Source organism: Nitritalea sp., from assembly GCF_054166705.1.
On record NZ_JBSZCV010000008.1, the window covers coordinates 403,700 to 519,042 of the forward strand.

Consider the following 115,343-nt stretch of genomic DNA (forward strand, 5'->3'; position numbering starts at 1 on the left):
TCAGCTATAAGGTCGTGGACGAGCTGCGGCAGCAGTTGCAAGTAGGGCTTGAAAACCCGGATGCCACCTCCGATTTAGGCCCTTTTCGCCAGGATTTCACCTTTCGGGGCAAGCTAGAAGATATCGTTTTCACCAATAAGCTGCCTGCGGTCACACTGCACTACCGCAGGAATTTCGAGCGTGGCCACGTGCAGGCTGGCTGGGTGACCAAGTATATCTCTTGGTTCGACAAGGGTCGGGATGCCGTTAACGATTTCTCTGGTGATGCTTGGGGCTATGGCACGAACATTTCCGGGAGCTTAACCCCTACACCCACAGTTCGGCTGGTGGGCTCCTTCGTGGCAGGTCGTGGCATCCAAAACTTCTTAAATGACGGTACGGCGGATGTGGGGGTACGTGCGAATCCAGAAAATGAGCGGACCCCTCTTACAGGTGCCGCCATCCCCTTTTATTCGGTCATGGCGGCCACAGAAGTCCGGCTTACGGATCAGCTGAGTTCTACTGTTGCTTTTTCACGGGTCGTCAATGACACCTTTCCTACTCAGCTCAGCACCTCTTTCGAGAGTGGCACCTACTTGACGGCAGGCCTTATACACCGTCCACTCCCAGGCATCTCTTTCGGCCTAGAATACCAATATGCCGATCGCCAAAACGCCAATTTTATCGGCTCTGAACAGTTCGAGCTGCCGCCGGCGCTCGGCAATTTCTTCGCCATCCATAAAGTCCAAGCTAATTTTGTCTATCGCTTCTCTAAACTGAACTAAGTCATGAACAAGAAAAAATTTATCTTCCTCCCCCTATTTTGGGTCGTATCCTTTGCGCTTTCAGCGCAATCCCTTCCCTCCATCCAGCAGGTCGTCGACCAGGCCTATGAGCAGTTCAAACAGGTAACAGAGGGCAAGAATGCCGACTATATCAAAGAGCTCGCCAAGGTAGACCCGGATATTTTCGGGGTGGTGGTGGTAGATAGCCAGGGCAACATCTACACGGCAGGAGATGCCTATGCGCAGGTATCGATTCAGAGCGTTTCGAAGGCATTTGTGCTGGCATTAGTGCTGGAAGAGCAGGGCGCAGAGGTAATTAAAGAGAAGGTGGGGGCGAATGCGACTGGCTTTCCTTTTAACTCGATTATCGCGATGGAGATCAATCGGGAATCGGGGATTAATTCTATGGTAAATGCGGGAGCCATCGCCACAACGAGTTTGGTGCATGGAGATACGGCGGAAGAAAAGTGGGAGGTGGTACAGCAGACGCTCTCAGATTTCGCGGGTCGGCGTCTAGTAATGGATGAGCCAGTGTATATCAGTGAGGCGGGTGACAATCAGCGTAATGTGGCGCAGGCCCAGCTCTTAAAGGCCTATGACAAAATCTATTTTGATGTGGCCGAGTCTGTGGACATTTACACGCGGCAGTGTGCCCTAAGTGTCCACGCGCGGGATCTGGCTACGATGGCTGCCACGCTGGCGAGTGGGGGCGTGAATCCGATTAGCAAGAAGCGCGTGGTATCCGCGGAGACGGTGTCTTTTACATTGCCAGTAATGGCGACGGCTGGCTTGTACGAAAATTCAGGGAAGTGGCTGTATCAGACGGGCCTACCGGCCAAAAGTGGTGTTGGCGGCGCCTTGGTGGCGGTGGTTCCGGGGCAGTTTGGCATCGCAGTGGTCTCACCACCTTTAGATGAGGCGGGGAATTCGGTGAAGGGTCAGCTGGCGATTCGCTATATCGTGGAACAGCTGCGGCTAAATCCTTACTTGGTCGGCGTAGAGTAAGTTGGTCTTCAGGTAGGAGGGTTTTCCAGTAGAACGGACTTAGGGTGGGACGGACCTAGGATAGGACGACCTTAGGGTAGGACGACCTTAGGGTAAGATGAAAAAGAGCAGAAAGTCCCTCTTCCCTCAGCCGCTTTGTTGTGGGTACTGGGCTGGAAAGGGACTTTCTTTTTTGATCGTTTTGACTTTCGTTTCCTTTCGTTTCCTTTCGTTTTTAGGGAAAATACTTTCTTTTCCTTTCGTTTGCTTTCGTTTTATGAGAAAACGCTTTCGTTTTCTTTCTATTTTGATCGTCTTGACTTTCGTTTGCTTTCGTTTGCTTTCTTTTTTGAGGGAGAGCGGAGACCTGATGCGTTCCGCTATGGGATGTGCAGGGGATAGTTTATTAAACTGTGTCTAGGTTTCTCGTTTTCATTTTTGTAAAGTGAGCGGACACACTTGAATGAACAGTCTCGCGGTCTTTAGGACTTTTAAACCATAGAGAAATTTCGTAAAAGTTAGTTTTATGTTTCTTTTCTATATACTACCTTAGTAACTCCATGGTATTAAACTTATGAGCGCTATACCCGATTCGAACTTTTCTTACCTATCAAATGAATTCCCTATACTTTTCAATATAGGGCGAGCAGCTGAGTTTAATCTTTATCAAGACCCTGTTACTAGCTTGTGGAAGCTCCGACAGTTTGGGGAAAGAGTAAGTGAATTACTTTTTGAATTGCATCACCTGGATTTTCCTTATGACAATTCCTTTCACGGGAGATTGAAGACCTTGGAGTATGAAAATGTATTACCTCCACAAATAAAGGACTTGCTGCATACCATTAAGCAAAAAGGGAATAAGGCGGTTCATGATGAAGTCTACTAAATCTTTCACAAAATAACTTTAAAGATATAGCTATAAGAATCCCTTCGATTGAAGAACAAAAAGAAATCGTTTCTCAGATCGAGACCCTTTTCTCCATAGCCGAGAAAATCGAATCGCAATATCAATCTTTAAAAGCCAGGATTGAGCAATGGCCGCAGGCGATATTGGCGAAGGCATTTCGGGAGGAGTTTGTGGAGCAGGAAGTGAAGGGTATGAGGTGGAGCAGAGAAAGGGCTTGATGGCGGCGGAGGATAGAGAAAGGTGAGGAATCGAGTATATTATATAAATGGCTTGTAAAAAATTAACCTATTGCTTAATTTTGACGTGAAAAGAAAAGCAGAACTGATAAAGATTTCGGGAAATGGCAAAAAGGCCTTTTACTTGGACAAAGATAATTCCAAGGAAATAATGGCTTTTTTGCAAGCTGATGCTGCTAATCTCAAGAAGTTCAATACTGCATTAGAGTTGATTTTAAACCACCGAGCCCCAAGGGATATTTACGATAAAGAAAATTTTGAGAATGGATGCGAATATGTCACGGCCATCAAATTGTTTAAAGGAAAGAAAAATCCCCGAATTTACTGTCAGCAGTTTACTGATGGTGAAACGGAACGATTTGTAATCATCGGTGTTGAGCTTCTGGAAAAGAAGAAATCTCAAAAACTTACAGCAGCAGAAAAAAGTATCATTAGAAGAGTTGCGAAATACGAATACGACTTAACCCAAACATCATGACAAACTCAATCAAACAAGAATGGGATGCACTTTTTAATAGCGTGACACAAGAAGAGCTTGTATCTTCCAAAGCCGATGTATTGGCCATGCAGTTTTTGGGACTAGTTGACCAAAAAATGGAAGAGCAAAATATCAGTAAGAAAGTACTTGCTCAAAGAATCGGAACTTCCGCATCTTTTATAACACAATTGTTCCGAGGTGACCGAAAGCCCAACTGGAATATTCTGGCCAAAATGTCCATGGAACTAGGCTTAGAATTCAAGGTGATGACTGAGGAAATGATTAGAGAAAGAGTTTCCGAGGAATTGATGGCCTACCATCAGCGTTGGACCAAGACCCAAGAATACCTTAAGTTAAAAGATCAAGTCACCAATCCTCAAATTGTAATGGCGGTAAGTCATGCTGATAAGGATGTAATAGCGATGGCAGGATGAAAGCTAAATTTTCCCCATTACAGTTATTGGATTTCAAGTTATTGGAATCGCATGTTGAGTTTGTAATTCCGAAGGAGCCAGAACTTGATGTCAAGGAATTATTTCAATCCTATGTTGTGGATATAGATTTTAGACTCCGGGAGAATGAAAAGACCAAAGAAATCTTACTGTTTACCACTGTTGAGGTCAATGAAGATGGCGAAAAATCTCTTCCCGGGTATAAAATTATGGTAGAAGGAGGCGGTACGTTTCGTATTCAAAACCCGGATACCCTCGAAGAGAATCTCAAAAACAATCTGATCCAATTTTCCACTTTGAACATGATGATCAATAATCTCCGAAACATCATTTACCAAATTACGAACTTGGGTCCTATGGGCGGGTATTTATTGCCTCCGATTGATATTACGCAGTTGTTGAGGGATAAGGCGGGGGAAGGAAAGCAGGAGGAGTAATTTTATTCCATTTTGGTTCTAGCCCAACCATAAGCATATTCCAAAATGCAATTTGAAATTTCAATCATCACCAAAATTGCCTCTATTCTATGCAAATCAGTAACGGTTTTCGAATCATACTTTGATAAGTAAGTTCCCACAGTCGAGTTTTCTAAATCAACATCTACTATTGGATTGAAAATGTGTTTGGAGCTAAAATGGATATAGCCTGAGGTATTATTATAAATCTCCTTTACCCAAGGGAATTCTTCAGATGCTTTATTTCTTAAATACCAGTCTTTAAGCCCTTGTTTTGGGTTTTCTTTATCAAAGAACTCTTCCACTTTTTTTCCTTTCATTACTTGGTTGGCAAAATCATGAGGGTCCTCTACGAGCCATGCCGCATATAGCCTCAAGAAGGTGTCCAAATATGGCCTTACTAGATGGGAGGCTGCTAAATAGTTTCTTGAGTCCATCAATACCAAAAACCCTTCAATTAATGAAAGAGCCCTGGAATAAGCCCCATTCAAATAATAATCCAAATGAAACAAACCTTTCCCAGAAAATTGGCTGACATGAAACATCAATAAAAATCTTTGTACATAGCTTTTTAGAATATTTTTGAAGGCAGAAAGAAATTGCGGCAACTCTTCATCTTTGTAGTCTCCGGGAACTCCTAGGTCTTTTATTAAAAATGGTTTCCAAAAATCAAAGGTTTCTGGTTTAACAATTTTATTTGATTGGATTAAGAATCCATACGTAGTTTTATCATCACTTTCCAAAAACTGTCCCAAAGTCCATTTTCTGGAATCGGTGATTTTTTCATTGGATAGGATTACTATTTGTCCAATCTCAGGGAGCTCTGAATTTATTTCTCGCCAGTTTAGCATATCATTAAAGATTATTTAGAACCTCAACCCCCAACCTCAATTCATTCAAAATCGGAGTCAGTAAATCTTCTGTATCTGTTTCTATGGAGATGATCAAGCTGTAACGGACGGATTGATTGTAACGTTTGTGGCTAGGTCTTGTCTTCCACCAGCCCCCAGTAGGAATTATGGCAATTTCATTTTTGGTTGCGAGGTCAGCTGCATTACCGACCCAAATATCTCTATGGATAGAACCTTTGTCCCGAATTTTTGGGCCGATCACCCAGTTTTCCCTGCCTTCTTGTTGGTATTCCTCCGCTAAAGCTTTCCTGGCCTCTTTATTGATCCTTGCTAAAAATGACGTCGAAGATTCTTGGGAATCCTTCAATTTAAACCGAAGGCCAAAAGAAACATAATTATTAGCCTTGGCATACCTCTTATTACCTGGATTGGGTTCAATAAAATAAGAAAGCGTTACATTTAACCTGACCTGCGTATTTCCCATTTCCAATAATTGATCTTTAGGCCAAGGCAAAGAAAACAGATGGCATTCATTGGCCTTGACGGTACTTTTTTCTAGGGTATAAGGCTTAATGGTTTCTTGAATTACCAAGGACACAGAATTCTGTAGAGTGTACAAGGCAGAAGGTAAAAAGGGTATGCCATATCCTACTGTCCTTAGAAGTTGAATTTTTTCTTGGGTAGAAAGATCTTCAATTTTCTTATTTCCTAACATTTGTTCGGTCCAATGCGCAGCATGAACCATCAGCGCCCGTACTGTTTCAGGCCAAACGGTCGGATAATTATCCAAAATACTTGCGGCAAACTTGCTTGCAAATGCCGTGGCGGAGGAGGTTTCTCCAAAAGTTGAGAATAGAGAGCTTGCCATTCCTCCTTTGGAAATACTCAAAGGCATCAAGGAATCAGGATCACAAAGACCGCTATTCCATTCTGCCGCATATCCTCCCTCAAAAACGACTTCGGGTTTGATTGCCCATTCTTTTCCCCAAGTCAAACTTGTACTGCTCGAAGGAGCTAACTGCCCCCTTTGGGCCAAGAGTGTTGCTCCTGGGTATCTGGAAAGATCTATGCTGTCTTTCAAGGTATAAGCTCCAACTGTCAGGGCATTGAATGCTTGGGCTGGATCATGAATGCTGTATTCCTGATTGGATAAAGGATATTCCAGCCATCTATGATTGGGAATATTTCCTGCGGAAACCAATAATAACCGTTTCCAATCTTCTTCTCCAAAAGCTGATTTGTCTATTGCCGCAGACCAGGAACTAGGCCTCCCAAAGTGGGTATCTCCGTCAGCTGTTATGGCCATACAGAACACTCTTTGTTCGATGGGGCTTGTCTCAGCCCTGGCTATGGCTTCTTCTGTAACTGCACCATATTGATCAGGATCTGTTGGCTGTGGTTGCTGAATCAACTTTATACTTTCCAACCGGTGAAAAATCCTTATGCTTTCCCTTGATATCAATGTTTCCGACAAATCCCCAAAAAAAATGATCCCCGACATGGCCGTTCCGTGACCGGGCAAACTCCAAGAATCATTTGTTCCCCATGACGGTTCTACTGTGTCTACACGGATTATTGAAGTCAGATGTACCAGTAAGGGATGATTTTCATTGAGGCCCGAATCCAATAGACACACTGATAAATTGGAATTTTCATGAATATCTAATCGCTGAGCTAGATCGGTTATCCAAGCCTTTTGTTCAGGAATATCCATAGAAGTAAAGGAGTCAGACAACTCTACTGGTTTTCTTAGCTCATCCAAGTAGGGTGAATATAGTAACGGCTCTATGAGTTGTTTTGGGCTACCCTTTACTAGCATTACAATGTGCTCAAGAAAAACTAGTGAACGAGTTGAAATTTGTATCCCTGCTTCCTGTAAACGTTCAGTTATTATGGAGCGGACTATTTCACTACCATCAACTGTGGTATCCAGCCATACCTCCCACCAAACAAGCTCATCGAGTTTTGGAAAAGGAATTTCAGGTTCCTGCCAAAAGGACTTTAAAGTAGCTTGATGTATGGATTCCAGATTGGACAATAAGCTTGCGTTTTTAGGATTTGCATTTCCTGTATTTCTTTCTGGTTGAGAATAGGAAGAAATTTTTTTTAGAAATTCTTTAACTCCTTTTTTAGAAAGGTAAACCGAACTGATGGTTTTTTTCTGACCATCAGCACTTTTTACTTCTTTTAAGGAAGCAATTCTTATATCTCCTGCTTTTGCTTCAAATTTTTGGAGGTCAAGTTCAAAACCGGGGAAAGTTTCAAATTCCACATAAACAAAATCTCCAGGATCACCTTGCAAAAGTCTTGAAATGCAGCATCAAATTCATTTTTCAGCTTTTTCCCATGCTGAGTTTGATCGATATTTTTGTTTGTGATAAACCTTCCAGTTCCTAGGGGTGTAAAACTTATGGATCTTGCTTTGTTCGCTAAAAAAATATGTTTAAAAAATCCATCCATGTTTGTTGATTAATAGCTCTTCTTTCTAGCCATTATATACTGCGTTATTATTTCTTGGGTTACATGATGTTCACCATACAGTAAATAATCCTTATATACATCCTCGCATATTTTATGTACTTCTGCATAACTCAGCCCCAAAGATTTTTTGGAAAGCTGATCAATATTCAGTGGTCTAAGGATTCCTATTTCAGCTATTCTAGTGGCAAAAATTTGTTTGATTTGCTCTTCTGAAGGGTTACCATATTTGATTATATCATCAAACCTTCGGAAAAGGGCGATATCCAAGCTTTCAGGCAAATTGGTAGCAGCAATAATCAAACTATTGGATTTGTCTTTCTCTATCTGAAGCAGAAAACTGTTTAATACTCTTTTGATTTCACCCACATCTTGTGACTGGGTTCTGGTGCTGCCAATACTGTCAAATTCATCAAAGAGATAAACAGCACGAAAGTCCATCATGGCGTCAAAAATCAAACGTAGCTTAGCAATCGATTCACCCAGATACCTACTGATTAGCCCATCCAATCGAATGACAAATAAAGGAAGTCCTAATTCTCCAGCTAATGCATGGGCAGTCATGGTCTTTCCTGATCCCGGAGGTCCTACAAGCAACAGTTTTCTTCTCGGTTGTAGGTTATGGCTTAACAACTTATCCAAATGCCTTTGTTCGTGGATGACTTTAGCTAAACTCTCCCGAATATCTTTTGAAAGCACCATATCCTTCATGCGAGTATCAGGACTGACCAGCTCCAAAAGATCATTCAATTCTTTTTGGGCAGCATTGACAGGTAGTCTTTTGATAACAGCTTTGGAAGATTTACTCTTATCAATTAATTTTTTTAACTCTTCCGCTAGTGCAACATGCCCTTTCCTCGCCTCAGAGGCAGCAATTTGCATAGCAGTAGCATAGAAGCGGGATTCATCCCCTTCTCCAAATGATTTGATTAATGTTTTTATTTGTTCTGCCGCTGCCATGATTGAAATCACCAAAAACCTAAACGCTAAGATATAAACGCAAAATAATACATTATGCCTCGTCAAGCCATGGAATAGCCTCTTTTCTTTTTATGGAATAAAAAACCAGCGTTGATTTCCGAAACTCACTGCAACCAGTTTTACTAGGCTTTCTTGGATCAAGCTGGATGTAAGCACAGCTGTATTTCAATTCAATCTAACGCTTCCTGCCACACTTGACGTAATGGACTAGCTAAAATTAGAGCGGAGCCTCCTCTCTCTAGAAAACAAATCGCCAGGTCAGGTGAACGGGCTGGATGGCGGGTAGTTCCCCTTGCTCACGAAATAAAGGGGTCGTCTGCACGTTGATGCCCAAAACCGAGGAGCTTAAAAGGGCTAAAACACTCGGAAACTCCCCTGTAAAGCCCACGGCGAGCTCGAACTGCAAAGCTTGCGGATTTATAAACTCCTGAATGGAACTACTGCTTCGCTCGTTACCGAGCACAAAACTACTACGGGCAAACAGCGTTTGCGCCACGCGCGCCCCTCCCTGAATGAAAACACCCCGACCGAAATCACAGGCATTTCGCGGCTCACGCTGAAAGACATAATACCGCCCATAGAGCCCTAAAGCGGCATTGCCCTTTTGGATACGCGGAAAGGCTTCCCCGGCCATGGGCACCTGTAGGGCTGCACCTCCATTCCCGCCGAGGGGCTGAACGATGGCGTTTATGGAATAGGAAATTCCCTCATATTCCAGCATACTGACCCAAGAAAAACGCTTGCTAAGCCGGCGCTCCAGTTGCACCCCAAACTGAAAGTTACCGCCGCCATCTTGGTAGATTTCATCGGGTAGGCTACTTAGGCTCGAGGAGCCAAAACCAATGACAGGGCTCCAGCGCCAGCTTGGCAGCTCTTCTGCAGCCGACTCCTGCTGTGCCGAAAGGGGCATAGCGGAAATGAAAAAAAGCAGAAAAACGGAGATGTATAGCGGGAGGAAGGTAATCTTGCGCATCATTTTTTTTCCAAACAACGCGAAAACAGAACGCAAGGTTCGAGCAAAACAGAAGAAAATGAGGCCATATAGGCCTTAAACCAAGAAAACCGGACGTATAAAGCATCGTATCGCCCCGAAAACCAAATATACGAGCAGCTCTCCTGGATTTCCCGCTTAAAATACTTCCCCACGTAAGAAGGGGAGCAAGGTCTCCACCGGAAGGGCCTCCACCCTGCGCTGCTGCCGCCCCTCCATAGGTGCTGCCATAAAAAGGGAATTGATGATCGCCTCCTCAGTAGCCTCTATAACAGCTAAAAACAGAGGGCTCATGCCATCGTTGGGCAGGTCCTTTGGCGCAGCCGCACGAAAAGGCTCTGGCTGATGGGCTATTCGGTTTTCCGGAGCCGTGCTAAAAGCGATCACATAGTCCCCTGAGCCATTCGAGGCGATGCCTCCAGTGCGCGCCAGTCCCAGCATGGCCCGCTTCGCAAGGCGCTCCAAATTACGTGCACTTAAGGGCGCATCCGTAGCCACCACGATCATGCAAGAGCCATCTGCTGACTCCAGCTGCCGCCGAAAACTGTACTGCGATAGCCGGCGCCCCACTTGCTTGCCATCGATAGCCAGGACGCCACCGAAATTGCTTTGGACCAGCACCCCCACGGTGAAGCCGCCCAAGCTCGCCGGCAGCTGCCGTGAAGCGGTCCCAATGCCTCCTTTAAAGCCAAAAGCCATGGTCCCCGTGCCTGCCCCCACATTTCCCTCCTCTACCTCAGTGCCGGCGCGCTGAATCGCGGCTAAAAAATCTGCCCCCGAAAGAGGCATCTGCTGAATGGCATTTAGGTAGCCGTCATTCGTCTCGCCGACCACAGCATTAACGGACTGCACCGCTTCATTTCCCGGCTGTGCCAGCGTGTAGCGCACCGCAGCCTCTATCCCCGGCCCTACCGCCAGGGTATTGGTAAGTAAAATCGGCGTTTCTAAATTTCCTAGCTCCTGCACTTGGCTCAGGCCGGCTAGCTTGCCGAAACCATTGCCCACGTAAATGGCCGCAGGGACTTTTTCTCGGAAGATATTGCCCCCGTGGGGCAAAATAGCCGTCACACCTGTCCGAATACTATCTCCTTCTATGCGCGTCTGGTGCCCAACGCGGACGCCCGCCACATCTGTGATACGATTCCCAGGACCGGGAGCCATCACCCCCATAGATAAACCGTAATCTCGATAGTGCTGCTGGCCCATAAGTAAGGTGGGTAAAGTGAAGAACAAAAGTATAATAATTACACAAAATATGCGATGGCGCCAAAAAGGAGAGGGTCGTAACATGGTAGCAGCTGTTTTATTAGGAGGAAAATACAGGTGCTGACGAGAAATTACAAGCTATTTCACATCTTTTGTAAAATTTTTATGAAGAGGTGCCAACTTTCTTTTGTGAACGAACGTTATAAAAGCTCACCCTTTAATTAAATAGAGAATATGCAGTGGAGTATGGAACATTTGGCTTCCTCCACGACGCTGAAGGGAAGCCAGCGAATGAAACTTTTAATGGCTTATGTTAAAAGACTAAAGAAAGAACATTCGAAAAATAATGGAAAAGGAGCCTGAGGCTCCTTTTTTTATTTCTACGAAAAAGGCTGCAGCTCCTCTCCTATTCACGGGCGGCTAGGTTACGCTCATCCGCGCTGAGCTCGCCTCCCAGCTGAATGGCGGCCATCTTTTCGAAAACTTCATTTTTCACCGCTTCGAAGGCCGCTCGGTTTTCGGGTAAAATCGGGGTGGAAGGTGGGATTTTCTCCTTCAACCAATCTACCTGCTTGCCATTTTTCCAAAAGCGGAAGCACAGGTGCGGACCTGTCGCGAGACCCGTCGCCCCTACATAGCCGATCACCTGCCCCTGACGCACCCGTGCACCGGGCTTCATCCCTGAAGCGAATTTAGACATGTGCAGGTACTGCGTGGTGTAGGTAGCGTTATGTTTGATTTTCACATAATTCCCATTCGCCGAAGTGAAGCGCGCTTCTACGACTGTCCCATCTCCGACGGAGCGGATTTCCGTGCCTGTGGGGGCTGCATAATCTGTACCTAGGTGCGGCTTGTAACGCTTTTGGACAGGATGATAACGGTTTAAGTTGTAGCGCGAGCTGATCCGTGTATACTTCAGCGGGTCACGCAAAAAGGCTTTTTTTAGGCTGTTGCCCTCAGCGTCGAAAAAGTTGAACTCCCCTTCTTGTTCGAAAGGAATCGCATGGTAGGGCTCGCCCAGGTGTTCGAAGTAGGCCGCCTGAATTTCGCCTATTCCTACGGATTGGCCGTCTACGACTTTTTCAGAGTAGACGACTTTAAACGCATCGCCCTTCTGCAGGCGCTGAAAATCGACCACCCAGCCATATAAATCCGCGAACTGATCCACGAGGTCGGGACCACCGCCCAAGGCTGTCATGTTCACATACAAATTAGAAGAGATGCTGCCTCCGATTTCTCGGGTTTCGTAGGCCACAGGTTTTTCCTCTTTGTACACGACTGCCTCTTCCAGGTCGAAGACCACATACTCCAGCGCATTCGGCTCATAAATAAAAAAGCGTGGCTTGGCGGTATCACGTGCGGAGAGCACAGTGAATTTTTTATTGTAGGCGATTTTACGCACATCGAAGGCCTCATTTTTTGCAAGGCGATCGATCACCTCGTAAGGAACCGCTAGGGGGGAAAGCAGTGCGCCGAGGGTTTGGTTCTTGGCCACTGTGCCCTCTAAAACGTCGTAATCATCTGCTAAGAAGCCGAACACCGTTTCGATAATTTCTTCTGTCTCTTCTTCGATCTCCTCCAGTAAGGTCTCGGACTTTGGGCCGCAGGCCCCAACATGCAATACAAAAAGGAGGAGCCCAGCCCAAAGCGCCGGCATTCGCAAGTTTAGATTCATAGGATTCGTTAGATGGGTGGTTCGAAAACTAGCGTTCCGTACAAATCTAACGGTAAAAAAGGAAAATAGTACCCAATCGCCTAAAAATTCTACGGTACTAAGCCCGTGAGGCGCGGCATTTCCAGCATCTTAGCGACGGGAATCACGATAGAAAGTGTAAAGTTTACGTATATTTGCTGCTTATAATGAAATAAAATTGACGCTACTATGTATAGAACGCATACTTGTGGAGCCCTTCGGCTCGAACATGTAGGACAGGAGGTTACGCTGGCCGGCTGGGTGCAGCGGGTACGCAATAAGGGAGGCTTAGTCTGGATCGATTTACGGGATCGTTACGGTCTGACACAGTTGATCTTAGAGGAAACCAGCAGCAGTGAAGAGCTCCTTCGACAAGCGACCAGTTTAGGGCGCGAGTTCGTGGTGCAGGCCCGTGGCCAAGTGATCGAAAGAGCGTCAAAAAACGATAAACTACCTACTGGTGCTATAGAAATCAGGGTACAGCGCTTAGAGGTATTAAATCCTGCTAAGCTGCCTCCCTTTTTGATCGAAGACGAGACCGATGGTGGGGAGGATCTGCGCATGAAGTACCGCTACCTGGACTTGCGCCGCGCCGTGGTGCGCGAGAAGTTGCAGCTTCGGCATCGTATGATGCAGCAGGTACGTCGCTATTTAGACGAGCAGGCCTTTATAGAAGTAGAGACACCTGTGCTGATCAAGTCTACACCCGAGGGGGCGCGGGATTTCGTAGTGCCAAGTCGCACGAACCCGGGTGAATTTTATGCCCTTCCGCAGTCGCCTCAGACCTTTAAGCAGCTGCTGATGGTCAGCGGCTTTGACCGGTATTTTCAGATCGTCAAGTGTTTCCGTGATGAGGACCTGCGCGCGGATCGGCAGCCCGAGTTCACCCAGATCGACTGCGAGATGGCCTTTGTGGAGCAGGAAGACATCTTAAACACCTTCGAAGGACTCGTTCGCCACCTCTTTCGCACGGTGAAAGGGGTAGAGCTGGAGGGCCTACAGCGCATGTCTTATGCCGATGCGATGGAAAATTACGGGAATGACAAGCCCGACCTGCGCTTCGACATGAAGATACACCGCCTCACAGATTTTGCGAAGGGCCATGGTTTCCCTATTTTCGAGCAAGCGGAAGTGGTCTTGGGGATTTGTGTCCCCGGTGCTGCCAGCTACACACGTAAGCAGATCGATGCCCTTACAGACTGGGTGAAGCGACCACAGATCGGAGCGAAAGGCATGGTCTACGTGAAGGTGAATGGAGAAAATGACCTCAAGTCTTCTGTGGATAAGTTTTACAGCCCGGATGTACTGCAGCGCTGGGCGCAGCATGTAGGGGCTGGAGCGGGTGACCTTTTACTTCTGCTCAGTGGTGAGGAAGCGGCTACGCGCAAGCAGATGTCCGAGCTTCGCCTAAAAATGGGAGAAGAATTAGGACTTCGCGACCGCAATGTTTTTAAACCCCTTTGGGTGCTGGACTTCCCGCTGCTGGAATGGGACGAAGAAAGCGGACGCTACCATGCCATGCACCACCCGTTTACCTCCCCCAAAAAAGAGGATATCCCACTTTTAGATACGGATCCGGGGCGCGTGCGCGCAAACGCTTATGACTTGGTCATCAATGGCGTAGAAATCGGTGGTGGCTCCATACGTATTCATGATCGAACGACACAGCAGCTGATGTTTCAGCATTTGGGATTCAGTGAAGCAGAAGCCCAGCAGCAGTTTGGTTTCTTATTAGAAGCTTTCGAGTTCGGGGCACCCCCTCATGGAGGCATTGCCTTTGGTTTCGATCGGCTTTGTGCCTTATTTGGAGGCTCCGACTCGATTCGCGACTACATTGCCTTCCCCAAAAATAATGCTGGGCGTGATGTGATGATCGACTCGCCGAGCGCATTGGCAGCCGCACAGTTAGACGAGCTCCAGATCGCGCTGGCCCTTAAAAAATAAGCGGGCCCTCGCCCAATGCTTTCGCCCAAGCTACCCCCCTTAGGAGGTGCTTGGGCTTTTTTTTGGTTAAAGGTGTCGGCTGAAAGGGGAGCTAGTTATGCGGTAAATGGGGAAACTAGGCCACTAAAGGGCGGCGCTAGGTGCATGCCATTTATTTTGGCGCTCCCGCGCCCAAAAGCAAGGAAGTATTTCCGTTTTTCAGCAGCAAGGTCTTTTAGAGTTCCCCGAGTCGTTTGCCTTTTCGGTCGAGCAGACCTTTATGCTTCGGGCTGCCTAAAACTTGTGCATTATAGATGCCAGCATGTCCGCTAAAAAGGTAGGCGACCACGCAGACGATGCCGATGGCGATGCCGGCCTCCATACCGAAGAGTTCTAGTCCCATAAAGGTACAGGCTAGCGGCGTATTCGTGGCGCCGGAAAATACGCCCACAAATCCCAGCCCCGCTAACAGTCCCATGGGCAGGGGAATGAGTCCCTGGCTAAGAGCGTTCCCCAGGGTGGCGCCCGTGTAAAACAAGGGGGTCACTTCGCCCCCTTTAAAACCTGCTCCGAGGGTAAGGGAGGTCATGCCGATTTTCGCCAGAAAGTCATACCACGGCAGCGGGGTATCGAAGGCGTCGACGATGGTGGGCACGCCTAGCCCGATGTATTTTGTGGTGCCGGAGCCGAAAACGATGGCCGCGACGAGCAGGCCTCCGAGAACCGGACGTAGGGGTGGGTAGCTGATACGGCTGAAGAGGGCTGACCAGAAGTGGGTAGCTTTAGCGAAAAGGCGGCCTGCCAGGCCAAAAGCGATGCCTGCGGGAAGCAGCCAGAGTAAGGTGATCAGGTCCATTTCCGGAATTTCCCCCATGCTGTAATGGGTATGAGGTACTGCCCAAAATACCGCACAGGTGAAGTCTGCTACAAAGGCAGCGATGAAGGCGGGGAGGATGGCTTCGTAGCGAATTCTACCGATGATGAGCCACTCTAAGGCGAAGACGGCACCGGCTAAGGGGGTTCCGAAAACTGAGGCGAAGCCCGCCGCCACCCCGATGGTGATCAGGATCCGTCGGTCTTCCGCAACCCATGGAAACCATTTGGAAAACTGATCGGAGAGCGCACCTCCCATTTGCACGGCAGTGCCCTCTCTTCCCGCAGATCCTCCGAAAAGGTGGGTGACCAGCGTACCTGCTAGCACTAAAGGCGCCATGCGAAGGGGGATGGTCTTGGCGGGGCGATAGAACTCGTCGAGCAACTGGTTATTGCCTTTGACCACTTCCTGACCGTAGCGGTGATAGCTGTAGCCGATGAGAAGGCCGGCTAGGGGCAGAGCCCAAATGATACTTGGGTTCGCTTCACGCACGTGGCCTACCCAGTCCAGGGCCACCAAGAAAAAAGCGGAGGCGGAACCTGCTAAAAAGGCGATGATAGTGGCCAGAAGGGTCCATTTAAGGGTGAAGGCAAGTTGAGGAAGCATTTCCTCTTTGAAAAATCGGAGCAGCGCTTCGCTGGCCCCTGCGGTATTTTCCCACATAGGTATGGCTGTTTAGAAAGGGCATACTGTGTAGGAGTCATCAGCCGATATGGCGGTTTTTTTTAGGTGGAACCCCATCACCTGAAACAAAAGTAAGGCTTTTTGCTTTAAATTGGTACTGCCTAAGGGGCATTTTACGCTTTTGAACATGAAAAACATTTTGATTACAGGGGGCTCTGGCTTGGTGGGGCGTGTGTTGACCCAAAAGCTGGAGGCGAAGGGATATGCTGTGGCTTGGCTGAGTCGAAACCCGGAAAAGCAGGGGCAGCAGGGTTATTTTTGGGACCCTATGCGCGGCGAGCTGGATATAGAGGCCCTCAGCTGGGCGGACGGAATCATTCATCTGGCGGGCGCCGGAGTGGCGGATTCGCGCTGGACCAGTGCGCGAAAGCGCTTGATTTTAGAAAGCCGTACCAAGAGTACGGCGCTGCTGGCAGAAAAAATGCGTGCCTTGAAAAAGCGACCTAGCGTTTTTATCGGGGCTAGTGCGATCGGCTATTATGGTATGGATACGGGCGACAAGCTTGTCCAGGAGGCCGATCCTCCAGGGCAAGATTTTTTAGCTCAGGTGGTGGTTGCCTGGGAAAAGGAGTCCTTAGCGATGGGTGCACTCGGCTTGCGCTGCACCTTACTGCGTATCGGTATTGTTTTAGAAAAAAATGGGGGCGCTTTAAAGGCGATGCTGCAACCTCCCGTGGCGGCACCGCTGGGCTCTGGACAGCAATGGATGAGCTGGATCCATGTGGAGGACCTAGCCGCTTTGTTTATATTTGCGCTAGAACAAAGTCTGGAGGGCATCTACAATGCGGTGTCACCCAGCCCGGCCACGAATGCTGCTGTGACGCGTGGGGCGGCGAGCGCTAAGGGCAAACCTTATGTCGGTATCGGCGTACCCGGTTTCGCGCTGCGCTTGGTCTTAGGTGAAATGGCCCAAATGGTGCTCGGCGGCAATAGAGTCTCTGCTGAGAAGACTTTGGCCACCGGCTTCCAGTTTCAGCATACAGATCTACAGGAAGCGCTGGCAGATTTATTTAAATGAAGAAGACCTTCCAACTAAAAACCATAGGATGGTCCCTAAAAGAGGGAGGAAGATCACCACGAGGAGCCAGATAATTTTATCTGTTCCATTGTTGAAATTGCGCGTAAGCACATCGTAGAGGGTATACACGTAGATCGCGAGGCCGATTATTCCGAGTCCAAACATAATTTGATCGCTTAATTTTAAGTAAGATACGTTAGTTGCGCCAAAAAACAAGCCAAAAGGCACTTGGCGGCCATCTAAATTGATTTTTGGTGCTTTTTTTGGACCTTGCTTTCGTTGGATTTTTCGCCATAGGGGTGCTGCGTTATTTTCGCGACAGGGGTGCTGGGATTTTTTGTGGCGCTGATGCTGCATGTATTTTGCGGGGTTTTCTTTCACGTTTTTTTGGAAAGGCTTTTATGTGAATAAAATTCATCGTAATATTGCGATATAACAGATTCAATAATTGCTAGAAAGCTGCTCCCATGGGTATAAGTAAAACCATTCTATTTACCGCCGAACAAAACAAACTGGCCCGCCTGGCCAAAGGGCTGGCACATCCAGCACGCATCGCCATACTCGAATATCTTTTGGCCAGTAGCACCTGCTGTAACAGTAACCTGGTAACCGAACTGGGCTTGGCCCAAGCGACCGTCAGCCAGCATTTACGTGAGCTAAAAGAGCTGGGCCTGATACAGGGAACGATCAGCGGAAACACGATGAATTACTGCATTCACCCTGCAGGATGGCAGGAAGCCAGCGCCTTATTGACTCATTTTCTGGGCCAAAACCCTTTCCCCTCTACCTGTTCTAGTAACTGTTAACACGTATGGAAACTACTCCTCTTTTCCCTGCCTTGCTTGCGCAGATCGAAGCCCTCCCTGTGGCACAGGTGACACAGGAACGCCAAAAAATTCTCCAGCCTCTGATCGCTTTTATCGTGGATAAAGTTCAGAAAAAGGCTGCTGTACACCTCAACTTCATTTGCACCCATAATTCGCGAAGGAGTCATCTGGCCCAAATATGGGCACAGACCCTCGCAGCTTTTTATGGCCTTCCCCACGTATATTGTTATTCAGGAGGCACCGAGGCCACAGCCATGTTTCCCACAGTAGTGGCCACCTTAAGCCAGCAGGGCTTCCAGATCGAGCCCTTGTCCGAAGGTAAAAATCCCCTCTATGCCGTTAAATTTGGCAAAAATGCCCCGCCCCTATTAGCATTCTCCAAAACCTACGACGCGCCCTTTAACCCAGGCAGTAGCTTCGCCGCCGTGATGACCTGCTCCCAGGCAGATGAAGGCTGCCCCTTTATCCCAGGGGCAGAAAAGCGCCTTCCTGTGCGCTATGAAGATCCTAAAGTGTTCGATGGAACAGCCGAACAAGCCGCCAAATACCTTGAGCGCAGCCTCCAAATCGCCACAGAAATGACTTATGTATTTAGCCAAATCGCCTCCTTATGCGCACTACACAACAAGTAAAAAAACAAATGCCCTTTTTCGAGCGGTACCTGAGCCTCTGGGTGGTGCTCTGCATCCTAGTCGGCATCGGCATCGGGCAGGTGGCTGAGGCGCGTATGCAGGTGCTAGCAGATTGGGAGCTCTACGGCGTAAACATTCCCATAGCCATCCTGATTTGGTTGATGATTTATCCGATGATGGTGCAGATTGATTTTAGAAGTATTCGGCAGGTGGGGCGCAGCCCCAAAGGTCTGGTGCTTACCCTTATCATCAACTGGCTCATCAAGCCCTTTACAATGGCCTTTTTTGCTTGGGTATTTTTCGAGCATCTCTACAGCGCATATATAGAACCCGACCTGGCAGGGGAGTATATTGCTGGAGCGATTTTATTAGGAGTAGCTCCTTGTACGGCGATGGTTTTTGTTTGGTCCTATCTCACAGATGGGGATCCGGCCTATACCTTGGTGCAGGTATCTCTTAATGACTTAATCATTCTTGTCGCATTCGTCCCCCTAGTAGGGCTCCTTTTGGGCATAACAGATGTGGAAATCCCCTATCCTACCTTGGTCGTGTCCGTGTTGGTCTTCGTGGTCATCCCCCTGTTGGCCGGCTTATTTACCCATAAAATACTGATGAAGCGCCACGGCGAAACATGGTTTAAAACGAGCTTTTTACCCCGCTTGAAGCCCTTTAGTGTAGTGGCTTTATTGGCTACCCTGGTCTTACTGTTCGCCTTTCAAGGAGCGACGATAGTGGAACGTCCGCTGATCATATTACTGGTAGCACTGCCCTTAACCCTACAGTCTTACTTTATCTTCTTTGTCACGTGGTTTGCCGGTCAGAAGCTGCGTCTGCCACATGCCATTTGTGCGCCTGCGGCGATGATCGGAACCAGTAATTTCTTCGAGCTGGCTGTAGCTGTGGCGATCGCCTTATTTGGGCTTCAGAGCCCCGCCGCCCTAGTGACGGTGGTAGGCGTCTTAGTCGAAGTGCCTGTCATGCTCAGCTTGGTGGCGTTAGCCAACAAATGGCGTTATTAAAAAATCATTCATGCTAATTTACTAAAATCATGCAACTACACGAATTCTTGCAGCTCTTAGGCGAAAACCCGAATAAGACGCTCTACTTTGAATATCTCCCTGGTGCTTTTGTACGGAGTGATTTTCACCTTACAGAGGTAAAAAATGTTCACTTCGACACCGTAGACTGCGGTGGCCAGCGCAATGAATGGCAGGAGGTGCACATTCAGCTTTGGGAAAATGAACTTCCTGAGCCGAACCATGCAGTCAATACGTCAAAGGCACTCGAGATTTTAGAGGCTGTCGATCGCGTACGCCCGATCCTTCGGGAGGCACGTATCAAGTTTGAATACGGTAACGCTGGTTTTCCTACCGCCGTACTTCCTGTACATGCCTTACAGGTAGAAAAAGATCATGTTTTATTCCGATTGATCGCAGATCAAACGACGTGCAAGGCAAAAGACCGAGCGTCTAGCCCGGAGGAAAAGGCGGCGGCATGTTGTGGACCTGCCGGTCCAAAACCTAAGGTTCGCGTTTCACTTCAAAACCTTGGTTCGGCTACCTCCTGTGCACCCGATACAGGTTGCTGCTAATTCATGGCGAATAGTACAGACTCAACTTCTATTTATTCCTTAAAAAGAGCCCCCGCCAAAGAAAATCTTTGCGGGGGCTTTTTAGGTTGCCTTTATTCAACCCGTATAAAAGTTAACTCGCTTATTTCTTTCGGGAAAATAGTTAGATCAGCTTCATTTCTATGATCAGCATGAGACTTCAATTTAATAGTAGCATTGTCTAACATAGTTACTTCAATAGAGAAAAAATATTTTTCACCACCATGAAGCGAAAAGGATCCACTAATCTTATTACTTATTGGGCTAACACTCAATAAAAATTGCGGAATTTTATCCTTTGGTGTTTCCATATAAGACTCAAAGCTCATAAATTGATTTGTTTCATACTTTCCTATTTCATGCAATTGATCCATGACGACCCCATCATTATCTTCATATAGAATGTATCCATAGACTACGTCTCGCACCTCTGCTTCCGCAACGGGTCCCATTTTCATATAAACAGGAACAAATTTAATCGTCAATTCTCGACCTTGGCTTTCATGCTTCCAAGTACCCTCTAATTCGGCTAATTTATGCTCAGCGTCTTGACCACTGACCTGATGCTGACCAAATAAGGGCGCTGTCATGCACAGCACGAAGGCAGCCACTACGATTCCTCTTGTTACCATAAAATAAAATTTATATTAATATAGCACTTTATCCGAAATAAACAAAATAGTTTCAGATTTTTACAAAATAATTATTTTATAAATATTACAAAGAACGAAATTTGCTTCAAAAAGCGGTAGAATTAAGATTTCATCGAATAGGAAGTAAGAAATTAGTTCCCTTGCTATCCTTTTACAGCACCCTGCGTACTGTTCGTTGGAGGGCTTTCCAGGATCCCCATTAGCTCTTCAAGCCCTATCTGTTCGTGAAACAGGACAGAAGTGCCGTTAGGCAAGGTGACTTTCAAAAAAAATAAGGCTCCATCAGACTGAGCGGGGTTGAAAGCCGTTTAAAACTCCCGTTTAATTCCGAAGGCAAGCCTAAAAAATTTTTCGACCGCATGGAATAGGAGAAACTCCGGACAGATACCTATATTTTCATGTTCGTCTTAATCTACCTCCGTCACGTAGATGATTTTTGGATTAATTATTAAATCACTATTATCATTAAAAAAAATTGGTATAAAAACGGACAGCGAAACAACGATAAAATGAAGTTTACCAAGCAAGTTCATATGATTTTAAAATTTTAAGTAGCTCTAGAATGAAATTTGAATTTTGTTGTAGATAACTGAGCGAAGAAGAATCATCGGTTTTGTGTATCTCATGAAATAAATAACTATCAGAGACAAACGACAAACCCTTAGTGACTTCACTTTTATTTTTATAATCAATTCCTTCTTTAAGTTTTAAAAACTTTGATTCATCGTATAAATAGTTGGGAGAAGATGTAAAATTACCTAAATTATTCAGTAAAGCATTCAAGTTTCTTTTATTTGAATATCTTTCAGGCAGTTTAATTTCTCTCGGATAATCCAAAACCTTACAGTATAGTTTAGAATTATTTGATTCATCATGAATATCAAACTCTAATTGCGAAATAAAATAATTCTCCTTATCCATGATAAAACTTATCTCCCCTGTCAGGTTAGACTCCTTTCCTATCTTGTACTTGGCAAAAGGCTGATTTAGAATTATTAGTTTTTTTATACTACCATCACTATTTAACTGAACCCGAGTGTTAAGATCCTTCAACTCAAAAACTTCTTCATTATTTTCTATATGATCAGATAGTTTCCATTTGGAATTTTTTGTATTAATTATACTCAGAAATAGATCCTGTATAAAAGTAGAAACCAGACCCATATTCGACTGAAAAGGAACTAGTTCTTTGCAACTAGTCCATAAACTAGAATATTGAGCTAGAAATCCCATGCCTCCATGATTGAACTGAGTTTTCTTGTTATTTCTATCCTGTAATCCAGCCAATGTTACTACGCCAAAACTCTCCCATAAATAATCTTTAGAAGATTCTCTTAAATAGCTTCTAGCTAAATTAAATTTATCAGTCATTTCGCTTAATTGGATTTTTGAACGGGTTATCAATTCTTCATCCGAATAGCTTTTTATCTCCGATTCTGGTAAATCTATAAATTCTGATTTAAGCTGAATTACATTTTCATCGTTCTTTAAATCCGATAAACAAAAAAATTTGGTTTCATACCCCAAGTACCTGATTACATAATTACAATGGTTTTCTTCACGGGAAATTATCGTTTTACCATCTTTATCACCAATTTGAATATTGTTATTATCACCAATGGATAACGTATAAAAAGGCAAGGGTTTATTATTTTCATCTACCACAATTATTACTTGTGATAAAGCCTCTAAAGAAAAAAGAAACAGTATTAAAGCGCCAAAACATTTCATAATCATAATTTAAACTTAAATATTCCTAATTAATCATTTTCCTCATCAATTAAACCATCGGCAAAATAATAATCCCTAATTTTACCAATTACTTGAAATCTTTCAGGAACTTGTACGTCACCGATCAAGGTATTTCCTTTGTAAATCTGTAGTCTTGAAAATCCTTGTTCTATTCCATTCGGATAATAAGACCTGAAAGTTAAATCACTATGGGTATCATGATAAATGTGATGATAAAAACCAGCCCTTTTTAAATCCGACTTATACCTATCCAAAGCATCATCAATGGTACTTGTTTTAGGATACGCTGTATTCATCTCTAAGCCTTCTTTTCCAAATTTGTAGCGTAATGTACCATTGAAGTCATACACATGGATTAAAGGATCTATTCCATAAGATATAAAAATTTTGTCTTCCCCTTGACTAATAAATGAAAAATCAAAATTGGGGATAAAGAGTTGCTTTAAATATTCTTCGGATCTTTTCCCAACTCCCGACTCAACTTTCTTAGTTTTGATGTTATATTTGCCCAACACATAAACGTATTTGTAATACTCTTCAGAGATATAGCCATTCAATTTAGGGTGGCTCATAGTCATGGGAAGTAAGATTTCATCGGATTGTCTACTTACTATAAATGAGGTGTTGTAGCCATGCTGCTTCGTATCGATCTCATAAAGACCAAGCATCTCTGCTTTTGGATTATTTAGCATGTCTTGATAAGATTCAGAATACTCCCATTCGATAGGAAAAGACTCAACTCTCTGAAAGTCTTTATCATATACCACTAGTTGGAAGTTGTCCAAAATAAGATGAAATCCATCAAATGCGTAAGGTTGTAAACCATGAATAACATTTTGATTATTAGGGCCCTGTCCTTTACCCAGATATGTCCCAAGATATTCCCCTTTTACATCGTATGAGAAGATAGAACTAAATAGTTGATCTACAAAAAGCACTCGCTCATTTGCTACCATTAGAAAGCCAACCCCTGAGAAATAATCTTTTTCTAAAAGCAAAGTATCTATTGTTAAGGATTGAATAGAAAGATCAAGCTCTTGATATATGGGGACTACATTTTGTTCTTTCTTACTACACCCAAACCAGACAACAATAAAGCTAAAAATAAGATATTTTTTGATATTTATCTGTTTATAAAACAACAAGATGCAACTAAGATCAAAATATGTTTTTGAATCAAAAACATATTTATTTAGACAATTGAATAAATTATACAAATTGTGATGTTATACTGCGATTTTCTACTTATACATTATATATAAATTCACATTCTAAAAAGAGAAGACTAAGGCAGAAAACCTTAGCCTAAATTTTTAGATTTAATTAATCTGGAGGACAATTAGATGGAAATACAGAACAATCTCCTTGACCACACCTGGCTCTAAGTGAAATCGCATTCCCACCGTAACAACCACCCTGTTTGCAGCGACAAATGTTTTCCTCTGGAGGACTTGGCCAATCAGGCAGTCCAATTGGTTGAGAATTGGTCGGACTTTAACTGGTAAAAGAATTTTAACGTCATAAAATTTAACTAAATTTACCCCCCCCCGATTAAAAATCAAGTTTTCAATAAAAATATTTCTAATCCAACCTATAAAACACTGATAATCAGCGTAAAAAATTATAAATTATCTACGAACAGTATCTTTTCGACGAAAACATATTGCATTTATCTTTGATTACGCTATTTGGTCCTTTGGAGGGCAGGTGTTCGAATTGCTCCTTGTGGGGTAATCGGTAATTACAACTGCACCAATTTAGGTAAATAAGCATACACCATGATTGGCAACAAGAATGCACCGATCCAATAAGAAGTCAGGAATTGGTCCCTTCGCTGTCCTCGCACAGCACCCTGCGTACTGTTCGTTGGAGGGCTTTCCCTTAAATTTTAAGTCTAATCTTGCTGTAATATGCTGCCAAGAATATATATCCTGCTCGTCTAAGTCTATGCGTGGTAATGGTAGTGACAAGGATGTAGCTGTTCGCCATTCGCCCAAAGCCTGCACGCCATGAAACGGATGGCGATTACAAACCCCCACAGTGTGTATTCACCACCTCATTGATGCCATGCACAGCATACCAAAAAACCGCCGCTTGTCGCACATGCGCAAAGCGGCGGCCATCAAAAAAAATTAATCGCTCGAAAAAAAATAGTCTTAATTGTCTTCTACCTCTAAAACGAATGGTTCTAGAATTTTACGCTCTCCTTCATCCAGGCGAATAGATTCCACTTGAAAGGGGATAAAAGGAGCATTCGGCACTGCCTCTAAACGATAGGTTCCTGCGCGCAAGCCACCGAGGCGAAAAAACCCTTCGGCGTTTGTAAAAGTTGAAAGAGTGTCTTGCTGCTGAATCAAACGGACCGGCAGAGGACCCGCCTCCGCAGGCAGTACCCGACCTTCTACCTGGGCCAGCGCCTCTACCACGACATGAAGAACGGGGCGGAGTATAAACATCCCACTATTACCTGCGCGAACGATCGAACGGTCGACGTCAAAATCCAAAACCAGGTCATAGGTGCCTCCTGGAGACAAAGGCATATTCAAATTTAATTTCAAGCCGCTCTGCTGCGCACTTGGTGTAGTAAGCGGTATTCGCTGCCCTCCGCGCATGAGAAAGTTATTGTCCCCCAAAATAAGTCGAATCTGTGCCAAGTCCCCTGCTGGAACCTCCAGGCTGGCCAGCTGCTCTGAGCGCCCACCTGTCAGCGTCAGCAAGTTGAGCATCCCCTCCGCTTCATTTTCATAGGGAAAGCGAATCCAGGCACGCTCGTCCTCTTCTGGGCCGTTTTGGCGCGGTCGTAACTCCACTGCCAGCACCTCCACCCACACTTCATCAAAATCTGCGGGAGCGTCCACTAAAAAAATATTTACCTGAGCGGCCCCCTGCAGATCGAGCTGCTCTTCGCGCTCTTCAGAACAGCCGGTTAAAAGCCCTATCCCCAGCAGAAGGGCAAAGAAATAAAGATAGCTTCTCTTTTCCATTCTCTATATTTTTGCACAGCCTTCAACAAAGCGTGTGCCAAAAAAAGCCTATTTATTTCGGTTTAAAGCTAAAAAAGTAAACGTCCCCCTCTCCGCAGTTGCAGAGATGAGGACGCTTACTGCCCTTTGCCCGGCGGGCACCCTCCTTAAAACCGTGCTTTCACACCGATCTGCGGCACCCACAGTAAAAACACGGAACGGCGTACGTTTAAGGTCAAATCCCCATCAGCGGCATAAACAGCATCCCTACGGGTGAGAAAATCCAGCTCGCCAAGGGTATTAAAATAGGTCATCGAAAGCTCCACTTTTACCGTAGTCTGCGGGATAGCGTAATTTAATCCAGCCCCTACCTCATAAAAAGCGGCCCAGTCAAACTGTTCCGTTCCAGAGGAAATGGGATCTGCTAGCCTGTTTTCGCGGATTCTGGAGCGGGTGTAGGTGTGCAGGGCACCAAAACGCCCTTCTACAAAAGGGCTAAGTCCATAGCCCACATCGTGCATGAGCCGGGCCACAGCCGCTCCCGTGATCATGTTGTTATTTCTTCTGATCCGAAAGGATTGGGCCACGCCCCCGAGGACATCCTGCCTTCTGGTCATTTCGGTTCCGAAGCGGACATAGGTAAAGCTTCCCCCTACGTAAAAAGGCGTTTTTTTCACCTGGTGCAAATAGTCCAGCCCGATGCCCGGTACCACCAGCTCCCCTACCTCATCGAAGAGGCCTCCGCTCGAGAAGCCTGTGAAAATCCGTATGCCCGCTAGGTTCGGCTCATGCGGGGTAGTCTGGGCCTGTAGATAGGTTATCCCCATAAAAAGCAATCCAAGAAAAATAACTTTTTTCATTCTTCGCATTTTTTAAAATTTTCTTCCTCTTTTTTTACGCAGAAAGACCGTATTGGTTTGGGTTTATTTTTGAAAAATTAGAAAATAAAAGTGTTGGGGAGGACGGCTTCTGCCCAGAGATGGATGTGCTCCCATGCAGTCTTTTATGAATGGTTTTTCATTTTGATCGCCAAGGCTTATTTTCACTTTTTCACCTCATCACTTCATCATTGATTTACATAAAAGCATGATGCGCTTCTTGACCACACGTTTTGCTTTCCTTCTCCTGGCCCTTGGCTATCTGGGCACTGAGCCCCTATTGGCCCAGGTCGGGCCCAAGGAAACTGCTGACATTTCCCTAGACTACTATTTGCCGGAAGGCTATCGCTACGATCCGAATGTTCCTCGTCCAGAAGAGATTTTAGGCTTTCAGGTGGGCGAATGGCATGCAGATTATGGGCAGGCGCTGCGGTATTTGGAGGCCTTGGCGGCTTCTAGTGAGCGAGCGGAATTACGGGTGATCGGCCAGACCTACGAAAAGCGGCCGCAGGTGGTGCTTTATATCAGCAGCCCAGAGAACATCCGTTCCTTAGACTCGCTCCAGGGCAGCCGAAAGGAGTTTCGTAATCCCAATGCCTCCATCCCTTACGCCGATACGCCGCTGGTGCTGGCGGCTGGCTATAGCGTGCATGGAAATGAGGCTTCCGCGCTAAATGCTTCTTTACTCACTGCCTACTTTTTTACCGCCGCAGAAGAGGTCTTACCTGAATTAGCGCATACGATCTGGATGCTAGATCCCTCCATGAACCCGGATGGGAGCAATCGTTTTGCGACCTGGGTGAATAGTCATCGGAGTTACACCTTAAATGGGGATCCTAATCAGCGGGAGCTCAGTGAGGCTTGGCCGGGAGGCCGAGGAAACCACTATTGGTTCGACCTAAACCGGGACTGGATGCTCGTGCAGCATCCCGAGTCGCAGCATCGTGTAAAACACTTTCAGGCCTGGCTGCCCACCGTCTTTTTAGACTACCATGAGATGGGCAAGAACAGCACCTACTTTTTTCAGCCGGGGATTCCTTCGCGTGACCATCCCCTGATTCCAAAAGAAAATATGGTGCTCACCGAAAAAATCGCCCAATACCATGCCGAGGAGCTCGACGGCATCGGCAGTCTTTACTACTCACGCGAGAGTTTTGACGAGTACTTTTTCGGCTATGGCTCCACCTACCCAGATATACAGGGCAGCATCGGTATTTTATTCGAGCAGGCCAGCTCGCGTGGCCACCTGCAGGAAAGCATCTATGGTCCGCTGCCGTTTGCCTTTACGATCCGTAATCAGTTTCGGACATCCCTTAGCACCTTTCGGGCCGTAACAGCCATGCGCGAGGAGCTTCATCGCTATCAGCACGGATTCTATAAGCAAGCCCTCCAGGAGGCGGAGGCAGATACGGACAAGGCCTACATTTTCGGTCAGAAGGAGGACCCCGCTCGCGCACATGCCTTGGCCCAAATGATACAGCAGCATGCCATCGATGTGTATCAGCTGAACGAAGACATTACCGTCAACAGTGTGTCTTTCGAGCAGGAAAAAGCTTACATAGTGCCCTTAAACCAGCCTCAATATCGGCTGATCAAAGCCTTTTTTGAGGTTCGAAACGAGTTTACAGACAGCTTATTTTATGATGTCTCAGCCTGGACCATGCCCATGTCCTTTCATGTGGATTACATGGCACTCAGCAGTCGGATAGTCAATTTGGCCAATGTGACCTTGCTGGCGGACAGCCCCACCCTACCTCCCGGGCGCTTCCATGAGGCCGAGGATCCGGTGGCATACAGTTTCGAGTGGCATGCCTACTACGCCCCTCGCCTGACGCATCGCCTGATGGAGGCTGGTTTTCTGGTGCGCCTCAGCCATCAGCCCTTACTGCTAAGTGAGGAGCAAGCCTTAAAGGCAGGCGCTGTGGTGGTAAGCATCCCTCGGGGTGGCGCTGACGCGCAAAAAGTAGAGCTGGAAAGGATCCTGCGCGAAGAAGCGCTACCACTCGGCATCGACGTACATGCGATCCAGTCGGGTTACACGATGGGAGTTAACTTAGGCTCCCCTCAAATCGATGTGCTCCAAAAGCCCGAGGTGGCCCTGCTGGTGGGACCTGGCGTAAACAGCATCGAGGCGGGTGAAATTTGGCACCTCTTCGACCAGCGGATGCACCTACCGCTTACCTTACTTTCGACCGAGCGGCTGGCCAGCGCAGACCTCAGCCGGTACACGGTCATCGCGCTTCCGAATGGCAACTATGATGCCGTATGGGGGGAGCGGGAGGCAGAAAAGCTAAAGGCCTGGACGGCCAAAGGGCATACCCTGATCGCCCGCGGCCAAGCCCTCCAGTGGGTGGATAAAATGGGGCTGGCAGAGATCGACTTTCGAGAGCTTGCGCCGGAAGAAAAGGAGGCCGGAGAAGCCCGTGCGTATAAAGATTACGAAAAAAATCGGGGGGCACGCTTGACGAGTGGGACGATTTTTCATGCACAGCTAGATCTCAGCCACCCCCTCGGGTATGGCTACACACAGGAAGAAATGTACACCTTTCGGAATACCAATTTGATTTTAGAGCTGCCTAAAAATCCTTATGCAAGCCCCCTTCGCTACCGAAAAAATCCGCTGGCGAGTGGTTACGTGCATCCCGAAATCGAAAAAGTCCTTTCGGAAAGTGCGGGGATCGTCGTGAAGCGCCTAGGAGCAGGCCGGGTGGTGGCGTTCGCTGATAATCCCAATTTCCGTGCCGTCTGGTACGGAACGAATAAACTGTTTTTAAATGCCGTCTTTTTCGGCCAAGTCATACAATCTGGAACAAGTGATGCAAATTAAGATGTGGAAATGTTGGGCCCTCGGGGCTGTCATGGGGGCGTATAGCACCCTGCTAGGAACTGCGGCAGTAGCGCAAACCCTCGTCATGCGGGATGCGGATGTCGCCAAAATGGTGGACGCGGTGGATAGCGAACGCCTAAAGGAGTATGTGTACACCTTAGCTGATTTTGGGACACGCCATAGTCTCAGTGAGCGGGAGGAAGGGCGCGGCATCGATGCTTCTCAGGATTATGTGAAAGGCTTTTTCGATGCCTTGCCTGCGGCAAAAGATGGCCGGCTGGATGTGGTGCTGGACCGCTTTACTGTTCCAGCAGATGGAAGAAGAATCCCCCAGGATGTGGAGCTTGCGAACATCATGGCGACGCTAAAAGGCAGCGATCCGCAGGACGATCGGGTATTTATCGTCAGTGCGCATATCGATAGCCGGGCGCTGAACGTGATGGATCGTAGCGGGGAGGCACCTGGTGCCAATGATGATGGTTCCGGAGTGGCGGGAGTCATGGAGATGGCGCGCGTGATGAGTGAGCGCTCCTTTCCTGCGACGATCATTTTTCTTATCGTAACTGGTGAAGAACAGGGACTGAAGGGCGCTGAGCACATGGCCAAACGCGCTAAGGCCGAAGAGTGGAACCTAGTCGCCATGCTCAATAATGACATGATCGGGAATAGTCGCTCTTCGGGTACCGAGCTGGCAGACAATACCCGTGTCCGCATCTTTTCTGAGGGCATCCCAGTCGCTGAGACCGAGCGGGGAGCGGCCATTCGTCGCTACACGAACGCAGAAAATGACAGTCCATCTCGCCAGCTTGCTCGCTACATGAAAGAGGTTGGAGAGCGCTATGTGGATCAGCTGGAGGTCAAACTTATCTACCGTTCGGATCGCTTTTTACGGGGAGGAGATCAGACACCCTTTGCCCGGGAGGGCTTCACGGCCATACGGGTATGTGAGATGAACGAAAATTATTACTATCAGCATGAAGATGTGCGCGTGGAGGACGGCATCCAGTATGGCGATCTGCCCGAGTTCGTGGACTATGCGTACATGCAAAAGGTGACGGCCCTAAATGTCGCGAATCTCGCTGCTTTAGCCACCGCACCCTCTGCACCTCGCCAGGTGGGCATCGACGTGCGACGCCTTAGTAACTCGACGACGCTCCAGTGGGAAGCCCCCGAAACGGGTGAAGCGGTGGGCTATTACGTGTTGATGCGCGAAACGGATCAGTCGATGTGGGAGAAAAAGTTTTTTACTACGGAGACGCGCATGGAGCTTCCTTATTCGAAGGATAATTACTTCTTTGCTGTGCAGGCAGTGGGGGAACGCGGTTTCGAAAGCCTACCTGTTTTTCCGCAGCCGATTATGCGTTAAACGCAGCGGATTTACTCGCCTTCATTCGTCTACGACCGAGCGGATGAAGGCGATTAAGGTGCCGATTTCAGGCCAAGAAAGGCCTAAGTGTGCCTGAGAGTGTGCCAGTGCATCGCGAAGTTTCCCGATGGCGTTCATGCGCTCCACCCAGCGGTCGCGGCTCAGCGTCGGATCGAAGGCCCGGAAGCGCTGCTGTTTCGAATAGATGCTTCCGATATCGCCAAACTGCAAGCACTGCACCAGGTCGATTTCTTCTTCTCGTGCGCGCTTAGTGGCGTAGAGCTGTGTGGCTGCCGCTAAGCGCTCGGCAGAAATGGAGCTTTGCCAGTCGGCTATTTCATGACGGATTTTTTCTTTTAAGAAGGTCTCAAATATGCTGATCATACCGAAAATTCCGAGGCGCATCGGCATTTTATCCAGGTCCGTTCGGGTGACGATATAAGCGGGTAGCTGTTCTTCATCGCGGATGAAGTAGCGTCTCTTTTCTTGGAGCAGCCGGAAGACGCTGAGCAGCGGGGTCTCTGGTGGGAGCCAGTCTGCTTCCTCCACCGGACGCGGGCGCTCATCATCTGCCTCGAAACACCAATAGTGGCCGGCTTCATCCTGTATAAAGGCACTATGGAAACCCTGCTGTCCCATTTTTTCCATATAGTCCTGCATGGAGAAGATGGCCAGCGGCTCTGCCAGGGTCAGGACGCTGAGTTGCTCTTCGAAAATCAAGCGCAGGCGGTCGATGGGACGGAGTCGCTTAGGCCTTTGGCCTTTTTTCAGGGGCATGTTATCCATGGTGCTGTTTTTTTTCGATCATTTCGGACACGATCCTGGCGGATAACAGAGCCAGGGGAATACCTCCCCCCGGGTGCACGGAGCCCCCACAGAAGTATAGATTTTTTATGTTCGGGCTGTAATTGGCATGGCGCAAAAAAGCAGAGAAGCGGTTGTTCGAGCTATTTCCGTAAAGGGCCCCTTGTGCGCTACTCGTTTTACTTTCGATGCTTCTCGGGTCGAGAATTTCTTCTACCTCTATCAGCGGGCTGATGTCTGTGCCGAGGACGCGCTCTACTTTCTCCAGGATGTAGCGCCGCGCCTTTCGGATGTAGACCTCCCAGTTTTGTCCTTGGTTATTTGGCACATTAATCATAGTAAACCAGTTCATCCCTCCCTTAGGCGCATCGTCCGGCTTATGGACGGAGGTAATGTTTATATACACCGTGGGATCTTTATAGATTTCTTTCCGGTTAAAGATGTAGTCAAATTCTTTTTGATAGTCTTCGGAGAAGAGGATATTATGCAGTCCAAGTTCGGGAAATTCTTTTCGGATGCCCCAGTAGAAAATCAGGGCAGAGCTGGATTTGGGTTGGTTGAGCAGGCGTTTAGGTTGTTTTTGCTTGCGCAAAATTGTTTTATAGGCATTCACCATGTCCATATTATTGACTACGAGGTCGCCGAAGATCCTTTGGTCGGAGACCACCACCCCGAGCGCCTTCCCTTTTTCTACGATGATTTCTTCTACGGGGCTGTTCAGGTGGAACTGTACACCGATGGACTGGGCCAGTTTATACAGGGACTGGGTGATGTCGTGCATGCCTTTTTTCGGGAAAAAGGCGCCTTTATTAAATTCTAGGTGGGGAATGATGTTAAGGGTCGCGGGTGTTTCATAGGGGTTAGAGCCATTATAGGTAGCGTATCGATTAAAGAGCTGGACGAGCTTGGGATGCTGGAGCGCCTGTGCGTTCGCTTGATGCATGGTAGAGAAAAGGCCCAGCTTATGCAGCTGCCCATAGGCTTTTAGGGCGTCGGTATTGGTCCAGGTCTGCAGCCGGTGCAGGGAGCGGTACATAAAAAGGGGCGCCAGTTTGTCGTACATGAAGGCGCTTTGGTTCAGATGTGCGAGGATGTTTTCGGCAGGCTCCCCAAATTTATGGCCAGCCTCTGTGGCGAAGAGGTGCGGGTCTGCATAGGCTTTTAGGGTTTTTCCTCCTTCCCAAAAGTAGTGACAGGTGATATCGAGTTTTTCGTAGGTGAAAAAATCTTCGGGCTTCCTGCCGGTGATGCGAAAGAGGTCTTCTACTTCTTCCGGCAGGGTGAATAGGGAGGGGCCGGCATCGAAGCGGTATCCTCCTAGGCGAATTTCAGCTAGTTTTCCTCCCGGGTAAGCATTGGCCTCGAAGACGTCTACGGCATAGCCCTGCTGACGCAGACGGATGGAGGCGGCCAGGCCCGCTACTCCTGAGCCGATGACGAGCGCTCTTTTTTCTTTCATACCCCTAATTAACACATTTTTTTTGGGCCTGTTTTCGCTGTAGGAAGGAATTCTTAGGAACTATGTGGAGGAAAGGGGGAAAAGTACCGGATCTTTACACCAGCATAGGACAGCCCAGCTGATAAGCGTCTTTCCATAAGAAAAAACTCCGTTATGGGATGGCTAAAAACGAGAGAAAAGGGTAATTTCTCCCAAAAGCGTTCGATAGAAGCTGGAGGCAGTTACTTGCCTGCTCTTCTGTCGGAGGCTGTAAAAAAGGCGTATGTCCTTACTTCGAAAGGGAGCGCTGAACATTTTTAGTGGGCTGCGGCCTTTTAAGCATGCGCGTGTAGAGAATTCCTGCGATAACGATCAGAAGCGAAAGCTTAATATACCAAAGAGAATGATCCATAAAATGAATGGAGTAGGCCCATCCTGTAAATGGATTCAAGAGGAGTAGCATGTTTTCTCCCATAGCATTTGCGGAGATGTTTAAAGTGGAGATGAGCAGAAGTGTCATCAATAAAAGGTTGAGAACGTCCTTATACCCAAAGGTCGCTATTAAAGCGATGGCGGCTAAAAAGCTAATGTACTGGATGCCTATGGTTGCTATATCAAAGGCCACATACACTAAATCAAAAGAGTTTTCTGCAAGTGAAAAGATGTGAATCACAGTATAAAAAAGAAGGAATAGAGCAGGAACGGCTTGGTTAGCTAGACGCTTAAAGTGAAAGCGAAAGCCTCTGGGCTGTGCACGTTCATCGACTTCATCCGTCTCTATTTCAGGTAAAAGCTTTTGATCTCGCCTATATAAACCATAGAAGTAAAGGCCTAAACTACAGAAAAAATAGTTTCGGAAATAAAGAACGTCGTAATGATTAAAGGAAAAAGAAGTTAGCAGAAAGATTTTCGTGTAGTACAGACAAACGATAGCGAAGAAAATAGCCCACGATAATTGAAAATAGCGTTTCATAAGGATACTTGTTACATATAGATAATTTCGAAATGGATACGAAAGTGCTCGTAATTGTCAGGGCTGTGGGAGAAATTTAACTGCTTACAGGCGGAAAAATCGATCGAGACAACCAGTTAGTTTGTGGGGATGTGGATTGAGTAGCACCGATTAATATTTTAACGTGACTTAGGGCATGAAAGGATGCAAGTTAAACTGATTTGGATACCAGAAATAGGAATGGCGCACTCAGTATGCGCTCCTGATAAACTTGCCCTATAAACCAAAGAATATATTATCAAATGACGAAATGAGTTATTAAATTTTAAAAAAATAGCAATTCATCAGTAAAACCAAAGACTTAAAAAGTAGGCAGAAAGTATTTTTTTTACTTATCTGTATATCTCAGTGATTAAAAATGTAAATCAAAAGCTTTAAAAGGTAAACATTTTTTTATAAAAATACTAAAATACATATTTCTATATAAAATTGTTTTAAGATTTACTATATATACCTTATAGAGTATTCAATCTCTTCAGAGTTCTGGGAAAATTCAAATAATAAGACAGCATGCATACGCCCAAAACAGGCAATTACGAATAGCCTTAAAAAACAAAAAGATCCTTTAAGGGATCTTTTTGTTTTTTAAGGCTAAGGCCCAGAGTTCTTTAAAACCGATTCATTCCGATTAACACCGCTCAAAAACCCTGCGGAAACTACAGGCCTCACTAAGCCTTGCATGCAGGCTATCCATCGGCACACGCTCCTGATTCGTCGTATCGCGATGGCGAATCGTCACTGTATTATCCTCTAAAGTCTGGTGGTCCACCGCAATACAGAATGGGGTACCGATTAAATCCTGACGCGCATAACGCTTGCCAATAGAAGCAGCCTCCTCGTAAATAATGTTGAAATCGTATTTTAAGGCTTTCACGATCTCGGCAGCCTTCTCGGGGAGCCCATCTTTCTTCGTCAGTGGCAAAATCGCTGCTTTCACCGGCGCGATAGCGGGATGAAACTTTAAATAAGTCCTGCTCTTACCCTCCACCTCTTCCTGCACATAGGCATTACAAAGCGTCATTAAAAACAATCGATCCGCTCCGATGGAAGTCTCGATCACATAGGGAATATAGTTTTGATTGATTTCCGGATCGAAATACTGCTGTTTCTTTTTCGAAAATGTCTGATGACTTTTTAAGTCAAAGTCTGTACGGGAATGTATTCCCTCCACCTCTTTAAAGCCAAAAGGAAACTTATACTCGATATCTAAGGCTGCATTCGCATAATGTGCGAGCTTCTCGTGATCATGACGGCGCAGCTTCTCCTCCGGGATACCCAGTGCTAAATGCCACTTCACACGATTTTCTGCCCACTGCTGATACCACTCCAGCTCTGAACCGGGGCGCACAAAAAACTGCATTTCCATCTGCTCAAACTCCCGCATACGGAAAATAAACTGGCGGGCCACAATCTCATTACGAAATGCCTTGCCGATCTGGGCGATGCCGAAAGGTACCTTCATGCGCGCAGTCTTCTGGACATTTAAGAAATTAACGAAGATCCCCTGAGCCGTCTCCGGACGCAGATAAATCGTAGAAGCATCCTCTGCTACAGAACCTACCTGAGTAGAAAACATGAGGTTAAACTGCCGTACCTCCGTCCAGTTCGTCGTTCCACTCAGCGGACAGGAAATGCCCTCGCGAATGATCAGGTCACGCACACCAGCGAGGTCTTCTGCTTCCAACAGGCGACCCATCTCCGCTAAAAGCTCTTGGGCACGTGTCACATCACCCGCCTCCTCAAAACGCGCCGCATGCTCCTCGATCAAAACATCTGCCCGATACCGCTTCTTGGAATCCTTGTTATCGATCATCGGGTCATTAAAGCTATCCACATGTCCTGATGCCTTCCAAGTGGTCGGGTGCATGAAGATAGCCGCATCGATTCCTACGATGTTTTCATTCAATCGCGTCATCGTTTCCCACCAAAGACGCTTTAAATTATTTTTCAGCTCCACACCATAAGCACCGTAATCGTAAACAGCCTGCAAGCCGTCGTAAATTTCTGACGAGGGGTAGACGAAGCCGTACTCTTTCGCGTGGGCGATTATATCTTTTAACTGGGCGTTTTCCGCTGTTTGTTCTTGTTTTGCCATAGCTGCAAAATTAATTAAAATGCACGGAATGGAAGACTGCTTGTGCTAAACTTTTGCGCCGCGGCGCAAAAAAGCCTTCACTGCATCACACAGCAAAGGCCAACAGTTAATTTTCAGGGCCCGTCCGTACCCTTAAAGCAAACCCAGACTGTCTTCCTGCGCGCCAGCACGCACCTGCCATCTCCTCGCTTCTACATCAAAGTAAACACGCTGATCAGGAAATTCGATGTACTCCTCCTCACCAGAATGCTGCGGTAAAAAGGGGGTCAAGTCCTCCCCACGGACCATCTTGCCGAAAAGAAACAGGCCCTTCTCTAGAAGCTCCTCTTCCTCAAATTTCCAAGTACGGAAAACTTCTTCGTAGTACAGCAGCTGACCATCAGCATTTCGCTGAATTTTTACGCCCGTGGCTACCTTTTTCACCTTCAATGAGGGGGCAATGCGGCTAGCCAAGAAATACTCATAAGCATCGTCTTGAAAGTAGGCATCTACGGTGTAATCCAGCGCCAATTGGCTATAATACGTATCGTAGACGGGCTGGAATTTCGTATCATGGTTTGCTTTTTTTGGCAGATGGCCTAAATACCGGATGCTACTCAGCAGTAGGGCATGCTGCTCACGAGAGGAAAGCTGCTCAGCAGCGTAAGGGTTCGCAGGCTGACACTGGCTAAAAAGGCCTAATAGACTTAAAAAAAGAAGTAAGGATCGTACGTTCAACATATACAGCAGGGGTACAAGGGAAAATAGGGGCTGCCGCTCACGCAAGCAGCCCCTGATGAAGGAAGGATAGGTAGTGGTTGATGCCAACTTACATCTTCGTGTAATCGATATCGAGCGGGTTAAATTCTGCCCATACATCCGTCCAGTCCGTACTGCCAAAAGCACCTACGAAGGGAACGTTTTTATCGAAGAAGGTCGTTCTTCCAGCCTCGTTAAACTTCGCATTTTCGAAGGAGGCGCCAGTTGCTAAGCTCCCACCAGAAAGTAGGGTGAAGTCCGGGTTCGCTGGATAAGTACGGATCGTGTAGCGAGCGAAGAAGTTTTCTGGACGTAGTCCAAGCTCACGATAAAAATCTTCCCAGGGGCCATCTGCAGCAGGAAGGGCAAAAGTCTGATTCGTCGCCGTCCAGATTTCTTCTACGTCAGCGACATTCGCACCGCCACCGGCAGCAAAATTAGCATTTGGATTTACGATGATATTATTCGCTAAAACTCCAGTGCCTGAACGGTACTGCTCTGTAACGGAGGCCGTATTAAAACGAACACCTGTTGGGAAGCCCGTCAAGACGGAATTGAATATCGAAACCGCTGTACGGCGTCTTAAATCGATCGCATGAAAATTGTTTCCAGAAATAGAGCGACCTACACGGTCACGAGGTCCGTAAACGGTCACATTAGAGAAAGTACCTGTCGTATAAGGCTGCACGTCATTATCATTCGGTCCATTATCACATTCGAAAGCATTCGATTGAGACTGATCTGCGTAGAACGGATTCCTCACCACGAGGGCAAACTGTACGTTTCCGCTATAACCGAAGTCCACGTCTAAATCGTCATCCCAGGTAGAATGTGAGATAAAATAACGGCCATCTACGTTTCCGCCAAACCACTCGAAACCATCATCACCGCCAAAGGAGACCATCAGGTGCTCCATGAAAGTAGCTTTTCCTACACCTGCCATGGTAATCGAGTTCGTCTCGTTATTCGGAGTCAATTCGATCCCTGCATATTCTACGCGGATGTATTCATATTCGCCGGAATTGTCATTATCATCATCTCCACCGAAGATTAAAATCGGGTCGATACCCTCTACTGCCGGATCGATCTGATTTGTTTTCGCACGGCCCGCGATCACTAAACCTCCCCAGTCAGAGCGGTCTCGCTCACCCGGACGCTGCGCGGAGGTCATGATAATTGGATTTTCACGGGTACCACGCGCGATTAACTTACCCCCTCTGTCGATGATAAGTGTTCCCTTAGAACGTTTTTCACCGTAAATAATCGTCCCTGGTTCGATCGTCACCGTCTGTCCATTTCGAACGAATACCTGGCCTTTTAAAAGGTACTGCTTATCAGCAGTTAATGTCTGCGTTGTTAAATTTCCTTCTAAATCCACAAGAAGTTCCTGATCCGGCTCGCCTGGTTCATCTACTATCGGCGTGGGAGTGTCATCGCTACAGGCTACTGTCATAGCAGTAAAAGCCGCTAGCGCAAAGATTTTAAAGAGATTTTTCATGGTACTAATAAATTGGTAGTAAAAGTTTATTTGATTCTGTAAGTAAGTGATGCGGTATAAAGCGTTCCTCTTCTCCAGAGATACATCGGATCATCGATGGAAGTGTCGATTCTGCGGTCAAAATTCGAATCCTGGAAGAAGCGGTACTGATAGTTTAGTAGGTCTTGAATCCCTACCTTTAGCGTCGTTCGGTCTCGGAAGACCTTGCTCACTGTAAGATCCACCTGGTGCCGTGGTAATTCATAGATTTCAGGATTGTTCGCATTTCCCGCCACGAAAATCCGAGGACCCGTCACGTTATAGGCGATGCCGACATTCAGATCACTGGACAGATGGTTATAAAATAAGCCCGCATTTAAGACATAGGGAGACTGGCCCTGCAGCGCACGGCGCGAATCTTGAAAGCGGACATCATCGCCTAAGAAGACTTCTGACCAAATCAGACTGGCATTTACATTAAATGAAAGATCCTTCAGCACCGGAATATCCGTCAAGGTAGAAAGCGCCTTTCTGCCTTCGAACTCGATCCCGTATACCGTGGCGTCTACAGCATTAGCATAAGTAAACTGGAGTTGCTCCGTTACGTTCTGTTGTACCGTCTCGATGGGGTTTTGAAAAAACTTATAAAAAGCCCCGATACTGAACATCTCTCCTTCATTCGGATAAATCTCGAAACGCAAATCGAAATTATCAATCGTAGCGATCTCTAAATCAGGGTTTCCGAAAAACCCCGCGATAAACTCAAAACTGTAATATAAAAAGGGAGCGAATTCACGAAACTCAGGACGATTAAGTGTGCGTCCATAACCGGCTCTCACAAGTGATTTCGGCGTAAAATTATAATCTATATTCAGAGAGGGTAAGGCGGCCAGCTTCCGGGTGTCTACGCGAACGTCACCCAACTGATTACGGCTGTCTAACTGCTGAATGCTATATTCTGTACGTAGTCCACCGCTTAAATTAAAAGATCCGATAGGAAAAACACCTCCTACATAACCCGCACCGATAAAGGTTTGTGCCTCATAAGCATCTGTTGCTCGGGTTCCTTCTAAAATACTCCACCCATCGCCTGCTCTGAAATTTTCAGGTGCAAAAACTTCCTCTAAAGGTAGCCGAATTAAACGCTCGCGGTTCGCGAAATCATGCGTTCCCGGAAAAACCGTACTGATGTAACGTGCATTAAAATCACGTGCTTTGTAGTCCGCCAGATAGCCGGCACGAAAGATCCGCGGACGATCTTTTTCTACACCGGAAAACTTCTTTTCGAAATTGAGCCCCTGGCTCAAACCCCAATCACTCAGGTAGCCAAAATAACGGCCCATATCCTGTGGGCTAGAGGCAGGTGGATCGATAAACACAAACTGGCCCTCAGTTCCCTCTGCATTAAAAGTAGAGCGAAGTCTTCGGAAATCAGGCTCCTGATGCTGCACCCAGTTGCCCCCTAGCACCCAGTTGACCTTCGTCATCTCATCACGAGAAAGGTGAATACCCTCCAGCTGACCGGCATAAAGTGCACGGCTCTCGTAACGAAAAGCATAATCGCGCGCGCCTTCTGTCCGCTGAACGAAATCAAATCCATTTCGTATGATGGTTTCATTCGTTCCCGTAACATTCAACATATTGCGGAACGAGAACTTGGTATAGGGACTCAGGCGGAGCTGCCAGTTGGAAAGTAAAGAAACCTCATGGCTTTTGGCGTGATAATCGTCTAGGTAGCTATCACGCTTTTCGGTAATTTCTCCCGGCACCGGAAAAAAGTAGCGGTTACGCTCGGCCTGAAAAAACTGATAATCTTGTGCCCATCCTAAACTATTCACCGTGGAAAGCGTGGCATTTCCGCTACGCAGGCGCCAGGTCTTTCCATAGCCAAGGCCAAAACTGGCGTTCGGGGTGGCCATTCTTTCTTGGATGGCATAGTTATTCGGCAACATCTGCGCAGCTTCGAAACGCTGCGGGCTTGTCGTACTCGTAGTGGTTAGCGTTTCCGTACTTGGAAATCCCGCAGGCAATCCCCTGGAACTATCAAAACCTAAAAAATCGGTCGGTGAGGTTTCCGTCGTCTTGTGCGTGTTAAAGGTCGTGCCTGCACGGTAGCCAAAGCCCATACCAAAGGTCAAAAAATCCTCATCTACCGTGTTTTTCGTGAATACTTTCACCATACCACCAGCAAAATCTCCTGGCACTTCCGGTGAAGGAGACTTATAAATCATCATCCGATCTAAATAATCACTCGGAATCAAATCAAAAGAAAACGTACGCTTATCTACCTGCGTACTCGGCGCCAGGGCATTGTTAATCATCACCACATTATAGCGGTCATCCACACCACGAACGCGCACAAATTTATTGTCAACGATACTTACCCCCGAAACCCGCTTCATCACCTGCGCCGCGTTTCCGTCTTGAGAAAGCTTAATCTGATCCGAAGAAATACCGCTTACCACTTGAAGAGAATTGCGAATCTCTGAAACCACTGCGATAGCGGAACCTGTTTCCCTACTCGCCATCACTAATACCTCGCCTAAATCCCCGAGATCTTCTTGAAGTTCCACCTGGACGGTAGTAGCTTTTTCAGAAAAGACTTCGATATTTTCGAAGCGCATGGTCTTATAAGAAATAAAAGAAACCACGAGATTATAGCGACCTGGCTCTATTTTCGCCAACTCAAAATCACCATCCAAGCCGGTGGCGACACCGATTCCTGTACCTTCGAGAAAAACATTCGCACCGATAATCGTCTCACCAGTAGCAAAGTCTTTCACAACTCCGCGCACACTTCCCGACTGCGCATACAGCAGTCCGAGACTTGAGAAATAAAGAAATAAAACGAGGGGTAAAATTCGTAGCATCATACAGCATGTTAGATCGCTGCAAAGGTGCGGAAGATTTAAACCGAAAGATTAAAAAGTATTTTACTGAATCATTACATTTTAGTCGTACCGAAGACAAAACAAAAACAAAAAATTTAACACACAGCCACAGATTGTTTGGAAAACCTGAAAATCATGCCAAAACAGGGCTTCACATGTGAACAAAAAGTTACCAAACGAAAAAGGGCTTAAAACTTCCTTTGTCTTAAGCCCTTCTTAAATGCCGATTCGATGCTTTCAAAAAGGGCAAGCAGAACGAAAACCCGAATCTACCCATCCCCTGATGGTCACCCGCTGCTAATTATACGCTACAGATTTATTGATCGGAATTTTATCCAAAAGCGTTTTCACCAAATCACGGCTGTTTACATGATCCGCCTCCGCCTCATAATTCAAGATGATTCGGTGGTTTAACACATCCTCCGCGATTTCCTTAATATCCTCGGGAAGCACATAATCTCTCCCATCTAACAAGGCCACCGCTCGCGCCGCTAAGTTAAGATTAATACTAGCACGCGGCGAAACCCCAAACTGGATGTATTTCGCTTCCTCTTTCAACCCATACTGACTCGGGAATCGGGTCGCAAACACCAATTCAATGATATACTTTTCTAAGGGCTCTGCTACTTTTACTTGATTGATCTTATCTCGGATGGCGAAAATTTCCTCCTTGCCGAGAATCGGGTTAATCTGTGCCGAAAACTGTAAATTGGCCATCCGACGCATCACCTCTAGCTCATCCTCCTTCGTCGGATAATCGATATGCACCTTCATCATGAAACGGTCGACCTGTGCCTCCGGCAAAGGGTAAGTTCCCTCCTGATCTACCGGATTTTGGGTGGCCAAAACCAAGAAAGGGCGATCTAACAGAAATGTCGTCTCTCCTATCGTCACCTGCTTCTCCTGCATGGCCTCGAGCAAGGCAGACTGCACCTTCGCTGGAGAACGGTTCACCTCATCCGCTAAAATGATGTTAGCGAAAATAGGACCCTTTTTCACCTCAAAATTAGACTCCTGCTGATTGTAAATCATCGTCCCGATTAAGTCGGAAGGTAGAAGATCAGGCGTAAACTGAATGCGCTGAAAGTCCAGCTTCAGCACCTTCGCGAGGGTATTCACCGTTAAGGTCTTGGCCAGACCAGGTACCCCCTCTAATAATATATGTCCATTCGTGAAGAGGCCGATCAACAGACGGTTTACCATTCTGTCTTGACCCACCACGACCTTTTTAACCTCCTGTAATACCTCTTGGATTTGCTCCTGATGCATGTTTAAGCGAATTATGAAATACGATAGACGAACGTCTTGTTAAGCCCGAAAGCTTCGAAACGTTAGAAACGTCTAAAATTAGTATAAATTATGCCTTACGGCAAAAATCCACCGACGATTTGTGATAAAAGGCATTATCTGCCTCCTTTACGTGGCTTCGTGCGGGTGAAATTACGAACTCCTCCCCACTTCTCGGAACCCTTCGCCGCATACAAACGCTTTTTATCAATTTTTAACAGTTGAAAAAGCTCCTCTTGATCGAATTCCCGCACCTCTCCTACCTGATAGCCTGCGATGTCTAGTCCCTCCATGCTCCAGCGTACCAGCCGCAGAGTGGGTAAACCTACAGCAGCCGTCATGCGACGTACCTGTCTGTTTTTACCCTCTATTAAACACAGCGAGAGCCAGCTATCGGGCACAGATTTGCGAAAGCGAATAGGCGGATTTCGCTCGGGCAGCTCGGGAGACTCCCTCAGCTCCTTCGCCACAGCGGGCAGCGTGCGATAGTCCCTGCCGTCCACGCGAATGCTCACCCCCTCCGAAAGTGTCAGCAGCGCCTCCGGGGAGGGAACACCTTCCACCTGTACATAATAGGTCCTGCTATGGCCTCGGCTGGGATGTAAAAGATATTCGTTGAGGGCCTTGTCGTCAGTAAGCAGCAGCAAGCCTTCGCTGTCCTTATCCAGTCTTCCCACTGGATAGACCTCCTTTGGAAAAGGAAAAAGACATCCCAGCGTAGTGTCCGGATCCCCCGAAAACTGACTAAGGATGCCGAAAGGCTTATACAAAACAAAATACCGAAATGCCGCCATGCAGTTAGCTGCCACAACCGATGCAGTCGATCGCGCTGTCCATCGGCTTCACTCCCTTTAACTGCATGTCGATGTTATGAATGGCATCTTTCGTCTCCATATCTTGAAACATATCTCCTGTAAGAGTCGCCTCTAGACGGGCTTTTTCTGCCTCTAGGGCCTTGCGCTGTACTTCGTTCATTTTTCTATCCTTTACCCTAAGGTAGCAAAATTCTCTGCAAAAAAATTCCCTCTGGCTGCATTTTCACCCTCCCACAATTCTAAATAGCTGAAAAAACTGGAATTAGGTAGAAAAATTTAGCATATTGTACTTTCGGCGTTTTTTTTGCGCCTAGCAAAACAGGATCCTAAACCGATAATAAGCATGCAAAAAGAGCAATTTGATCGTTTACGAAACCTGCGGCGGGAACTCCACCAGCAGCCAGAAGTAGCGGGAGAAGAGTCCCAAACAGCCGAATATATCCTTTCTTTTTTCGAGAAACTGGGGCCGGACCACACCTTAGAGGCACTCGGTGGAAAGGGCCTCGCCTTCGTTTTTAAAGGAGAGCACCCTGGCCCCAGAAGCCTCTTCCGAGCCGAGCTGGATGGCCTCCCCATACGAGAAACCAATACCTTCTCCCATGCGAGTAAAGATCCTGAAAAGGGCCACCTCTGCGGTCATGACGGTCACATGGCCATAGTTTGTGGCCTGGGGGAGCAGCTGGCAGCACAGCGACCGGAGACAGGTGAAGTCGTTCTCCTTTTTCAGCCCGCAGAAGAAACCGGAGAAGGTGCTCAAGCTATACTTGCCGACGAAAAATTCGAGTCACTGGGCCCCATTGATGCCGCTTTTGCGCTGCATAACTTGCCCGGCTATCCCCTCCACGAAGTTGTGCTGAAAAAAAACAGTTTTGCAGCAGCTTCTGTAGGCATGATCATCGAGCTATCCGGAAAAACTGCCCATGCCGCCCACCCCGAAGACGGCCTTAGTCCCGCCGAGGCTATGAGCAAAACCATCGTGGCGTTACAGTATTTGCCGGATGCCATGAAAAAATTTAGCTTGGTCACCGTAGTACATGCGCAGCTTGGCAGCAGGGCTTTTGGGACCACACCAGGGGAAGCTACCCTCATGCTCACCTTGCGCGCCTACGAGGACGAAACCCTAAAGCAGCTGCGGGATTACAGCGAAAAACTCGCCCACTCCATCGCGGATAGCTATGGGCTGGGATGTGAGGTGGACTGGGTAGAAAATTTTGCGGCCACGCAAAACCACCCCAAGGCCTGGGAACAGGTGAACGAAACGGCGAAATCGCTCCGCCTATCGACCAAGCATATACGGATTCCTTTTCGCTGGTCGGAGGATTTCGGCGTCTTTTCCGCGGAGATGCCCACCGTGCTCTTTGGGCTCGGGGCGGGGGAAAAATTAGCCCAGCTGCATGCACCTACCTATGATTTCCCCGACGAGCTGATTCCCACCGGCGTGGCACTCTTCGAGGGAGTCGTGCGTCGGATGCATAATAAGTAGCCCAGGGCCTGCCGGCCAAAGGGAGGACAAAGCTTTTTCCACTTTCCCGTTAGCACATGCGCGCTGAATTCGATAGTTTTACTGCTGAAAAGAGCGGCTATGGCGAAAGTAAAAACAACATTTTTCTGTCAGGAATGTGGGGCGCAAAGCCCAAAATGGGTGGGTAAATGTCCGGCCTGCGGGTCTTGGAACACCTATGTGGAAGAAGTCGTCCAAAAAGATACCTCCGGAAAAAGCGAGTGGAAGGAAGTATCCTCTGGCGGCCTGAAGGCCAAAAAGGCCGCACCCATTCGCCTCATGGATGTGGAAGAGCGGCAGGAAACTCGCCTCCATACGGCTGATGAAGAGCTGAACCGTGTTTTGGGCGGAGGGATCGTGCCGGGTGCACTCGTGCTCATAGGAGGAGAACCCGGTATCGGAAAATCTACCCTGATGCTACAAATCGCGCTTACCCTTCATCAAAAAGTGCTCTACGTATCAGGAGAGGAAAGTGAGCAGCAGATAAAAATGCGTGCACTACGCATGCCTTTTCAGTCGGATACACTTTTTCTGCTCGCCGAAACAAATACACAGGCCATTTTTCAGGCCGTCAATCAGCTGGAGCCCGAAGTACTTATCATCGATTCCATTCAGACCTTAGCCAGCCCCCTAGTAGAATCCGCAGCAGGCTCCGTTAGTCAGGTGCGGGAATGTACGGCGCAACTCATGAAGTTCGCAAAAGAAACCCATACACCCGTTTTTTTAATCGGACATATCACGAAAGATGGAGCCATCGCGGGACCAAAGGTGCTCGAACACATGGTGGACACAGTGCTGCAGTTCGAGGGGGATCGGCATCTCTCCTACCGAATCCTACGCACGAGCAAAAACCGCTTTGGAAGCACCCAAGAGCTGGGCATCTACGAGATGCGTGCGGAGGGCCTGCGCCAAGTGCCTAATCCATCTGAAATCTTACTGACCCAGCGCGAAGAGGTTTCCTTCGGGGTAGCCATCGGTGCTATGATGGAAGGAAATCGCCCATTACTGATCGAAATTCAGTCCTTAGTGAGCGCCGCCACCTATGGAACCCCACAGCGGAGCAGCACCGGACACGATGCGAAGCGGCTCAACATGCTCCTGGCGGTGCTGGAAAAACGTGGTGGCATGCGTCTGGGAGCCCAGGACGTGTTCTTAAACGTGGCTGGCGGCCTGCGGGTCGATGATCCAGCCCTGGACTTGGCTGCCTGCGCATCGCTAATTTCCTCCTATGAAGACCTGCAGGTGCCGGAGACACTTTGTTTCGCAGGAGAAGTAGGCTTAGGGGGAGAAATCAGGGCTGTAAATCGCATCGAAAGCCGCATTTCTGAGGCTGAAAAACTTGGTTTTAAACAGATAATGCTATCCAAATATGCAGTTAAAGGGATAGACTTAAACAAATACCGTCAGATCGAGGTGCTTCCGATCACCAAATTAGCGACACTCTATGAATATCTGAAAACGGGGGCTTTGGCCGGTTAGGCCCTGCTAAAAAGAATGTGCACAAATGTGAAAGTGGCTGCTAAAACGCCTCCCCGATGAAAAAATAGACACCACTTCCCTCTGGGGTGAGTGCATAATCCAAGCGGGTATAGATGTCCTTTTTCGGGAACAAAAGAAAACGAAGGCCCGCCCCTCCGGAATAGGCCAGCTTCGTAAACGCTTCTGGCCGCAGACGGGGCGCCACACTGCCCGCACCAGCGAAAACAGCTGCCCCAAGTCGCTTCGTAAAGCCCAGCGGTAGGGGTAAAAAGCGGTACTCCACCTGTCCTGCGAGGTAATGCTTGTCCCGAAACCTTCCCAGGTAATAGCCGCGCATCAAGCTTTCTCCACCGAGTAGCCCAAGCTGGTTAAAGGGTACCTCACCTGCATTAAAAACACCTAGCGCTTGAATGGCCAGCACCTGATTCGGGCGCACCGTTCTAAAAATGCGATTATCGCTGATAACGGTATGAAAGTCAAAGGTACTTAGCGCTGGATGATAGCGCAGGTAGGCAAGCTCGTGGAAGTTGCCATGCCGTACATTCAGCACATTATGCCGCTCGTCCCAGACCAGCCCCCAGCCAAGTCCAAAATTCGTGCTCCCGGCATCTCCTCGCGGACGCTGGAAGGCCGGCGCCTCCTCCCTGTTTAAAAAACGCACAGAAGAAAACCGCTGAAAATCAAATTCGGGACCGATAAAAAAATTCTCCGAAACTTTACGCAAGACGCGCTCCTTAAACTGGATTTGATTCGCATCTACGATGGCTAAGTATTCATTTCCTGGTCCGAGTGGCACATCCATACCGATGCCAAAATACTTTAGCGGAAAAGTTTGTACGCGTAAACTGCCTAGAAAAAACCACTTGTTTTCGTGCGTATAGTTGGCGTGATCCAGCAGGAGACCATACTGATTTTCGAGGGTCACAAAAGCGAATCCATTAATCTCAGAAAGCCGGTTCGAGGTGTCCCTGCGTGCGTAGTACACATAGAGTGGAGAAACACCGATTTCCCAAGAAGTTTCCGGAGCGAAAGCGAGAGTGGGATAAATGATGAATTGGGGCTGGCTGATGTCGGTGGTATCGTTAAAGATGCCATTCAGATAGCGCTTAGCGAAATTCGGTCGGCTGTCCTGCGCCTCCACGAGACCAGAAAGCAGGAAAAGGGTGAAAAAAACCACTCCAAGCAGGTTGGAAGACCTGTTTAGGAGCTTAAAGGTGGGTAAAAAAAAGTTGTTAATGACGGGGAAATAAGCATTCCCTGACCGCGAAGACTTTCGAAGTAAAGAAAGCCTCTTGCACTCAGATTTACAGACAGGAAACCAGCATTTCATGCCCGAATATACGTGGAAATCCTTTGCGCCGCGGCGCAAAGGTCAATATTTAAATTTTACCACCACACCATGTGCCTTCGAGGTCATCGCCTTCGGAACGGAGGCCACGATTTCCTCGTAGAGCAGTTCGACCAATTTGCGCTTTAAAAAGCTGCGCGTCAGCACCATGCTCACCTCCCGAATGGGTGGGGTGTCCGAAAACCCACGTAACCGCTGCTGCTCTTCTGCCTCCAGCTCCACAGTAGCCAGTTCTGGGAGAAGGGTCAGGCCTTGGTACTTATTTACCATATTTTTCAGACCTTCCAGCGAGCCACTTTCGTAGTGAAAATTCATGTGCTGAAACTTGGTCCGGTTACAGTAATTAAGCACCTGATCCCGGAAACAGTGTCCTTGCTGGAGGATCCACATGTCATCTACCTCTAAATCTGCGGCCGTAAGGGCTTCCTTTTTCAGCAGCGGATGATCGGGAGAGAGGTAGGCATAAAATTTTTCATAAAAAAGGGGCTTCTCTAAGATGCCTTGTTCCTCCAGCGGGGTGACGATGATGCCGATATCCAGGTCATCGTTCCGCAGCTTGCGCACGACTTCCTCTGTGATGAGCTCCTCCACCTGCAGCTGCACCTTCGGGTACTTGGAGAGAAAATTTTTCACAAAACGATGCAAGAGATAGGGGGCCAGGGTAGGGATAATGCCCAGCTTGACCACCCCGCTGATGTCGCCTTTCATTTGGTTAACGATTTCATAGATGCCCTTGCTTTCAGCCACTACCTTTTTCGCCTGCTCGATCAGCTGGGAACCGATCTCGGTAGGGATAACGGGCATTTTCGAGCGATCAAAAATGGTCACCTCTAACTCCTTTTCGAGCTTGTGAATCTGAGCGCTTAGGGTCGGCTGGGTGACAAAGCAGGATTCTGCGGCATGGCCGAAGTGGCGGTACTTGTCCACGGCTAAGATGTACTCTAACTGTTGGATCGTCATCGTTTCGTGTCTTGCTAAGGGTTTTCGCGAAGGGGTTAAGATCGCTTTCTGCCTACAAAGATAAAATCTTTTTTTGTTTTATTTAGATTTGATTTAAATAGTGATTATTTTTGCAGTCAAATAAACGTAAGATGATGAAGAAATCCCTACTTCGCCTTTTAGGCATCGGCTTTATGGCCGGCAGTTTCTTTGCATGTGGCGGTGGTTCTGGCTCTGAAGAGGAGTCGGCTGGCGTCGTAAATGTGTACACCCATCGGCATTACGAAGCGGATCAGCAGTTGTTTGACCGCTTTACAGAGGAGACGGGCATTCGCGTGAATGTAGTCAGTGCTTCTGCGGATGAGCTTATCCAAAAGCTAGAAATAGAAGGCGCCAGTTCCCCTGCTGATGTATTGATTACAGTGGATGCCGGCCGTCTTCACCGAGCACAGGAGAAGGATCTCTTACAGCCAGTAAGTTCCAGCACCCTAGAGGCAGCCATTCCGGCGAAGTTCCGTGAGCCTGCGGGCCACTGGTTCGGCCTTACCTACCGTGCGCGCATCCTAGCTTACCATAAGGACCGTGTTTCTCCTGAGGAGCTCAGCAGTTATGAGGCCCTCGCCGATCCGCAGTGGAAGGGGCGTATTCTCACTCGTTCTTCCGAAAATATATACAATCAGTCTCTGATGGCCTCCATTATCGAACATAACGGTGAAGAAGCGGCGGCTGCTTGGGCGACAGCTGTTTTAGGAAATTTGGCGCGTGCGCCAAAAGGCGGTGACCGGGATCAAGTGAAGGCCATCGCGTCTGGAGAGGGAGATGTAGCGATCGTGAATACCTACTACATCGGGCTGATGTTAAATGATGATAATGCAGAAGAGCGAAAGGCCGCGGAGCAAATCGCCGTTTTCTTCCCAAATCAAGACGATCGAGGTACGCATGTGAACATCTCGGGTGCGGGCATCACGAAATATGCACCGAATAAAGAGAATGCCATCCGATTCATCGAATTTTTGGCTAATAAAGAGTCTCAGCAGTTTTTAGCGAATATCAACTATGAATACCCTGTTCGTGCGGATGTAGATTTTTCAGAGCAATTAAAAAAATGGGGAGCCTTTAAATCGGATGATCTAAACCTGTCCATATTAGGAGAAAATAACCAGCGTGCTGTTATGATCTTCGATCAAGTGGGATGGAAATAAGATAAATTAAGTAGAATGCGTACAGAAGTAGTAGAGAGAAGCGGGAAGAGACTGTATGGGTGGAACAAGTGGACGGCCTATGCGCTGGCTATTTTGGCCCTGGTGGCCACTCCTTTACTGACCATTTTCGTGAAGCTTTTCGAACGTCCGGGGGATACGTGGACGCACATGGCCGAAAACCTACTTCCGCATTATTTTCAAAACACGCTACTCCTCTTAGTGGGGGTAGCGTTTTTTACCTTTTTACTGGGCGTAAGCAGCGCCTGGTTCGTATCAACGTATGATTTTCCCGGGCGTAAGTGGTTCGAATGGCTACTGATTTTGCCTTTAGCCTTTCCCGGTTACATCATGGCCTACACTTATGTAGGGCTCCTGGACTATGCAGGCCCTATTCAAAGTTTCCTGCGCAACAGTCTTGACCTGCAGGTGAAGGGCAGCTTGATCGACTTAATGAACCTGCCGGGAGCCATTTTTATTCTTTCCATTACCTTATTTCCTTACGTGTACCTGATCAGCAGAGCTTCCTTCATTCAGCAGTCCAAAACGCTGCAAGAGGCCTCCTACCTGCTCGGTATGAGTCGCACGAAGACTTTTTTTAAGATTGCACTTCCGATGGCGCGCCCAGCCATCGTGGCAGGTATCGCGCTGGCGGCCATGGAGGTATTAAATGACTATGGAACAGTAAAATACTTTGGCGTAAGCACCTTTACGACAGGCATATTCCGCAGCTGGTTTTCTATGGGCGATGCGAATACGGCCATTTATTTGGCGGCCTTGCTGATGGTTTTTGTCTTCAGTATTTTATTTATCGAATCCAAACAGCGCGGACAGCGCCGCTACAGTAATGTAAATGGGCTGAATAAACCGCTTGTCCGACTGAGGCTGAGCCCTGCTCGTCAAACCCTTTTAACAGTGCTTTGTGGTCTGCTTTTCGCGGTTAGTTTTTTTATACCCTTTTTACAGCTGCTGTACTGGGCTAAGCTCACCTATTCGAAAGTCATCGACGCAGCCTTTTTCACGCTTATTTACAGGAGCTTTACTTTGGCTGCGATGACGGGAGCGCTAGTGGTTTTCCTCAGTGTGGTTTTACTCTATGCCCTTCGTCTCTCCCCTTTTCGGGAAATGAAAGCCTTAGTAAAAGTAGCCACATTAGGCTATGCGATTCCGGGAGCTGTCATCGCCGTGGGGGTGCTGATTCCTTCTTTAGCTTTAGATAAGTGGCTCTATGCCACCTTCGTTTCTAAGGAAGCGATGGGCTTAGTGCTTTCGGGTACGCTCTTCGTCTTGGTCTTCGCTTACATCGTACGCTTTATGGCTGTGGGCTATAATCCCGTGGAAGCGGGATTCGAAAAGGTAGGCATGCATGTGCATGAGGCGAGCCGACTTTTAGGAAGCCGTAATAGCAGGACACTACGAAAAATCGAGCTCCCCTTAGTAAAAACCAGCTTGATTTCAGGTATTCTGCTCGTCTTTGTGGATGTTTTAAAGGAATTACCCTTAACTTTGATCTTAAGGCCTTTTAACTATCACACCTTAGCCACGAAGGCATTCGATATGGCTACGAACGAGATGATAGCAGAATCGGCCAGCGCTTCTTTAGTCATTATTCTTACAGGAATTATCCCCATCATCATTTTAAATAAGCTGATTAAGAGGCGCGCTTAATTTATTCACCTAAGCTCAAGCATGACCTTATTAAAACTTAAGGGAATATCGAAGCGCTACAGTAGCTCGAAGTCCTATGCTGTACGCGACCTGGATTTGGATGTGGAGGAGGGAGAAATCGTAGCCCTAATCGGAGAAAGTGGATCAGGAAAGACGACACTGCTTCGCCTTATCGCAGGTTTAGAGCACCCGAACACGGGAAGTATCCGCCTGCTGAATAAAGAAATCGTTTCAGGTAGTTTTACGGTGCCGGCGCATGAGCGCCAAATCGGCATGGTCTTTCAGGACTATGCCCTATTTCCACACCTCACGCTGCTAGAAAATGTCTGCTACGGACTAAAAGGCGCCAAAAAAGATCAAGAGACGGTGGCCATGAACACCCTTCGGTTAGTGGGGCTTCAGGAAAGTGTGAAAAAATATCCTCATCAGCTCTCTGGTGGACAGCAGCAGCGTGTGGCGCTAGCCCGTGCCATAGCTCCAAACCCTAAGATCCTACTCATGGACGAGCCATTCTCGAACTTAGATGCCGTCTTAAAAGATCAGGTACGGGAAGAAATTCGCCTTATCATCAAGAAGACTGGGATTACGGCCATTTTCGTGACGCACGACACACGGGATGCGCTGTCGACTGCAGATCGGATTGCGATCTTACATCAGGGTAGACTGCAGCAAGTAGATGTGCCCCGAACGCTGTATGAACAACCTGCTAATGGCTATGTGGCGAATTTTTTCGGCAAGCAAAATGCCATCTTAGCCAGTGCTACTACCGAAGGGTTTTATACCGATTTCGGCTACATCGCCGATCCCCGGGCCGCGGAATTTAGAACTAAGGTACAGTTGCTTTTTCGCCCTGAGCATGCGCAGCTTTTGCCGGAGACAAAAAAGACTGATAACTTCGACCAACCCTTACTTTTCGGCCGTTTATATAAGGTAAACTATTACGGTGATCATCAAATCGTTAAATTAAGCGATGAATTTGGAAAAAGGATTAGTATTCGCGTAGCTGCGGATATGGTTTTACCTGAATCCGGATTACTTGCTTTTCGGCTACTGCGGTATACGATAGCAGAAGCCTTTTAAGCTACCCACTCCTTTTTATTTCAAACCTATAAAACCCATAAACCCCATGAAAAAGAATCCTACTAGCCGGCGAGAATTTTTAGCTCTCAGCGGAACAGTGCTAGCTGGCACCCTGCTAAGCCCTGGCATTAGCTGGGCAAAAAAGAGACAAAAAACCATCGGAATCCAGTTATACTCCATCCGCGATAACATGCAGGCAAATCCCAAAAAGAGCTTGGAGCGAGTAGCGGGCATCGGCTATAAGGAACTGGAAACGGCCAGCTACGCCGATGGCAAAATTTACACCATGCGTCCGACAGAATTTAAGGGCCATGTAGATGGCTTAGGCTTGCAGGTACGTTCCGCTCATGTGATGGGACCGGAATTTGATGCGGCAGGAAACCAGTATCACACCGATTTCTGGAAAAAGGCTGCTGATGATCATGCCGTATTGGGTGCTACATATTTAGTAAAACCAGCGATGCCAGTGCCAGAAACAAAAGCGGCTCTGGCTGCATGGGCAAAATACTATGAGGCCATTGGGGCCATTTGCGCGGAGCGCGGACTGAAATTCGGTTTCCATAACCATGACTGGGAATTCCGACAGGTGGAAGACGTGCGCATGTTAGACTTTTTAATTCAAGAAACGAATCCGGAGCTGGTGACATTTGAGCTGGATGTATACTGGTGCCAGAAGGCAGGGGTATCGCCAGTGGAGTTTATGGACAAGTACCCCGGTCGCTTCGAGCTCTTGCACATTAAAGATGAGAAGGAAATCGGAGAAAGTGGGGAGATGGATTTTGAGTCCATTTTTCAGGCAGCACGCAAGGCTGGGGGCATGCGGCATTATTTCGTAGAAGTAGAGCGCTATAATTACGAACCGATGGAGTCTATCGAAAGAAGCTTTCACTATCTGGCAAAAGCGGATTATGTGTAGGAACGGCTGTAGTTTGATTCCTCATGAGTCATAAAAAAGCCCTTCTTACCCTATAAAGTAGCAGAAGGGCTTTTTCATTTGTGAAGCGTGGCTGTAGGAGAGACGCGTAGGTTCCCCTGCCTCGAGCGGCAGCCGATCAGAAAGAATAGCCAAAACTTACGCCGAACCAGAAGGGCCAAAAGCCGTTTTGGTTAAATATCGGCGTCATCTGCGCACGAAACAGGAAACCACTCTTCTCTGGAACTAGGCGGTAGCCTAAGGTAAAGGTTCCGAGTAAGGACGGGGTTTCTCCTAGGTCGAGGATAAAGTCATAGTCATTACGTCGAATAGGCCGCTGTGTATTCCAGTCCAGAAAGGTATCTTGGAAATAAACGAAGCTGGCCCCTCCCCCTACTTCGAAGAAATGTCTGCCATTTCCAAAAAGCTTATTGACCTGTACGGGTACCACCAGCATGCCCTCGGAGGAATCCCAGCGCGGCTCTCGGCGATAAAACCCGCCCAAGCCCGCACGCATACCCCATCCATCGCGCTGGCTACGGTCGAAGCGAAAGTCATAGTTAAAAGAATAAATCATGGAGGGCCCACCAAGTTCAATAAAAAAATTATTGGAACCTGAAGCTCTTTCTGGGCGCATATCTTGAGCGTGTCCGCTCCATGGCGCTAGCAAGCACATCATTAGGATAGCGCCGCTAAGATACTTAAAAATAGTTTTCATAGTTGCTGAGTCTTGAATTTAATGGAAAGCTACGCTAAATTTTGACTTATTCAAAGAACCCGTTTTAAAATTGTTTTTCATTTCGGGATACCGGTCGTTTTCCCTGTGTAGTGGCCTAGCTAAAAAACAAGTATGGGCTACGTGAAAAACGGCGATACCTGCTTTTAAATTGATTAAAATGTGTGTATTTTCACTTCTAAGCCCAAACTACACGTATCTTGAATCGCCCAGTTTTGTCCCATTTCTCCCGAACGAAGCGAGGAGCTCCCCTGTATTGGTGGCTTCTGTGCTTCTACCTGATTAACTTAGGACCCCTTGCTGCAAGGCAAAACCCCGCCCTTCAGCGTGAGCATTTCCGTTCCCTTATCGATAGTGCCGAGCAGCTTCAGCGAGCGGGAAATTATACCTTGGCCATTCAAACCTGCGAGCAGGCCTACATGGGCACTGCTGATCAGAAGCCATTCCAAGACCTACGCGCGGAGGCGGCGATGCGAATAGGTTCCCTTTACGCGGACCAGTCTCAGATGGAGCAGGCACTTCACTACTTGCTGGAAGCTAGCACCCTTTTTACTGCACTGGATGATGGCATGATGGCAGCACGGACACTTAATAATATCGCTGCTATTTATCAAGAACTCGATGACCTGAAACAGGCAGAAGACTACCTGAAAAAATCGCTCGCATTTATGAATCGGTTAAATCACCTGCCCGGTATCGCGGTTATTTCTGGGAATTTAGGCAATTTATTTGCACGCCTGGAGCGCTTCGAAGAGGCGAAAGACTACCTGAACAGGGCGTACGAGTTGCAAGTAAATTTAGAAAATCCGGTGGGCCAGGCGTATAGTTTGAATTACTTGGGGGGCGTCTACGAAAAAGAAGGGCGTATACAAAAGGCCATCGAGAACTATGAGCAGGCCTTACAACTAGAGGAAGAGATCGGTGAGCACTTTCTGATGATGCACTCTTATTTTAACTTGGCACAGCTCTACCAGCTGGAACCATCGACGCAGGCCCTTGCGGCTTCGTATTACCAGCAGGCCGCTGAGAAAGCCCTTCAGATCGGCTCTCCTAAAATGGGACTTCGGATTTTGGACGCGCAGGCCGCACTAGCCGCCGCACAGGGCGATTATCAGCGGGCCTATACCCTTTCTACCCGCTCCCGAGAGGAAGCTGATAGCCTAGCCTTTTTAGAAAGAAATGAGCAGGTGGCAGAAATGCAGGCTAAATTTGACCTCAGCCAAAAGGAGACAGAAATTCTGGCACTTTCTCAGGCGAATGAAATCCAACAGTTACAACTGACACGCCGAAATACCTTGCTCGCGGGCGGTTTGGGCACCTTGTTGCTTTTACTGATCATGGGTTATACCTACACGAGTAAAAAAAACTTGGAAAACCGCATCGTGCAGCTAGACGCAGCGCAGCGCTGGCGGCGGGGGCAGATGAATCCACATTTTTTATTTAATGCCTTAAACGCTTTACGGTCGGTTATCCTGCAAGAGCGCGTAGCCGAGGCAGATAGCTACTTGGATGCCTTTTCCCAGCTTATGCGCAAGGCCCTCGATGCCTCGGAGCAGGAATTTATCGACCTGGAAGATGAGCTACAGTTTCTACGTCACTATGTGCAGCTGCAGCAGTTGCGCTTCCCGGAACATTTTCGGTATGAGGTAGAAGTGGCAGCAGAGCTGCAAAATATGGGCTTGCGATTACCTGTGATGCTGCTGCAGCCCATACTGGAAAATGCCATCGAACATGGTCTCCGTCATCGTGAACCCGGAGGCCTGCTGACGCTGCGGGTTTTCCCGAAGGATGCCGGCTCCACCGAGGAAGGCACTCCTATTCGGGTGGAAGTTGCCGACGATGGCATCGGCAGAACAGCTTCCTCGGCACTTTATGCCAAACAAGCGCGCAGACATGTCTCTAAAGCCACGGGAATAATCCTAGAAAGGATCGAGCTGATGCGTGAACGAAACGCTTTTCCGATCGTTTATGCTGTAGCTGATTTACATGCAGACGGCACCGGCACCTTGGTAAGCTTAGAGATGCCGCTAAAATCCTTCTAAGCTTATGGCGATACGACACTTTTACCTTCAAAACCCCGATTTTAAGCTCGACCTTAGTTCGGCTCAGCTTGAAAGCCTGCGAGATAACCGGGCTGTAGCGTACCATAAAAGTCTGACGGGTTATGAGACCGCACCTGTGCGCCTGCAGCGCTTGGCCCACTGTCCTGCGCCCATCTTTGTAAAAGACGAAAGTGAGCGCTTCGGCTTGCAAGCTTTTAAGGCACTTGGTGCCTCTTATGCCTTACACCGCCTGCTGGAGCAAGATCCACAATGCAAAGGAGTATGCACGGCCACCGATGGTAATCATGGACGCGCACTGGCTTGGTCTGCGATGCGACACGGTTTACCGGCGGTAATTTATGTGCCACGTGATGTGACGATAGCGCGGAAGCAGGCTATCGAAAAGGAGGGTGCCGATGTGCGGCAGTTGGACCTAAACTACGATGAGACGGTAGCTTTTGCGCTGGCGCAAAGTCAAGAAATGGGCTTTGCTTTCATTCAGGATACCGCTTGGGAAGGCTACACTGAAATTCCCTCATGGATTATGGCGGGTTATCGGACACACTTGGTGGAGCTGGAGCAGCAAGGCATTTTTAAACGTTTAAACCGTGCAAGCTGGGTATTTTTACAGGTGGGTGTCGGTTCTTGGGCCGCAGCGGTGGCGCTTTATTTATTTGAAATTTTCGGAGCGGACATGCCTCAGCTGATACTGGTAGAACCAGAGGGGTCAGCGGGATTTCTAAGTAGTTTGGAGGCAGGCCATCGTCGGCAGCCCACTTTCGAAGGCTCAACTTCTATGGGGGGCTTACAGTGTGGCATTCCATCCAGTTTGGCCTGGCCTATATTGCGTGCCTTGAGCCGATGTGCGCTGACTATCAGCGAAGAGGCGGCTTCGGAAACCATACAGTTTTTTAAGGGGCAAATTGCCTTTGGCGATGCAGGGGTGGCAGGTATGGCCGCTGTTCGGACATTAGTGGGGGATCCGGAGGCGGAAAAATTGCGCGAAGCGCTTCACTTTCAAGCGGTAAATGGTGTTTTGGTTTTTAATACGGAGGGAATACTTCGAGCGTAAAAAATTTCACCTCAGTTTCGAGGGATTTGGACACTTCTCTCAGTCCTTCCTTGTCTTCCTTTTGGGCATGCGAAACTGAATAAAAAGGCCCGATGCTAGCGTGAGTACCCCGATCGCTACGATGGCTGTGGGGATGCCAAAGTAATCTGCTAAAACTCCCGATAACAATGCTCCGAAAGCATAGCCAAGATCGCGCCAAAGCCGAAAGGTTCCAATACTCTCGGCCCTTTGAGTAGGGTGTGTAGCTCCTGCTATGGTGGCTAAAAATGTCGGATAAACTAGTGCTGTACCTAGACCTAAAATTGTAGCCATAAGCGCTAGCTCTGCAAAGGAAGTCCAGACTGTGATGCCGATGATGGCGAGCCCTTGCGCCAGCATACCCCACACTAAAAGGGGCTTTTTAGGTAGTAAATCAGCTAATTTTCCTGTAAAAAGTTGGCCCAAACCCCATACTGTGGGATATAGACCTGCTAAAATAGCCACGTCAGCGGCAGAAAATTGATTTTGGAGGAGTAAAATGGGTAAAAGGCCCCATATCATGCCATCATTTAAGTTATTAACTAGACCAGCCTGAGTTACTGCACTCAGTGTTTTATCTTGAAAAGTGGTGGCTTTAAAAATATTTACAAATTTTTCTTGTGTACCAACTTCCAAGGATGTGGATTCTGCTTGCACATGACCGGCTGTATCCTTAACAAAGATAATCGAGAGAAATAAGCCTGTAATGCTAATGCCAATACCGAGATAAAAGGGGTAAGGATAGACACCATAGTTTGAAGCGATGATGCCTGTTAAAAAAGCGGTCAGACCTACCGCAGAATAACCTGCAAATTCATTTATTCCCATGGCAAAGCCCCTGTTTTGCTGTCCCACCAGATCGATTTTCATGATGACAGAGGCACTCCAAGTCAAACCCTGACTGATACCAAGAAGGACATTAGCCACTATGACCCAGTTCCATGTTGGGGCTATTAATAGCAGTATCGGTACGGGTAATGCTAATATCCAGCCAATTACCAAAAGTTTTTTCCTACCTATTCGTTGTGCTAAACGGCCTGTGTAATAGTTCGCGATAGCTTTTGAAATGCCAAATGCGATGATAAACGTTAGCATCACTGAAGTAGAAACAAGACCGAAGCGAACGGACGCAAATTCGGGTAAAATACTTCTTTCCATTCCGATCATACCCCCGACAAAGGCATTTACCAAAACGAGAAGTGTAAACTGTTGCCAGTTTTCGCGTAAACCTAATGTAATTTTTTTGGAGGTGGAAGAAATTGGAGTGAACATGAACGGAAATTAGCATGCACGAGCGATAAATTCTGTTTCATTTATCACATTAAACTAATTTCATTATGCTACAGCTGACTAAATTAAAAGGCCTCCCAGAATCGGGAGGCCTTACACTTATTTGCTTACAAGTCCTTTAGGTTATTAGGAAAAAGGATATTTTCCTTTTTCGATCATGTAGTCAGCGATTTCACGTCGTAAAGAACGTGTGTCGATCAGGTCCATCTTCGTGAAGCGCTTCAAGCCCATGAGCATCACTTTCTGTTCATCGCCTTTCATGAAAGAGGCGATGGCTTCCTTCGCTGCCACATTAATTTTATCAGCAGCCTCTGTCAGATAGATGCGGGCCATGTTAATCTGATGCTGTGTGGCCGCTTCACCTTGGATACCAGCAAGTTTCTCTGCACGTAGGATAGCAGATTCCGCCGCGTAAATTTCGATCATAACATCTGCCAGGTTCATCATGATCTCCTGCTCGGACTCAATACGATCCTGGAGTGCCATCGCTGCCTTGCCCCCCACCATTAGGAAAACCTTTTTCAACTTTTTAATCACTTCTTTTTCTGCCGCGAAGAGCTCTGAAGTGTCGATGGAATCGAAGCTTGGTACAGAAGTAAGCTCCTTCGATACAGCCATGGCAGGATCGAAAAGATTCACCTCTCCTTTCATCGCACGCTTAAGTAGCATCCCTACCATGAGCATACGGTTAATTTCGTTTGTTCCTTCATAGATTCTAGCGATACGCGCATCACGGTATGCACGCTCCATCGGTGCATCCGCTGAATAGCCCATGCCTCCGTAAACCTGTACACCCTGATCCACGACATAGTCGAGCACCTCAGATCCATGAATCTTAGAGATGGCACATTCGATCGCGAACTGCTCTACTCCTTTTAATTTTGCTTCCGTAGGATCCATGCCCTCTTCGATAAGCGCGGCGATGCGGTCTTCCACATCTTGGCCTGCACGGTAAGAAAGTGACTCACTAACGAAAGTCCTCACCGCCATTTCAGCGATTTTAGATTTTATAGCACCGAAAGTATTGATAGACACACCGAACTGCTTACGCTCAGTAGAATACTTGATGGCGTGAGAGATAACCGTTCTACAACCACCCAACACACCTGCACCTAACTTGATACGTCCGATGTTCAAGATGTTTACTGCGATTTTAAAACCGTTACCACGATCGGAGAGCATGTTTTCTACAGGCACCTTGCAGTCGTTAAAGAAGACCTGGCGGGTAGATGAACCCTTGATACCCATTTTCTTCTCTTCTTCATTCATGCTGATGCCTTCGAATCCTTTTTCCACGATGAAAGCGGTCAGGTTTTTATCGTCTTCTATTTTCGCGAAGACGATAAAAATATCTGCAAATCCCGCATTCGAGATCCACATTTTCTGCCCATTGATGACATAATGCTTGCCATCTTCAGTAAGCACCGCCTTGGTCTTTCCGCTATTCGCATCCGAACCTGCGTCAGGCTCGGTCAAGCAGTAACAAGCCGCCCATTCCCCTGTCGCCAGTTTGGGTAGGTACTTGGATTTTTGCTCCTCGTTTCCGTAGTATAAGATCGGAAGTGTACCGATACCTGTATGCGCCCCGTAGGTAGTGGAGAAAGAACCCGCAGCACCGATGATGTCGGCGATCAGCATGGACGTATTAAAGCTCATGCCCATACCACCGAATTCCTCAGGTACTGAGATACCTAGCAGGCCGAGTTCCCCTGCTTTCTTAAAAATAGCGGGCACCAATTCAGGATGCTTCATCGAATCGATTTCCTCCATCTTAGGAGTAATTTCGGTATCGATAAAGTCCTGACAAGCTTGCGCCATCATGCGCTGCTCTTCATTAAATTCTTCGAAGATAAAGATATCTTGGGCTTGGGTTTCCTTAATAAGGAATTCTCCTCCGTTAATGGATTGTTTTTGCGTTAGCATAATGATAACCTTTAATGCGTTTAATTTTTCGTGTCTTATTTCAGTAATTCTACCACACCGGCTACACCCTGTCCACCGCCGACACAAGCGGTGACGAGTCCATACTTGCCGTTCCTTCTTCTAAGCTCGTTGATAATCTGGACGGTGAGCTTAGCACCTGTACATCCTAGTGGGTGTCCGAGTGCCACCGCACCACCATTTACATTGACAATATCCGGATTCATATCCAGCGACTTGATTACTGCGAGACCCTGTGCAGCGAAGGCCTCGTTTAATTCGATTAGGTCGATATCTCCCAAGCTGATGCCTGCTTGCTTGAGTGCTTTTGGCACTGCTTCTTTCGGGCCTATCCCCATGATACGCGGCTCTACACCTGCTACGCTATAGGAAACAAGGCGCGCCACTGGTTCTAAATTTAATTCCTTTACCATGCGCTCAGACATTACTAGCACAAACGCTGCTCCATCGGAGGTTTGCGATGAGTTTCCTGCTGTCACCTGGCCTCCCTGGCGGAAAGCAGGACGAAGATTAGCCAAAGCCTCCATCGTGGTCCCCTTACGTGGACCTTCATCCGTATCTACTGTATACTTACGTGTCTTGCGCTTGCCTTTCTCATCGAGATAGGTTTCTTCTACTTCCACGGGCACGATTTCATCTTTAAAGCGTCCTTCGGCGATAGCTGCCAGCGCTTTCTCGTGGGACCGAACAGAAAACGCATCCGCATCTTCGCGCGTGATATCGTATTCTCCCGCCAGCTCCTCAGCCGTAAGGCCCATGCTTAGGTAATAATCAGGTGTCTGGGAGGCTATCTTCCAATTAAGAGCCGTTTTATAGCCCATCATCGGGACCATAGACATAGATTCCGTTCCTCCTGCTATGATGCAGTCTGCCATTCCTGCCTTGATTTTGCCTGCGGCCAAAGCGATCGCCTCTAAACCGGATCCACAGTATCTGTTTATGATGAAGCCTGGAACCTCCTTCCCTAAGGCTAAAAGGGAGATCATCCTGCCCATCTGCATGCCTTGCTCCGCTTCTGGGATAGCATTACCTACGATGAGGTCATCTACCCTTTTTGGATCTAGACCAGGTGTCTTTTCCACTAAAAACTTAATCACGTCAGCGGCTAAGTCATCTGGGCGATAGAATCTAAAGCCACCTTTTTTTGCCTTGCCCACCGCTGAGCGAAATCCATTTACGATATATGCTTCCATGTGTTGAATGTCGTTATTTTGTGTTTTTGTCTTTCAGTGCTTTTCCATGTTTGGGGACATGGTAAGGGGCCTTCGAGCAGTATACTTTGGCCTTTAGGCCCCCGCCTTAAAAACGCTTAATTTCTGAGTGGCTTTCCTTTAAAGAGAATGCTGTGAATCCGCTCTAACGTTTTCTGCTCGCCCGTTAAGCTGAGGAAAGCCTCGCGCTCTAGGTCTAACAGATACTGCTCGCTAACCTCGGTTGGACTAGATAAATCGCCACCAGCCATGACGTAAGCTAGTTTACGTGCGATTTTCGCATCATGATCCGAGATGTATTTTCCATACTGCATGCCCGTAATACCTGCTTCGAAGAGTGCCAGCGCCGTTTTTCCGAGAACACGAATATCGGTACGATGAATCGGCTGCGTGTATCCTGCCTCGTCTAAGCTGAGTACTTTGGCTTTGGCGTCCGCCAAAACACGCTTTCTATTTAGGCTGATAGCATCCTTGTCTGCTAAATAACCGAGCCCATAGGCCTCTTTAGCAGAGGTAGATACTTTCGCCATCGCGATGTTCATAAAATAGTCTTGCAGTCGGTTTAGCTCCACATCCCCTGACTTCACCTGATCTGCGAAGCGCAAGGTCATTTCTTTGGTTCCGCCACCTGCAGGAATTAATCCTACCCCAACTTCCACGAGACCCATGTAAAGTTCTGCATGAGCCTGAATCGCATCTGCATGTAAGGAAAGTTCGCAGCCACCTCCTAGTGCCATGTTATGGGGTGCCACTACCACTGGAACGGAAGAGTAACGTGCGCGCATCATGGTGTTTTGGAACTGCGCGATCATGAGGTTGATTTCATCGAAATCTTGGTCTCCAGCGAACATGAATAACATGGCCAGATTCGCACCTGCGGAGAAATTACCTCCTTCATTACCAATAACAAGCCCTTTAGCTGATTTTTCTGCCATAGTGATGGCCGTATTAATGCCTTCGATGACTTCAGCACCTAAAGAATTCATCTTGGTATGGAACTCTAGTCCATACACCTCATCACCTAAATCATGCAGTGTAGCACCTGCATTACCCCAAACTTTTTTATTCGCGGCTTTCAGGGTATCTAGGAGGATAAATTCACCAGTTCCAGGGATCGTTTGGTATGCTTTCGAGTGGATATCGTAATATTTCTTTTGTCCGGACTCTACCTTATAGAAGCTTTCATGACCTGCTGCTAGCATGTCATGTACCCAACTGGCAGCTTTCTCTCCAGCGGCTTCCATTTTTTCTACCGTTTCTTTCACGCCGAGAATATCCCAAGTCTCAAAAGGACCTAGCTCCCAGCCGAAACCTGCGCATACGGCTTGATCGATACGGTACAGTTCATCCGAAATTTCAGGAATACGGTGCGAAACATATTTAAATAGATCATAGAAAGAGGCACGATAGAATTCACCTGCTTTATCTTCAAAGTTGACGAGGAACTTGATACGTTTCCTTAGATCGTCTATTTCCTTCGAGGCTTCTAGCGCCTTGAACTTTGGCTTTTCAGCATCTTTATATTCGAAGGTATTGAAGTCTAATTCTTTTAATTCTTTGCGACCGTCTTTATGCCGGATCATTTTAAAGTAGCCTTGACCTGTTTTATCGCCGAGCCACTTATTTTCGTAGAGGACTTCTACTATTTTCGGAAGCTTAAACTTCTCTCTAGACTCATCCTCAGTAAGCGTCTTGTACAAGTTGTTCGCCACGTTCACTGTTGTATCTAGGCCGACCACGTCCATGGTCCGGAATGTGGCTGACTTGGCTCTTCCAATGACAGTACCTGTTAGCTTGTCTACTTCCGAAACACCAAGACCCATTTTTTCTACGGTATGCATGCCGGAGATAATGGCATACACCCCAATTCTGTTAGCAATAAATGCAGGGGTATCTTTACAGAGTACGGTTTCTTTTCCTAAAAAGCGGTCACCATAATGCATCAAGAAATCTATAATTTCTGGTTTAGTTTCAGGTGCTGGAATAATCTCTAAAAGACGTAGGTAGCGAGGTGGATTAAAAAAGTGTGTCCCCGCAAAATGTGTTCTAAAATCCTCTGAGCGTCCTTCTGTCATCAGCTTCATCGGGATGCCTGATGTATTCGAAGTAATGAGTGTACCGGGAGTTCTATATTTTTCGACCTTTTCGAAAAGGCTTTGTTTGATGTCTAATCGCTCGACTACGACTTCCATGACCCAGTCGTAATCCTTAATCTTCGGCAAATCATCATCGAAATTGCCCAAAGTAACCAGGCTGGCGCTTGCCTTATCGTATAGGGCTGCTGGCTTGGCTTTAAGTGTATTTTCAAATGCGGCATTCACGATCCGGTTCCGCACCGCTTTGTCCTCTAAAGAAAGGCCCTTGGCTTTTTCATCATCGCTTAACTCGGACGGGACGATATCTAAAAGAAGTACCTGTACACCGATGTTCGCGAAATGACAGGCGATTCTAGATCCCATTACTCCTGAGCCTAAAATAGCTACTTTTTTAATGGTTCGTTTCATAATTTTGGTTTTTAGCTGTCGTATAAGGCCGACTTATACTTATTTGGGTTCACGTTTTCAACTATTATATCTTCGATGACAGACTGGATTTTTTCAAAAACCCGAAAGAAAATACTTAGTTCTTCTTCCGAGACCTTTTCGCGTACCTGAAGGTTAAACGCCTTAATCACCTGGACCGATACTTTCTTCTTTTTTATCCCCTCCTCTGTCAAGTAGATACGCACAGAGCGCTTATCGGTTGGATCTTGCTTTCTGTAAATCAGTCCCTTCTCTTCCATTCCTTTCAGCATTCGGGTTAAACTTCTCGACTCAAGTCCCATCAGCGGCGCTATCTTGGTGGCTGGCGTACCTTCTTTTGAATTAATGTTGATGAGAACAAATCCAATAGATGTGGTGAAGCCCTCTTTAGCAGCCTGCTGATTGTACATTCTGGATATGGCGTGCCAGGAACTTTTAATGTGGTGATCGACTGTCTCCTCTCGTTTCATAGGCACTTTATTTATGCATACTAATTTAAGAAAAAAAAGTTATGCATGCATACTATTAGAGAAAAAAAATGCTGCATGCATAAGAAATTAAGTTGGTATCATCGGGATCGAAACCAAATATAACAACAAGTAATAAGATATAATCCGATATTTTTGGAATAATATTCTTTAAAAAACTGAAAATTTGAAAATTAGTTTCTTGTAATTTTTTTTGAGCTTTTGACTACTGAGTAGAAGACATCTTTTCAGGAATGCGACAGGAAAGATAAAAAAAGGACTAACCGATTCTCCGACTAGTCCTCTTACATGTACCCACTGCCTAGACGTACAAACGCTCTATTTCCTGCGCATACTTGCTATGGATAATTTTCCTTTTCAGCTTCATCGTAGGGGTAAGTTCACCGGTTTCCACTGTCCAGGGAGCGCTTAAAAGTGTATAACGCTTAATCTGCTCCCAGTTTCCAAAGTATTTGTTGAGCTGCTCAATCTCCCGATCAAACTTTTCCATAATTTCGGGTTTCTGGATCATTTCCGCATCTGTCGTGTAAGGGATATCCTTATGTTTACAGTAATCTCTCAGACCATCGAAACTAGGAACAATCAACGCTGCGGGATACTTTTGATTTTCACCCACGATAATGAGTTGTTCGATAAGTGTGGATTCTTTAAACTTATTTTCCATAGGTTGGGGAGCGATGTACTTTCCTCCAGAGGTTTTAAACATCTCCTTTTTACGATCGGTGATCTTCAGGTAATGCTTTTCTACGATTTCACCGATATCTCCAGTCGAAAACCAGCCGTCCTTTAAAACATCGGCAGTCATTTCTGGCTGTTTATAATAACCCATCATCACATTAGGCCCTTTAACTTGAACTTCTCCATCTTCAGCGATTCGCACTTCCACATCCCGAACGATCTTACCCACGCAACCGATACGGATATCTTGATGTGAACGAACTGAAGCAGCCACAACAGGAGAAGTTTCTGTTAGTCCGTAACCTTCACAGACCGGTATTCCTGCACTCCAGAAAACACGCGCCAAGCGCGGCTGTAGCGCTGAAGCGCCGCTATTGATTTGGATGATTTTGCCACCTAACGCTTCACGCCATTTACTAAAGATAAGTTTATTGGCGATTTTGAGCTGAAAATTATAGAAAGCGCCCTGGTTTTGGGTAGGCTCATATTTGAGTCCCAGATTAAGCGCCCAAAAGAATAAGGATTTCTTTACTCCTGTTAATTCGTAACCCTTCGCCACGATTTTATCATAGACTTTTTCAAGTAAACGAGGTACTGTGTTAAAAATTTCGGGTTGTACTTCCTTCAGATTATCTGCGATCGTTTCCATGCTTTTCGCATAGTAGATGGATATGCCCATATACATGAAGCAGAAGGATCCTGTACGCTCATAGATATGGCAGAGGGGTAAAAAACTTAGCGCTTTAGATGTTCCTTTTGGCGCCACGATGCGATCTTCCACTGCCCGCACATTGTGCATCACGTTTGCATGGCTTAACATTACACCCTTAGGCCTTCCGGTGGTGCCTGAGGTGTAGATAATGGTAAAGAGGTCCTCTTCCCTCACCTGTTCTTTTAAAGCGTGGAGATCGGCTAAATTACCCGATTCTCCAGAGTCCATAAAATCCTTCCAGTACTTTTCGCCCTTTATCTGATCGAAAGTATAGATGGGTACGTTTTTATCAGCATTCGCTACTTTGGCTTTCGCCAAAATTTCTTCATCTCCCACGAAGATCATGGCCACCTCTGCATGCTCAAAAATATAGGCATAGTCATCCGCCGAGATAGTGGGATACATCGGCACCGACACCGCATGGATTTGTTGTAGCGCTAGATCGATGAAATTCCATTCCGGACGGTTATTGGAAATAATGGCTACCTTCTGCCCTTTTTGAATGCCGGCTTGCAGAAGCGCGAGGCTGACATTATCTACAATCTGTTTGACATCGCGTGAGGAATAGCTTCTCCAGCTTCCATTGGTCTTTTGGGCTAGAGCTACTTCCTTGTCGTATTGAGCGATTTGATGATCAATGATATCAAAGAGCCTGGTTACTTTCATGGTCATATGGGTTTAGGATGTTGAAAATATTAAAAAGTTAGCCATTATGCAAATCCACTGTCCACACCCTATTTAGTATTTATATAAGTATATATAAAAAAACTATTATTGTTATTAAGGCGTGTATAAGTGGATAACTTCTGGGCTTATGCTTATCCACGTGCATGTACACCACTTATGCACGTCATTTTTGTTTTATTCACAAGTTATTAACGTGCATCTCTTTCATAAACAGCATATTAGAAATTTATCCACCATTTTGCTTGCTTTCTCCCCAAAATGATAAGGTGTGTAACTAGGTGTGCATAACATTTCCTTAACATGTGTATAACCTTAGACTTATCCCCAGCGTGAAAAAAGGATGCTGTATTTTTAGTGTCTGTGGGGATAACCGTAGATTTATACACAACTTATCCTGACTTATCCACGCTTTATTATGGCTTATCCACAGCTTTTTCTACCTCATTTTCTAACCATTTTTGTATGATCAGATCCATTTCTTCTGGTGTGATCAAGATATCGATTACCTCCTTTTCTTCAGCTACAGGGTCTATTCTTCTCCATCCTAAGGCTGGGGTTTCTGTGATCGTAATGTTATTTTCCCATCCTGCTTTTAAAATAACATCGCGTTTGTTCTTTTCCGCCTCTGGGTTGATGGCATAATACACTTCTTCTGCCTGTCTGCCTTCATAGAAATTGGAGGGGTCCCAACGGTCATTTTCATTGGTATCCACGATGACCCGTACCTGGTAGGTATCTGGATCTAATAAGGTAAAGGCTATTGTTTTTTCTTTTGTAGTGAGATGTCTTATGATCTCCTCTTTTTTCAATAGTTCATATCGAAAAGGTCCTTGCTTATCTGTTATATACGTTATTCCAAGTCTCTCAGCCAAGGTTTCTGGATTAGAGCGCTTGAAGTTTACTTCTACTTTCCCCTCGAAAAATAGGCCCTCTATATCTAAAAATGTAGAGTCGGCAGCGGATAGTTTAAAGTTACGTGTGGTACTTACGGTATCGGTTATGCTCAGATCGATTCGAATTTGGGTGCGTCGGGCCGAGTCCAAGAAGCTTATCCACTCAGGTTGTACAGGTATTACACTTGCTGAATCATACTGTACTAACAAAGAATCTAAGCGTATTTCTGCTATAGGTTTGTTGAAATTTATTTCTGCTGTGAACCCTTCCAAAAAGCTTTTACCACTATTGGTTTTCACCTCTAGTTTTTCTTTTCTTCTTTCGCTTGTCTCGAATTTAGCGTAAAGGACCGTGTCGATGTGAAATCCTACTGAATCACGGAATTGAAGTTTAATCGCTGTGCTATCCTCCTTTAATTCGGTGTGATAGAAGCGTAAGGTTTTTTCGTTTAATCTATAATACAGTTTATTTCCTAATGCTTCATTTTCTAGGTTTATTTCTACAGGAGTTTTACTGAGTACCACGTCAAAATTACTTCCTGCGCTGGCTGCACGTGTTATTTTAAAATCGGATAGATCTGCTTTACTGATATAAAACTGTAGATCCTTTACATTTTCTTGAATGCTTATCGTATCTAAGATAAAGCCATAGGCCTCTGATTTATCTTCGGCCTTGATGGAATTATTATCATCGTGCCAAGCATAAGCCATGTATTTTCCGGGTCGTAGATTGGTCATTTTAAAGTTGCCACTTGTATCTACATTTGCCACATAGTAGGGAGGGGCTGTAAGAACGTTTGTGGTATCGTTTACCTCATATAGTCCTACCAAGACGTCCTCCATTTTATTTCTAGGAAAAATATACTTTACGTTACCTGCTGCTGTTAAGCTATCGATGTCTGGACCTGTAGAGAAAACTAATTTTAAATTCTCCGCAGGATTTCCTTCCGAGATATCTTGAATACTTTTTTGAAAGTTAAAAAGATAAGTGGTGCTGTCTTCTAGTTCCTGGTTTAATTTAATGATAACACGATTTCTATTGGCAGTAATCTCCATCTCATCTTTTTTGATACGGGGGGTGATGATGATTTGCTTTTGCGCATTATCTAATTTGACAAACTCATCGAATTCGAGTTCAATTATCTCTGGTTTTGTATTTCTGGATTCATTTTCTGGCTTAATGCGAATTAGTTTGGGTGGTATTTCATCTTTAGGTCCACCCATGGGGGTGCTTTGTTGGGCACAGGCACCTAGTAATAGCAAACATATTCCTATCACTAGTGAGCCGAATGAAAATGATACCTTGTTCATTAGATTTTTTTTAGCGTATATTGAATACTTGATGCGCTACGGATATTTTTTTTTGCTTGCCAGTAGGAGCGAAATCCCATGATAAAGGCATTTAGGTAGTGTTTGAAGGGTGATACCTCTGGATGCTGATACGTTTCAGATAAGAGACTTACATAAAAACTATCAAATGGCATTTGTTCCTGAGCTACGAGCTCGAATTTAAATTTATCGCAAAGATAATGGATGCTGTCTATATTGAAATGATATAGGTGCCGGGGTACATCATATGCTGCCCAGTTTTCTCTATAGTATGATCGTTCATAGGCATCATGGTTAGGCACCGCCACTATTAAATAGCCACCTTCTATAAGTGCTTTTCTTAAGCGCTTTATTGTGGGTTTGAGTTCGTGAATATGTTCTAAGACATGATAAAGCGTGATCACGTCGTAGCTGTTAGTGGATAATTGCCTGAGGTCTTCTTCTATTGGTATTCCTTTTTGTATGATTTTTTGTCTTGCTTGCGCATTTGGCTCGTAAGCGCTTACCTCCCACCCTGCCCTTCGAGCTGCTTCTGGTAAATATCCTAATCCACTCCCGACATCAAGTAGTTTCTTATTTGCTGTCGCTAAACTATTGAGGTAGCTTACTTTTTTTTGTAAATTCAGATGTCGCACTCTTTTGTAAAGCCATGTTTTGAAGCTTTTTCCTTCATCTTGATGAGAGGTATAGTTCTCTGAGGCGTAATAAGGAGCTATAGTTGACTCGGTTGGTCTTTTATTCGTAAAATGTAATTTGCACTTCGTGCAATGGCAAATAGTAAAAGTTTCCTTGCTTATCGCATGATCTTTTACTTTTGTAAAGACAAGAAAACGCCCACTTTTGCAAAGTGGGCAGTGTAATAGGTCTTCCATTTAGTTCTTTATCTTCCTAGATAAACAGTTAGTATAGAAACATCGGCAGGGCTTACGCCGCTTATTCTGCTGGCCTGTCCGAGGGTTTCTGGTCTTATTTTGTGTAGCTTTTGTTTTCCTTCGGCCGATAATGCAGGTACTGCTAGATAATCAAACTGCATGGGTATTTTATAATTCTCCATTTGGTTGATTTTTTCAACCATCTGCTGTTCTTTTTCGATATAACTGTCGTATTTCACTTGGATTTCTGCTTGTTCACGAACATCTTTTGCAAATTTGCCTAGATAATCCTTGAGCTCACTTGTTAAGGTGGCGATCTCTTCTAGTCCAAGTTGTGGTCGTTTTAGCAGTTTATCTACTGTTATTTTTTCTCTTATCTCCGCTGTTCCGAGCTTGGTGAGTGTTTCGTTCACTTCATCCGGCGTAACTTTTTTCTGGGTAAGATCATTCAGTAATCTCTTCGTTTGCTTTTTCTTGTCATTCATGGCCGCATAACGCTCATGGCTTGCTAATCCTATGGCATAACCTTTTTCGGTAAGGCGTAAGTCAGCATTATCTTGGCGTAATAAAAGCCTAAACTCTGCACGTGATGTAAACATGCGGTAGGGTTCTTCTGTGCCTTTGGTGATTAGGTCATCGATTAAAACGCCTATATAAGCTTCAGAACGTTTTAGGATAAATGCCTCTTCATCACGTACCTTACGGATGGCATTTATTCCTGCTAGGAGTCCTTGTGATGCAGCCTCCTCATAACCCGTAGTGCCATTTATTTGACCTGCAAAGTATAAGTTTTCTATTAGTTGGGTTTCTAATGTCAGTTTTAGCTGCGTAGGTGGAAAGAAATCGTATTCTATGGCATAGCCAGGTCGAAACATTTTGGCGTTTTCGAACCCAGCTATTTTACGCATCGCTTTATACTGTACATCCTCAGGCAGTGAGGTAGAGAATCCATTCACGTATATTTCTACCGTATCCCATCCCTCTGGTTCAACGAAAATTTGATGTCTTTCTCTTTCAGAAAATCGGTTGATCTTATCTTCTATGGAGGGACAGTAACGAGGCCCTAGTCCTTGTATGCGTCCATTAAACATGGGAGATCGATCAAAACCCGTTTCCAGGGTTTCGTGTACTTCTTTATTGGTATAGGTGATCCAACAGGTATGTTGTTCTTCTAGTGGCTTTGTTTCGTCTGAATAGGAAAATTTCTCAGGTTTCTCATCTCCATATTGAATTTCCATTTTCGAGTAATCCAAGCTTCTACCATCTACCCTGGGTGGAGTTCCTGTTTTCATGCGACCAGCCTCGAATCCCAGTGTTATCAGTTGTTCCGTGATCCCTTTTGCTGCAGATTCTCCCGTTCTTCCACCACCGAATTGCTTTTCTCCTATATGAATAATTCCATTTAAGAAGGTACCATTCGTGAGAACAACAGATTTGGCCTTTATTTCAAGTCCCATTCCTGTCTTTACTCCTAAGACCCTACCCTCTTTTACGATAAGTTCGCGCACCATTTCTTGCCAAAAGTCTACATTAGGCGTACGTTCTAATGCCAAACGCCATTCTTCTGCAAAGCGCATACGGTCATTTTGTGTTCGTGGTGACCACATAGCAGGACCCTTTGATCTATTCAGCATACGAAACTGGATCATGGACTTATCAGATATAATTCCTGACATACCCCCTAGTGCATCGATTTCACGGACTATCTGTCCTTTAGCTACACCTCCCATTGCTGGATTACAGGACATCTGAGCGATGGTATTCATGTTCATGGTACATAGTAACACCTTCCCCCCCATAGCCGCTGCAGCATGTGCTGCTTCACAACCTGCATGACCTGCACCAACTACTATTACATCGTATTCTGAAAACATATCTCTTTTCTAATGTTCCACGTGGAACAGTTTTTTATCTATTTCTTCGTATACTCCCCTTAATTCATTTTATATGAATTAGGTTCCATACTTAACGTTTGTCCTTACTTTTTAAATACGTACTGTTCCACGTGGAACAGTACGTATTTTCTGATTTTAAATTTATCGTTTTATCCTGCTTCTTTAGAGTGTTGGTTAAGTCAATAGCTAAAATTTCTTTACTATAACATTATCCATTGTTCCAAGTGGAATAGATGGCGTTTTGAATGTTCAAGTGGTATCTTTATCTTTCTTTATTGAAAGTCTTGTTTTCTTGGAGTTTCTATTTTTCAGTTTGGTTAATTAAGTACAGCCCATACAGCGCTTAATTAAGCAAGCTGAATATTTAGACTATTATCGAACTTAAGTAAAAAGACTTAGATTCTTACACTGTATCTTAGATTTCTTACTTCTTTAATTTCAAAGCTATGAGCTGCTGGTTACAGGATTTTTGAAATTGTTCCGTAATTTAGTATGTTCCACGTGGAACACTAGATTTTACCATAGTGCGTAATGGCTTCATCCTCTGCTTGTCGCATCGTTTGTGCCTCTTCATCGCTTTTATCCTTAAATCCCATCAAGTGCAGTAAGCCATGTGCCATCACGCGACGCATTTCTACCTCCGCAGGCTCTTGGAGTTTCGATGCGTTCTCTCGTACCCTGTCTACGCTAATATATATATCCCCTTCGATTATTTTATCTTCCGGGTCATCTGATTGATCGAATGTGATGATGTCGGTGTAGGTATCATGATTTAGAAAGTTAACATTCATCTCGTGAAGGTACGAGTCTGAACAGAAGACGTAACTTAATTCAGCGATCTCATAACCCTTACTTTGCGCTAGCATTCTAAGCCATCTTTTGTAGGTATTCTTAGGCTTCAAATCATAACGAACATCTTCAACGAAAAAAGAAATAGCCATAAGCTTAATTCATGTAGAAGGTTAAATAGGCTTTACTGCCATTATTTTCATATTTAACCTCATCTGCTAAATGTTCCATGATATATATGCCTCTCCCACCTGTTCTTTCTAGATTCTCAGGCGCCGTGGGGTCTTTTAACGTTTCGTGATTAAAGCCATCTCCTTCATCTGCGACAATAAAGGTCAATTGATCATCCGAAAAGTGTAACTCTATGTGTACCTTCTTTTCAATATCTTTCCCGTTACCATGGATAATCGCATTACTGACACACTCGGTTACCGATATCATAATGTTCCCATAGATATCATCGTTAATGTCAAACTTCTCCCGCGCATTATCGATAAAGCTTTCGATAATCGTTATGTTCTCTATCAGAGAGGGAATTGCTATTTTAAATGAAGTCATAGTCTGTCTAAATGTCTATTTCTACTGCTACAGGACAATGGTCCGAGTGATGCACATCCGGTAAAATACCGGCTCCTTTAACTTGGGGTACTAAACCCTCACTGACCATATGGTAATCGATTCGCCAACCTAAGTTTTTTGCGCGTGCATTGGCTCTGTAAGACCACCAGCTATATTGGTGCCCATCCTCATGGAATAAGCGAAAGCTGTCCCGAAAGCCGTTCTCGGTAAGCTTATCCATCCAAGCACGTTCCTCAGGAAGAAAGCCTGAACTGTTTTTATTACTCACAGGATTATGAATATCGATCGCCTTATGGCAGATATTGAAATCACCGCTTACAACTATTTTTTCTTTGTCCAGTAATTTACTTTGGATAAATGTATAGAAATCGTCTAGGAATTCATACTTAAATTTTTGTCGTAAATCACCAGTTGTTCCGGAAGGAAAGTATGTTGAGTAAAAGGAAATACCCGCTATATCTACACGTAAAACCCGACCTTCCCCGTCGTATTTAGGCTGATTCATGCCGATAACTACATCGTCTACAGGTAGACGACTTAAGAAGGCGACACCGCTGTAGCCTTTTTTCTCCGCATCGTGCCAATATGCCTGATAACCTAAAGCTTCGAATGTGCTTAGGTCCACCTGTTCTTTGCTCGCTTTTACTTCTTGAAGTGCGATTAAGTCGGGTAGTTCTTCAGCCATCCAATCGGCAAAGCCCTTTTTCATGGCGGCACGGAAACCATTAACATTATACGACAAATATTTCATCCTCTCTTTGCTTACAGGATTTCTATTCCAAATTCCTCTTCAAAGTACATGATAACAGACAATTTCAATAGCTTTTCCTGTTCTAATATATCAAAATGGGGTAGCTCCTTTTCGAGTTTCCAATGGGGCCAGCCTTCCTGATCTATAAAGTCCAAACTGTAATAGCCATTTAAGCTTAAAACTTTACATATGGCGATATGCATCAGGTCCTGCTTTTCCTCCTTGGAAAAAGTGCGGTTTCCCTTGCCTAGCTCTTGTACCCCTATTAAGAATAGCACACCGTTTAGATCCTTCGGACGCTTCCCAATCGTCTCCTCAATACCGAGGAGTAATTTAGACCACCTTTTTTCTAAATCGTGTTCTTTTTTAACTCGAATCATGCTTGGTCCTTTTCCGCTTCTAAAGCTTCCCAGTATTCAACAGCGCGACGTAAGTGAGGGATAACGATAGAACCACCTATCAAAGTAGCGATCGAAAATACCTCAAAAACCTCTTCCCGCTTCATGCCTAATTCAAAACACTTCCCTAAATGGTAGCGTACACAGTCATCACAACGTAAAACCATCGAACAGGATAAGCCTATCATCTCTTTCGCCTTTATATCTACTGCCCCCGCCGCATAAGCATTAGTATCTAGATTAAAGAAGCGCTTGAGTACTTTATTGTCCTCGCTCAGGATGCTTTCGTTCATCCGCGTCCGGTAGGCATTGAATTCTTCTACTAAATTCATTATTTTTAGCTATAAGTATACTAAGTAACAAATATAACAGGTTCATGCCTGCATTAGATTCATTATAACGCTTTTTTAACGATGAAGTACCCCATTTTTCAAGACTTTTTCTCGCTTTTATTTCCAAAGCATTGTTTAACTTGTACAGAAGTGCTGTTACCAAACGAGATAGGTGTCTGCTCTACTTGTTTTTATGCGCTTCCAGTCACTTCTTTTCACTTAACTCCTCATAAAAATGAGCTTGTTAACAAGCTTATTGGACTCTGTCCTGTCAAGCAAGCATTCGCTTACTTACGCTTTACCAAGGGGGGGATGAGCCAGAAAATTCTCCACGCCATTAAATATAAAGACAATCCTGAGCTGGCCACTTATTTAGGACATGCTTATGGCACGCTGGTACGTAATCAGGGAAATCCATTAAAGCACATCGATGCCTTAGTTCCAGTGCCCCTTCATCCAAAAAAACTGGCGATGCGAGGCTATAACCAAAGCCAGGCATTGGCCGAAGGCCTCCAGCAGGCACTTCACATTCCGATAGTAGAAGGGCTCGTCCGTACCCAGCATTCTCTTTCTCAAACCAAAAAAAACCGTATGGAGCGCCTGGAAGCAGTGAATAAAATTTTTCAAGCCCAGGCCAACGTGCAGGGAAAACACCTGCTGCTCATCGATGATGTGATGACTACGGGTGCTACGCTGATAGCATGCATGAATAGTTTAGTGCAACAGGGTGCTAAAAGCGTAGATGTTTTCGTTTTAGCAGCAGGCCGCTGAGAGAGGTATGGGTTTACCAACTTCCCCCAGCTCCTCCGCCGCCGAAAGAGCCCCCGCCGAAGCCTCCGAAGCCTCCGCCAAAACCCCCGCCGAAGGAGCCTCTCCCGGAGCTGAACTGGCCATACTTTCCTTTGCTACCTCCTTTAAGGATGTTTGCCAGCATGATGGTGCTCATCAGATCCACATCGGCCCCACGTCCTCCTATGTGGTTTCTACGGTCTCTTTTGTTTCGTAATAGGGGTACTAAAAAGAACAAGACAAAAAACAAAAAGACGATAAATCCGCGCAGCACCTCGGGCTGTGACGGTGCTCCCAGCGCCTCCTTGGGAGAAAATTCTCCCGCGGCGAGGCTGAATATCAAATCTGTGGTTCTATCCAGCCCTGTGTAATAGGCCTCCATGCGGAAATTCGGAATAATGAGCTGTTCGATCATGCGCTTTATTAAAGCATCCGGAAGTGCTCCCTCCATGCCATAGCCAGTGGCGATAAACACTTTTCTGTCCTGTATCGCCGCCAGAATAAGTACACCGTTATCCAAATCCGAACGGCCGATTCCCCAGCGATCACCGAGCTGAAAAGCATAATCCCCGATGTCATAGTCCCCCACCGAACGTAGCAGCACAATGCTCACCTGCGTACTCGTGCTGTCGTTATAAGCTACTAACTTACGCTCTAACTGCTGGATTTCTGCGGGCTTTAAGGTCTGCGTAAAGTCGTTTACTAGACGCGGCGGATAGGGTTTACTTGGAAAATCCTTTTGGGCCAGGGCCCAAAAGGAGAGCATCACTAAGCTAAGGGTAAGGAAGAAATTTTTGTGTGCTCTCATGGGCTTACCCGAAAGAAATATCATCTGGAAGTTCGTTTTTATCCCCTTTGTCTGCATAGGGGAAGTGTGTGCTGAGGGCCTTTCCAGCCCGTAAAATGCCTAGCTCTAAGCCTCTCGTAAAGGCTCCGGATTTAAAATGACCCAGCATCTCTTCTTTTATATCGTCCCAAAACCCTTTTTCTACCACCGCGTTTATCCCCGCATCTCCGAGAATAGCGAACTTTTTATCTCCCGTGGCCAAGTAAAAAAGCACCGCATTTCGCGCGGCAGTTTCTTGCATTTTCAGCGCATCGAAAACCTCAGCAGCGCGGTCTAACACATCTTCATTGCAATATTTCTCGATGTGGACCTGGATTTCGCCCGAAGTTTTCCGCTCCGCCTCTTGGATGGCGGCAGTAAGCAGAGCGCGATCGTCTTCCGAAAATAGGTCTTGTGGCATGGTCAGATAGGTTAGAAAGTGACGGTAGGTGCCTGCTCAGCTCCCGCGCTGGCTTCAAAATAGCCTTTACGCTCCAGGCCGAAAAAGCCAGCGATCATGTTATTTGGGAAGGTACGGATGTTTCCGTTAAACTGCTGCACGGATTGATTGAAATTTCTGCGGGCCACCGATATCCTGTTCTCAGTGCCCTCCAGTTGTGCCTGCAGTTCTAGAAAATTTTGGTTTGCTTTTAGCTCCGGATAGCGCTCCACGGATACTAAAAGCCTACTCAGTGCGCCACTTAGCTGATCCTGCGCCGCTTGGAAATTCGCTAGATTTTCAGGTGTTAATTGGTCCGCATTTAAGGTGATTCCTGTTGCTTTCGCTCGCGCTTCTACCACACCTGTAAGTGTTTCCCTTTCGAAGTCCGCGAAACCCCTCACGGTATTGACTAGGTTAGGGATAAGGTCCGCTCTACGCTGATACTGCGTTTCTACCTCGGCCCACTTGCCATTAATGTCTTCTTCTATCGTTACGAGTGAGTTATACGTTCGCACCGCTGTCGAGTAGACAAATAGCCCTAGGCCGACCAAAATGAGAATAGGAATAAGTGCTTTTTTCATGGCTGAATCGTTTAGACTTTTTACGCGAAAATAAAGGGTAAAGGTTAGTGCTCCCGCACAAAAGAGCGGAAGGAAAGCATGTGTTCGCCCACAAAAATAAGTGATTAAATTTCTCTTTTCAGAATAAAGTTTATTTCATGCGTTTCTACCACTGGGTTTTCTTCCGTACTTCCCTCTCCTAGACGTAAAACACGCATGAAAATTTGTTTGCCAGGCTCAGACCTCAGCAGATCGATCATCTTCGTAAGGTTCCAAAAATCCACTGGCACTTTATTTACTGAAACGATTTCGTCACCCACTTGGATGCCTGCTTTGGCCGCAGGCGAATCCGTCCGTAAATCGGCCACATAATAGCGCTCTACCTCTCCATCTGGATAGGCTTTTAGCACGATGCCTGACATATCGAACTCAAAAGGAACGTTAAAGCTTTTCGCTTTTTTAAAGAGTAGGCGCTCTCTCCTGTAATCGATGATTAATTCTAGGCGTGCGAATATTTCTGAGCCTAAACTCCCCTGCCTCCCTGACTCTTTTATGACATAGGAAAATTCTGTTTCATCGGGAAAGGAAGTGATGACATCATAGAAATTAAGTCCTTCTATCGTTAGTCGACGTTTTCTTCCGAGAAGTCCATAGAGGTCGCCGCCAAGTGATTTACCTAAATCGGTCTCTATGTATCGCGCGGGGAGATTGATACGCTCGCTCGTTTCTCGGTTCAGCAGCAGGCCATGGTTAGCGCCCGTATCGATAAGTAACTTCACAGGCAGCACGCCATCTAACTGTTTTACTTTTGCTTGGATATAGGGTTTGCCGTTATCAAACGTCATATCTGTTTTACGAAAGCCGAACGGTCTCCAGCGTAGCGCATCAGAGCGGTAAAAGTCAATACGCTTTTTGTCATAGCTGATACGAACCGGATTGTATTTAAAAAACTCATAGCCGATAATGCCGTGAATGGGTACGCCCACGATACTTTCCAGCTCGAAAACATTTTCATTTAATACTAATATCGTTTGGAAAATTCCTTCTACTTCTCCGAGGTCGATCGTGTTATAGGGTGAGACAGAAGCAGTAATCAGCGTCCTGCCATCAGCGCCCACTAAGTTCAAGCTCCGTGTAACTTCTAAGCCTAAACGCTCTATATCGGCTGGATCGAATAAGATATTTGTCTTGACCCCAGTATCTAACAAAAAATTTCGTTCCTCCTTATCATTAATCCGGACGGGAAGTACGACGAGATTATTGTGTATTTGGATAGGGAACGATACCTTACGCTTTCCTGGCTCCTTGGTGTAGAAGGCAGGGATTTGTGCTGAAGCAGACATGCTAAAGAGGCACATGCATACAAGAGCAAGTAAAGACCTAAACAACATAATCACAATTCAATCAAGGGTTTCTCTATTAAAAGAAAATCTGGCAATTTTGTTCGATTTTTTACATTTTCGGTACTTTTAGGCGTAATAATTGAGCTTATAGCAGAAGCATGGCGCGGTGTCAAAAAATCAAAAGCAAAGAACCGAAGTTCGGGCCGTCCCGTTTTATTATTTAGATTAAAGGTAAATTATCCCTTTCAAAAGCTCTCAGGAGCTTGAAAATTGAAAATAAGGTAAAAAAGCGGCATCTTTACCCCTTATAGTTGTGAATCATGGCAGATAAATCAGTTTTAGAAAAAGCAAAGAAGATATTTGAGAATTTTTTAGCCCGTCAGGGCAGTCGAAAAACACCGGAAAGGTTTTCGGTGATAGATGAATTATATGGTCTTCCACAGGATGAGCACATCGATGTAGAAGGGCTTTTTCTCTTAATGCGAAATAAAGGGTACACGATCAGTCGGGCCACTATTTATAATACATTGGATCTTTTAGTGGAGTGTGGTCTGGCTGTCAAGCATCAGTTTAAAGATAAGGTCGCTCTTTACGAGCAAGCGCTCACCTACAAACATCACGATCATCATGTCTGCAACCAATGCCGAAAAATTCGGGAATTTTCCGATGAGCGTATTAATCTCATTAAAGAAGCGATGGGAGAAGAGTTTCAGTCAGGTATTACGAGCCATTCTTTAGTTCTGTATGGAGACTGTCAGATAGAAAATTGCGAGAATTTAAGTTTACTCTAGCGTTTACTTTGCGCAGGGCGCAAAGGTCCCCATCTGAAAAGTGAAAGAGGTGAGAAATCGGATAAAACCCGTGGTCTCACCTCTTTTTTACTTATTTAAATGCTTCGTTTTAGACTTTTTCCAGTTTAAATATACGTTTATAAATGGGTTTACGCATCCAAAACTGCACATATAGAGCGGGATAGAGTAGCGTACTTACCCAAGTGGGCCGCCCCTTAAAGGCGATTTCATCACGAATTTCTGTTCGCCCATCCGGTAAGTTCACCATGACATGCTTATGTTTCCAGTAGGATAAGAAAAAAGGCAGCGCGGTCCCTTCATCTATAAAATAAAACTGGTGGGCATCCGTATGGTCGTGGGTAATCAAGCTCGTCCATGTTTGCTTGAAGAGGAAGAAATTTAATTCCATGGACACGATATCTCCTTTTCGTGAGCCATCAAAGCGCTTAAGTGTTAGCGGGGGAAAAGGCGGCGCCAGTCGTCGAAAAAGACTTTCATTAAAACCTGCCTTCACGGTTAGGTAGTCCTGTTCTACTACGGTTCGAATGGTAAATTTCATGGAAAGGAAAGCGAAATGTCCTCGAAATGTTTACCCCTCCCTACAGGAGGGAGGAGTAATCCATTTCGTTTTAAAATTAAGTTTGGAGGAAAAAAGCTTTACTTTTCCTGCCTTAATCCTATAAGCTGATGTTTGGCTTAGTTCGCTCTCTTTAGGTATTTAAAGAGCTCACTGTCACTGGAGATGATGACGCTGGTATTTTCGTCTAAAGATTTTTCGAAACTTTCTAAAGAACGTAAGAACTTGTATAGCTCCACGGACTGACGATTTCTGTTATAAGCAGCAGCATAGATGTCTGCAGCCTCCGCGTCGGCCTTTCCTTTAATAAGTTCCGCTTCACGAAAAGCTTCGGATTGGATCTGAGCGAGATCACGTTCCTTGTTACCTTCTATTTTACGGGCTTCCCCTTCTCCTTCTGAACGAAACTGGTCAGCGATTCTATTTCTTTCTGAAATCATTCGGTCATACACTCGATCACGAACTTCATCTACGTAGTTCATGCGCTTAAAACGAAAATCCAAGATTCTGACACCTAGGTCAGCTGTTCTTTCATTCGCCTTTTCCAGGATAATTTTTTCCACTGCAGCACGTCCCACTGAAATGTCCTCCAGAATTTCTATTTCTTCCATAAAATCTTCTGTCACCTCCGGGTTTCGGTTCGTGGAGCGCACGATATCTAATAGGTCGTGAGAAGCTACCGCATTTCTTGTCTCACCATCCAAAATATCGTCTAAGCGGGACTGCGCGCTTCGTTCGTCTCGAAGACGAATAAAGAACTGTAGCGGATTTGTAATTTCCCAGCGCGCATAAGTGTCTACGAAGATAAACTTTTTATCCTTTGTGGGCACTTGATTTTGATCTCCGTCCCATTCCAGGTAGCGTTTATCGAAGTACTGTACTTTCTGCAGGAAGGGTGTTTTAAAGTTCAGTCCCGGGGAGGTGCGTGGCTCTCCTACAGGTTTACCGAACTGCGTAACGATGGCTTGGTTCGTTTCATCTAAAATAAAGATCGTGTTCGATAGGGTCACGATCGCTGCGATTCCTATGATGAGGTATATAATCGTTTTACTCATGGCTTTAAAGGTTTGGCATTATCCAGGTTAAGTAAAGGAAGCACATTCGAGCCACGCTCATCCACGATGACCTTGTTGCCTAATCTCGGCATGACACGCTCCATCGTTTCTAGATAGATACGCTGCTTCGTAACTTCAGGAGCTTTTACGTACGCTTGATAGAATGCATCAAAACGTTGGGCCTCACCAGTGGCTCGGTTTACACGGTTCAGTGCATAGGCTTCTGCCAGCTGGATCGTTTCTTCTGCTTCCCCGCGTGCTCTGGGGATGACACGATTATACTCGGCTTCGGCACGATTTATTAAAGTTTCACGTTCCTGCTGTGCTTGGTTTACCGCATTAAAGGAAGGTTTGACAGGCTCTGGTGGATTTACATCCTGCAGAACCACCTGATCGATGCGGATGCCATTTTCGTATTCTTCACACATTTCTTGCAGAAGCACTTCCACGGCAGAGGCTACTTCCTGACGACCTACCGTAAGCACCTCATTAACTGTTCTGTCGCCTACTATTTTACGCATGGCCGCCTCTGACATGTCGCGCAGCGTTTTTTCTGCATTTCTGACGCGGAATAAAAAGCGGTAAGAGTCCACGATTCTATACTGTACGACCCATTCTACATCGGATAAGTTCAAGTCTCCTGTCAGCATCATGCTTTCATCTCCAAAAGCGGACTTAGAAAATTCCGAGCGCGTATCCGAGCTACGTGTTCGAAAGCCAAACTCCTGCTTCAGCTGCCGCTGAACGGGAATTTTATAAATAGTTTCGATGCCGTATGGCAAAATAAAATTTAATCCTGGCAGTAAGGTTCGGTCGTATTTTCCTAGCTGTAGTACGACACCTTCTTCTTCCGGGCCGATCGTTTTGACACTGGTAAAGGCTCCCAAGAGCAGAGCCACGCCGAGTACGATACGCCAGGCATAGCGCTTTATCCAATCCGGATCAATATTGATCTCATACTTTTCTTCTGACATAGATCTTTAGATTAATTTAATATAGTGAATAATTTTAAAAAACCAATAAAAAGGTAACGAATAGCACGATCCACACCGCATCCATGAAGTACCAGTACACCGCAAAGAGCTGGATACGCATCCGCTCGAAGGGGTTGGTCAGCATAATAAGCTGTGCGATGCCATCCTTTTCTCTTTTGGCATACTGGGCGACTAAAATGAGCGCAAACACCATGGCACCAAGTAAATGGAAAAGGTGAATACCGCTTAAAACGTACAAAAAGCTTCCACTCGGAAGCCCTCTGAAATCAATTCCGGAGTCGGTTAGTTCCTTCCAACCGATAAATTGTAAGATAGTAAACGCAAGTCCCAAAAAAAAGGTGCTTAGCAGGCTATTTTTTAGTCTTCGGACATTCTCTGCCTTAAAATGTACTTGCATTTTAGAGGTGGAATAGCCGCTAGCTACTATAATTAGGGTGCTTAGAATGAAGGATAGCGGCATCTCGAAGGTAAAGCTGTAAAGCTTTCCAGAAACAGAGGCTAGAAAAGCCACCGTCATGAAAAGAAAAATTAAGCCACTTCCAAACATGCCTAAATAAATTAAGGTTTGATAGGGGTGCATGTTTTCGAGGCGCTGTAACCAAGTGGGAGAAGAAGAATCCATACGTAAAGTCGATACTGTAAGGTAATAAAAAGAAAACCCTTTAACCTGTAGGTAGTTCAGGGGAAAGCAAATTTTATAGACGAAATGCGTAGAATGTGGTACTTTTGTCACGAAAACTTGTAGCATACTTTACTTTTGGCGCGGTAGCGCCGAGGTGAAAAACAGCTCTACACACCCGAATTTAAACACAAAAGTACATCGTTTTGACTATACATGCTTTTCTGTCTTTGTACGAAAATGATCCTTTTTATCGTGCTTTTTTAGCGGAATTAGGGACGCGAAAAGGCGGCGTCTTCCACTTAAAAAAGGCCACTGGCAGCCTGGACAGCCTGCTTTTAGCAGCAGCCACGCGCCAGCTCCCTGGCCTTCATGTGTTTATCGCCTCCGATAAAGAGGAAGCAGCCTATGTGCAGTCCGATTTACAGGAAATTTTAGGGGGTAAGCATTCCGCTCTATTCCCTTCAAGCTTTAAAAAAGCATATCAAATCGAGGAGGTGGATAATGCCAATGTGCTAATGCGGGCAGAACTCCTTTCTACCCTCTCGCGCTTAGAGTCCGATACTCCTTATATCTTGGTCACCTATGCAGAGGCCCTTTACGAAAAAGTGCTGAACAAGCGCTCTTTTACAGAAAATAGCATAGCGGTGAAAATAGGTGAAAAAATCGATATCGAGTTTCTTTCCGAAATGCTGCAAGCGTATGCTTTTGAGCGCGAAGATTTCGTCTATGAACCTGGCCAGTTTTCGATCAGAGGGGGCATCATCGACGTTTTTTCCTATGCGAACGAATACCCGTACCGGATAGAGCTCTTCGGAAGGGAGGTAGAAAGCATTAGGACCTTTGATCCGGAGGATCAGCTTTCCTTAGAACCCGTGGAAGCGATCAGCTTACTACCAAATGTGCAGACCCAGCTGCTGAAAGAGGAGCGGCAGTCCCTACTGGATTTTCTCCCCGAGACCAGTACAATCTGGCTTAAAGATACGCAGCTGACTCTGGAAACGATGGACAAGTTTTTTCTTCGGGCGCAGGAGCAGTATCAGCAGCAGGTGGAGCGGAGTAAAGCCAGCCTATTGCCAGAGCCCGCGCTGCTTTTCGATTCGGGGGAGGCGCTGGCGCAAAGGCTACAGCATTTCAAGCGCGTCGAAATCGGTCATCGCTTCCATTACAGCGTCTCCGATACGGATACCTTACACTGGGACGCGGCCCCACAGCCATCTTTTAATAAGAATTTCGAACTGCTGGTGGCGGATCTACAGGATTATGCGAAGCAAGGCTTTACGACTATTTTAGCAGCGGAAAATGAGAAGCAGCTGGACCGTTTGGAAAATATTTTTCGCGAGCTGGATCCTACATTAGGGGTGCAGTACCTGCAAATAGGACTTCGTGAAGGCTTTATCGATCGGCGGATGAAGCTGCTCTGTTACACCGATCATCAGCTCTTCGAGCGCTACCATCGGTATAAGGTCAAGCGAAAGTCATCGAAGTCTAAGGCCCTGACGCTGAAGGAGATTAAAAATTTGCAGCCAGGAGATTTCGTGGTGCATATCGACTACGGAATCGGGCGTTTTGCTGGTCTGGAAAAGGTGGATGTGAATGGCAAGATGCAGGAAGCTATCCGCTTGATTTTCCGTGACGATGATCTCTTGTATGTGAATATTCATGCCTTACATAAGGTGTCGAAGTATAGCGGCCAGGAGGGCACTTTACCCACGATGTCCAAGTTGGGGTCTCCAGAGTGGGACAACAAAAAGGCGAAGGTCAAGCGAAAAGTTAAAGATATTGCAAAGGATTTAATCGCCCTCTACGCGAAGCGTCGAAATGCGTCGGGTTTCGCCTTTAATGGCGACTCAGTGCTGCAGGTAGAGTTAGAAAGTAGTTTCGTTTTCGAGGATACCCCTGATCAGGCTTCAGCTACGGCAGATGTAAAGAAGGATATGGAAAAGAGCTATCCCATGGATCGACTTGTCTGTGGGGATGTGGGTTTTGGTAAAACCGAAGTAGCTGTTCGGGCGGCCTTTAAAGCAGTAAATGATCGAAAGCAGGTAGCAGTGCTTGTACCTACGACGATTTTAGCCATGCAGCATTTTCGAACGTTTCAGGAGCGTCTGAAGGATTTTCCTGTTAAGGTAGATTACATCAACCGTTTCCGTACGGCTAAGGAAATTAAAGAAATTATCAAGCAGGTGGCAAGTGGAGAGATAGACATTCTTGTGGGCACGCACCGGATCGTGAATAAGGACATCTCCTTTCGTGACCTGGGGCTGCTGATCATCGATGAGGAGCAGAAGTTCGGCGTGAAGGTGAAGGATCAGCTAAAGCAGATGAAGGTAAATGTAGATGTGCTTACCCTGACGGCTACTCCTATTCCGCGTACACTACATTTCTCCCTGATGGGAGCGCGGGACCTCTCGGTCATTGCCACCCCTCCGCCGAATCGTCAGCCGGTGACAACAGAAATTCATACCTTTCAGGAGGAAGTTATCCGCGATGCGGTGGCTTATGAGTTGCGCCGAGGCGGACAGGTTTTTTTCGTGCATAACCGGGTGGGAGAGATCGACTCCATCGCGAACCTAATCATGCGCCTCGTGCCGGATGCGCGTGTCGTCGGGGCCCATGGCCAGATGGATGGCAAGAAACTAGAAAAAGTGATGGTAGACTTTATAGAGGGCGCGTATGATGTGCTCGTCTCTACCAATATAATCGAGTCTGGCTTGGACATCCCTAATGCCAATACCATCATCATAAACCGTGCTCACATGTTCGGGCTGAGTGATTTACACCAGATGCGTGGTCGTGTAGGAAGAAGTAATAAAAAGGCTTTTTGTTATCTGCTGACCACCCCTACTTCCGGTCTCACGCCTGAGGCGAGGAAACGCCTACAGACCCTGGAAGAGTTTTCCGATTTAGGCGATGGTTTTAAGGTAGCCATGCGGGATTTAGATATTCGTGGCGCTGGCAACTTACTAGGAGCGGAGCAAAGTGGCTTCATAACCGATTTAGGCTTTGATATTTACCATAAGATTCTCGATGAAGCCGTGCAGGAGTTAAAAGAAAATGAGTTTGCGGCTCTCTTCGAGGAGGATTTTAAGGAGAAGGTACAAGTTTTGGTTCAGGACTGTGTAATCGAAACGGACATGGAGATCTTGATACCAGAGACCTATGTGGCGAATATTTCCGAGCGTCTAGCACTTTACAGTAAGTTAGATGGGATTAAGCAAGAGAAAGAGCTGGAAGCCTTCGAAAAGGAATTGATAGATCGTTTTGGGCCCCTGCCCCCACCCATTTTACGCCTGATGGCCACCGTACGTCTCAGATGGGAAGCCGAGCGGCTCGGATTCGAAAAGTTAGTGCTGAAAAATGAACAGATGAAGTGCTATTTCGTTCCTTCCGATAGGGAGCAGTACTTCAAGCAGGATGTTTTCCAGAAAATTCTAAAGTTTATCAGTCATCATCCAAAAACCTGTAAAATAAAAGAATATAGAAAGCGTTTAATGCTTACTGTTTCGGACGTAAAATCGGTCAAAAAGGGGATCGAATGGTTACAGGGCATGAAAAATGAAGTTTTATAGTGTCGGAAATTCCGACAAGTCCTGTAGATTAGCATAAATTACCCGCAGGAATTATTGTGCTGGGGGAATATTGCACCTATATTAGCGTTTTAATAGCGACAATTACAAACATGAAAACCATGACTTCAAGTAGTTCAAAGTGGAGTTTATTTATGGGAATCGCGCTTATCGTGGGGGGAAGTATTTTAGCCTCATGTAATCGAAATCCTAGTTATGGTAGAAGAACTGCCGCCAAACCCGGAAAGACTTCTGCCTCCACAGGTGCTTCTTATAGCTTTAAGGATGCTGATAGCACGAATTTTTTCGTCACTAAAATTTCAGATCAGAAGGTAGGGCCGCGTCTCCGTTACATTCAGGGAGGTAGAACTGTTTTAGGTTCTCAAGAAGAGGATATCATGGCTTTTCGTGATAATGCAGAGCGTACAGTTACTGTGGCTTCTTTTTATATGGATGAGACGGAGGTGACGAATGTGGATTATAAGGAATTTCTTTTTGACATGCGTAAGCGTGTGAGCACGGATTCTATTATGAAGCTGGAGCCAGACGAAAACGTGTGGAGAGGTTCATTATCTTATAATGATGTATATGATAATTATTATTTCCGGTTTCCTGGATTCAACTTTTATCCTGTAGTAGGGGTGTCTTGGAAGCAGGCTACCGCTTACAGTCAGTGGCGAACAGAAGTAGTTAGTCGCCTATTTATGGAAAAAAATAAGGTGGATAGCACACTCTCGAAGACGCGCTTAATTGAGAGAGGTGTGGCCATAGCAGAGTACCGTTTGCCAAATGAGGCAGAATGGGAGTATGCAGCAAAAGCGATGGTAGGGACACAGTACCGAGATGAGAATCAGGAAAATGGTCGTATTTATCCTTGGGATGGTCGTGGTCTTCGAAATCCATACACGGTAAGAAGAAAAGGTAGCCAAGGAGATTTTCTCGCTAACTTCAAAAGAGGTAGAGGGGATTATGCTGGTCTGTCTGGCGGTATGGCGAACGATGGAGAAATATTACCGACTAACGTGTATGACATGCCACCAAATGATTTTGGGCTTTATCACATGGCGGGTAACGTGAATGAGTGGGTATATGATGTATATCGTCCGATGTCCTATCAGGATATGGATGACCTAAACCCCGTTCGTAAAGATGGGTATAAAGATCCAGAAGAAGATTATATGATCTCGTTTTTTGATGACAACCATCGCGTTTATAAAGGGGGCTCATGGAGAGACATGGCATATTGGTTATCACCAGGCACCAGACGATTTATGCATCAGGATTCTGCCACTAACCATATTGGTTTTAGATGTGCGATGATCTCTGTTGGCGCTAAGGGAAAATAAGGCTTTCCACATAAAAGTGAGGAATACAACAAGAGCCAGGGTCTGTATCCTGGCTTTTTTTATGGTATAGGTAAGCCTTCCAGGGACTTTTTTGTGTTCGTTCCATCCTCTTATTTTTTTAGGTTTCTGCTGTCTTAGGGCAGAGGCGATAGGCTTTCTTATCCTAAGGTTTAGAGCGTGCAGGTCACTTTTTCAATTTATGGGATTAGCGAACCATTTATGTAAGCGAGTGGCCTGTAAAAGTAAAACTGGACGAATAGCACTTAAAATACTGTATTTTTAACTGATCATTTTATAAAAATAGCAATATGTGGAAACCTAAGGTTACCTGGTTACGGATAGGTCTTGCGGCCTTTATGCTGTACCTCGCTCCTGCTGCTTCATTCGCTCAGGACAAAGCGACCTATCAAGTGCCTCCCAAGGCCATCGCTGATTTAGTAGATGCGCCGAATACGCCGTCGATTAGTTTCAGTCGCGATGGTGAGATGATGTTAGTGTTAGAGCGTGCGGGGAATCCGAGTATAGAGGATTTAGCGCAGCCGGAACTCCGCATAGCGGGTATTCGCATTAACCCGGCTACTACGGGTCCGTCCAGAACGGGCGGTGTGGAGAATTTTAAAATAAGAAAAACACGCTCAGGAGATGAAATTCAGGTAAAAGGCCTACCAGCTAAGCCGAAGCTCTCCGGCTTTTCTTTTTCAAAGGACGAGAAATTTCTTTCCTTTTATCATACCGAAGCGGATGGCGTAACCCTCTGGGTGGTGGACATGGTCACTTATGAGGCGAAGCAGCTTGGAGACCTAAAGGTCAATATGGTTTACGGCAATGCCACTACCTGGACGCCCGAAAACACGATTATCGTGAAAGCCGTTAATCCGAAGCGAGGATCGATGCCGCAGGCACCTTTGGCCCCGGTAGGGCCAAATGTACAGGAAACTTCAGGAAATGCAGCTCCTTCCAGAACGTATCAGGATCTGCTGACAAATCCTTACGAGGAGGATTTGTTTGCTTATTTTATGGATGCGCAGCTGATGGAAGTGATGCTGGACGGGAGCCAGAAGGCCGTAGGTGCTCCCGGTATGATTAAAGGAATGAGCCTTTCTCCGGATGGAAAGTTTCTCATGGTAGATCGGATTCAGCGTCCTTTTTCTTATCTAGTTCCGGCTTCTCGTTTTCCTTATGACGTAGAAGTGCTGGATCGTACAGGTAAGCAGGTGAAGTTAATCACTTCTCGACCATTAGATGAAGTGCGCCCTACAGGCTTCGATGCTACAGTAGAAGGACCTCGTTCCATTAGCTGGAGAGCTGATAAGGGAGCTACTCTCTACTGGGTAGAAGCTCAGGATGGTGGTGATCCGCGTAAGCAAATGGAGGAGCGAGAGATCATCTATACCTGGGATGCTCCATTCACTGGAGAGAAGAAAAAATTAGCAGGGATCGGCTATCGTTTTGGCGGGATTACTTGGTCGGAAGACAAGAATTTCGCGCTTTTAAGTGAGCGCTGGTTTGCTAGCCGCCAGGAACGTGTGAGTGTGATCAATCCGGAAAATCCTTCTCAGAAGCCACGTGTTATCATCGAGCGTTCTTCTGATGACATTTATAACGATCCAGGATCACCTGTTACGAAGACAAATGAATTCGGTCGCTCTGTTTTATTGAAGAAGGGGGATGATGTTTTCATGACCAGCGAAGGAGGCTCCCCTGATGGCAGCTACCCTTTCCTTTCCGCATTTAATGTAAAGAAAAAAGAACAAAAGATCCTTTGGAGATCGGAAGCGCCTTTCTATGAGCGTGTCGTTCGGGTTTTAAATGCTGATGCTACAGAGTTTATAACCTTAAAAGAAAGCACAGAGCTGCAGCCGAACTATTGGTTGGTGAACACCAAGCGTCGGATCGCGCCGATGCAGCTGACAGATTTTGAAAATCCTTATGCGGCTATCGCTGGTATACAGAAGGAATTAGTGACCTATTCCCGAAAAGATGGACTAAACCTGTCTGCTGTAATATATACGCCTGAAGGTTATGATGCGGAGCGTGATGGGCCACTTCCTGTGGTGATGTGGGCCTATCCACGTGAATATAAGTCTGCAGAGGTGGCTGCGCAGGTGCGTGGCTCCAAGCATACGTTTACCCGCCTGAGCTGGGGATCTCCTCTTTACTGGGTGACGCAGGGCTATGCCATTATGGATAGAACAGAAATGCCGATCGTCGGTGAAGGCGAAATCGAACCGAATGATAGCTTCGTAGAGCAGCTGGTAGCGAATGCGGAGGCAGCTATCGATTATATCGTGGAGCGCGGCATCGGAGATCGTAATCGTATCGCAGTGGGTGGACACTCTTATGGAGCTTTTATGACGGCCAACTTGCTTTCGCATTCCGATTTATTCGCCGCAGGTATCGCGCGTAGTGGTGCTTATAACCGTACGCTCACGCCTTTCGGCTTTCAGTACGAGCAGCGCACCTACTGGGAAGCGCCCGATGTATATAACACGATGTCTCCGTTTATGAACGCAAACAAGGTAAAAACGCCTATTTTGCTGATTCATGGAGAGGCAGACAATAACTCCGGAACTTTCCCGGTGCAAAGTGAGCGCTACTATAATGCGTTAAAAGGACATGGCGCTACCACCCGACTGGTTTTCCTTCCACATGAAAGCCATGGCTATGCAGCACGAGAGTCTATTCTGCATACACTTTATGAGCAGCATGAATGGTTAGAGAAATATGTAAAAAATAGATGATTATTCTTTAAATTGCCTTATGTATTATGCCTGCTAATCCTTTGGGTTGGCAGGCATTTCTTTTTGTGAATTGATTTTAGCTGCTCGTGTAGGTAAGAGCCCCATTCATGAACTCATCCATTTTAGCATCTGAAATATCCCTACCTTTATTACATGAAAAGAGCACAGGACATAGGACTTATTTTTGTGATTCTTTTTTTGGGAACAACATGTGGTAAGGCGCCTGTTCACAAGGATGATCTGGAAAGAACGTTTTTGATTAGGGTAGAAAAGGGCAGCGCGTTACAGAACGGCATGTTTGATTTTATGGTTGTTTTTCAAAGTCCCGAAAAGGAATATGTCCTGTCTTTTCTTCCAGGTAAACATGCATGCGCACTCGAAGCACCTGAGTATGCAGCTCTTCAGATCCCGGACGCTGCATATGCGGCATGGTCGATTCTGCTGGAAAGCGGGCAGCAAGATATTTATTTTTTAATGGGTATGGAAAGCCCCAAACTTTTTAAGCGCAACTTACACACCAGCCGGGAGGAGCTTTATGTGGAGATCCTTCCGGCTATTTTTGGCTACTGGCAGGAGGAAAAAAATGAAGCTTCCTGGTATACCATAGGTCCTACGCACATTTATAACGAAAAACATCCGCATGGACGTCCCTATGCCATCGATACGGCAGGTCATCTGTGGATCCTCGACGAGCAAAATAAGCCAAGCCGGTTCCGTCTGGAAGAAATAAGTGGAACGAAACTTATCTTGAGTGATTCTACCAGTAAGTGCTTCTATTTCGAGCGAATAAGTATAAGAAAATCAGTTCTCAGCTGATAAAGACACGTATTTTTTCTTCTTCTCACCAAATAACCTTTTCTTTTTAAGTACTTAAATTCTTTTTTACTAAAGAAATAAATGCTAATTTTCGAATTGAATAAAGAAAAAAACTAGCTTTAAATCGCTTGTATAGCCGCTATACACGGGCCCATTTATGAAAGTTTCCGCAGAGGCACCACATCAACTAATTTACTCGCTTTTCGAGCATGAATACCTCGGATTACTTTTCGAGTCTTTTGTCGTGCAGTTAAATGAGAAAGGGACACTCTCTTTTGCCTACCAGAATATTTCGTACAAAAATGCCCACGAATTCGCAGCCTCCTGTGACGAAGCGGATTACAAGCTTATCCGCCTCATGGATAGCATGCAGCAGGAGGAGGTCGTAAAACCTTTTAATAAAAAGAAACTCAAGCCAAAAGAATTTCTGCGTAAGGTTTTTGATCCCCAGGCCCCCAATCAGCAGCTGATCGACCTGATCCGTCAAAATATGGATACGAAGCGAGCACAAATTTTAGAGCTCTTGCGTACCAAAAGGCTTTTTGTCATGGGCTCTGATGGGAATCCTACTTGGAAGGAGATAGAAATACTTCCCAAGCGAGCACAAGTCCTCTTTCATTTTATGCGAAATGAAGAGGTCACCCACTACTGGCCGACGATTAAGTACCAAGGGGAACTGGTAAACTGGCAGTTTAATGGCTCCTATCTGATTTGTCACGATCCTGCATGGATGATCGCAGAAGATAAGCTCTACAGTTTTAAGAAGGGCGTAGACGGGTATAAGTTGAAACCTTTCTTTTCTAAGAAAAGAATTATCGTTAAAAAGGCAGTAGAAGAGGTCTATTATAAAAAGTTCATCACGCAGCTGGTATCTGCTTTCGATGTACATGCAGAGGGCTTTGATATTATCGTAGAAAGAAGCCAGCCACAGGGGATCCTCACCTTCATGGACTTTGCCGAAGGCAAAATAGCCCAAGATCTATTCGGAAATAGGCTAGAGGCAGAGGAGGCGGAGAGCAAAATCGTGTTTACCCTTAATTTTCAATATGGATCCTATCGCTTCCGTGCAGATAACCGCGTGTTAAGTAATGCAGAACTAGAAAAGATCGGGGATGACTATACCTTTTATAAGGTGGTTCGAGACCCAGATTTTGAAAACCAGCTGCTTGAGCGCCTTAAATCGCTCGGTCTGCACATGCAAAGCAGCAAGGCTGTCATGCGGAAAACCGAGGCCTTCGACTGGCTGAACCGATATAAGACCACCTTAGAGGAGGAAGGGCTGCAGTTTGTGCAGCGCCAGGCAGGAGAAAAAGAGAAACGCTATTTCGTCGGTCATGCAAAAATCAACATTCGCCTGGCAGAAAATATCGACTGGTTCGACGTGCATGCTGTGGTGAAGTTCGGCGATCATGAGATTCCCTTCCATAAAATTCGTAAGTATTTAATTAAGGGAGTGACGGAATTTGAATTGCCAAACGGAGAAATTGCCGTTATCCCACGCTCTTGGTTTGTGGACTATGGAGAGATTTTTTCCTTTTTGGAGGAGGAGTCTCAGCCGGATAGTGCCACGACAGGACTAATTCTAAAAAAGCACCACATCGCACTGGCTCAGGAGTTAAATCAAAACAAGCTGCTGAAGGTCAGCCTCTCGGATAAGCTAAAAAAGTTACAGGATTTTACGCAGATCGAAAACTATCCGCTTTCCAGTTTCTTCAAGGGAAAGCTGCGCCCTTACCAGCAGGCAGGGTATAACTGGCTACGGTTCTTAAATGAATATCGATTCGGTGGCTGCCTGGCGGATGATATGGGTCTCGGAAAGACGGTTCAGACCCTGGCGCTGCTAGCACATCGTAAAGAAGCCGCTGAAGGGACCACCTCCCTGCTCATCATGCCTACTTCACTGATTTACAACTGGGAAGTGGAGGCCAAAAAATTTACGCCGAAGTTAAAAGTACTCGTGTATTCGGGTACACATCGAATTAAAAGTGCCTCCCAATTCAGCGCGTATGATGTCGTGCTGACCTCCTATGGCATTACTCGGATCGATATAGAGGTGCTTAAGTCATTTTATTTCGACTATATCATTTTAGATGAATCCCAGGCGATTAAAAATCCAGGGAGTCGAATTGCCAAGGCGGTAAATGAACTCCACTGCGGTCACCGCTTGATCTTGACAGGAACTCCTGTCGAAAATGGCACCATGGATCTCTGGTCACAGATGCATTTTATAAACCCAGGCCTGCTCGGAAACCAAAATAGCTTTAAGAAACAGTTTTTACTTCCTATCGAAAAGCAGGCAGACGCAGATAAAATCGTGAAGCTGCATGCCACGATCAAGCCTTTCATCCTACGACGTTTAAAAACGCAAGTGGCCACGGACCTGCCTGAAAAAGTGATCAACGTGCGTTACTCCTCCATGACTGCGGAGCAAGAAAAAGTATATGAAGAGGTAAAAAGCCGCTATAGAGAAAAAATCGCCCAGGAGTTCTCCCTTTCAGGTCTTCGTAACCAGCAGTTTACCTTACTGCGTGGGTTAACTCAGCTCCGTCAGCTGGCGAACCATCCCCGTCTAGTGGACAAGGGGTATACGGGAGATTCAGGTAAGTTGGAAGATGTGATCCATATGCTCGACGCCACGGCCAGCGAGGGACATAAGGTGCTTATCTTTAGTCAGTTTGTGCGGCATTTGGCCATCATTCGTGAATACCTGGAAGAAAAAGGGATGGCTTATGCCTACTTGGATGGGACGACGAAAGACCGCAGAGAGCAGGTGACGAAGTTCCAGGAAGATAAGGGGGTCAAGGTCTTTTTAATTTCCTTAAAAGCAGGTGGGGTAGGCTTGAATTTAACGGCTGCGGAGTACGTCTTTCTCCTCGACCCCTGGTGGAACCCTGCCGTGGAGGCGCAAGCGATCGACCGTGCGCATCGTATCGGCCAAGAGAATAAGGTGATTATCTACAAGTTTATATCCAAAGAGACGGTGGAGGAAAAGATTATGGCACTGCAGGAACGAAAGTTGGCTTTGGCCGGAGGCCTAATCTCCACAGAGGAAAGCTTTATGAAGAGTTTAAGCAAGGAGGATATCGATGCCCTCCTTGATTAATCGGTATTTTATTAGGGTACTATTTTTCGAGGGATGTTCATAGGCAGTCGGGTAAGTAGCTCGTAGTTCACTTGCTGGGTGGACTCCCCGAAGGAGGCGACGGTGATTTCATTTTTACGCTGCTTACCGATTAGCACCACCTCATCGCCTTTTTTTATCCCTTTCGCATCCGTGATGTCTACAGAGATGCTGTTCATGGTCACCGTGCCGACTACAGAGAGGATTTTTCCTCCGATCAGTACTTTGCCCTGATTACTCAGCGTGCGCGCGAAGCCATGCGAATAACCGACAGGAATAAGTGCGATGGTCATGTCCCGCGGGGCCATGTAGCTGGAGCCATAGCCGATGAATTCGCCCATCTTCACCTGCTTTAGACTCATAACGCTAGACTTCCATGAAATGAGCCGCTTTAAGGGGTTCTTATTTTCTTCGGGCAAAGAATCGAAACGATACATGTACGTTTCCTGGGTAGGCCAAAAGCCGTAGGAGGCGATGCCGACCCGCACCATGTCCATAATGGTAGAGGGGTAACTGAGCATCGCTGCTGAACATGCGCTGTGGTAGCGCTCGAAAGAAAGACCGACCTCTTGGAAGTAGGTATAAAAACGCTCGAAGCGCTTGATTTGCTGGGTCACGCGCACGTAATTCGAAATGCTCTCTGCCCCTGCATAATGCGTACATAGCCCTTTTAACTCCAGGTGCTCAGCATAGTTTTTCAGTATTTCGGTGAGTGCCTCCCGATCTTCCCATTCGAAGCCCGTTCGCTTAAACCCAGTCTCTACTTCTAGATGGATGCGGGCCTTTTTTCCCAGCTTTCGTGCTACTTCTATGGTGCTTTTTAGGCGCTCGAACTCAAAAACAAAAAACTCGATATCCTTCTCTATCAGCAGCTCCATGTCTTCGTCCTGCAACATGCCCATAATCATCACAGTAGATTTTTTCCGGCTGCAGGCATGTACGCGTGCCGCCTCATCCGCACTGAAGGTACTGAAGTGTCGTATGCCATTCGCCTCTGCCAGTGGAATGATTTCCTCTATTCCATGGCCATAGGCATTTCCCTTAACCACGATCGATATTTCAGTGCCCTCCCCTACTTCCGAGCGGATAAAGTCGATATTTTTCTTGTACGCAGATTTACTAATCTCTAAATACGAGGTGTGTAACATGTTTTTAATGTGCTTCTAACCAATTCTCCCCTGTTCCTACTTCCACCACAAGCGGCACTTTTAGCTCCATTGCCTCTTCCATCAGCCTCGGAATTTCCTTTTTTAACAGCTCTACTTCTTCTTTATGCGCATCGAAAACCAATTCATCATGCACCTGCAGAATCATTTTCGAGCGAAGCCCTTCTGCCTCCATCCAGCGATGCACCTTGATCATAGCGATCTTAATCATATCAGCAGCAGAGCCCTGGATGGGGGTGTTGATGGCATTGCGTTCCGCAAAACCCCTCATGGTGAAATTTCGGCTGTTGATGTCCCGCAGATAACGCTTCCTACCGAGGAGTGTACTCACATACTCTTGTTCTCGTGCCTCCTCGATAACCCGATCCATGTAACCCTTTACGGTAGGAAACTGCTGGAAATAAGTTTCGATAATCGCCTTTGCCTCTCCTCGTGGAATCGAAAGTCGTTCTGCTAGTCCGAATGCACTAATCCCATAAATGATGCCGAAGTTAGCTGTTTTGGCCTTTCTACGCATATCCGACTCCACTTCCTCTAGCGGCACCTGAAAAATTTTAGCCGCCGTCGCTGCATGAATGTCTTGTCCGTCTTTAAAGGCAGCGATCATAGAAGCATCCTCGGCGAAGGAAGCCATGATCCGCAGCTCGATCTGCGAGTAATCTGCTGCTAAAATCACATGCTCAGCATCCCGAGGTACGAAGGCCTTCCGGATTTCTCTCCCCCGCTCCGTTCGAATCGGAATATTCTGCAAGTTCGGATTCGTAGAGCTAAGTCGCCCCGTCGCTGTCACGAACTGATTGTAGGTCGTATGAATACGGCCCGTGTCTGCGGAAATTAATTCAGGTAATGCATCTACATAGGTAGACTTCAGCTTCACCAGCTGGCGGTGGGATAAAATTAAGCGTATAATTTCATGCTCGCTAGCCAATTTACTCAGTACTTCTTCACCAGTAGCATACTGTCCCGATTTTGTCTTCTTCGCTTTAGGATCTAAGCCCAGCTTACCGAATAGGATCTCTCCCAGCTGTTTTGGCGAAGCCAGATTAAAGGTCTCACCAGCCAGCATATATACCTGCTCTTCGATTTCCGTGGCCTCCTTTTCTAATGCTTTGGACATCAGGGCCAGGTCCTCCGTGTTCAGGCGCACGCCTTCCAGTTCCATGGCCGTTAGTACCGGAATCAGTGGATTTTCTACCTCAACAAGTAATTTTTCTAAGCCCTGTTCGCGGATAAGTGGCTGCAAATGCGCATATAGTGCTAGCGTAATGTCGGCATCTTCCGCCGCATAGGGCGCCACCTCCTCCACCGGAACATCCCGCATGCTCCCTTGCTTTTTCCCTTTTTTGCCGATCAGGCTCTCGATCGAAACCGGCTTATAATTCAAGTAACGCTCCGCCAAGGCATCCATGCCATGCTTGCCCTCAGGGTCCAGTAGCGAGTGTGCGATCAGCGTGTCATAGACAGGACCACGTACAGCGATGCCCTGACGCATGAGAACGAGCATGTCATACTTGATGTTATGCCCTATTTTAAGGATATTTTCCGCCTCGAAAAAAGGCTTGAGCAGCTCTAGCCGAGCCGTCGCCTCCTCTTTATCTGCTGGAATCGGGACATAAAAGGCCTCTCCCTCCACATACGCGAAGGCGATCCCGACTAAATCCGCTTCATGGGCATGTACAGAGGTGGTCTCGGTATCGAAGCAGCAGCGCTCCTGCCGGAGCAAAAAGGGCACTAGGCCCTCGATGTCTTCTTTGCTATCCAGTAAATGGTACTGGTGGGCACGGGTGGCTATCGTCTCAGGACCGAGCTCTTGCTCCCCGAAAGGACTGTCGCTGTGTGTTGTTCCTTCTTCTCTGGTAACGGTATCCTCCAGCGGGTCTCCCTCCTCCCCGGTAAACAGGCCGAGCTGCTCGCTGACCTGCACTTTGGGTTTTTTTAGGGCTTCGCCAAAGACCCTCTTCGTAAGGGTTTTAAACTCTAGCTCCGCAAATAGCGCTTTAAGCACTTCCTCATCAGGCCCTTTATAGCGGAGCTCTTCCTCCTGGAAATCTACAGGGACATCTACTTTTATGGTGGCCAGCTCCTTCGATAACCTGCCCTGCTGGGCGAACTCTTCTACCTTTTCTTTCTGCTTGCCTTTTAAGTCTGCTGTATTTTCTAATAGGTTTTCCAGCGAGCCGTACTGCTTGAGCAGCTTAGCGGCAGTTTTCGCCCCGATACCGGGAATACCCGGAATATTATCTACGCTGTCTCCCATCAGCCCGAGAATATCACGCACCTGATCCGGATGTTCGATGTCCCACTTAGCACAGACCTCCGCCGGGCCTTGTACCTCTACTTCATTCCCCATGAAGGCAGGCTTGTATAGGTAAATATGGTCTTCTACCAGCTGTCCATAATCTTTATCCGGCGTCATCATGTACACCACGAAGGAGGTGCGTTCTGCCTTCTTGGCCAGCGTACCGATGATGTCATCTGCCTCGAAGCCGTCAAGCTCGATCGTAGGAATTCGAAAGGCTTGTACCAGTTGCTTCACCCAGGGGATACCGATTTCGATATCCTCGGGCTGCTCCTGCCGATTCGCTTTATAAGCTTCGAACTGCACATGGCGAAAAGTCGGGGCTTTCGTGTCGAAAACCACGGCGATGTGGCTGGGAGCTTGTTTTTCCAGCACCTCGAGGAGCGTGTTTGTAAAGCCCAGCATAATGCCAGTGTTAAGGCCTTTGGAGTTAATGCGTGGGTTTTTGCTAAACGCAAAATGCGCCCGGTAAATGAGCGCCATCGCATCCAAAAGAAATAGTTTTTTTTCCCCTTTTTTCGTCATAACAGATGAGCGTACTTCCGTGTATTTAAATCACTTTCGAACAGGCTAAGGTACGAAAATTAATGGTTTACCAGAGGTTTTTTAGCGACAGAAATCGAATGAAAGGGTAAAAGCACCGCGGGGATAATTGATTTTTTTAATGAAAATACCCTATTATATACTTTTTTAGCTACTCATCTTTAACCAATATTTAGAAGTAAAGGATTAATTTCATAACTTTGGCCTCAATTTTGAGTTAGCAAGTACCTAAAGAGTTATTACGTACCTAAAAATCAATCAAATACATGATTAAGCAACTGTTATTAGCCTGTACCTTTATGGTCGTCATAGGGCTTAGTGCATGGGCCAGTCCAGCAGCGCATACGGATGAGCGAACAGCGCGTGTGAGCGCTTCGGATGAAGTGGTGATTAAATCGCGTGCCGAAGAAATAACCGAGAGAGTGGAGGAGATTAAGGACATGGATTTTTCAGCCATGAGTAGCTCGGAGCGTAAAGAGGTACGTAAAGAATTAAAGGCGCTAAAGAAGGAGGCCAAGAAGCAAGAAGGTGTTTACCTGAGCGTAGGAGCGATTATCATTATCCTACTTATCTTAATCTTGATCACCTAAATCCTGCTCTACACATAAGGCTTACGTACCCACTTTATTTGTTTCCGGTTGATCTTAGATGAGTGTTGATCCCTTTTCAAATGCTGTGTTTTGCGGAGTGGTGTCCGCAAGTTGGTCACGTAAGCCTTTCCAATATATAATGATAAAAAGAGCCCTTCTGTAGATAGACAGAAGGGCTTTATTTATTTTTTGCCCTGTAGGGCATCCACTAGTTCACGCTTTAACTTGCGCTCACGATCGAGTGTATTTTTTCGGTGCTGCTCGAACTCCTCCATCGTATCTGCGAGATCTTTTCGCGCCTGCTTGATAATTTTATGGGATCGGCTAAACTGAATGAAGGAAAAGGCGAATGCGCCGGTTAATCCTGCGATGATGGTCCATAAAATAGAATTGTACACTGTTTTGGAGGTTTGGATACCTAATAGTGTCAAATTCTCCCGGTTGGCGATTGCTTCGCTCAGTTCCGCCTGCAATTTTTCTTGATCTTCCTGCAGGCTTTTTATCTCTGATTCTTGTCGTGATATCTTTTCAGCGAGCTGCTTCTGTTCCTCAGCGTAGGTGCGAAGCGAATCGGTTACGTTTTTTTTCAGCTGCTCGAGGTGTGTTTTTTTGACGACCTTAAACTCCTGATAATTATTCGATATTTCATTTAAGTAATCGAATTGGGTGGAGATCGATCCCTCGTTAAGTGTGCTTTGTGCAGACGCTGTAAAATTGATGCTTAACCCTACCGCCGCCAGCAGCACATAACGCGTAACTTTGTTCATGATGCCTTACTGTTTTATAGAAACTGTATAATAAATCCTCGGATCAGCAATAAAGATGCCGAAAACGAATAAAAATAGCTAGTGACTTCAATTTTTTAATCCTATCACGCGCCTTTTAAACGCTAATCTGCTAAGATTGTTTTTCGTTTAAACGCTTAAACCCAAACAAATGGTATGTTTTTAGGAAAAATACCCTTAAATTTAGTGTTCAGCAACGGTTTCCGGTCTTTTTACGTACTCCATTTTACCATGATGTATAAAAGCCTATCATTTTTATGGATTTTTGCCTTGCAGGCCTTTGCGCTTCAGGCGCAAAATTATAGCCAAAGAGAGGCGATCGCTTCGGTTATGGTGCTTTGGGAAGAGGGGGAACTGAGGGGAGCAGAGCAGTTAAGTACTACCATCCTTCGGGACCACCCCTATTTTAAGGAGGCCTATCTCCTCCGTGCCTCTATTCGAGAGCAGTTAGGCAATCTGGAAGGGGCGATCGGAGATTACGTGCTCCTTTTAGAGCTGGCTCCGAATTTGCCGCAGGCCCTCTATGGCCATGCCATGCTTCGTGCAGAAACTGGTGATTACGTGGCGGCAATTTCAGATTTAGAGCGGTTAATGGAATTACGTAGCCTGGAGAATCATCTGCATTACTTGAAAGACACTCGCTATGCGCCTATTTTAGGGGACAAGGCTGCCCTCACGGAGCAGAAAGCAGTTATTTATGCGACTTTGGCTAAAGGCTATGAAGAACAAGGGGTCTATGACGTCGCCTTGCAGTATTATTCGAAGGCCATCAGATACGACACGAAGGACCCTCAGCTTTATTTTGCACGCGCTGAGCTCCTCCGCCATTTCGGACATTATAGACTCGCCGTAGAACATTACACAAAGGTGCTCTCCATGAACCCCTATCACTTGGCTTCTTTAAATGGGATGGCCTTCGTCCTGTCGCTTGCCGAGCAAGATGCAGATAATCAGGATCCCGTATTTTTTACTCAAATGCGAGATGCGCTGCCCACATTCACAGCTCCTGGAAAAGAAAAGGGCCGAACCTGTCTGCAATCGGGTGATTTCGAGACTGCATTGGCGTATTTTCAAGCGATTATGGCCGTTCATGAGGACAAAGAGATCGTGCTTATGCACACCATCGCACTGGAAAAAACGGGGGAGCTGGAAGCTGCGCATGCTGCTTACATGCAGCTGCTGAGCGAAGACTTGTTTCCAGCAGAAGTATACTTTGGCCTCGGAAATATAGCACGAAAGCAAGGCCACCACGAAGAGGCCGTCGCCGCCTATGGACGCGCCATTCAGGAGCGACCAGAGTTTCCGCAGGCGTACTTCCTACAGGCGAAATCCCTCGCGTCTTTAGAGGATTCAGCAGGGGCTTGTGCGGCGCTACATCAGGCCGCGGCCCAAAATTTCCGGCCAGCGATGCGTCTTCGGGATAAATGGTGTGCTGAAAGTAGCAGTGATTAATGCCCAGGTAAGCTGATGCCGCGAACCTTTCGATAGAGCGTGAGGGATTGCTTATCCGTCATGCCACTGATGTGGTCCAGCAAGAGCCGCAGCAGGGTATAGGTGGAAATCTCCTCTTGCTTAATTTGTAGCTGAAGACGCTCGGGAAGCAGGCGCAGCATACTTTTATCTTTTCCACCATAGCGTTCAGTTTGGTAGCGCGCGTGATGCAAGGCTTGTAAAAATGCCTCTAAGAGTCCTTCGAGTACTTGAAAACCTGCTGCTTCTTTTTCCAGTACTGGTGAAGAACGGTAGATATGCTGCACAGAGAATTCGCCGATAGCACTCAGTTGTTCTTTTTCAGGGATGCAGGAAGTTAGCGCTTGATCGAAGATACCTTGACGCATGGCACTTTCCTGCTCTCGAAAGACTTCGGCGCAGCTGTCGATAAGTATACCTATGGCTAAGGAACGTAAAACTGCTAAGCGCTGGGTTTTTTCAGGATAAGCGCGTAGCTTTTCCGGCTGAAAACGGGATCCGAGGAGTGAGGCCAACAGCTCCGCGTAGGTAGTTTCCGAAATCAAGTCTAGTGTGCAGGCATCTTCTAAGTCGATGATGCTGTAGCAAATATCATCTGCTGCCTCCACCAGAAAACTAAGTGGATGCCGGTAAAAGGCGCCAGAGCCGATTTCGGGTATTCCCAAGTAGCTGTAGAGCGCCACTACATCGGCTGCCTGGTCGGCAAAGAAGCCGTATTTTTTCTGACTTTTTCGACTTGGTTCGGGTTGAAAGAGCTGGGCGGGACGGGGGTATTTCATAAAGGCAGCTACCGTGGCGGCCGAGAGGTTTAGGCCGCTTTGGGGTGCGCTGAGCATGCGTAGTCCTTGTGCATTACCCTCAAATGCTATCAGGTCTTCCCATTCCTCTGGATGCACATAGCGCTGCCAGACCATACCATATTCACCGAAGCGAAAATAATCGGAAAGGGCGGTTTCGCCAGCATGTCCGAAGGGCGGATTGCCGATATCATGGCAGAGCGCGGCCGCCGAAACGATCGCCGCTATGTCTGCTGTGGTGTAGTTTTCTCGCAGGCAAGTATAGTGTTGCAGTAAAAAATCGCCTACTTGTTTTCCTAGGGAGCGTCCCACACTGGCGACTTCTAAGCTATGGGTAAGGCGCGTGTGCACAAAGGCATTTTCAGGAAGGGGAAAGACTTGGGTTTTATCCTGAAGATTTCGAAAAGGGGCCGAAAACAGGATGCGGTCATAATCCCGTTCAAAAGGACTTCGGTGCGGCTCCGCACTGCTCACATAAGGTTTTCCCGGCGCGTAGCGTCCCGGGCGGAGTAGATTTTCCCACTGCATCATACACAAAGGTAATCCTTCTGAAAAGAAATCTAAAAATTCCTGATAAAAGCGTAAATTTACCTGCTGATATGATGCGTAAATTGATTTGCTCTCTAGCACAGGTTATAAGACCTCTCCTCTATACCCTTTTGGCCATCCTCCTGCTGGGCCTCTATTCCTGTTCGAGCGCCGAGGAGCGAACGGAAACCTTGTTAAACATCTTTCTGACAGATGCCCCGGGACCCTTCGAACAGGTTTTCGTCGAAATCGAAGGAGTGAACCTCTTTTTTGAAGGGGAAAATACCCCGATGTTCGTGCCCTACGATGGGCCTACCCGGCTGGTGAATGTCAGCCTTCTCGTAGGTGGGCGTCTCGGTCTGCTGGGTCGAGAAGAGGTGCCTGCCGGCCAATTAGAGCGCGTGGAACTGCTTTTCGGTGAACAGCAGGAGGTCCGTTTGGGAGAGGAAGAGGTGCTTCCGCTAACCTTTGCCGATGAAAATCTGCGCAAGCTGAGTTTAAACGTGTCTGCCCGCTTATTACCTACATTCGCCTATGACCTGGTGATCGACTTGGATATTTTTCGTTCAGTATTTGAAAATACGAATGGGCAACTTCTTTTTCGGCCCGTGGCGCGTAGCTTTGTTACTGCTGAAACGGGCAAAATGAGTGGTGCCGTACGGCCGGGAGGGACCGAGGTGCAAGTGTGGGCAGTAAACGAAAAGGATACCATCGCCACGGCGGTGACACTAGAGGAAGATGCTGTCACGGGGGATTTCACCCTTTTTGGTCTAAATGGCACCTACGACCTGTATTTTTTTCCACGCGACCCCCTATTTGCGGTGGATACGCTGTTTAATTTAACTGTTTTGCCGGGAGGCGAATTAAATCTAGACCCGATCACTTTACAGCAGCGTAACCCATGACGGACGAACGATACATGCGAAGAGCACTGGAGCTGGCTGCCTTAGGAGCAGGTCATGTAAGCCCTAATCCACTGGTGGGCTGTGTCATCGTGCATAAAGATGAGATTATCGGCGAGGGCTATCATCAGGCTTACGGTGGCCCTCATGCGGAAGTGCATGCGGTACGCGCCGTGAAGGATCCGAAACGCTTAGCGGCAGCCACCGTTTATGTGACCTTAGAGCCCTGTGCCCATTGGGGAAAGACGCCTCCATGCGCTGATTTGCTGATCGAAAAGGGTGTTCAGAAGGTCATCATCGCTGCCTTAGACACGAACCCTCTGGTCGCGGGTAAAGGAGTGGCCAAACTCAGAGCGGCAGGTATCCAAGTGGAGGTAGGTGTACTGGAGCAAGAGGTTCGATACCAAAACAGACGCTTTTTTGCTACTTTAAGCAGAAAGCGCCCCTATATCATTTTAAAGTGGGCACAAACGGCGGATGGCTTCGTGGCTCGGGAAAACGGAGATTCGAAGTGGATCAGTTCCTCTCTCAGCCGGCAGCTGGTGCATCGCTGGCGGGCTGAGGAAGACGCTATTTTAGTGGGAGCGGGAACCGCTATTGCGGATAATCCGCGACTGGATGTCCGGGACTGGGTGGGTCCCTCCCCTACACGCATCTTGCTAGATGAGCACCTGCAAGTTCCCGAGGACTGTCATCTGCTGGCCGATGGTCGCTTGACACTGGTTTATCATCGGCAGGAGGAATTTACAGCTCCGAAAGTGATCCAAGGACCTATCTATGTGCCTCAAGGCCAAGGCAGCCAGTTGCACGGTATTTTGGATGACTTATTCGGTCGTGGCATCCGCAGTGTTTTCGTGGAAGGTGGGGCGGGAATCCTGCAGACCTTTATGGAGCAGGAACTTTGGGATGAGGCGCGTGTGTTTACCAGTCCACAGCGTTTTCATCGGGGTTTGTCGGCACCCCGATTAGCCGTTTCCGCAGTATACACGGAAAAAATCGGTCATGACGAATTGGCCTATTATAATCGCGTAGCACATGCTGAGGTCGTTACGTTCGAGCCCAGCGCATTTAATTGATTTATAAAGAGTATATATAAACTACACATGGCAGAATCTATTTTTCTTCCGGAAACCCGGGAGCGTCAAGCGATCTATGAGGCGATTTATCCGCAGATAAAGGCACTACTAGATGTTGAAAGTGATCTGATCGCAAATTTAGCGAATGTATCGGCGGTACTGCGCGAGGCTTTTGGGTTTTTCTGGGTAGGTTTTTATCTAGTGAAAGAGGAGGAACTTGTTTTAGGGCCCTTTCAGGGTCCATTAGCTTGTACGCGGATCCGAAAAGGAAAAGGGGTCTGTGGTCAGGCTTGGGCGCAGGCCCAAAGTGTTTTGGTCCCGGATGTGGATGCCTTTCCAGGTCATATCGCCTGTAGCAGTGCTTCGCGCTCAGAGGTGGTCGTTCCCATTAAGAAAAACGGAGAGGTTCTAGCCGTATTGGACGTAGACAGCGATCTGTTGGATGATTTTACAGCAGTAGATGTTCAGGAATTAGAGCGCCTCATGGTGCTTTTGGCAGAGAAGTTTTAACCTACAGGAAGATGAAAATTTGTTTCGCGACGAACAACCAGAAAAAGTTAGCCGAGGTACAGGCAGCCCTGCCGGATGCTGTAGAGCTGGTAAGTTTGGCGGAAATTGGTTGCAGGGAAGTTTTGCCTGAGACAGGCGAAACTCTGGAGCACAATGCATTCGAAAAGGCTAGCTACGTATTCGAAAAATATGGAGTACCCTGCTTTGCCGATGATACAGGGCTCGAAGTATCCGCGCTGAATGGTGCCCCCGGTGTGCATGCGGCCTATTATGCCGGAGAGCCGCGTTCGGATGCGCGGAATCTAGCCAAGCTGGTGCAGGAAATGCGTGGCAAGTCGGATCGGCGAGCAGCTTTTCGTACGGTGATCGCGCTGATAGTAGGAGAAAATGAGCGCCATGCTTTTATAGGTGAGGCCCCTGGACAGCTGCTAGAGGATGTCAGGGGTACAGATGGCTTCGGATACGATCCGCTTTTCGTTCCTGCAGGAGAAACCCGTACCTTCGCCGAGATGTCCATGGAGGAAAAAAATCAAATCAGTCACCGTGGGAAAGCGGTGCGGCAGTTGGTCGAATTTTTTCAGGAAAGGATGAAAAAGTCCTAAAATAGTGGAGTTTTTAATTTTGAGCGGCGGGGATGGGTTGGAAGTGCTTAGAATTTTCTATTTTTGTACCCCATGAACAGGCCGTACATCGTAGGAATCACTGGAGGCAGCGCTTCCGGAAAGACATTGTTTTTGGATCGCTTATTACATGCCTTCGAACCTGGAGAGGTATGCCTCATTTCACAGGATAACTACTACAAGCCCCGCCATCTTCAGCCCATAGACGATAAGGGCGTGCATAACTTTGACACGCCACACTCGATAGACTTCGAGCAGTATGCGGAAGATATCGCAAAGATTCAGCGAGGCGAAACAGTGCATCGGCAAGAGTACACGTTTAATAATCCCAACAAAAAGCCCAAAATGCTCAGCTTCGAACCGGCCCCTGTGGTGGTGGTTGAAGGGATTTTTGTACTCTATTACCCCGAGTTGGCAGATCTCTTAGACCTCAAGGTATTTATCGACGCTAAGGAGTATATCAAGCTGAAGCGACGCATCGTGCGGGATAAAGTGGAGCGCGGTTATGATTTAGACGATGTGCTCTACCGCTATGAACGCCATGTCATGCCGACGTATGAAAAATATATCGAGCCGTTTAAACAAGATGCGGATCTGATCATCCCGAATAACAAGAGTTTCGATAAGGCGCTCGACATCATTCGGACCTATCTGAAAATGAAAATCAGGTAATCACTCGGGTATCTCGAGCGGCTTTTTAATGCGCGTGGCGTTTTCTAAAACACTTATCTCAAGGAAATTAACATATTTTTTGTTGATTTTTTAGGGAAGTAGTTGCATTTCACTATATTTGCCCATTATGAAACAAAATCAGACACCTCAAACAGTTACATGGAAGCAGCGTTTGTCGCTCCTCATGGCTGTGTTTTTCTGTTTTTTGTTTTCGAGCGGGGAGTTTTTTTATGAGAAGCTACGTCAGTCTTCGGAGCTACAGGTGGAGCAGCAGGCAGAGACTTCAGATGCTGAGCGGGAAAATGTTCCCGGAGAAAGCTTTCTTTCTGCACCCGTCCAAGCGGTAATTCCATTTATCAGCCTGATAGCCGAGCAGATGCTGTATTTTATTTATGAGATACTGTCTCCCCTTCAGCCGAAAGGTGAGTGGACACTTCGCTTGGTCCCTCTTTCAGGTGATTTTCATACCATACTTTTTGAGCGTATCATATCGAAAAACGCTCCTTAACACCCTTACACCTATTCCTACACATCTGACAGCCAGCATCTAGCTGATTCGCTGTCACTCATTCATGTAATCATACTTTATACTTTATATTTCTACTATTACTATGCGTAACAAAGGCCTCATTGTGTTTTTGACGGTCGTGATTACAGGCCTCTGCCTGTACTACTTGTCATTCACATTTGTCTCGAATAACATCCAAAAAGAAGCGGTCGCCTACGCCACGGATGAAAATGGTAACGTCGACTTTGTCAAGCGACAAGCGTATTTGGACTCCATCTACCGCCTACCTGTTTATAATTTCTTAGGCGCCTCCTTTACTTACAAGGAAATTAAAGAAATCGAATTAGGTTTAGGTCTCGATCTTCAGGGGGGTATGCAAGTGACGCTCGAAGTATCTCCTACCGAAATCGTACGCGGTCTAGCGGGTAACAGTAAGGACCCCATGTTTAATGCGGCCGTCGATCAGGCAGTAGAAGAAGCGAAAACAAGCAATCAAAATTTCGCGGACCTTTTCTACAGTGCTTGGAAAGATAAAGCTGGCGATCGCAAGCTAAATAGCGTTTTCGCTACAGCAGCCAATCGTGGTCGTATCTCTTTAGAGTCTTCTGATTCAGAGATTTTATCTATCATTAATACAGAAGTAGAAAATGCGATAGAGCGTTCATTTAACATCTTACGAACGCGTGTGGATCGTTTCGGTACTTCCCAGCCGAACATTCAGCGGATTCAGGGTTCTGGCCGTATTCAGATCGAACTTCCAGGTGTAGACAACCCAGAGCGTGTGCGTAACCTCTTACAGGGAGTGGCGAAACTCCAGTTTTGGGAAGTAGTCGAAATCAATGAGTATATCGGAGATTTAGAAGCCATTAATACCCTTCTCGTAGAAGAGGCGAAAGCCAAAAAAACGACGGCCTCTACCAGCACAGAGGAAGCCGAAACTTCTGAAGAAGCGACCTCTGAAGAGGGCGAAATCGACTTAGAGCGTCAGCTTTCCGAAATCGAAGATGGAGATGATTTTTCTTCTCAGGTATCCCCCATCTTCTCACTTACCAAAGCGAATTATGGACTCGTCTATGACATCCGAGACACCGTAACGATCAACAGAATCTTCGCGCGTGAAGATGTGAAAAGCTTGATGCCACGTAACTTGAAGCTACTCTGGTCTGTGAAGCCGCAGCAGGCAGACGGTATGGAGTTATTAGAGCTTTATGGTATTCGTGTTAACCGCTCCTCCGATCAGGCGCTTTTAGAAGGAGATGTGGTGACGGATGCCCGTCAGACCCTAGATCAAAGCTCCCGTCCAGCTGTTTCTATGCAGATGAATGCCGAAGGAGCTCGTAAGTGGAGACGCTTAACGGCAGATAATATCGGTCGTCGCATCGCAGTGGTTTTAGATGATTTTGTGTATACCGCTCCTACCGTTCAGTCTGAGATTCCAAGTGGTCAGTCTGAAATCACCGGAAACTTTAGCATCGAGGAGGCAAAAGACTTAGCTAATATCCTGAAGTCGGGTTCTCTTCCTGCGCCTACTAAAATCGTAGAGGAAGCCATCATCGGCCCTACGTTAGGTAAAGAAGCGCAGCGCCAAGGGATCGTTTCGATGATTTCAGGCCTTGTCTTAGTGGTGCTCTTCATGATCGCCTACTATTCTAAAGGTGGCTTTGTAGCTATCGCAGCACTTGTCTTTAACATTTTCTTCATCTTAGGAATCCTCGCGCAGCTAGGAACTGCCCTTACCTTACCGGGTATCGCAGGTATCGTCTTGACGATCGGTATGTCCATCGATGCGAACGTACTTATCTTCGAGCGTATCAAGGAAGAGTTGCGCAGTGGTGCTACCTTAATGGCAGCCATTAATAATGGATATTCCAAGGCATTCTCAGCGATCCTCGATTCGAATGTTACGACCTTCTTGACAGGAGCGATTTTATATTCTTTGGGCCAGGGCCCAATAAAAGGCTTCGCGATCGTCTTAATGATCGGTATCGCATCGTCCTTCTTCTCTGCTGTCTTCATCACACGCGTTATCGTACACTGGATGAGTGCTAAAGGCGATAAGTCAAGTATTTCTTTTGTTTCTCCTCTGGCGAAGAAAGGGGGCTTGGCCGATTTAAATATCGATTTCTTAGGCAAACGTAAGGTGGCTTATTTGATTTCCTCCTCTATCATCGTAGTGGGGCTTGTGCTGGCGGTAGTTTCTGGACTTAAATTCGGGGTAGATTTTACGGGGGGACGTTCTTATATCGTCGAGTTCAGCGAGCCAGTCGTCGCTTCTGATATCAAAGTCGGCCTGGATGCAGATCTAGATGGCGCTGTAGAAGTAAAGTCTTATGGTGCCAATAACGTGATGAAGGTAACGACCTCTTACTTGATAAATGAGGACGATGATGCTTCTAACGCAGAAGTCGAGCGTCGCGTACGTGAAGGACTAGCCAAGGTGACAGGCAGCACTTTCAAGGCAGACGCTAGCACTTTGGCTCCGGGTGAGTTCTCTATCACAGGTTCCTCTAAAGTAGGAGCTACAGTGGCGGATTCTATCAAAAAGTCCTCTGCTGAAGCGATGTTCTTCGCGATCTTAGCGATCTTCTTATACATCTTGCTACGTTTTAGAAAATGGCAGTTCTCCTTAGCGTCCATCGCTGCCCTTATCCACGATACATTATTTGTGATCGCCGCTTTTGCGATTGTATCGGCTATCGGTATTAATGTGGAGGTAGATCAAGTATTCATCGCCGCACTTCTTACTGTCGTCGGTTACTCCATTAATGATACGGTGGTCGTGTTCGACCGAATCCGTGAAAACATGGAAAACAGAGGCTCTAGTAAGCTGGTAAAGCTCTTTAACGATGCCATCAACCAGACCATGGCGCGGACTTTAATTACCTCGGCGACGACCTTAATCGTGGTGTTGGTGCTATTAATCTTCGGTGGAGAGGTGTTAAGAGGCTTCTCTTTAGCTTTACTTGTAGGGGTTCTCGTAGGTACATACTCTTCTATTTACATCGCTACTCCAGTGGTAGTAGATTTAATGAAGCGGGAGCTGGAGCAGGAAGATGCTGAGCCAGCGAAGAAGACAGTTTAAGCGATAAATTGGAAGCTGTTTTGCCGTAGGCAAAGAAAGCCTAAGCCCTTTCCGGATCTTCTGGAAAGGGCTTTTTCATGTTTGCACTGCTGTGCCTTGCCGTCAAAAAAAAGGGTAGAGAATGCTCTCTACCCTTTTCGTTCATTTTGGCCGACAGGCCGTATATGCATTTAAATAGGTAAAACCACCTGCTGCCGTAGTAAATCCTCGAAGGTTTCACGTTTACGAATGAGGTGGGCCTCTCCTTCGTAAATAAGGACCTCTGCGGGACGCATGCGTGAATTATAGTTAGATGCCATGCTAAAGCCATAAGCGCCCGCATTTTGGATGACGAGAATGTCACCAGTATCCACAGTGTGTAGTCTGCGTTCTGCGGCGATGGTATCCGTCTCACAGATGTAGCCCACGATGGTGTAGACCTGCTCGGAGCCACTCGTCTTCGTTAAGTTATAGACGCTGTGATAGGCATCGTACATCATCGGTCGGATGAGGTGGTTCAGCCCACTGTCGACCCCGATGAAGGTAGAGGCAGGGGTGGACTTCACCACATTCGCGCGAACTAATAGGAATCCAGCCTCGCTGACGAGGAATTTTCCAGGCTCGAACCAGAGCTCCAGCTTACGGCCATAGCGCTCACAAAAGGCGAGGAAGGCAGCAGACACTTTTTCACCGATATCCTCCATATCCGTGGCGATATCTCCGGGCTTATAGGCTACTTTAAAGCCACCCCCGAAGTCGAGGAAGCGGAGGTCAGGGAAGGATGCTGCCGCATCAAAGAGGATTTCAGCACCCTTTAAAAAGACAGCTGCATCTAAAATATCCGAGCCGGTATGCACATGCAGGCCAGTAACCTGCAGCTGGTAGCGCGCTACGATGTCGGTGATGGCCTTCACCTGAAGGATGGAAATGCCAAATTTACTGTCGATGTGTCCGACCGAAATTTTCGCATTACCTCCAGCTAAGATATGTGGGTTTAGGCGCACACAAACAGGCACGGTCGCTCCATAGGCTTCTCCGAATTTTTCCAGCATGGGAAGATTGTCGATGTTTAACATGACACCCAGTTCGACTGCTTGCTGTATTTCAGCGAAGCTGACCATATTCGGCGTGTACATGATGTCCTCAGGTGCAAAACCTGCCTCTAGACATAACAAGACTTCTTCTATGGAAACGGCATCGGCTCCTGTGCCGGATTTTCGTAAAAGTTTTAAAATGCTTAAATTAGAAAGTGCCTTTGTCGCATATTTTATGCGTAGCGGAACAGATTTAAACGCTTCCTGTAAACGTTTTACCTGTGCTTGTATTTTTTCAGCGTCGTACACGTAGACCGGCGTGCCGAAGGTATCGGCGACCGTTAAAAGAGAAACCCCTTGAATATGGGTAGGTTGTGCCTGCATAAGCTTATTCATTCAGCTAGCAAAGTTAGGAAACAAGGGGAAATAAAAAAGGAAGACACCCGCCTTCCTTCTTTATATCTATATAATCAAACTATGCTTAATTTAAGAAACTACTCTAAATACGTAGAAGAATCGCAGAATGTTGAGTTTTTGGTAATTTTAAAGCATATTTTTGCCGTTAAAAGTTGTTAAGTAGCCGATTTCTCTTATAGGATAAGTGTAACTTTGTTTTATGAGTAAAGCGACCATGAAGGTGATTATCGTGCTGATGGTACTGGCGAGCCTGGGAATGGTGGGTTTTCAGTACTATTGGATTAATAGTGCCTTCTATGTCCAGGAGCAGCGCTTCACCCAGCAGGCCGTAGATGCTTTAAACCGGACCATCGTGCGACTGGAAGAAGGAGAGACAAGTGATATATTTTTAAATATTTTGGCGCGTGACACCACCTTGCAGCGGAGTCTTTTTAAGCGTATAGATCCCATTATCGTGGAGGTACAGCAAACACAGATTCGGTATTCGCGACCTTCCATCATGGATTCTCTTCGCTTTCAGTCTATTCCCACTTTCACGCCCCGTTTTCGTCGCTTATTGGAGATCAGAGGCATCGACGCCGCTGTTTTAGCTGATATCGATGCTTTTTTTACCTATTTTACGCCCGAGCGTGCCTCAGCGCTATTTACTCCAGATGAAATGGAGGTGCTCCTGCAGGAGCGCGAGCGTCAGATGCAGTATCTCGAAGAGCAGGAGCGCTTAGAGGAAGAGCAAATTGGCTATTCTACCGAAAGGGTGGAGGTGGTACAGCAGGTTCGGCTTCCGAAAGATGCGTTAGAAAAAATCCGTAATGCCAATTATAAAATAGATGCCATGAATCGGGCGATGGAGGAACTGCTTTCCGGCCAAAAAGCTGTCATGGAGCGTCTCGATGTGGAGCGTGTCATCAGCCTCACACAGGAGCATCTCCAAGCCAAGGGTATTCAAGAGCCTTTTCAGATGGGCGTGGAGACGGACGAAGGGAAGTTTTATCCCTTACTCCTGGACATGCTGGGAGATACCTTAGTTCCATCAGAAGAAAGTATTCGTGCGCGCCTGTTTCCAAAAGATATTTTAGGAAAGGAAAATTACCTTTACCTGCATTTCCCACATAAGTCGAATTATATTATCAAGCAGATCTGGCTACCTCTTTCCAGTAGTGTGGTGCTGATGGGGATCATTATTTTTTGCTTTATCTATGCTATTCGTACGATCATCCGACAGAAAAAGCTTTCCGAAATCAAAAATGATTTCATTAACAACATGACGCATGAGTTTAAAACTCCTATCGCGACGATTAGCCTCGCCGTGGAAGCCCTTCAGGATCCCGAGCTCGTGCATCAGCAGCGTTTTCGTGATCGCTATCTGCGGGTCATTAATCAGGAAAACAAACGTCTAGGCGAGCAGGTAGAGAAGGTATTACAGGCCGCCACCTTAGATAAGCAGCAGTTTTCTTTAAAAAAGGAGCGCATCGATCTGCATGAAGTACTGAGTGGCTGTACGCAGCAGGTAGCGCTTCAGATAGAACGCAAAGGGGGGCAGATACAGCTACATAGTTCGGCAGGTGCCTGGGTGGAAGCAGATCCCTTTCATATCACACACATTTTTAATAACCTCTTGGATAATGCTATTAAATATTCTAAAGAGGCCCCACAGGTAACGCTTCGTTTACAAGCAGAGGAAGGGTACTTTGTCGTGACCATTTCGGATGAAGGAATCGGCATGTCTAAGGAAGCTCTTCGGCATATTTTTGACAAATTTTACCGTGTTCACACGGGTAATGTGCACGATGTAAAAGGTTTTGGCCTAGGCTTAGCCTACGTGAAGGCTATGGTCGAGGCGCATAAGGGCCAGGTTTTGGCCGAAAGTGAACTAGGAAAAGGCAGTACATTTACCATAAAAATCCCAAAACATGATGAATCCTAACCGCATACTTATCGTCGAAGATGATCCTAACTTAGGTGATATTTTACAAGAATATCTAGAAATGAAAGGTTTCCAAGCCACCCTTTGCCGTGACGGTGAGGAGGGTTGGAATCGCTTTAAAAAGGGGGCTTTCGACCTGTTGGTTTTGGATGTTATGATGCCGAAAAAAGACGGTTTTACGCTGGGAAAGGATATCAAGCAACTGGAGCCTGAAATCCCCATAATCTACCTGACGGCAAAGAATCAAAAAGAGGATGTTATCGCGGGCCTAAAGCTGGGCGCCGACGATTACATGACCAAGCCCTTCAGCATGGAAGAGCTTCTTTTGCGCATCCGCGCTATTTTAAAGCGCAGCGCGAAAGCGGACACACAGGCCCTGAAGGTTTTAACATTCGGAAGCTTCACGCTCCATTATGATGAGCAGCGGCTGGAGGGTCCTGATGGCACGCATAAGCTAACCAGTAAGGAAAATGAGCTCCTCCGGATATTGGCCGCCGATGTAAACAAGCAGGTGAATAGAAGTTTAGCCCTTAAGCAAATTTGGGGCGATGATAGCTATTTTAATGCACGGAGCATGGATGTGTACCTCAGTAAGATTCGTAAGCTGTTAAAAGCAGACCCCCAGGTGCAGATCATTACCGTGCATGGAGAGGGGTATAAATTGGTAGTTACCACGGCCTAATTTCTCCTGCCTTTCTGTTAGACTGAAGCAGTGGTCTTCCATGTTTACCGCGCTTCGGCAACGTATTGATATAGGTTTATGGATGTGGCAACATCAAGGCCTTTCTATCTCATCTGGATAGAAAGGCCTCTTTTTTTTGCCAAGTGTGGGTTTACTTCATGTTCATGCCTCCATCCACGATCAGATCCTGTCCGGTGATGGCGCGTGACCAGGGGGATGCAAAAAACAGGCAGGCATCGGCCAGCTCTTCCGGCTGGGTAACCCGCTGAAGAGGCGTATTGGTTTGAATGATGTCAAAGACTGCATCGGAGGTGGCTGCACTTGCGTCAGTGGTACGGAGCAGGCCACCCGAGAGCATGTTGACCGTGATGTTATGGGCGCCTAGTTCGCGGGCCAGGTTTCTGCTGAAACCTAAAAGTGCTGCTTTGGCGGTGGTATAATCGTAGTAGGGGACCACAGGGTTATGGAAGAGGTTGGTGCCTATCTGAATGATACGCCCGAATTTGGCCGCCTTCATAGCGGGTAAGCAGGCTTGGATGCAGTGGTGCGCCCCTTTTAGCGTTCCTGTAAGCTGTGCCTCCATATTTTCCCATTTCAGGTGCTCGTATTGCGTGTTTTGACTGGGGTCAAAGCGGTAATCAATGAGCGCATTGTTCACCAAGGTAGTAACAGGTGCCTTGTGATACACTTCCGCTTGGCGTAGCATGGCCTCCACCGCGCCGGCATCGCGCACATCTGCCTGCAAAGCCACGGCACGTTCCCCGATTTCCTCGGCTAAAGCCTTAGCGGCATGCTCACTTTGATAAAAGTTGATAACAATTCGCGCGCCTTCGGCCGCAAAGGCTTTGGTGATGGCTTTTCCTAAGCCTCTCGCCCCTCCGGTGATAAGAACTACTTGGTCTTGGATTTTCATGGTTTCAAAAAGTAGAGCTTTTGTTTTTCTTTTACCTCACTATACTCAATTGTATAAAGGAGCGTTGTGTTATGTGACAAAATTCTTTTTCCGTGAATGTTGGCGTCAGCCAATTTCACTAGTTATTCATGATGGTAGGGCTCACCGTTTAAAATCGTGTAGGCACGGTAAACCTGTTCTAGTAAAAACAAGCGCACCATCTGATGCGAGAAGGTCATCTTCGAAAGGGACAGGGATCCATCTGCACGATCATACACACTGGAGGCAAAGCCATAGGGACCCCCGATGAGTAAAATGACCTGCTTCCAACCCGCATTCATCTGTTTTTGCCAAAAAACGGAGAACTCCTTAGAGGTAAAGATTTTTCCTCCCTCGTCGAGCAGATAGACCCGGTCGCTGTCTTGGATTCGTTTTAGAAAAAGTGCCGCCTCCTTCTCCTTTTGGCTGGCCTCGGAAAGATGCTTGGCTCCCTTTACATCCGGGATGACCTCCAGCTCCACTTTGAGATAGAATTGCAGACGCTTTAAATATTTCGCATAAAGCGCCTCTAGCTCATGTTCGTCTGTTTTGCCGATGGCGATAATTTTTATCTGCATGTAATCAGGCTTTGGAACCTTAAAGTTAGCGGATTCTACTTACTACTCGAAGCTTTCTACGGATGGATGGTCTTGGATGTGTTCCGATTTGGGTTTTGCCCTAAAGGGCCAAAGGCATGGCTACTTCCTCAGAATGTGTAGGTACTTCCTAAAAATGTATATGAAAATTTAAACAATTTATTTTAACTATTTGAAAAACAATTCTTTGAATTCCTAGCTTTTCTATAGGTAATCTAAACATTTACTACCATGAAAAATC

At 46.5% G+C, this 115,343-nt stretch carries 96 protein-coding genes, 1 pseudogene and 1 riboswitch (2 of these 98 running past the window's edge); of the genes and pseudogenes, 42 read left to right on the plus strand and 55 right to left on the minus strand.

Going from position 1 to position 115,343, the window contains the following annotated elements; genetic code table 11:
* From ACXIT9_RS05710 to ACXIT9_RS05740, 7 genes and pseudogenes are all read left to right on the plus strand, one after another.
* Window positions 1-764, plus strand: partial view of a DcaP family trimeric outer membrane transporter gene (locus ACXIT9_RS05710; RefSeq protein WP_458055264.1) — the 3' portion only. It extends 487 nt beyond the left edge of the window; the window shows 764 of its 1,251 coding nt (coding positions 488-1,251); the start codon falls outside the window, past its left edge; its stop codon occupies window positions 762-764.
* Between the two features lie 3 nt (window positions 765-767).
* Window positions 768-1,769, plus strand: coding sequence for a glutaminase A (glsA, locus tag ACXIT9_RS05715; RefSeq protein ID WP_458055265.1), 1,002 nt, complete (start codon window positions 768-770; stop codon window positions 1,767-1,769).
* A gap of 553 nt (window positions 1,770-2,322) precedes the next feature.
* Window positions 2,323-2,634, plus strand: coding sequence for a DUF4145 domain-containing protein (locus ACXIT9_RS05720; RefSeq protein ID WP_458055266.1), 312 nt, complete (start codon window positions 2,323-2,325; stop codon window positions 2,632-2,634).
* An 11-nt stretch (window positions 2,635-2,645) separates the two neighbouring features.
* Window positions 2,646-2,873, plus strand: a pseudogene (locus tag ACXIT9_RS05725) (hypothetical protein); the annotation flags it as partial.
* Window positions 2,874-2,958: 85 nt separating this feature from the next.
* Complete coding sequence (locus ACXIT9_RS05730; protein ID WP_458055267.1) at window positions 2,959-3,369, plus strand: hypothetical protein; 411 nt, start codon at window positions 2,959-2,961, stop codon at window positions 3,367-3,369.
* Window positions 3,366-3,803 carry a helix-turn-helix domain-containing protein gene (locus ACXIT9_RS05735; protein ID WP_458055268.1) on the plus strand — a complete coding sequence of 146 codons (438 nt, stop codon included), beginning with the start codon at window positions 3,366-3,368 and terminating at the stop codon, window positions 3,801-3,803. The genes ACXIT9_RS05730 and ACXIT9_RS05735 overlap by 4 nt, the downstream gene beginning before the upstream one ends.
* On the plus strand, window positions 3,800-4,258 hold the full coding sequence (locus tag ACXIT9_RS05740) for a preprotein translocase subunit SecB (RefSeq protein ID WP_458055269.1): 459 nt from the start codon (window positions 3,800-3,802) through the stop codon (window positions 4,256-4,258). The genes ACXIT9_RS05735 and ACXIT9_RS05740 overlap by 4 nt, the downstream gene beginning before the upstream one ends.
* Before the next feature lie 2 nt (window positions 4,259-4,260).
* Here ACXIT9_RS05740 and ACXIT9_RS05745 read toward each other — a convergent pair whose 3' ends face one another.
* The 6 genes from ACXIT9_RS05745 to ACXIT9_RS05770 all read right to left on the minus strand — a co-directional run bounded on the left by ACXIT9_RS05745 (window position 4,261) and on the right by ACXIT9_RS05770 (window position 12,458).
* The gene (locus ACXIT9_RS05745) at window positions 4,261-5,127 is read right to left on the minus strand and encodes a hypothetical protein (RefSeq protein ID WP_458055270.1); all 867 of its coding nucleotides are present in this window, start codon (window positions 5,125-5,127) and stop codon (window positions 4,261-4,263) included.
* Between the two features lie 4 nt (window positions 5,128-5,131).
* The gene (locus ACXIT9_RS05750) at window positions 5,132-7,429 is read right to left on the minus strand and encodes a S8 family peptidase (RefSeq protein WP_458055271.1); all 2,298 of its coding nucleotides are present in this window, start codon (window positions 7,427-7,429) and stop codon (window positions 5,132-5,134) included.
* A 167-nt stretch (window positions 7,430-7,596) separates the two neighbouring features.
* Window positions 7,597-8,565: an AAA family ATPase gene (locus tag ACXIT9_RS05755; protein ID WP_458055272.1), complete on the minus strand. Its 969-nt coding sequence runs from the start codon at window positions 8,563-8,565 to the stop codon at window positions 7,597-7,599.
* Between the two features lie 259 nt (window positions 8,566-8,824).
* Window positions 8,825-9,562: a hypothetical protein gene (locus ACXIT9_RS05760; RefSeq protein WP_458055273.1), complete on the minus strand. Its 738-nt coding sequence runs from the start codon at window positions 9,560-9,562 to the stop codon at window positions 8,825-8,827.
* A 153-nt stretch (window positions 9,563-9,715) separates the two neighbouring features.
* On the minus strand, window positions 9,716-10,783 hold the full coding sequence (locus ACXIT9_RS05765; RefSeq protein WP_458055274.1) for a P1 family peptidase: 1,068 nt from the start codon (window positions 10,781-10,783) through the stop codon (window positions 9,716-9,718).
* A 406-nt stretch (window positions 10,784-11,189) separates the two neighbouring features.
* The gene (locus tag ACXIT9_RS05770) at window positions 11,190-12,458 is read right to left on the minus strand and encodes a peptidoglycan DD-metalloendopeptidase family protein (RefSeq protein WP_458055275.1); all 1,269 of its coding nucleotides are present in this window, start codon (window positions 12,456-12,458) and stop codon (window positions 11,190-11,192) included.
* A gap of 207 nt (window positions 12,459-12,665) precedes the next feature.
* Here ACXIT9_RS05770 and aspS point away from each other — a divergent pair, with 207 nt between their 5' ends.
* Complete coding sequence (aspS, locus tag ACXIT9_RS05775) at window positions 12,666-14,420, plus strand: aspartate--tRNA ligase (protein ID WP_458055276.1); 1,755 nt, start codon at window positions 12,666-12,668, stop codon at window positions 14,418-14,420.
* A gap of 214 nt (window positions 14,421-14,634) precedes the next feature.
* Here the strand turns inward: aspS and ACXIT9_RS05780 are convergent, their stop codons facing one another.
* Window positions 14,635-15,936: a voltage-gated chloride channel family protein gene (locus tag ACXIT9_RS05780; protein ID WP_458055277.1), complete on the minus strand. Its 1,302-nt coding sequence runs from the start codon at window positions 15,934-15,936 to the stop codon at window positions 14,635-14,637.
* Between the two features lie 24 nt (window positions 15,937-15,960).
* Window positions 15,961-16,027, minus strand: a riboswitch (Fluoride riboswitch).
* 57 nt (window positions 16,028-16,084) lie between these two features.
* Here ACXIT9_RS05780 and ACXIT9_RS05785 point away from each other — a divergent pair.
* Window positions 16,085-16,975 (plus strand): TIGR01777 family oxidoreductase, encoded by an 891-nt coding sequence (locus ACXIT9_RS05785; RefSeq protein WP_458055278.1) that lies wholly within the window; start codon window positions 16,085-16,087, stop codon window positions 16,973-16,975.
* Here the strand turns inward: ACXIT9_RS05785 and ACXIT9_RS05790 are convergent.
* Window positions 16,964-17,140 carry a PLD nuclease N-terminal domain-containing protein gene (locus ACXIT9_RS05790; RefSeq protein WP_458055279.1) on the minus strand — a complete coding sequence of 59 codons (177 nt, stop codon included), beginning with the start codon at window positions 17,138-17,140 and terminating at the stop codon, window positions 16,964-16,966. The two genes, ACXIT9_RS05785 and ACXIT9_RS05790, sit on opposite strands and share 12 nt — an antisense overlap.
* A gap of 302 nt (window positions 17,141-17,442) precedes the next feature.
* Here ACXIT9_RS05790 and ACXIT9_RS05795 point away from each other — a divergent pair, with 302 nt between their 5' ends.
* Genes ACXIT9_RS05795 through ACXIT9_RS05810 form a run of 4 tightly spaced genes read left to right on the plus strand, consistent with a single transcriptional unit; the run spans window position 17,443 to window position 20,025 of the window.
* Window positions 17,443-17,781, plus strand: a complete 339-nt coding sequence (locus ACXIT9_RS05795; protein WP_458055280.1) for an ArsR/SmtB family transcription factor — start codon at window positions 17,443-17,445, stop codon at window positions 17,779-17,781.
* A gap of 5 nt (window positions 17,782-17,786) precedes the next feature.
* Window positions 17,787-18,434, plus strand: a complete 648-nt coding sequence (locus ACXIT9_RS05800) for an arsenate-mycothiol transferase ArsC (protein WP_458055281.1) — start codon at window positions 17,787-17,789, stop codon at window positions 18,432-18,434.
* Window positions 18,413-19,453 carry an ACR3 family arsenite efflux transporter gene (gene arsB / locus ACXIT9_RS05805; protein WP_458055282.1) on the plus strand — a complete coding sequence of 347 codons (1,041 nt, stop codon included), beginning with the start codon at window positions 18,413-18,415 and terminating at the stop codon, window positions 19,451-19,453. Before ACXIT9_RS05800 ends, arsB begins: the two co-directional genes overlap by 22 nt.
* Before the next feature lie 29 nt (window positions 19,454-19,482).
* Entirely contained in the window at window positions 19,483-20,025 is a 543-nt protein-coding gene (locus ACXIT9_RS05810) for a DUF6428 family protein (protein ID WP_458055283.1), read from the plus strand.
* Window positions 20,026-20,117: 92 nt separating this feature from the next.
* Here the strand turns inward: ACXIT9_RS05810 and ACXIT9_RS05815 are convergent, their stop codons facing one another.
* The 5 genes from ACXIT9_RS05815 to ACXIT9_RS05835 all read right to left on the minus strand — a co-directional run bounded on the left by ACXIT9_RS05815 (window position 20,118) and on the right by ACXIT9_RS05835 (window position 26,271).
* Window positions 20,118-20,675 carry a DUF6705 family protein gene (locus ACXIT9_RS05815; protein ID WP_458055284.1) on the minus strand — a complete coding sequence of 186 codons (558 nt, stop codon included), beginning with the start codon at window positions 20,673-20,675 and terminating at the stop codon, window positions 20,118-20,120.
* A 537-nt stretch (window positions 20,676-21,212) separates the two neighbouring features.
* Window positions 21,213-22,433 carry a hypothetical protein gene (locus ACXIT9_RS05820; protein ID WP_458055285.1) on the minus strand — a complete coding sequence of 407 codons (1,221 nt, stop codon included), beginning with the start codon at window positions 22,431-22,433 and terminating at the stop codon, window positions 21,213-21,215.
* A gap of 23 nt (window positions 22,434-22,456) precedes the next feature.
* Window positions 22,457-23,665 carry a hypothetical protein gene (locus ACXIT9_RS05825; protein ID WP_458055286.1) on the minus strand — a complete coding sequence of 403 codons (1,209 nt, stop codon included), beginning with the start codon at window positions 23,663-23,665 and terminating at the stop codon, window positions 22,457-22,459.
* Window positions 23,666-24,604: 939 nt separating this feature from the next.
* The gene (locus ACXIT9_RS05830) at window positions 24,605-25,432 is read right to left on the minus strand and encodes a DUF4382 domain-containing protein (protein ID WP_458055287.1); all 828 of its coding nucleotides are present in this window, start codon (window positions 25,430-25,432) and stop codon (window positions 24,605-24,607) included.
* Between the two features lie 146 nt (window positions 25,433-25,578).
* A complete protein-coding gene (locus ACXIT9_RS05835) occupies window positions 25,579-26,271 on the minus strand; it encodes a hypothetical protein (protein ID WP_458055288.1) in 693 nt (230 codons plus the stop codon).
* A 226-nt stretch (window positions 26,272-26,497) separates the two neighbouring features.
* On the opposite strand from ACXIT9_RS05835, the gene ACXIT9_RS05840 reads away from it, so the two are divergent.
* Both ACXIT9_RS05840 and ACXIT9_RS05845 read left to right on the plus strand, forming a co-directional pair.
* The gene (locus ACXIT9_RS05840) at window positions 26,498-29,116 is read left to right on the plus strand and encodes a M14 family zinc carboxypeptidase (protein ID WP_458055289.1); all 2,619 of its coding nucleotides are present in this window, start codon (window positions 26,498-26,500) and stop codon (window positions 29,114-29,116) included.
* A 31-nt stretch (window positions 29,117-29,147) separates the two neighbouring features.
* Window positions 29,148-30,482, plus strand: coding sequence for a M28 family metallopeptidase (locus tag ACXIT9_RS05845; RefSeq protein WP_458055644.1), 1,335 nt, complete (start codon window positions 29,148-29,150; stop codon window positions 30,480-30,482).
* Between the two features lie 21 nt (window positions 30,483-30,503).
* Here ACXIT9_RS05845 and ACXIT9_RS05850 read toward each other — a convergent pair whose 3' ends face one another.
* From ACXIT9_RS05850 to ACXIT9_RS05895, 10 genes are all read right to left on the minus strand, one after another.
* Complete coding sequence (locus tag ACXIT9_RS05850) at window positions 30,504-31,268, minus strand: hypothetical protein (protein WP_458055290.1); 765 nt, start codon at window positions 31,266-31,268, stop codon at window positions 30,504-30,506.
* Complete coding sequence (gene crtD, locus ACXIT9_RS05855) at window positions 31,261-32,745, minus strand: 1-hydroxycarotenoid 3,4-desaturase CrtD (protein ID WP_458055291.1); 1,485 nt, start codon at window positions 32,743-32,745, stop codon at window positions 31,261-31,263. Before crtD ends, ACXIT9_RS05850 begins: the two co-directional genes overlap by 8 nt.
* Window positions 32,746-33,013: 268 nt before the next feature.
* Complete coding sequence (locus tag ACXIT9_RS05860) at window positions 33,014-33,697, minus strand: hypothetical protein (protein ID WP_458055292.1); 684 nt, start codon at window positions 33,695-33,697, stop codon at window positions 33,014-33,016.
* A 667-nt stretch (window positions 33,698-34,364) separates the two neighbouring features.
* The gene (locus ACXIT9_RS05865) at window positions 34,365-35,831 is read right to left on the minus strand and encodes a glycine--tRNA ligase (protein ID WP_458055293.1); all 1,467 of its coding nucleotides are present in this window, start codon (window positions 35,829-35,831) and stop codon (window positions 34,365-34,367) included.
* Window positions 35,832-35,963: 132 nt separating this feature from the next.
* Complete coding sequence (locus ACXIT9_RS05870) at window positions 35,964-36,551, minus strand: hypothetical protein (RefSeq protein WP_458055294.1); 588 nt, start codon at window positions 36,549-36,551, stop codon at window positions 35,964-35,966.
* Between the two features lie 88 nt (window positions 36,552-36,639).
* Entirely contained in the window at window positions 36,640-38,067 is a 1,428-nt protein-coding gene (locus ACXIT9_RS05875) for a hypothetical protein (RefSeq protein ID WP_458055295.1), read from the minus strand.
* Window positions 38,068-38,093: 26 nt separating this feature from the next.
* Window positions 38,094-40,919 carry a TonB-dependent receptor domain-containing protein gene (locus ACXIT9_RS05880; RefSeq protein WP_458055296.1) on the minus strand — a complete coding sequence of 942 codons (2,826 nt, stop codon included), beginning with the start codon at window positions 40,917-40,919 and terminating at the stop codon, window positions 38,094-38,096.
* A 315-nt stretch (window positions 40,920-41,234) separates the two neighbouring features.
* Window positions 41,235-42,206 (minus strand): AAA family ATPase, encoded by a 972-nt coding sequence (locus tag ACXIT9_RS05885; protein ID WP_458055297.1) that lies wholly within the window; start codon window positions 42,204-42,206, stop codon window positions 41,235-41,237.
* Between the two features lie 134 nt (window positions 42,207-42,340).
* Window positions 42,341-43,018 (minus strand): pseudouridine synthase, encoded by a 678-nt coding sequence (locus ACXIT9_RS05890; RefSeq protein WP_458055298.1) that lies wholly within the window; start codon window positions 43,016-43,018, stop codon window positions 42,341-42,343.
* A gap of 4 nt (window positions 43,019-43,022) precedes the next feature.
* A complete protein-coding gene (locus ACXIT9_RS05895; protein ID WP_458055299.1) occupies window positions 43,023-43,199 on the minus strand; it encodes a hypothetical protein in 177 nt (58 codons plus the stop codon).
* Window positions 43,200-43,382: 183 nt separating this feature from the next.
* Here ACXIT9_RS05895 and ACXIT9_RS05900 point away from each other — a divergent pair, with 183 nt between their 5' ends.
* Both ACXIT9_RS05900 and radA read left to right on the plus strand, forming a co-directional pair.
* Window positions 43,383-44,522 (plus strand): amidohydrolase, encoded by a 1,140-nt coding sequence (locus tag ACXIT9_RS05900; RefSeq protein ID WP_458055300.1) that lies wholly within the window; start codon window positions 43,383-43,385, stop codon window positions 44,520-44,522.
* A gap of 99 nt (window positions 44,523-44,621) precedes the next feature.
* Complete coding sequence (gene radA / locus ACXIT9_RS05905; RefSeq protein ID WP_458055301.1) at window positions 44,622-46,019, plus strand: DNA repair protein RadA; 1,398 nt, start codon at window positions 44,622-44,624, stop codon at window positions 46,017-46,019.
* Between the two features lie 40 nt (window positions 46,020-46,059).
* On the opposite strand, the gene ACXIT9_RS05910 is transcribed toward radA, so the two are convergent.
* A complete protein-coding gene (locus tag ACXIT9_RS05910) occupies window positions 46,060-47,196 on the minus strand; it encodes a BamA/TamA family outer membrane protein (RefSeq protein ID WP_458055302.1) in 1,137 nt (378 codons plus the stop codon).
* 195 nt (window positions 47,197-47,391) lie between these two features.
* Window positions 47,392-48,327 carry a hydrogen peroxide-inducible genes activator gene (locus ACXIT9_RS05915; RefSeq protein ID WP_458055303.1) on the minus strand — a complete coding sequence of 312 codons (936 nt, stop codon included), beginning with the start codon at window positions 48,325-48,327 and terminating at the stop codon, window positions 47,392-47,394.
* Between the two features lie 131 nt (window positions 48,328-48,458).
* On the opposite strand from ACXIT9_RS05915, the gene ACXIT9_RS05920 reads away from it, so the two are divergent.
* The 4 genes from ACXIT9_RS05920 to ACXIT9_RS05935 are packed head-to-tail and all read left to right on the plus strand — an operon-like array spanning window position 48,459 to window position 53,169.
* A complete protein-coding gene (locus ACXIT9_RS05920; RefSeq protein ID WP_458055304.1) occupies window positions 48,459-49,508 on the plus strand; it encodes a Fe(3+) ABC transporter substrate-binding protein in 1,050 nt (349 codons plus the stop codon).
* A gap of 15 nt (window positions 49,509-49,523) precedes the next feature.
* Entirely contained in the window at window positions 49,524-51,173 is a 1,650-nt protein-coding gene (locus tag ACXIT9_RS05925) for an ABC transporter permease (RefSeq protein WP_458055305.1), read from the plus strand.
* 21 nt (window positions 51,174-51,194) lie between these two features.
* On the plus strand, window positions 51,195-52,253 hold the full coding sequence (locus ACXIT9_RS05930) for an ABC transporter ATP-binding protein (RefSeq protein ID WP_458055306.1): 1,059 nt from the start codon (window positions 51,195-51,197) through the stop codon (window positions 52,251-52,253).
* Window positions 52,254-52,299: 46 nt separating this feature from the next.
* The gene (locus ACXIT9_RS05935) at window positions 52,300-53,169 is read left to right on the plus strand and encodes a sugar phosphate isomerase/epimerase family protein (RefSeq protein ID WP_458055307.1); all 870 of its coding nucleotides are present in this window, start codon (window positions 52,300-52,302) and stop codon (window positions 53,167-53,169) included.
* 136 nt (window positions 53,170-53,305) lie between these two features.
* Here the strand turns inward: ACXIT9_RS05935 and ACXIT9_RS05940 are convergent, their stop codons facing one another.
* Entirely contained in the window at window positions 53,306-53,743 is a 438-nt protein-coding gene (locus ACXIT9_RS05940) for a hypothetical protein (protein ID WP_458055308.1), read from the minus strand.
* A 359-nt stretch (window positions 53,744-54,102) separates the two neighbouring features.
* On the opposite strand from ACXIT9_RS05940, the gene ACXIT9_RS05945 reads away from it, so the two are divergent.
* Both ACXIT9_RS05945 and ACXIT9_RS05950 read left to right on the plus strand, forming a co-directional pair.
* A complete protein-coding gene (locus tag ACXIT9_RS05945; RefSeq protein ID WP_458055309.1) occupies window positions 54,103-55,944 on the plus strand; it encodes a tetratricopeptide repeat protein in 1,842 nt (613 codons plus the stop codon).
* Window positions 55,945-55,948: 4 nt separating this feature from the next.
* Window positions 55,949-57,016, plus strand: coding sequence for a pyridoxal-phosphate dependent enzyme (locus ACXIT9_RS05950; RefSeq protein WP_458055310.1), 1,068 nt, complete (start codon window positions 55,949-55,951; stop codon window positions 57,014-57,016).
* Between the two features lie 39 nt (window positions 57,017-57,055).
* Here the strand turns inward: ACXIT9_RS05950 and ACXIT9_RS05955 are convergent, their stop codons facing one another.
* The 14 genes from ACXIT9_RS05955 to ACXIT9_RS06020 form a co-directional block, all read right to left on the minus strand.
* Window positions 57,056-58,306: an MFS transporter gene (locus tag ACXIT9_RS05955; RefSeq protein WP_458055311.1), complete on the minus strand. Its 1,251-nt coding sequence runs from the start codon at window positions 58,304-58,306 to the stop codon at window positions 57,056-57,058.
* A 144-nt stretch (window positions 58,307-58,450) separates the two neighbouring features.
* Complete coding sequence (locus ACXIT9_RS05960) at window positions 58,451-60,247, minus strand: acyl-CoA dehydrogenase family protein (RefSeq protein WP_458055312.1); 1,797 nt, start codon at window positions 60,245-60,247, stop codon at window positions 58,451-58,453.
* Between the two features lie 35 nt (window positions 60,248-60,282).
* A complete protein-coding gene (locus ACXIT9_RS05965) occupies window positions 60,283-61,458 on the minus strand; it encodes a thiolase family protein (RefSeq protein ID WP_458055313.1) in 1,176 nt (391 codons plus the stop codon).
* A 116-nt stretch (window positions 61,459-61,574) separates the two neighbouring features.
* Window positions 61,575-63,980 (minus strand): 3-hydroxyacyl-CoA dehydrogenase NAD-binding domain-containing protein, encoded by a 2,406-nt coding sequence (locus tag ACXIT9_RS05970; protein ID WP_458055314.1) that lies wholly within the window; start codon window positions 63,978-63,980, stop codon window positions 61,575-61,577.
* 11 nt (window positions 63,981-63,991) lie between these two features.
* Window positions 63,992-64,468, minus strand: coding sequence for a MarR family winged helix-turn-helix transcriptional regulator (locus ACXIT9_RS05975; protein ID WP_458055315.1), 477 nt, complete (start codon window positions 64,466-64,468; stop codon window positions 63,992-63,994).
* Between the two features lie 319 nt (window positions 64,469-64,787).
* The gene (locus tag ACXIT9_RS05980) at window positions 64,788-66,542 is read right to left on the minus strand and encodes an AMP-dependent synthetase/ligase (protein ID WP_458055316.1); all 1,755 of its coding nucleotides are present in this window, start codon (window positions 66,540-66,542) and stop codon (window positions 64,788-64,790) included.
* Window positions 66,543-66,976: 434 nt separating this feature from the next.
* On the minus strand, window positions 66,977-68,767 hold the full coding sequence (locus ACXIT9_RS05985; protein ID WP_458055317.1) for an Ig-like domain-containing domain: 1,791 nt from the start codon (window positions 68,765-68,767) through the stop codon (window positions 66,977-66,979).
* A complete protein-coding gene (locus ACXIT9_RS05990; protein ID WP_458055318.1) occupies window positions 68,767-69,657 on the minus strand; it encodes a class I SAM-dependent methyltransferase in 891 nt (296 codons plus the stop codon). Before ACXIT9_RS05990 ends, ACXIT9_RS05985 begins: the two co-directional genes overlap by 1 nt.
* Window positions 69,658-69,665: 8 nt before the next feature.
* Window positions 69,666-71,531: a tRNA uridine-5-carboxymethylaminomethyl(34) synthesis enzyme MnmG gene (gene mnmG / locus ACXIT9_RS05995; protein WP_458055319.1), complete on the minus strand. Its 1,866-nt coding sequence runs from the start codon at window positions 71,529-71,531 to the stop codon at window positions 69,666-69,668.
* A gap of 530 nt (window positions 71,532-72,061) precedes the next feature.
* Entirely contained in the window at window positions 72,062-72,418 is a 357-nt protein-coding gene (ybeY, locus tag ACXIT9_RS06000) for an rRNA maturation RNase YbeY (RefSeq protein WP_458055320.1), read from the minus strand.
* Window positions 72,419-72,497: 79 nt separating this feature from the next.
* Complete coding sequence (locus tag ACXIT9_RS06005; RefSeq protein ID WP_458055321.1) at window positions 72,498-72,899, minus strand: ATP-binding protein; 402 nt, start codon at window positions 72,897-72,899, stop codon at window positions 72,498-72,500.
* Between the two features lie 7 nt (window positions 72,900-72,906).
* On the minus strand, window positions 72,907-73,671 hold the full coding sequence (locus tag ACXIT9_RS06010; protein ID WP_458055322.1) for an exodeoxyribonuclease III: 765 nt from the start codon (window positions 73,669-73,671) through the stop codon (window positions 72,907-72,909).
* A gap of 11 nt (window positions 73,672-73,682) precedes the next feature.
* Window positions 73,683-74,051: a hypothetical protein gene (locus ACXIT9_RS06015; RefSeq protein WP_458055323.1), complete on the minus strand. Its 369-nt coding sequence runs from the start codon at window positions 74,049-74,051 to the stop codon at window positions 73,683-73,685.
* Complete coding sequence (locus tag ACXIT9_RS06020) at window positions 74,048-74,401, minus strand: carboxymuconolactone decarboxylase family protein (protein WP_458055324.1); 354 nt, start codon at window positions 74,399-74,401, stop codon at window positions 74,048-74,050. The genes ACXIT9_RS06015 and ACXIT9_RS06020 overlap by 4 nt, the downstream gene beginning before the upstream one ends.
* 312 nt (window positions 74,402-74,713) lie before the next feature.
* On the opposite strand from ACXIT9_RS06020, the gene ACXIT9_RS06025 reads away from it, so the two are divergent.
* Window positions 74,714-75,172, plus strand: a complete 459-nt coding sequence (locus tag ACXIT9_RS06025; protein ID WP_458055325.1) for a ComF family protein — start codon at window positions 74,714-74,716, stop codon at window positions 75,170-75,172.
* Window positions 75,173-75,185: 13 nt separating this feature from the next.
* On the opposite strand, the gene ACXIT9_RS06030 is transcribed toward ACXIT9_RS06025, so the two are convergent.
* From ACXIT9_RS06030 to ACXIT9_RS06045, 4 genes are all read right to left on the minus strand, one after another.
* Window positions 75,186-75,998: a TPM domain-containing protein gene (locus ACXIT9_RS06030; protein ID WP_458055326.1), complete on the minus strand. Its 813-nt coding sequence runs from the start codon at window positions 75,996-75,998 to the stop codon at window positions 75,186-75,188.
* A gap of 4 nt (window positions 75,999-76,002) precedes the next feature.
* A complete protein-coding gene (locus ACXIT9_RS06035) occupies window positions 76,003-76,437 on the minus strand; it encodes a TPM domain-containing protein (protein WP_458055327.1) in 435 nt (144 codons plus the stop codon).
* A gap of 11 nt (window positions 76,438-76,448) precedes the next feature.
* Window positions 76,449-77,039: a LemA family protein gene (locus ACXIT9_RS06040; protein WP_458055328.1), complete on the minus strand. Its 591-nt coding sequence runs from the start codon at window positions 77,037-77,039 to the stop codon at window positions 76,449-76,451.
* A gap of 104 nt (window positions 77,040-77,143) precedes the next feature.
* Complete coding sequence (locus ACXIT9_RS06045; RefSeq protein ID WP_458055329.1) at window positions 77,144-78,361, minus strand: aspartyl protease family protein; 1,218 nt, start codon at window positions 78,359-78,361, stop codon at window positions 77,144-77,146.
* 320 nt (window positions 78,362-78,681) lie between these two features.
* On the opposite strand from ACXIT9_RS06045, the gene ACXIT9_RS06050 reads away from it, so the two are divergent.
* Window positions 78,682-79,152 (plus strand): Fur family transcriptional regulator, encoded by a 471-nt coding sequence (locus tag ACXIT9_RS06050; protein ID WP_009054267.1) that lies wholly within the window; start codon window positions 78,682-78,684, stop codon window positions 79,150-79,152.
* Between the two features lie 109 nt (window positions 79,153-79,261).
* Here the strand turns inward: ACXIT9_RS06050 and ACXIT9_RS06055 are convergent, their stop codons facing one another.
* From ACXIT9_RS06055 to ACXIT9_RS06070, 4 genes are all read right to left on the minus strand, one after another.
* Window positions 79,262-79,711 (minus strand): SRPBCC family protein, encoded by a 450-nt coding sequence (locus ACXIT9_RS06055; protein ID WP_458055330.1) that lies wholly within the window; start codon window positions 79,709-79,711, stop codon window positions 79,262-79,264.
* 137 nt (window positions 79,712-79,848) lie between these two features.
* Complete coding sequence (gene hflC / locus ACXIT9_RS06060) at window positions 79,849-80,784, minus strand: protease modulator HflC (protein WP_458055331.1); 936 nt, start codon at window positions 80,782-80,784, stop codon at window positions 79,849-79,851.
* A complete protein-coding gene (hflK, locus tag ACXIT9_RS06065) occupies window positions 80,781-81,758 on the minus strand; it encodes an FtsH protease activity modulator HflK (RefSeq protein WP_458055332.1) in 978 nt (325 codons plus the stop codon). Before hflK ends, hflC begins: the two co-directional genes overlap by 4 nt.
* Window positions 81,759-81,792: 34 nt before the next feature.
* On the minus strand, window positions 81,793-82,401 hold the full coding sequence (locus ACXIT9_RS06070; protein WP_458055333.1) for a cytochrome c oxidase subunit 3: 609 nt from the start codon (window positions 82,399-82,401) through the stop codon (window positions 81,793-81,795).
* A gap of 203 nt (window positions 82,402-82,604) precedes the next feature.
* Here ACXIT9_RS06070 and mfd point away from each other — a divergent pair, with 203 nt between their 5' ends.
* The 5 genes from mfd (at window position 82,605) to ACXIT9_RS06095 (ending at window position 93,973) form a co-directional block, all read left to right on the plus strand.
* Window positions 82,605-85,970 (plus strand): transcription-repair coupling factor, encoded by a 3,366-nt coding sequence (mfd, locus tag ACXIT9_RS06075; protein WP_458055334.1) that lies wholly within the window; start codon window positions 82,605-82,607, stop codon window positions 85,968-85,970.
* A 119-nt stretch (window positions 85,971-86,089) separates the two neighbouring features.
* Window positions 86,090-87,313 carry a gliding motility lipoprotein GldJ gene (gene gldJ / locus ACXIT9_RS06080; protein ID WP_040670300.1) on the plus strand — a complete coding sequence of 408 codons (1,224 nt, stop codon included), beginning with the start codon at window positions 86,090-86,092 and terminating at the stop codon, window positions 87,311-87,313.
* A 308-nt stretch (window positions 87,314-87,621) separates the two neighbouring features.
* Entirely contained in the window at window positions 87,622-90,054 is a 2,433-nt protein-coding gene (locus ACXIT9_RS06085) for an alpha/beta hydrolase family protein (RefSeq protein ID WP_458055335.1), read from the plus strand.
* 306 nt (window positions 90,055-90,360) lie between these two features.
* The gene (locus ACXIT9_RS06090) at window positions 90,361-90,870 is read left to right on the plus strand and encodes a hypothetical protein (protein WP_458055336.1); all 510 of its coding nucleotides are present in this window, start codon (window positions 90,361-90,363) and stop codon (window positions 90,868-90,870) included.
* 157 nt (window positions 90,871-91,027) lie between these two features.
* Window positions 91,028-93,973, plus strand: coding sequence for a DEAD/DEAH box helicase (locus ACXIT9_RS06095; RefSeq protein WP_458055337.1), 2,946 nt, complete (start codon window positions 91,028-91,030; stop codon window positions 93,971-93,973).
* Window positions 93,974-93,984: 11 nt separating this feature from the next.
* Here the strand turns inward: ACXIT9_RS06095 and alr are convergent, their stop codons facing one another.
* Both alr and polA read right to left on the minus strand, forming a co-directional pair.
* Complete coding sequence (alr, locus tag ACXIT9_RS06100) at window positions 93,985-95,139, minus strand: alanine racemase (RefSeq protein WP_458055338.1); 1,155 nt, start codon at window positions 95,137-95,139, stop codon at window positions 93,985-93,987.
* Window positions 95,140-95,143: 4 nt separating this feature from the next.
* A complete protein-coding gene (gene polA / locus ACXIT9_RS06105) occupies window positions 95,144-97,981 on the minus strand; it encodes a DNA polymerase I (protein WP_458055339.1) in 2,838 nt (945 codons plus the stop codon).
* Window positions 97,982-98,265: 284 nt separating this feature from the next.
* Between polA and ACXIT9_RS06110 the strand changes: the two genes are divergently transcribed.
* Window positions 98,266-98,589 carry a hypothetical protein gene (locus ACXIT9_RS06110; protein WP_458055340.1) on the plus strand — a complete coding sequence of 108 codons (324 nt, stop codon included), beginning with the start codon at window positions 98,266-98,268 and terminating at the stop codon, window positions 98,587-98,589.
* Window positions 98,590-98,771: 182 nt separating this feature from the next.
* Here ACXIT9_RS06110 and ACXIT9_RS06115 read toward each other — a convergent pair whose 3' ends face one another.
* Complete coding sequence (locus tag ACXIT9_RS06115; protein WP_458055341.1) at window positions 98,772-99,356, minus strand: hypothetical protein; 585 nt, start codon at window positions 99,354-99,356, stop codon at window positions 98,772-98,774.
* A gap of 249 nt (window positions 99,357-99,605) precedes the next feature.
* Between ACXIT9_RS06115 and ACXIT9_RS06120 the strand changes: the two genes are divergently transcribed.
* Window positions 99,606-100,826 (plus strand): tetratricopeptide repeat protein, encoded by a 1,221-nt coding sequence (locus ACXIT9_RS06120; RefSeq protein WP_458055342.1) that lies wholly within the window; start codon window positions 99,606-99,608, stop codon window positions 100,824-100,826.
* Here ACXIT9_RS06120 and dgt read toward each other — a convergent pair.
* The gene (gene dgt / locus ACXIT9_RS06125) at window positions 100,823-102,172 is read right to left on the minus strand and encodes a dGTP triphosphohydrolase (RefSeq protein WP_458055343.1); all 1,350 of its coding nucleotides are present in this window, start codon (window positions 102,170-102,172) and stop codon (window positions 100,823-100,825) included. The two genes, ACXIT9_RS06120 and dgt, sit on opposite strands and share 4 nt — an antisense overlap.
* Window positions 102,173-102,240: 68 nt before the next feature.
* On the opposite strand from dgt, the gene ACXIT9_RS06130 reads away from it, so the two are divergent.
* The 7 genes from ACXIT9_RS06130 (at window position 102,241) to secDF (ending at window position 109,539) form a co-directional block, all read left to right on the plus strand.
* Window positions 102,241-103,074, plus strand: coding sequence for a DUF4382 domain-containing protein (locus ACXIT9_RS06130; RefSeq protein ID WP_458055344.1), 834 nt, complete (start codon window positions 102,241-102,243; stop codon window positions 103,072-103,074).
* Entirely contained in the window at window positions 103,071-104,147 is a 1,077-nt protein-coding gene (gene ribD, locus ACXIT9_RS06135) for a bifunctional diaminohydroxyphosphoribosylaminopyrimidine deaminase/5-amino-6-(5-phosphoribosylamino)uracil reductase RibD (protein WP_458055345.1), read from the plus strand. Before ACXIT9_RS06130 ends, ribD begins: the two co-directional genes overlap by 4 nt.
* Before the next feature lie 27 nt (window positions 104,148-104,174).
* A complete protein-coding gene (locus tag ACXIT9_RS06140; protein ID WP_458055346.1) occupies window positions 104,175-104,657 on the plus strand; it encodes a GAF domain-containing protein in 483 nt (160 codons plus the stop codon).
* 11 nt (window positions 104,658-104,668) lie between these two features.
* The gene (rdgB, locus tag ACXIT9_RS06145; protein WP_458055347.1) at window positions 104,669-105,259 is read left to right on the plus strand and encodes an RdgB/HAM1 family non-canonical purine NTP pyrophosphatase; all 591 of its coding nucleotides are present in this window, start codon (window positions 104,669-104,671) and stop codon (window positions 105,257-105,259) included.
* Window positions 105,260-105,331: 72 nt separating this feature from the next.
* A complete protein-coding gene (gene udk, locus ACXIT9_RS06150) occupies window positions 105,332-105,949 on the plus strand; it encodes a uridine kinase (RefSeq protein ID WP_458055348.1) in 618 nt (205 codons plus the stop codon).
* Window positions 105,950-106,076: 127 nt separating this feature from the next.
* Window positions 106,077-106,457 carry a hypothetical protein gene (locus ACXIT9_RS06155; protein WP_458055349.1) on the plus strand — a complete coding sequence of 127 codons (381 nt, stop codon included), beginning with the start codon at window positions 106,077-106,079 and terminating at the stop codon, window positions 106,455-106,457.
* Between the two features lie 103 nt (window positions 106,458-106,560).
* Complete coding sequence (secDF, locus tag ACXIT9_RS06160; RefSeq protein ID WP_458055350.1) at window positions 106,561-109,539, plus strand: protein translocase subunit SecDF; 2,979 nt, start codon at window positions 106,561-106,563, stop codon at window positions 109,537-109,539.
* Between the two features lie 170 nt (window positions 109,540-109,709).
* On the opposite strand, the gene lysA is transcribed toward secDF, so the two are convergent.
* On the minus strand, window positions 109,710-110,936 hold the full coding sequence (gene lysA / locus ACXIT9_RS06165; protein WP_458055351.1) for a diaminopimelate decarboxylase: 1,227 nt from the start codon (window positions 110,934-110,936) through the stop codon (window positions 109,710-109,712).
* 232 nt (window positions 110,937-111,168) lie between these two features.
* On the opposite strand from lysA, the gene ACXIT9_RS06170 reads away from it, so the two are divergent.
* Together ACXIT9_RS06170 and ACXIT9_RS06175 are read left to right on the plus strand one after the other, a co-directional pair.
* Window positions 111,169-112,893 (plus strand): ATP-binding protein, encoded by a 1,725-nt coding sequence (locus ACXIT9_RS06170; protein ID WP_458055352.1) that lies wholly within the window; start codon window positions 111,169-111,171, stop codon window positions 112,891-112,893.
* Window positions 112,883-113,575: a response regulator transcription factor gene (locus tag ACXIT9_RS06175; protein WP_458055645.1), complete on the plus strand. Its 693-nt coding sequence runs from the start codon at window positions 112,883-112,885 to the stop codon at window positions 113,573-113,575. Before ACXIT9_RS06170 ends, ACXIT9_RS06175 begins: the two co-directional genes overlap by 11 nt.
* A 151-nt stretch (window positions 113,576-113,726) precedes the next feature.
* On the opposite strand, the gene ACXIT9_RS06180 is transcribed toward ACXIT9_RS06175, so the two are convergent.
* Entirely contained in the window at window positions 113,727-114,488 is a 762-nt protein-coding gene (locus ACXIT9_RS06180) for a 3-oxoacyl-ACP reductase (protein ID WP_458055353.1), read from the minus strand.
* A 122-nt stretch (window positions 114,489-114,610) separates the two neighbouring features.
* Window positions 114,611-115,084 (minus strand): 23S rRNA (pseudouridine(1915)-N(3))-methyltransferase RlmH, encoded by a 474-nt coding sequence (gene rlmH / locus ACXIT9_RS06185; RefSeq protein WP_458055354.1) that lies wholly within the window; start codon window positions 115,082-115,084, stop codon window positions 114,611-114,613.
* Window positions 115,085-115,333: 249 nt separating this feature from the next.
* Here rlmH and ACXIT9_RS06190 point away from each other — a divergent pair, with 249 nt between their 5' ends.
* Window positions 115,334-115,343, plus strand: the 5' end (the start) of a protein-coding gene (locus ACXIT9_RS06190; RefSeq protein WP_458055355.1) for a fasciclin domain-containing protein. It continues 491 nt past the right edge of the window; only the first 10 of its 501 coding nucleotides appear in the window; its start codon is at window positions 115,334-115,336; its stop codon lies beyond the right edge, outside the window.

Coding starts and splice junctions, on each gene's coding strand:
- mnmG (WP_458055319.1), bottom strand. CDS start 71,531: ATGTTTTCAGAATACGATGTAATAGTAGTTGGTGCAGGTCATGCAGGT.
- ACXIT9_RS05795 (WP_458055280.1), top strand. CDS start 17,443: ATGGGTATAAGTAAAACCATTCTATTTACCGCCGAACAAAACAAACTG.
- ACXIT9_RS05935 (WP_458055307.1), top strand. CDS start 52,300: ATGAAAAAGAATCCTACTAGCCGGCGAGAATTTTTAGCTCTCAGCGGA.
- ACXIT9_RS05830 (WP_458055287.1), bottom strand. CDS start 25,432: ATGGAAAAGAGAAGCTATCTTTATTTCTTTGCCCTTCTGCTGGGGATA.
- ACXIT9_RS05930 (WP_458055306.1), top strand. CDS start 51,195: ATGACCTTATTAAAACTTAAGGGAATATCGAAGCGCTACAGTAGCTCG.
- glsA (WP_458055265.1), top strand. CDS start 768: ATGAACAAGAAAAAATTTATCTTCCTCCCCCTATTTTGGGTCGTATCC.
- ACXIT9_RS05955 (WP_458055311.1), bottom strand. CDS start 58,306: ATGTTCACTCCAATTTCTTCCACCTCCAAAAAAATTACATTAGGTTTA.
- lysA (WP_458055351.1), bottom strand. CDS start 110,936: ATGCAGGCACAACCTACCCATATTCAAGGGGTTTCTCTTTTAACGGTC.
- ACXIT9_RS05960 (WP_458055312.1), bottom strand. CDS start 60,247: ATGCTAACGCAAAAACAATCCATTAACGGAGGAGAATTCCTTATTAAG.
- ACXIT9_RS06175 (WP_458055645.1), top strand. CDS start 112,883: ATGAATCCTAACCGCATACTTATCGTCGAAGATGATCCTAACTTAGGT.
- ACXIT9_RS06040 (WP_458055328.1), bottom strand. CDS start 77,039: ATGAAAAAAGCACTTATTCCTATTCTCATTTTGGTCGGCCTAGGGCTA.
- ACXIT9_RS05990 (WP_458055318.1), bottom strand. CDS start 69,657: ATGGAAGACCTATTACACTGCCCACTTTGCAAAAGTGGGCGTTTTCTT.
- ACXIT9_RS05845 (WP_458055644.1), top strand. CDS start 29,148: ATGGGGGCGTATAGCACCCTGCTAGGAACTGCGGCAGTAGCGCAAACC.
- ACXIT9_RS05735 (WP_458055268.1), top strand. CDS start 3,366: ATGACAAACTCAATCAAACAAGAATGGGATGCACTTTTTAATAGCGTG.
- ACXIT9_RS06030 (WP_458055326.1), bottom strand. CDS start 75,998: ATGAGAGCACACAAAAATTTCTTCCTTACCCTTAGCTTAGTGATGCTC.
- ACXIT9_RS05950 (WP_458055310.1), top strand. CDS start 55,949: ATGGCGATACGACACTTTTACCTTCAAAACCCCGATTTTAAGCTCGAC.
- ACXIT9_RS06115 (WP_458055341.1), bottom strand. CDS start 99,356: ATGAACAAAGTTACGCGTTATGTGCTGCTGGCGGCGGTAGGGTTAAGC.
- ACXIT9_RS05755 (WP_458055272.1), bottom strand. CDS start 8,565: ATGGCAGCGGCAGAACAAATAAAAACATTAATCAAATCATTTGGAGAA.
- rlmH (WP_458055354.1), bottom strand. CDS start 115,084: ATGCAGATAAAAATTATCGCCATCGGCAAAACAGACGAACATGAGCTA.
- hflK (WP_458055332.1), bottom strand. CDS start 81,758: ATGTCAGAAGAAAAGTATGAGATCAATATTGATCCGGATTGGATAAAG.
- ACXIT9_RS06025 (WP_458055325.1), top strand. CDS start 74,714: ATGAGCCAGAAAATTCTCCACGCCATTAAATATAAAGACAATCCTGAG.
- ACXIT9_RS05975 (WP_458055315.1), bottom strand. CDS start 64,468: ATGAAACGAGAGGAGACAGTCGATCACCACATTAAAAGTTCCTGGCAC.
- ACXIT9_RS05785 (WP_458055278.1), top strand. CDS start 16,085: ATGAAAAACATTTTGATTACAGGGGGCTCTGGCTTGGTGGGGCGTGTG.
- ACXIT9_RS05875 (WP_458055295.1), bottom strand. CDS start 38,067: ATGAAAAATCTCTTTAAAATCTTTGCGCTAGCGGCTTTTACTGCTATG.
- ACXIT9_RS06010 (WP_458055322.1), bottom strand. CDS start 73,671: ATGAAATATTTGTCGTATAATGTTAATGGTTTCCGTGCCGCCATGAAA.
- ACXIT9_RS06095 (WP_458055337.1), top strand. CDS start 91,028: ATGAAAGTTTCCGCAGAGGCACCACATCAACTAATTTACTCGCTTTTC.
- ribD (WP_458055345.1), top strand. CDS start 103,071: ATGACGGACGAACGATACATGCGAAGAGCACTGGAGCTGGCTGCCTTA.
- ACXIT9_RS05765 (WP_458055274.1), bottom strand. CDS start 10,783: ATGGGCCAGCAGCACTATCGAGATTACGGTTTATCTATGGGGGTGATG.
- udk (WP_458055348.1), top strand. CDS start 105,332: ATGAACAGGCCGTACATCGTAGGAATCACTGGAGGCAGCGCTTCCGGA.
- ACXIT9_RS06120 (WP_458055342.1), top strand. CDS start 99,606: ATGATGTATAAAAGCCTATCATTTTTATGGATTTTTGCCTTGCAGGCC.
- ACXIT9_RS05860 (WP_458055292.1), bottom strand. CDS start 33,697: ATGAAACGCTATTTTCAATTATCGTGGGCTATTTTCTTCGCTATCGTT.
- ACXIT9_RS06140 (WP_458055346.1), top strand. CDS start 104,175: ATGGCAGAATCTATTTTTCTTCCGGAAACCCGGGAGCGTCAAGCGATC.
- ACXIT9_RS06090 (WP_458055336.1), top strand. CDS start 90,361: ATGGTTGTTTTTCAAAGTCCCGAAAAGGAATATGTCCTGTCTTTTCTT.
- alr (WP_458055338.1), bottom strand. CDS start 95,139: ATGTTACACACCTCGTATTTAGAGATTAGTAAATCTGCGTACAAGAAA.
- ACXIT9_RS05720 (WP_458055266.1), top strand. CDS start 2,323: ATGAGCGCTATACCCGATTCGAACTTTTCTTACCTATCAAATGAATTC.
- ACXIT9_RS06085 (WP_458055335.1), top strand. CDS start 87,622: ATGTGGAAACCTAAGGTTACCTGGTTACGGATAGGTCTTGCGGCCTTT.
- ACXIT9_RS06015 (WP_458055323.1), bottom strand. CDS start 74,051: ATGATTCGAGTTAAAAAAGAACACGATTTAGAAAAAAGGTGGTCTAAA.
- ACXIT9_RS05870 (WP_458055294.1), bottom strand. CDS start 36,551: ATGTTGAACGTACGATCCTTACTTCTTTTTTTAAGTCTATTAGGCCTT.
- ACXIT9_RS05915 (WP_458055303.1), bottom strand. CDS start 48,327: ATGACGATCCAACAGTTAGAGTACATCTTAGCCGTGGACAAGTACCGC.
- ACXIT9_RS06005 (WP_458055321.1), bottom strand. CDS start 72,899: ATGACTTCATTTAAAATAGCAATTCCCTCTCTGATAGAGAACATAACG.
- gldJ (WP_040670300.1), top strand. CDS start 86,090: ATGACTTCAAGTAGTTCAAAGTGGAGTTTATTTATGGGAATCGCGCTT.
- ACXIT9_RS05790 (WP_458055279.1), bottom strand. CDS start 17,140: ATGTTTGGACTCGGAATAATCGGCCTCGCGATCTACGTGTATACCCTC.
- ACXIT9_RS06070 (WP_458055333.1), bottom strand. CDS start 82,401: ATGGATTCTTCTTCTCCCACTTGGTTACAGCGCCTCGAAAACATGCAC.
- ACXIT9_RS06050 (WP_009054267.1), top strand. CDS start 78,682: ATGGCAGATAAATCAGTTTTAGAAAAAGCAAAGAAGATATTTGAGAAT.
- ACXIT9_RS06155 (WP_458055349.1), top strand. CDS start 106,077: ATGAAACAAAATCAGACACCTCAAACAGTTACATGGAAGCAGCGTTTG.
- ACXIT9_RS05900 (WP_458055300.1), top strand. CDS start 43,383: ATGCAAAAAGAGCAATTTGATCGTTTACGAAACCTGCGGCGGGAACTC.
- ACXIT9_RS05865 (WP_458055293.1), bottom strand. CDS start 35,831: ATGGCAAAACAAGAACAAACAGCGGAAAACGCCCAGTTAAAAGATATA.
- ACXIT9_RS05815 (WP_458055284.1), bottom strand. CDS start 20,675: ATGGTAACAAGAGGAATCGTAGTGGCTGCCTTCGTGCTGTGCATGACA.
- ACXIT9_RS05840 (WP_458055289.1), top strand. CDS start 26,498: ATGATGCGCTTCTTGACCACACGTTTTGCTTTCCTTCTCCTGGCCCTT.
- polA (WP_458055339.1), bottom strand. CDS start 97,981: ATGACGAAAAAAGGGGAAAAAAAACTATTTCTTTTGGATGCGATGGCG.
- ACXIT9_RS05850 (WP_458055290.1), bottom strand. CDS start 31,268: ATGGATAACATGCCCCTGAAAAAAGGCCAAAGGCCTAAGCGACTCCGT.
- ACXIT9_RS06110 (WP_458055340.1), top strand. CDS start 98,266: ATGATTAAGCAACTGTTATTAGCCTGTACCTTTATGGTCGTCATAGGG.
- arsB (WP_458055282.1), top strand. CDS start 18,413: ATGCGCACTACACAACAAGTAAAAAAACAAATGCCCTTTTTCGAGCGG.
- ACXIT9_RS05760 (WP_458055273.1), bottom strand. CDS start 9,562: ATGATGCGCAAGATTACCTTCCTCCCGCTATACATCTCCGTTTTTCTG.
- ACXIT9_RS06035 (WP_458055327.1), bottom strand. CDS start 76,437: ATGCCACAAGACCTATTTTCGGAAGACGATCGCGCTCTGCTTACTGCC.
- ACXIT9_RS05895 (WP_458055299.1), bottom strand. CDS start 43,199: ATGAACGAAGTACAGCGCAAGGCCCTAGAGGCAGAAAAAGCCCGTCTA.
- ACXIT9_RS05770 (WP_458055275.1), bottom strand. CDS start 12,458: ATGAATCTAAACTTGCGAATGCCGGCGCTTTGGGCTGGGCTCCTCCTT.
- ACXIT9_RS06180 (WP_458055353.1), bottom strand. CDS start 114,488: ATGAAAATCCAAGACCAAGTAGTTCTTATCACCGGAGGGGCGAGAGGC.
- rdgB (WP_458055347.1), top strand. CDS start 104,669: ATGAAAATTTGTTTCGCGACGAACAACCAGAAAAAGTTAGCCGAGGTA.
- ACXIT9_RS05810 (WP_458055283.1), top strand. CDS start 19,483: ATGCAACTACACGAATTCTTGCAGCTCTTAGGCGAAAACCCGAATAAG.
- ACXIT9_RS05980 (WP_458055316.1), bottom strand. CDS start 66,542: ATGAAAGTAACCAGGCTCTTTGATATCATTGATCATCAAATCGCTCAA.
- radA (WP_458055301.1), top strand. CDS start 44,622: ATGGCGAAAGTAAAAACAACATTTTTCTGTCAGGAATGTGGGGCGCAA.
- ACXIT9_RS06170 (WP_458055352.1), top strand. CDS start 111,169: ATGAGTAAAGCGACCATGAAGGTGATTATCGTGCTGATGGTACTGGCG.
- ybeY (WP_458055320.1), bottom strand. CDS start 72,418: ATGCTAGCGCAAAGTAAGGGTTATGAGATCGCTGAATTAAGTTACGTC.
- ACXIT9_RS05835 (WP_458055288.1), bottom strand. CDS start 26,271: ATGAAAAAAGTTATTTTTCTTGGATTGCTTTTTATGGGGATAACCTAT.
- dgt (WP_458055343.1), bottom strand. CDS start 102,172: ATGATGCAGTGGGAAAATCTACTCCGCCCGGGACGCTACGCGCCGGGA.
- ACXIT9_RS05940 (WP_458055308.1), bottom strand. CDS start 53,743: ATGATTTATTCTTTTAACTATGACTTTCGCTTCGACCGTAGCCAGCGC.
- ACXIT9_RS05745 (WP_458055270.1), bottom strand. CDS start 5,127: ATGCTAAACTGGCGAGAAATAAATTCAGAGCTCCCTGAGATTGGACAA.
- ACXIT9_RS06020 (WP_458055324.1), bottom strand. CDS start 74,401: ATGAATTTAGTAGAAGAATTCAATGCCTACCGGACGCGGATGAACGAA.
- aspS (WP_458055276.1), top strand. CDS start 12,666: ATGTATAGAACGCATACTTGTGGAGCCCTTCGGCTCGAACATGTAGGA.
- ACXIT9_RS05820 (WP_458055285.1), bottom strand. CDS start 22,433: ATGATTATGAAATGTTTTGGCGCTTTAATACTGTTTCTTTTTTCTTTA.
- ACXIT9_RS05985 (WP_458055317.1), bottom strand. CDS start 68,767: ATGAACAAGGTATCATTTTCATTCGGCTCACTAGTGATAGGAATATGT.
- hflC (WP_458055331.1), bottom strand. CDS start 80,784: ATGAGTAAAACGATTATATACCTCATCATAGGAATCGCAGCGATCGTG.
- crtD (WP_458055291.1), bottom strand. CDS start 32,745: ATGAAAGAAAAAAGAGCGCTCGTCATCGGCTCAGGAGTAGCGGGCCTG.
- ACXIT9_RS05890 (WP_458055298.1), bottom strand. CDS start 43,018: ATGGCGGCATTTCGGTATTTTGTTTTGTATAAGCCTTTCGGCATCCTT.
- ACXIT9_RS06130 (WP_458055344.1), top strand. CDS start 102,241: ATGATGCGTAAATTGATTTGCTCTCTAGCACAGGTTATAAGACCTCTC.
- ACXIT9_RS05780 (WP_458055277.1), bottom strand. CDS start 15,936: ATGTGGGAAAATACCGCAGGGGCCAGCGAAGCGCTGCTCCGATTTTTC.
- ACXIT9_RS05925 (WP_458055305.1), top strand. CDS start 49,524: ATGCGTACAGAAGTAGTAGAGAGAAGCGGGAAGAGACTGTATGGGTGG.
- ACXIT9_RS05885 (WP_458055297.1), bottom strand. CDS start 42,206: ATGCATCAGGAGCAAATCCAAGAGGTATTACAGGAGGTTAAAAAGGTC.
- ACXIT9_RS05970 (WP_458055314.1), bottom strand. CDS start 63,980: ATGAAACGAACCATTAAAAAAGTAGCTATTTTAGGCTCAGGAGTAATG.
- ACXIT9_RS05920 (WP_458055304.1), top strand. CDS start 48,459: ATGATGAAGAAATCCCTACTTCGCCTTTTAGGCATCGGCTTTATGGCC.
- ACXIT9_RS05965 (WP_458055313.1), bottom strand. CDS start 61,458: ATGGAAGCATATATCGTAAATGGATTTCGCTCAGCGGTGGGCAAGGCA.
- ACXIT9_RS05740 (WP_458055269.1), top strand. CDS start 3,800: ATGAAAGCTAAATTTTCCCCATTACAGTTATTGGATTTCAAGTTATTG.
- ACXIT9_RS05880 (WP_458055296.1), bottom strand. CDS start 40,919: ATGATGCTACGAATTTTACCCCTCGTTTTATTTCTTTATTTCTCAAGT.
- ACXIT9_RS06055 (WP_458055330.1), bottom strand. CDS start 79,711: ATGAAATTTACCATTCGAACCGTAGTAGAACAGGACTACCTAACCGTG.
- secDF (WP_458055350.1), top strand. CDS start 106,561: ATGCGTAACAAAGGCCTCATTGTGTTTTTGACGGTCGTGATTACAGGC.
- ACXIT9_RS06045 (WP_458055329.1), bottom strand. CDS start 78,361: ATGTCTGCTTCAGCACAAATCCCTGCCTTCTACACCAAGGAGCCAGGA.
- ACXIT9_RS05800 (WP_458055281.1), top strand. CDS start 17,787: ATGGAAACTACTCCTCTTTTCCCTGCCTTGCTTGCGCAGATCGAAGCC.